Source organism: Jiulongibacter sediminis (genome assembly GCF_001306455.1).
Lineage (GTDB): Bacteria > Bacteroidota > Bacteroidia > Cytophagales > Spirosomataceae > Jiulongibacter > Jiulongibacter sediminis.
The window spans coordinates 57,672-173,014 of record NZ_LGTQ01000013.1; the positions used below are offsets into that span (position 1 = coordinate 57,672).

General features: G+C 40.9%; 106 protein-coding genes, 2 pseudogenes and 1 riboswitch (2 of these 109 cut by a window edge). Of the genes and pseudogenes, 47 read left to right on the plus strand and 61 right to left on the minus strand.

Annotated elements, in window-relative coordinates; genetic code table 11:
• Nucleotides 1-470, minus strand: partial view of a DsbA family oxidoreductase gene (locus AFM12_RS16635; protein WP_055150534.1) — the 5' portion only. It extends 412 nt beyond the left edge of the window; only the first 470 of its 882 coding nucleotides appear in the window; the start codon lies at nt 468-470; the stop codon falls past the left edge of the window.
• A 171-nt stretch (nt 471-641) separates the two neighbouring features.
• Between AFM12_RS16635 and AFM12_RS16640 the strand changes: the two genes are divergently transcribed.
• A complete protein-coding gene (locus AFM12_RS16640) occupies nt 642-1,181 on the plus strand; it encodes a TetR/AcrR family transcriptional regulator (RefSeq protein ID WP_055150537.1) in 540 nt (179 codons plus the stop codon).
• A 203-nt stretch (nt 1,182-1,384) separates the two neighbouring features.
• Here the strand turns inward: AFM12_RS16640 and AFM12_RS16645 are convergent, their stop codons facing one another.
• The 4 genes from AFM12_RS16645 to AFM12_RS16660 form a co-directional block, all read right to left on the minus strand.
• Nucleotides 1,385-2,389, minus strand: a complete 1,005-nt coding sequence (locus AFM12_RS16645) for a glycosyltransferase family 2 protein (protein WP_055150540.1) — start codon at nt 2,387-2,389, stop codon at nt 1,385-1,387.
• Entirely contained in the window at nt 2,386-2,892 is a 507-nt protein-coding gene (locus AFM12_RS16650; protein WP_229308527.1) for a dihydrofolate reductase, read from the minus strand. The genes AFM12_RS16645 and AFM12_RS16650 overlap by 4 nt, the downstream gene beginning before the upstream one ends.
• Nucleotides 2,889-5,198, minus strand: a complete 2,310-nt coding sequence (locus AFM12_RS16655) for an acyl-CoA dehydrogenase family protein (protein WP_055150543.1) — start codon at nt 5,196-5,198, stop codon at nt 2,889-2,891. Before AFM12_RS16655 ends, AFM12_RS16650 begins: the two co-directional genes overlap by 4 nt.
• Before the next feature lie 78 nt (nt 5,199-5,276).
• Nucleotides 5,277-6,368 carry a hypothetical protein gene (locus tag AFM12_RS16660; protein ID WP_131458429.1) on the minus strand — a complete coding sequence of 364 codons (1,092 nt, stop codon included), beginning with the start codon at nt 6,366-6,368 and terminating at the stop codon, nt 5,277-5,279.
• Nucleotides 6,369-6,562: 194 nt separating this feature from the next.
• On the opposite strand from AFM12_RS16660, the gene gldD reads away from it, so the two are divergent.
• The 4 genes from gldD to AFM12_RS16680 are packed head-to-tail and all read left to right on the plus strand — an operon-like array spanning nt 6,563 to nt 8,913.
• Complete coding sequence (gldD, locus tag AFM12_RS16665) at nt 6,563-7,156, plus strand: gliding motility lipoprotein GldD (RefSeq protein ID WP_055150548.1); 594 nt, start codon at nt 6,563-6,565, stop codon at nt 7,154-7,156.
• On the plus strand, nt 7,156-7,398 hold the full coding sequence (locus tag AFM12_RS16670; RefSeq protein WP_055150551.1) for a putative signal transducing protein: 243 nt from the start codon (nt 7,156-7,158) through the stop codon (nt 7,396-7,398). The genes gldD and AFM12_RS16670 overlap by 1 nt, the downstream gene beginning before the upstream one ends.
• Nucleotides 7,379-8,212 (plus strand): phosphatidate cytidylyltransferase, encoded by an 834-nt coding sequence (locus tag AFM12_RS16675; RefSeq protein WP_055150554.1) that lies wholly within the window; start codon nt 7,379-7,381, stop codon nt 8,210-8,212. The genes AFM12_RS16670 and AFM12_RS16675 overlap by 20 nt, the downstream gene beginning before the upstream one ends.
• Complete coding sequence (locus AFM12_RS16680; RefSeq protein ID WP_055150557.1) at nt 8,212-8,913, plus strand: carboxypeptidase-like regulatory domain-containing protein; 702 nt, start codon at nt 8,212-8,214, stop codon at nt 8,911-8,913. The genes AFM12_RS16675 and AFM12_RS16680 overlap by 1 nt, the downstream gene beginning before the upstream one ends.
• Nucleotides 8,914-8,997: 84 nt before the next feature.
• Here AFM12_RS16680 and AFM12_RS16685 read toward each other — a convergent pair whose 3' ends face one another.
• From AFM12_RS16685 to AFM12_RS16805, 25 genes and pseudogenes are all read right to left on the minus strand, one after another.
• Nucleotides 8,998-9,516 (minus strand): gamma carbonic anhydrase family protein, encoded by a 519-nt coding sequence (locus AFM12_RS16685; RefSeq protein ID WP_055150560.1) that lies wholly within the window; start codon nt 9,514-9,516, stop codon nt 8,998-9,000.
• Between the two features lie 2 nt (nt 9,517-9,518).
• A complete protein-coding gene (locus AFM12_RS16690) occupies nt 9,519-10,013 on the minus strand; it encodes a GNAT family N-acetyltransferase (RefSeq protein WP_055150563.1) in 495 nt (164 codons plus the stop codon).
• Nucleotides 10,013-10,558, minus strand: coding sequence for an NADH-quinone oxidoreductase subunit J family protein (locus AFM12_RS16695; RefSeq protein ID WP_055150566.1), 546 nt, complete (start codon nt 10,556-10,558; stop codon nt 10,013-10,015). The genes AFM12_RS16690 and AFM12_RS16695 overlap by 1 nt, the downstream gene beginning before the upstream one ends.
• Before the next feature lie 4 nt (nt 10,559-10,562).
• The gene (locus AFM12_RS16700; RefSeq protein WP_055150569.1) at nt 10,563-11,129 is read right to left on the minus strand and encodes a NuoI/complex I 23 kDa subunit family protein; all 567 of its coding nucleotides are present in this window, start codon (nt 11,127-11,129) and stop codon (nt 10,563-10,565) included.
• A gap of 1 nt (nt 11,130) precedes the next feature.
• On the minus strand, nt 11,131-12,273 hold the full coding sequence (gene nuoH, locus AFM12_RS16705; protein ID WP_055150572.1) for an NADH-quinone oxidoreductase subunit NuoH: 1,143 nt from the start codon (nt 12,271-12,273) through the stop codon (nt 11,131-11,133).
• A gap of 5 nt (nt 12,274-12,278) precedes the next feature.
• A complete protein-coding gene (locus tag AFM12_RS16710) occupies nt 12,279-13,364 on the minus strand; it encodes an NADH-quinone oxidoreductase subunit G (protein WP_055150575.1) in 1,086 nt (361 codons plus the stop codon).
• Nucleotides 13,364-14,539: an SGNH/GDSL hydrolase family protein gene (locus tag AFM12_RS16715; RefSeq protein ID WP_055150578.1), complete on the minus strand. Its 1,176-nt coding sequence runs from the start codon at nt 14,537-14,539 to the stop codon at nt 13,364-13,366. Before AFM12_RS16715 ends, AFM12_RS16710 begins: the two co-directional genes overlap by 1 nt.
• Nucleotides 14,540-14,546: 7 nt before the next feature.
• Nucleotides 14,547-15,893, minus strand: a complete 1,347-nt coding sequence (gene nuoF, locus AFM12_RS16720) for an NADH-quinone oxidoreductase subunit NuoF (RefSeq protein ID WP_055150581.1) — start codon at nt 15,891-15,893, stop codon at nt 14,547-14,549.
• A 3-nt stretch (nt 15,894-15,896) separates the two neighbouring features.
• Nucleotides 15,897-16,385: an NADH-quinone oxidoreductase subunit NuoE gene (gene nuoE, locus AFM12_RS16725; RefSeq protein ID WP_055150584.1), complete on the minus strand. Its 489-nt coding sequence runs from the start codon at nt 16,383-16,385 to the stop codon at nt 15,897-15,899.
• Between the two features lie 2 nt (nt 16,386-16,387).
• On the minus strand, nt 16,388-17,626 hold the full coding sequence (nuoD, locus tag AFM12_RS16730; RefSeq protein ID WP_055150587.1) for an NADH dehydrogenase (quinone) subunit D: 1,239 nt from the start codon (nt 17,624-17,626) through the stop codon (nt 16,388-16,390).
• A gap of 1 nt (nt 17,627) precedes the next feature.
• The gene (locus AFM12_RS16735) at nt 17,628-18,128 is read right to left on the minus strand and encodes an NADH-quinone oxidoreductase subunit C (RefSeq protein WP_055150590.1); all 501 of its coding nucleotides are present in this window, start codon (nt 18,126-18,128) and stop codon (nt 17,628-17,630) included.
• Nucleotides 18,125-18,673: an NADH-quinone oxidoreductase subunit B gene (locus AFM12_RS16740; protein WP_055150593.1), complete on the minus strand. Its 549-nt coding sequence runs from the start codon at nt 18,671-18,673 to the stop codon at nt 18,125-18,127. The genes AFM12_RS16735 and AFM12_RS16740 overlap by 4 nt, the downstream gene beginning before the upstream one ends.
• A gap of 7 nt (nt 18,674-18,680) precedes the next feature.
• A complete protein-coding gene (locus AFM12_RS16745) occupies nt 18,681-19,055 on the minus strand; it encodes an NADH-quinone oxidoreductase subunit A (RefSeq protein WP_055150596.1) in 375 nt (124 codons plus the stop codon).
• 126 nt (nt 19,056-19,181) lie between these two features.
• A complete protein-coding gene (locus AFM12_RS16750) occupies nt 19,182-21,428 on the minus strand; it encodes a T9SS type A sorting domain-containing protein (protein WP_082391395.1) in 2,247 nt (748 codons plus the stop codon).
• Between the two features lie 17 nt (nt 21,429-21,445).
• Nucleotides 21,446-24,163 (minus strand): sialate O-acetylesterase, encoded by a 2,718-nt coding sequence (locus AFM12_RS16755; protein WP_055150602.1) that lies wholly within the window; start codon nt 24,161-24,163, stop codon nt 21,446-21,448.
• Nucleotides 24,164-24,222: 59 nt separating this feature from the next.
• Nucleotides 24,223-25,209 carry a GTPase ObgE gene (gene obgE, locus AFM12_RS16760; protein ID WP_055150605.1) on the minus strand — a complete coding sequence of 329 codons (987 nt, stop codon included), beginning with the start codon at nt 25,207-25,209 and terminating at the stop codon, nt 24,223-24,225.
• 70 nt (nt 25,210-25,279) lie between these two features.
• A complete protein-coding gene (locus AFM12_RS16765) occupies nt 25,280-25,852 on the minus strand; it encodes an adenylate kinase (protein WP_055150608.1) in 573 nt (190 codons plus the stop codon).
• Between the two features lie 111 nt (nt 25,853-25,963).
• Entirely contained in the window at nt 25,964-27,661 is a 1,698-nt protein-coding gene (locus tag AFM12_RS16770; RefSeq protein WP_055150611.1) for a tetratricopeptide repeat protein, read from the minus strand.
• A gap of 173 nt (nt 27,662-27,834) precedes the next feature.
• Nucleotides 27,835-28,746: a PstS family phosphate ABC transporter substrate-binding protein gene (locus AFM12_RS16775; protein WP_157687451.1), complete on the minus strand. Its 912-nt coding sequence runs from the start codon at nt 28,744-28,746 to the stop codon at nt 27,835-27,837.
• A gap of 85 nt (nt 28,747-28,831) precedes the next feature.
• Nucleotides 28,832-29,050, minus strand: a complete 219-nt coding sequence (locus AFM12_RS16780) for a hypothetical protein (RefSeq protein ID WP_055150617.1) — start codon at nt 29,048-29,050, stop codon at nt 28,832-28,834.
• Nucleotides 29,050-29,892, minus strand: a complete 843-nt coding sequence (locus AFM12_RS16785) for an energy transducer TonB (protein ID WP_055150620.1) — start codon at nt 29,890-29,892, stop codon at nt 29,050-29,052. The genes AFM12_RS16780 and AFM12_RS16785 overlap by 1 nt, the downstream gene beginning before the upstream one ends.
• Before the next feature lie 31 nt (nt 29,893-29,923).
• Nucleotides 29,924-30,454, minus strand: a complete 531-nt coding sequence (locus AFM12_RS16790; RefSeq protein WP_055150623.1) for an ExbD/TolR family protein — start codon at nt 30,452-30,454, stop codon at nt 29,924-29,926.
• A complete protein-coding gene (locus AFM12_RS16795; protein WP_055150626.1) occupies nt 30,454-31,047 on the minus strand; it encodes an ExbD/TolR family protein in 594 nt (197 codons plus the stop codon). The genes AFM12_RS16790 and AFM12_RS16795 overlap by 1 nt, the downstream gene beginning before the upstream one ends.
• Before the next feature lie 60 nt (nt 31,048-31,107).
• Complete coding sequence (locus AFM12_RS16800) at nt 31,108-31,938, minus strand: MotA/TolQ/ExbB proton channel family protein (protein WP_055150629.1); 831 nt, start codon at nt 31,936-31,938, stop codon at nt 31,108-31,110.
• 351 nt (nt 31,939-32,289) lie between these two features.
• Nucleotides 32,290-33,000 (minus strand): annotated as a pseudogene (locus AFM12_RS16805) (M28 family peptidase); the annotation flags it as partial.
• Between the two features lie 473 nt (nt 33,001-33,473).
• Here AFM12_RS16805 and gcvP point away from each other — a divergent pair.
• The 6 genes from gcvP to AFM12_RS16835 all read left to right on the plus strand — a co-directional run bounded on the left by gcvP (nt 33,474) and on the right by AFM12_RS16835 (nt 41,103).
• Nucleotides 33,474-36,380 (plus strand): aminomethyl-transferring glycine dehydrogenase, encoded by a 2,907-nt coding sequence (gene gcvP / locus AFM12_RS16810; protein WP_055150634.1) that lies wholly within the window; start codon nt 33,474-33,476, stop codon nt 36,378-36,380.
• 4 nt (nt 36,381-36,384) lie between these two features.
• Nucleotides 36,385-37,401: an aminodeoxychorismate synthase component I gene (locus AFM12_RS16815; RefSeq protein ID WP_082391396.1), complete on the plus strand. Its 1,017-nt coding sequence runs from the start codon at nt 36,385-36,387 to the stop codon at nt 37,399-37,401.
• The gene (locus AFM12_RS16820) at nt 37,385-37,996 is read left to right on the plus strand and encodes an aminotransferase class IV (RefSeq protein ID WP_055150637.1); all 612 of its coding nucleotides are present in this window, start codon (nt 37,385-37,387) and stop codon (nt 37,994-37,996) included. The genes AFM12_RS16815 and AFM12_RS16820 overlap by 17 nt, the downstream gene beginning before the upstream one ends.
• Nucleotides 37,993-38,421, plus strand: a complete 429-nt coding sequence (locus AFM12_RS16825; RefSeq protein ID WP_055150640.1) for a hypothetical protein — start codon at nt 37,993-37,995, stop codon at nt 38,419-38,421. Before AFM12_RS16820 ends, AFM12_RS16825 begins: the two co-directional genes overlap by 4 nt.
• Before the next feature lie 92 nt (nt 38,422-38,513).
• A riboswitch (SAM riboswitch) is annotated at nt 38,514-38,633 on the plus strand.
• A 106-nt stretch (nt 38,634-38,739) separates the two neighbouring features.
• Nucleotides 38,740-40,029 carry an O-acetylhomoserine aminocarboxypropyltransferase/cysteine synthase family protein gene (locus AFM12_RS16830; RefSeq protein WP_055150643.1) on the plus strand — a complete coding sequence of 430 codons (1,290 nt, stop codon included), beginning with the start codon at nt 38,740-38,742 and terminating at the stop codon, nt 40,027-40,029.
• 51 nt (nt 40,030-40,080) lie between these two features.
• Nucleotides 40,081-41,103 (plus strand): homoserine O-acetyltransferase family protein, encoded by a 1,023-nt coding sequence (locus AFM12_RS16835; RefSeq protein WP_055150646.1) that lies wholly within the window; start codon nt 40,081-40,083, stop codon nt 41,101-41,103.
• Here the strand turns inward: AFM12_RS16835 and AFM12_RS16840 are convergent.
• Nucleotides 41,075-41,464: a group III truncated hemoglobin gene (locus AFM12_RS16840; RefSeq protein WP_055150649.1), complete on the minus strand. Its 390-nt coding sequence runs from the start codon at nt 41,462-41,464 to the stop codon at nt 41,075-41,077. The two genes, AFM12_RS16835 and AFM12_RS16840, sit on opposite strands and share 29 nt — an antisense overlap.
• A 61-nt stretch (nt 41,465-41,525) precedes the next feature.
• Between AFM12_RS16840 and AFM12_RS16845 the strand changes: the two genes are divergently transcribed.
• Together AFM12_RS16845 and rlmB are read left to right on the plus strand one after the other, a co-directional pair.
• Complete coding sequence (locus AFM12_RS16845) at nt 41,526-42,809, plus strand: GWxTD domain-containing protein (protein WP_055150652.1); 1,284 nt, start codon at nt 41,526-41,528, stop codon at nt 42,807-42,809.
• Nucleotides 42,782-43,591 (plus strand): 23S rRNA (guanosine(2251)-2'-O)-methyltransferase RlmB, encoded by an 810-nt coding sequence (rlmB, locus tag AFM12_RS16850; RefSeq protein WP_055150655.1) that lies wholly within the window; start codon nt 42,782-42,784, stop codon nt 43,589-43,591. Before AFM12_RS16845 ends, rlmB begins: the two co-directional genes overlap by 28 nt.
• Here the strand turns inward: rlmB and AFM12_RS16855 are convergent.
• Both AFM12_RS16855 and rfbC read right to left on the minus strand, forming a co-directional pair.
• Nucleotides 43,588-45,270, minus strand: a complete 1,683-nt coding sequence (locus AFM12_RS16855; RefSeq protein WP_055150658.1) for an RluA family pseudouridine synthase — start codon at nt 45,268-45,270, stop codon at nt 43,588-43,590. The two genes, rlmB and AFM12_RS16855, sit on opposite strands and share 4 nt — an antisense overlap.
• Nucleotides 45,271-45,291: 21 nt before the next feature.
• Nucleotides 45,292-45,825: a dTDP-4-dehydrorhamnose 3,5-epimerase gene (rfbC, locus tag AFM12_RS16860; protein ID WP_055150661.1), complete on the minus strand. Its 534-nt coding sequence runs from the start codon at nt 45,823-45,825 to the stop codon at nt 45,292-45,294.
• A 109-nt stretch (nt 45,826-45,934) separates the two neighbouring features.
• On the opposite strand from rfbC, the gene pyrF reads away from it, so the two are divergent.
• Together pyrF and AFM12_RS16870 are read left to right on the plus strand one after the other, a co-directional pair.
• Nucleotides 45,935-46,759 (plus strand): orotidine-5'-phosphate decarboxylase, encoded by an 825-nt coding sequence (gene pyrF / locus AFM12_RS16865; protein ID WP_055150664.1) that lies wholly within the window; start codon nt 45,935-45,937, stop codon nt 46,757-46,759.
• A gap of 84 nt (nt 46,760-46,843) precedes the next feature.
• Nucleotides 46,844-48,118 (plus strand): DUF2851 family protein, encoded by a 1,275-nt coding sequence (locus tag AFM12_RS16870; RefSeq protein ID WP_055150667.1) that lies wholly within the window; start codon nt 46,844-46,846, stop codon nt 48,116-48,118.
• 32 nt (nt 48,119-48,150) lie between these two features.
• Here AFM12_RS16870 and AFM12_RS16875 read toward each other — a convergent pair whose 3' ends face one another.
• Together AFM12_RS16875 and AFM12_RS16880 are read right to left on the minus strand one after the other, a co-directional pair.
• Nucleotides 48,151-49,617, minus strand: a complete 1,467-nt coding sequence (locus AFM12_RS16875) for a CCA tRNA nucleotidyltransferase (protein ID WP_055150670.1) — start codon at nt 49,615-49,617, stop codon at nt 48,151-48,153.
• Between the two features lie 40 nt (nt 49,618-49,657).
• Nucleotides 49,658-52,846 (minus strand): UvrD-helicase domain-containing protein, encoded by a 3,189-nt coding sequence (locus AFM12_RS16880; protein ID WP_055150673.1) that lies wholly within the window; start codon nt 52,844-52,846, stop codon nt 49,658-49,660.
• A 131-nt stretch (nt 52,847-52,977) separates the two neighbouring features.
• Between AFM12_RS16880 and AFM12_RS16885 the strand changes: the two genes are divergently transcribed.
• Nucleotides 52,978-55,269, plus strand: a complete 2,292-nt coding sequence (locus tag AFM12_RS16885) for a TonB-dependent receptor (RefSeq protein WP_165492358.1) — start codon at nt 52,978-52,980, stop codon at nt 55,267-55,269.
• A gap of 54 nt (nt 55,270-55,323) precedes the next feature.
• Here the strand turns inward: AFM12_RS16885 and AFM12_RS16890 are convergent, their stop codons facing one another.
• The 3 genes from AFM12_RS16890 to AFM12_RS16900 are packed head-to-tail and all read right to left on the minus strand — an operon-like array spanning nt 55,324 to nt 58,710.
• Nucleotides 55,324-57,108, minus strand: a complete 1,785-nt coding sequence (locus tag AFM12_RS16890) for a carboxypeptidase-like regulatory domain-containing protein (RefSeq protein WP_055150679.1) — start codon at nt 57,106-57,108, stop codon at nt 55,324-55,326.
• 55 nt (nt 57,109-57,163) lie between these two features.
• Nucleotides 57,164-58,117, minus strand: a complete 954-nt coding sequence (locus AFM12_RS16895; RefSeq protein ID WP_055150682.1) for a FecR family protein — start codon at nt 58,115-58,117, stop codon at nt 57,164-57,166.
• Nucleotides 58,114-58,710, minus strand: coding sequence for an RNA polymerase sigma-70 factor (locus tag AFM12_RS16900; protein WP_055150685.1), 597 nt, complete (start codon nt 58,708-58,710; stop codon nt 58,114-58,116). Before AFM12_RS16900 ends, AFM12_RS16895 begins: the two co-directional genes overlap by 4 nt.
• Nucleotides 58,711-58,856: 146 nt before the next feature.
• Between AFM12_RS16900 and AFM12_RS16905 the strand changes: the two genes are divergently transcribed.
• The gene (locus AFM12_RS16905; RefSeq protein WP_082391397.1) at nt 58,857-59,576 is read left to right on the plus strand and encodes a GIN domain-containing protein; all 720 of its coding nucleotides are present in this window, start codon (nt 58,857-58,859) and stop codon (nt 59,574-59,576) included.
• A 59-nt stretch (nt 59,577-59,635) separates the two neighbouring features.
• Here AFM12_RS16905 and AFM12_RS16910 read toward each other — a convergent pair whose 3' ends face one another.
• The 3 genes from AFM12_RS16910 to proS all read right to left on the minus strand — a co-directional run bounded on the left by AFM12_RS16910 (nt 59,636) and on the right by proS (nt 62,046).
• Nucleotides 59,636-59,935 carry a cupin domain-containing protein gene (locus AFM12_RS16910; RefSeq protein ID WP_055150691.1) on the minus strand — a complete coding sequence of 100 codons (300 nt, stop codon included), beginning with the start codon at nt 59,933-59,935 and terminating at the stop codon, nt 59,636-59,638.
• 122 nt (nt 59,936-60,057) lie between these two features.
• Complete coding sequence (locus tag AFM12_RS16915) at nt 60,058-60,516, minus strand: FKBP-type peptidyl-prolyl cis-trans isomerase (protein WP_055150694.1); 459 nt, start codon at nt 60,514-60,516, stop codon at nt 60,058-60,060.
• Nucleotides 60,517-60,573: 57 nt separating this feature from the next.
• Complete coding sequence (proS, locus tag AFM12_RS16920) at nt 60,574-62,046, minus strand: proline--tRNA ligase (RefSeq protein WP_055150698.1); 1,473 nt, start codon at nt 62,044-62,046, stop codon at nt 60,574-60,576.
• A gap of 235 nt (nt 62,047-62,281) precedes the next feature.
• Here proS and AFM12_RS16925 point away from each other — a divergent pair, with 235 nt between their 5' ends.
• Together AFM12_RS16925 and AFM12_RS16930 are read left to right on the plus strand one after the other, a co-directional pair.
• On the plus strand, nt 62,282-63,643 hold the full coding sequence (locus AFM12_RS16925; RefSeq protein WP_055150701.1) for a hypothetical protein: 1,362 nt from the start codon (nt 62,282-62,284) through the stop codon (nt 63,641-63,643).
• Between the two features lie 123 nt (nt 63,644-63,766).
• Nucleotides 63,767-65,275 carry a PorV/PorQ family protein gene (locus AFM12_RS16930; protein ID WP_055150704.1) on the plus strand — a complete coding sequence of 503 codons (1,509 nt, stop codon included), beginning with the start codon at nt 63,767-63,769 and terminating at the stop codon, nt 65,273-65,275.
• 76 nt (nt 65,276-65,351) lie between these two features.
• Here AFM12_RS16930 and AFM12_RS16935 read toward each other — a convergent pair whose 3' ends face one another.
• From AFM12_RS16935 to AFM12_RS16945, 3 genes are read right to left on the minus strand one after another with little or no spacing between them, the layout of a single operon-like run.
• Nucleotides 65,352-65,870: a shikimate kinase gene (locus AFM12_RS16935; protein WP_055150707.1), complete on the minus strand. Its 519-nt coding sequence runs from the start codon at nt 65,868-65,870 to the stop codon at nt 65,352-65,354.
• 38 nt (nt 65,871-65,908) lie between these two features.
• Nucleotides 65,909-67,021 carry a BT_3928 family protein gene (locus AFM12_RS16940; RefSeq protein WP_055150710.1) on the minus strand — a complete coding sequence of 371 codons (1,113 nt, stop codon included), beginning with the start codon at nt 67,019-67,021 and terminating at the stop codon, nt 65,909-65,911.
• The gene (locus AFM12_RS16945) at nt 67,021-67,554 is read right to left on the minus strand and encodes a DUF1599 domain-containing protein (protein ID WP_055150713.1); all 534 of its coding nucleotides are present in this window, start codon (nt 67,552-67,554) and stop codon (nt 67,021-67,023) included. Before AFM12_RS16945 ends, AFM12_RS16940 begins: the two co-directional genes overlap by 1 nt.
• 68 nt (nt 67,555-67,622) lie before the next feature.
• Here AFM12_RS16945 and folP point away from each other — a divergent pair, with 68 nt between their 5' ends.
• From folP to AFM12_RS16995, 10 genes are all read left to right on the plus strand, one after another.
• Nucleotides 67,623-68,453: a dihydropteroate synthase gene (gene folP / locus AFM12_RS16950; RefSeq protein WP_055150716.1), complete on the plus strand. Its 831-nt coding sequence runs from the start codon at nt 67,623-67,625 to the stop codon at nt 68,451-68,453.
• A gap of 111 nt (nt 68,454-68,564) precedes the next feature.
• Nucleotides 68,565-70,619 carry a T9SS type A sorting domain-containing protein gene (locus tag AFM12_RS16955; protein ID WP_055150719.1) on the plus strand — a complete coding sequence of 685 codons (2,055 nt, stop codon included), beginning with the start codon at nt 68,565-68,567 and terminating at the stop codon, nt 70,617-70,619.
• Between the two features lie 69 nt (nt 70,620-70,688).
• Nucleotides 70,689-71,813 carry a thiolase family protein gene (locus tag AFM12_RS16960; protein WP_055150722.1) on the plus strand — a complete coding sequence of 375 codons (1,125 nt, stop codon included), beginning with the start codon at nt 70,689-70,691 and terminating at the stop codon, nt 71,811-71,813.
• On the plus strand, nt 71,810-73,114 hold the full coding sequence (locus tag AFM12_RS16965; RefSeq protein WP_055150725.1) for an AMP-binding protein: 1,305 nt from the start codon (nt 71,810-71,812) through the stop codon (nt 73,112-73,114). The genes AFM12_RS16960 and AFM12_RS16965 overlap by 4 nt, the downstream gene beginning before the upstream one ends.
• A 36-nt stretch (nt 73,115-73,150) precedes the next feature.
• Entirely contained in the window at nt 73,151-75,043 is a 1,893-nt protein-coding gene (locus tag AFM12_RS16970; protein WP_055150728.1) for a TonB-dependent receptor, read from the plus strand.
• A gap of 49 nt (nt 75,044-75,092) precedes the next feature.
• Entirely contained in the window at nt 75,093-75,506 is a 414-nt protein-coding gene (locus AFM12_RS16975) for a 6-pyruvoyl trahydropterin synthase family protein (protein WP_055150731.1), read from the plus strand.
• A gap of 1 nt (nt 75,507) precedes the next feature.
• Nucleotides 75,508-76,614: a lipid-A-disaccharide synthase gene (gene lpxB / locus AFM12_RS16980; protein ID WP_055150734.1), complete on the plus strand. Its 1,107-nt coding sequence runs from the start codon at nt 75,508-75,510 to the stop codon at nt 76,612-76,614.
• Nucleotides 76,611-77,096 carry a hypothetical protein gene (locus AFM12_RS16985; protein ID WP_131458433.1) on the plus strand — a complete coding sequence of 162 codons (486 nt, stop codon included), beginning with the start codon at nt 76,611-76,613 and terminating at the stop codon, nt 77,094-77,096. Before lpxB ends, AFM12_RS16985 begins: the two co-directional genes overlap by 4 nt.
• Before the next feature lie 90 nt (nt 77,097-77,186).
• Nucleotides 77,187-78,632: a Fe-S cluster assembly protein SufB gene (sufB, locus tag AFM12_RS16990; RefSeq protein WP_055150740.1), complete on the plus strand. Its 1,446-nt coding sequence runs from the start codon at nt 77,187-77,189 to the stop codon at nt 78,630-78,632.
• A gap of 134 nt (nt 78,633-78,766) precedes the next feature.
• On the plus strand, nt 78,767-79,558 hold the full coding sequence (locus AFM12_RS16995; RefSeq protein ID WP_131458435.1) for a DUF5694 domain-containing protein: 792 nt from the start codon (nt 78,767-78,769) through the stop codon (nt 79,556-79,558).
• A 6-nt stretch (nt 79,559-79,564) separates the two neighbouring features.
• Here AFM12_RS16995 and AFM12_RS17000 read toward each other — a convergent pair whose 3' ends face one another.
• The gene (locus AFM12_RS17000; RefSeq protein WP_055150746.1) at nt 79,565-80,434 is read right to left on the minus strand and encodes a carbon-nitrogen hydrolase; all 870 of its coding nucleotides are present in this window, start codon (nt 80,432-80,434) and stop codon (nt 79,565-79,567) included.
• A gap of 157 nt (nt 80,435-80,591) precedes the next feature.
• On the opposite strand from AFM12_RS17000, the gene AFM12_RS17005 reads away from it, so the two are divergent.
• Both AFM12_RS17005 and AFM12_RS17010 read left to right on the plus strand, forming a co-directional pair.
• Nucleotides 80,592-81,035, plus strand: coding sequence for a GNAT family N-acetyltransferase (locus tag AFM12_RS17005; RefSeq protein WP_055150749.1), 444 nt, complete (start codon nt 80,592-80,594; stop codon nt 81,033-81,035).
• Nucleotides 81,032-81,646: a hypothetical protein gene (locus AFM12_RS17010; protein WP_055150752.1), complete on the plus strand. Its 615-nt coding sequence runs from the start codon at nt 81,032-81,034 to the stop codon at nt 81,644-81,646. Before AFM12_RS17005 ends, AFM12_RS17010 begins: the two co-directional genes overlap by 4 nt.
• Nucleotides 81,647-81,664: 18 nt before the next feature.
• On the opposite strand, the gene AFM12_RS17015 is transcribed toward AFM12_RS17010, so the two are convergent.
• Nucleotides 81,665-82,738: an Ldh family oxidoreductase gene (locus AFM12_RS17015; protein WP_055150755.1), complete on the minus strand. Its 1,074-nt coding sequence runs from the start codon at nt 82,736-82,738 to the stop codon at nt 81,665-81,667.
• Nucleotides 82,739-82,915: 177 nt separating this feature from the next.
• Between AFM12_RS17015 and AFM12_RS17020 the strand changes: the two genes are divergently transcribed.
• The 5 genes from AFM12_RS17020 to AFM12_RS17040 all read left to right on the plus strand — a co-directional run bounded on the left by AFM12_RS17020 (nt 82,916) and on the right by AFM12_RS17040 (nt 88,603).
• Nucleotides 82,916-84,487, plus strand: coding sequence for a DUF4139 domain-containing protein (locus AFM12_RS17020; RefSeq protein WP_082391398.1), 1,572 nt, complete (start codon nt 82,916-82,918; stop codon nt 84,485-84,487).
• Between the two features lie 66 nt (nt 84,488-84,553).
• Nucleotides 84,554-85,165 (plus strand): DUF502 domain-containing protein, encoded by a 612-nt coding sequence (locus tag AFM12_RS17025; RefSeq protein ID WP_055150761.1) that lies wholly within the window; start codon nt 84,554-84,556, stop codon nt 85,163-85,165.
• Entirely contained in the window at nt 85,158-85,739 is a 582-nt protein-coding gene (locus tag AFM12_RS17030) for a hypothetical protein (protein WP_131458437.1), read from the plus strand. The genes AFM12_RS17025 and AFM12_RS17030 overlap by 8 nt, the downstream gene beginning before the upstream one ends.
• Before the next feature lie 55 nt (nt 85,740-85,794).
• Nucleotides 85,795-87,033 (plus strand): 3-phosphoshikimate 1-carboxyvinyltransferase, encoded by a 1,239-nt coding sequence (locus tag AFM12_RS17035; protein WP_055150767.1) that lies wholly within the window; start codon nt 85,795-85,797, stop codon nt 87,031-87,033.
• An 82-nt stretch (nt 87,034-87,115) separates the two neighbouring features.
• Nucleotides 87,116-88,603, plus strand: a complete 1,488-nt coding sequence (locus tag AFM12_RS17040) for an FMN-binding glutamate synthase family protein (RefSeq protein WP_374754275.1) — start codon at nt 87,116-87,118, stop codon at nt 88,601-88,603.
• Between the two features lie 43 nt (nt 88,604-88,646).
• On the opposite strand, the gene AFM12_RS17045 is transcribed toward AFM12_RS17040, so the two are convergent.
• The 4 genes from AFM12_RS17045 to AFM12_RS17060 form a co-directional block, all read right to left on the minus strand.
• Nucleotides 88,647-89,486 carry a hypothetical protein gene (locus AFM12_RS17045; protein WP_131458439.1) on the minus strand — a complete coding sequence of 280 codons (840 nt, stop codon included), beginning with the start codon at nt 89,484-89,486 and terminating at the stop codon, nt 88,647-88,649.
• Nucleotides 89,479-90,360 (minus strand): bifunctional 5,10-methylenetetrahydrofolate dehydrogenase/5,10-methenyltetrahydrofolate cyclohydrolase, encoded by an 882-nt coding sequence (locus AFM12_RS17050; protein ID WP_055150776.1) that lies wholly within the window; start codon nt 90,358-90,360, stop codon nt 89,479-89,481. The genes AFM12_RS17045 and AFM12_RS17050 overlap by 8 nt, the downstream gene beginning before the upstream one ends.
• 185 nt (nt 90,361-90,545) lie before the next feature.
• Entirely contained in the window at nt 90,546-91,052 is a 507-nt protein-coding gene (locus AFM12_RS17055) for a uridine kinase family protein (RefSeq protein ID WP_055150779.1), read from the minus strand.
• An 81-nt stretch (nt 91,053-91,133) separates the two neighbouring features.
• A complete protein-coding gene (locus tag AFM12_RS17060) occupies nt 91,134-92,672 on the minus strand; it encodes a helicase HerA-like domain-containing protein (RefSeq protein ID WP_055150782.1) in 1,539 nt (512 codons plus the stop codon).
• A gap of 497 nt (nt 92,673-93,169) precedes the next feature.
• Between AFM12_RS17060 and rpsU the strand changes: the two genes are divergently transcribed.
• The 4 genes and pseudogenes from rpsU (at nt 93,170) to AFM12_RS17080 (ending at nt 96,394) form a co-directional block, all read left to right on the plus strand.
• Nucleotides 93,170-93,364, plus strand: a complete 195-nt coding sequence (rpsU, locus tag AFM12_RS17070) for a 30S ribosomal protein S21 (protein ID WP_055150787.1) — start codon at nt 93,170-93,172, stop codon at nt 93,362-93,364.
• A gap of 91 nt (nt 93,365-93,455) precedes the next feature.
• Nucleotides 93,456-93,695: pseudogene (locus tag AFM12_RS20020) on the plus strand (site-specific integrase); the annotation flags it as partial.
• A gap of 33 nt (nt 93,696-93,728) precedes the next feature.
• Nucleotides 93,729-94,334, plus strand: coding sequence for a tyrosine-type recombinase/integrase (locus AFM12_RS17075; protein WP_310586891.1), 606 nt, complete (start codon nt 93,729-93,731; stop codon nt 94,332-94,334).
• Between the two features lie 86 nt (nt 94,335-94,420).
• On the plus strand, nt 94,421-96,394 hold the full coding sequence (locus tag AFM12_RS17080) for a M1 family metallopeptidase (protein ID WP_055150793.1): 1,974 nt from the start codon (nt 94,421-94,423) through the stop codon (nt 96,392-96,394).
• A gap of 53 nt (nt 96,395-96,447) precedes the next feature.
• Here the strand turns inward: AFM12_RS17080 and AFM12_RS17085 are convergent, their stop codons facing one another.
• Nucleotides 96,448-97,365 carry a transglutaminase-like domain-containing protein gene (locus tag AFM12_RS17085; protein WP_310586888.1) on the minus strand — a complete coding sequence of 306 codons (918 nt, stop codon included), beginning with the start codon at nt 97,363-97,365 and terminating at the stop codon, nt 96,448-96,450.
• Between the two features lie 102 nt (nt 97,366-97,467).
• On the opposite strand from AFM12_RS17085, the gene galE reads away from it, so the two are divergent.
• The 3 genes from galE to rfbA are packed head-to-tail and all read left to right on the plus strand — an operon-like array spanning nt 97,468 to nt 100,436.
• Nucleotides 97,468-98,484 (plus strand): UDP-glucose 4-epimerase GalE, encoded by a 1,017-nt coding sequence (galE, locus tag AFM12_RS17090; protein WP_055150796.1) that lies wholly within the window; start codon nt 97,468-97,470, stop codon nt 98,482-98,484.
• Nucleotides 98,481-99,533: a dTDP-glucose 4,6-dehydratase gene (rfbB, locus tag AFM12_RS17095; protein ID WP_055150799.1), complete on the plus strand. Its 1,053-nt coding sequence runs from the start codon at nt 98,481-98,483 to the stop codon at nt 99,531-99,533. Before galE ends, rfbB begins: the two co-directional genes overlap by 4 nt.
• 42 nt (nt 99,534-99,575) lie before the next feature.
• Complete coding sequence (gene rfbA / locus AFM12_RS17100) at nt 99,576-100,436, plus strand: glucose-1-phosphate thymidylyltransferase RfbA (RefSeq protein ID WP_055150802.1); 861 nt, start codon at nt 99,576-99,578, stop codon at nt 100,434-100,436.
• Nucleotides 100,437-100,438: 2 nt separating this feature from the next.
• Here the strand turns inward: rfbA and AFM12_RS17105 are convergent, their stop codons facing one another.
• Nucleotides 100,439-100,936: a nuclear transport factor 2 family protein gene (locus AFM12_RS17105; protein WP_157687454.1), complete on the minus strand. Its 498-nt coding sequence runs from the start codon at nt 100,934-100,936 to the stop codon at nt 100,439-100,441.
• A 150-nt stretch (nt 100,937-101,086) separates the two neighbouring features.
• Here AFM12_RS17105 and lysM point away from each other — a divergent pair, with 150 nt between their 5' ends.
• Nucleotides 101,087-101,530, plus strand: a complete 444-nt coding sequence (gene lysM, locus AFM12_RS17110) for a peptidoglycan-binding protein LysM (RefSeq protein ID WP_055150808.1) — start codon at nt 101,087-101,089, stop codon at nt 101,528-101,530.
• A gap of 47 nt (nt 101,531-101,577) precedes the next feature.
• Here lysM and AFM12_RS17115 read toward each other — a convergent pair whose 3' ends face one another.
• Together AFM12_RS17115 and AFM12_RS17120 are read right to left on the minus strand one after the other, a co-directional pair.
• A complete protein-coding gene (locus tag AFM12_RS17115; protein WP_165492359.1) occupies nt 101,578-103,962 on the minus strand; it encodes a T9SS type A sorting domain-containing protein in 2,385 nt (794 codons plus the stop codon).
• Between the two features lie 191 nt (nt 103,963-104,153).
• Nucleotides 104,154-107,357, minus strand: coding sequence for a PAS domain S-box protein (locus AFM12_RS17120; protein WP_055150813.1), 3,204 nt, complete (start codon nt 107,355-107,357; stop codon nt 104,154-104,156).
• A 71-nt stretch (nt 107,358-107,428) separates the two neighbouring features.
• On the opposite strand from AFM12_RS17120, the gene rsmA reads away from it, so the two are divergent.
• The gene (rsmA, locus tag AFM12_RS17125) at nt 107,429-108,202 is read left to right on the plus strand and encodes a 16S rRNA (adenine(1518)-N(6)/adenine(1519)-N(6))-dimethyltransferase RsmA (RefSeq protein ID WP_055151241.1); all 774 of its coding nucleotides are present in this window, start codon (nt 107,429-107,431) and stop codon (nt 108,200-108,202) included.
• Here rsmA and AFM12_RS17130 read toward each other — a convergent pair.
• Nucleotides 108,191-109,243, minus strand: a complete 1,053-nt coding sequence (locus AFM12_RS17130; RefSeq protein WP_055150816.1) for a response regulator — start codon at nt 109,241-109,243, stop codon at nt 108,191-108,193. The two genes, rsmA and AFM12_RS17130, sit on opposite strands and share 12 nt — an antisense overlap.
• Nucleotides 109,215-110,438, minus strand: coding sequence for a PAS domain-containing sensor histidine kinase (locus tag AFM12_RS17135; RefSeq protein ID WP_055150819.1), 1,224 nt, complete (start codon nt 110,436-110,438; stop codon nt 109,215-109,217). The genes AFM12_RS17130 and AFM12_RS17135 overlap by 29 nt, the downstream gene beginning before the upstream one ends.
• Before the next feature lie 169 nt (nt 110,439-110,607).
• On the opposite strand from AFM12_RS17135, the gene AFM12_RS17140 reads away from it, so the two are divergent.
• Both AFM12_RS17140 and AFM12_RS17145 read left to right on the plus strand, forming a co-directional pair.
• On the plus strand, nt 110,608-110,982 hold the full coding sequence (locus tag AFM12_RS17140; protein WP_055150822.1) for a hypothetical protein: 375 nt from the start codon (nt 110,608-110,610) through the stop codon (nt 110,980-110,982).
• Nucleotides 110,983-111,017: 35 nt separating this feature from the next.
• A complete protein-coding gene (locus AFM12_RS17145; protein ID WP_055150825.1) occupies nt 111,018-111,242 on the plus strand; it encodes a DUF2905 domain-containing protein in 225 nt (74 codons plus the stop codon).
• Here the strand turns inward: AFM12_RS17145 and AFM12_RS17150 are convergent, their stop codons facing one another.
• The 5 genes from AFM12_RS17150 to AFM12_RS17170 all read right to left on the minus strand — a co-directional run.
• Nucleotides 111,243-112,742: a hypothetical protein gene (locus AFM12_RS17150; RefSeq protein ID WP_055150828.1), complete on the minus strand. Its 1,500-nt coding sequence runs from the start codon at nt 112,740-112,742 to the stop codon at nt 111,243-111,245.
• A 35-nt stretch (nt 112,743-112,777) separates the two neighbouring features.
• Entirely contained in the window at nt 112,778-113,269 is a 492-nt protein-coding gene (locus AFM12_RS17155) for a metallophosphoesterase family protein (RefSeq protein ID WP_055150831.1), read from the minus strand.
• Nucleotides 113,269-113,775 carry an NADH-quinone oxidoreductase subunit C gene (locus AFM12_RS17160; RefSeq protein ID WP_055150834.1) on the minus strand — a complete coding sequence of 169 codons (507 nt, stop codon included), beginning with the start codon at nt 113,773-113,775 and terminating at the stop codon, nt 113,269-113,271. The genes AFM12_RS17155 and AFM12_RS17160 overlap by 1 nt, the downstream gene beginning before the upstream one ends.
• Entirely contained in the window at nt 113,775-114,698 is a 924-nt protein-coding gene (locus tag AFM12_RS17165) for an aspartate carbamoyltransferase catalytic subunit (RefSeq protein ID WP_055150837.1), read from the minus strand. The genes AFM12_RS17160 and AFM12_RS17165 overlap by 1 nt, the downstream gene beginning before the upstream one ends.
• A 64-nt stretch (nt 114,699-114,762) precedes the next feature.
• Nucleotides 114,763-115,343: the 3' end of an ROK family transcriptional regulator gene (locus AFM12_RS17170; protein WP_055150840.1), read on the minus strand. 622 nt of this gene lie beyond the right edge of the window; only the last 581 of its 1,203 coding nucleotides appear in the window; its start codon lies off the right edge, out of view; it ends in the stop codon at nt 114,763-114,765.

Consider the following 115,343-nt stretch of genomic DNA (forward strand, 5'->3'; position numbering starts at 1 on the left):
GCATCCATGGTATTGACCATTATCACAAAGTCCATGTGTAGTTCCACATTGGCACTACTAGCCATATCCTCGATGTATTTTGACTTTTTTCTCGCTTCCTCTAAACTGAAACCGCTTTGCTTAGCGATTTCCTTTACGGTAAAAGCTCCTTGCAGTGTCGGGTTTGACTGAAAGCTCTTGTATACCACTGTGGCATTGATACCTAAATCAGCAATCGCATTATCAAGGTTTGCTTCCCCTATATAGCACCACGGACATAGGTAATCTGACCATACTTCTACAAGTACTGTGTTATCTTCATTTATTGCTATTTCTGTTATTTTGTTTTCTGTGATCATCATTTCTTGATTTTGATTATTGGACTGTCCTGTTACCTTAAATATTGCAATTGTTACAATTGCTACGATGCAAGTCGTCGATAGAAATGCTGCTCTTACCTTCCTTTCGACACCAGATTTTGTACGCTTCATTTTACCTGTTTAATTATTAATTACACACCAAAATTAGACAGGTGTTGATTTATGTACAAGTGTTAACTTACCTTTGCACAAAACTTTAAGAAATGATTGAGTCATTTTGTTGCTTAATCAACATTTTAAAGAAATCTGTTGAATAATACCGCTGAGAAAACACAATGAAAAATGGACAGAAGAGTTAAAAAATCGAGACAGGCTTTATTTGATGCTTTTACGAAATTGATGGTTGAATATCCTTTTCAAAAGTTATCTATTGCGATGGTCACAAAAGAAGCTGATGTAAATAGAGGTACATTTTACCTTCATTTTAAGGATAAATTTGAGTTACGAGAACAATGCATTGATATGCATCTTAACCAACTCATGACCAGTTGCACAGGTGGAAGTAAAGAAGAGTTTACGTCTAAAAAAGCCATGCTGACCACCTTTGATTATTTGAATGCTAATGCTGCTTTTTATAAAGTGATGCTTACCGGAGAGGATAATACTTTCTTTCGGAAAAGAATGGAAGAAATTCTAAAAATAGGTTTAAGTGATTTTATTGAAAGTAAGCCCATCAACAATCCTATTGATAAAGAAATTATGATGCAGGCTACAATTTCAGCTGGTGCGGGTTTAATTGAGTGGTGGCTCACAAAGCGAAATGATCTTGAACCAATATATTTAGTTGATCGCTTTTGGGATATTATTAATGTTGAGCGGTAGTTTTTAATGGTACACAACGTGCGAGTTAATATCATGCTTTTTTGGGCGGTCTTGTGTAATTATCTTCAGGATGCTGAGCACATTAACCGTATTTTAAAAGCAATATAACTTTTAAGAGCTCACCTCACCAAAATAAAAGCATTCTGCACGCTAGGCTAATTTTGGTACAACATGCTAGGCTAATTTTCATTATAAATTTCACCTCACCCCGCCAAAATAAAATCCGCACCTTCAGCTAATCCTTTGGAAAGAAAGAGTCCTTTAATCTCCTGATAAACATCTCTTTTGGCAATAAGACTAACAAAATAGAAATCCTTGTTTTCTAGAGCTTTTGATAGGGGAATGAAGTTCACATCTTCCGGTTTTCGGGTAAAGACATCGGTATGGGCTGCAATCCTAATGCCTTTTGCCTGAAGCCTATTTGCCTTAAGCTGTATATTTTTACTCGCTCCGCAAATGACGAGTTCACGATTTTGGGTAACATCATTTAGATACTTGGCTAAATATCGATACCGTACTTTTTGAAACGCTGCTTCGCGGTAGTGTTGATGTGTCCGGGTAAGTCGGTTGGGGTGGTCGTTCCAGGTGAGTAAAGGCTCTGCTATTTTAGCGATTTGTTCTCCCTGATCCATCCAGCGGAGGTAGAGTTCATAATCTTCGGGTGTGTCTGAGGTGTCCACCAGCCCATAGTTCTCAATCAATTCCCGACGAAAAAGGATGGTGGGGTTCGCTACGGGACTTTCATAAAACTGAGCAAGAAAATGCTCTTCAGGGCTAATGATGGCATTCTGCCATTCCACAAAATGCCCGAAACCTTCCGAGGCTTTGATGGTGGAAGAAAAGGTTGTTTGCGTCGCTACAGCCGCTAAAGATGGGTTTTCCAAAAGGTACTTCACCTGTTTCTCTAATTTCTCGGGTTCAGCGATATCATCACCATCCATCCGGGCGATGAATGGATTGTTTCCGGCCTGAATACCTGTATTGAAAGCAAAAGCTACACCCTGCCGTGGTTCATGAAGAAATTCTACACGTGAATCTTCTTTTGCAAATTTTTCAGCGATTTCCAGACTGGCCGCGTCTGCATTGTTGGCCACCAAAATCAAACGGAAATTCCGATACGTTTGATCAAGAATTGAGGCAATGGCCCGATCTAAAGTTTCACCGTTTTGATAAAAAGGCAGGATGATATCTACTGAAGGCCCTTTCAAGCTTTTGAATAAATAATGATTTCCATCGGGTAGGGGCTTTTCTTAGAAGCCTCAAAGCGTTTAATCTTTTCCACCTTAAAAGCAAGATGTTCGAATTCAGGAAAAAAGGTATCACCCTCAAAATCCTTCAAAACTTTAGTGAGGTAAAGCGTTGTACATTTTGGCAGTGCTGCCTCAAAAACACCTTCACCACCAATGACAAAGACCTCATCTTCATTTTTACAAAGCTCCAGAGCTTCTTCCAGCGATTTAACATGAGCGAAATTGTCTTCCAGTTCCAGATCGTCCTGACTGCTTAAAACGAAGTTGCCCGCCTCAGAGGAAACACGGTGTTTATCTTCATAACTTTTACGACCCATGATCATCTTTTTGCCCTTGGTCACTTTTTCGAGATGTTCCCAGTCGGCAGGAATGGGCTCCGGCCAGGGCAAAGAACCTTTAAAACCGATAGCCCGGTTTTGGCTCATGGCGGCGATGATGGAAATTTTAGGTTTTTCAATCATTCCGCAAAAGTCGCAATTTTAGCTTTCCGCAAAACTTCAGGTATCCCAAAAGCTTCAACATAAAGATGAGCCTGAGGCCTTACCTGACGCATCAGCTTATTCAGCACTTTACGAATGGCTTTTGATTTATCACCACTGATAAAATCATTTTCCAGAAACCAACCCTTGTCTTCATAAATGGCATGCAGACTGAAAATCTGAAGCATAATTCGAAGAGCTTCTTTCTCTTTGCTTTCAGGAAGAGAATTGAGTTTTTTGACAAATTCTTCAAATATAAAAGCTTCTACCCAGGCTTTGGCCAGACTGACCATGTGCGTTTGTGTACGTAGGAAAATCTCAGGCGGAGCTAGTTTTTTGCCGATAAAGCTTCTCATCCTATCAGAAAGACTAAACAAAAGTTTTTGCGATCTGAAAGTCATGGCTGACTGCATGAAATCAATACTGAGGAGGTGTTCCGCATTGGTGTTTCGGGTGTTTACCGGGTTCAGAGTAAGCACAGAGCTACTCATTCTTTGGAGCACATGACGGGCTACAGCCATAAAGCCACCGTCGTTAAATTCTTGTTTCAGGTCAGTGAGCAAAGCTTTCGCCACCAATTGCAAAAGCACGTGATTATCACCCTCAAAAGTGGTAAAGATATCTGTATCGGCCTTCAGATCTGCGAACTCGTTTTCGGCCAGGTAGCCTTTACCACCGCAGGCCTCGCGGCACTCCTGAATGGTATCCGTGGCGTGCCAACTGGCGTAACTTTTTAGTCCGGCAGCCAGCGTTTCTACTTCCCTCATTTCTTCAGATCCTCCGTAAGCTCCGGCAAATTTTTCGCGAAGCGTTTCCGTGGCGAATGTTAGTCCGTAGCTTTTAGCCATTAACGGGAAAAGTCGCCACTGATGCGTAGGGTAGTCGAGAATCAGGGTTTCCTGATCTTCATTTAAATTGCTGAACTGTCTTCTTTTTAACGAGTACCGGATGGCGATGTCCAACGATTTTTTCGCTGCCGTATTGGAGGCCAAAGCCAAAGAGACTCTTCCGCCCACCAGAGCACCCAGCATGGTAAAAAAGCGTTTCGACTCTTTTTTGATGGAGCTTTGATAGTTGCCGTTTTCGTCAATACCGCCGTATTTGTCCAAAAGGTTTTCCAGAGGAACCGTCACATTATCAAACCAGATACGGCCATTATCCACGCCATTTAGTCCCATTTTGTAGCCATTGTCTTTGACGGTAATGCCGGGTAAGGTTTCATGTTTTTCATCCCGAAGTGGAACCAGCACAGCATGAATGCCCTGATTTTTATTATTGACCATGAGCTGAGCAAAAACAACCGCCATTTTTGAATGGAGTGCATTGCCGATATATTCCTTACCTGCTGCTACCGTAGGCGAATGCACCGTAATGGTTTTATCATCAGGATTATAAACTGCGGTAGTTTCCAGATCACGCACATTGCTTCCGTGACCGGTTTCGGTCATGGCGAAACAACCTGCCAGCTCCAGCGTGCCTGTATCTTTGAGGTATTTGTCGTGGTGTTTTTTGGTACCCAATTGAAAAATAGCTCCACCAAAAAGGCCAAACTGTACTCCAAATTTGATGAGCAAACTGATATTGCCCATAGCCAGTGTTTCAAAAATGGCTGTATTTCCACCGGGTGAATTGGCTCCGCCATATTCTTCTGGATAGGCATAGGCTCCGTAACCTTGCCGGGCCAGTGCTTTGACCTGATCCAGAACAAGATTTCGCATTTCTTCCTTATCCCGAACTTCTTTTGAGATGTCAAAAAAGGAATCCATGATCAGCTTTTTGGCTTTCTCTTTCAATGGAGCGTATGGTCCATCCAAAAGGCTTTGCATTGCCCTCGGGTCAAAGGCCTTTTCTTCCTCGATTTCATGCTCTGCTTCAGGCGAAATACTTTGATAGAAAGAGAGTTTTGAGAGCTGATGACTTACACCCAGAGCAGCTTCCAGTTCTTCAATGGATTTCCGCACTTTCGGAGCATCCCAGATTTCGTTTTTTGCTCCTGAGGAAGTTTTGGCCATCTGAAGACCAAGGTCAACCAATGAAATTTTATCAGAAACTTTCATTTGTGCAGACTGCGATTTTATGGCGTCAAGCCAGCTTTTGAAGGTTTCCTCTGATGGTGGATTCTTCTGGTCTGTCCAGCTGATTAAGGTGTATTGATCATCATATGACAGAAAATCCATGCCTTTGATTTTATCCTGAATGGATTTCATTTCAGACGGGCTCAGTACAGAATCTGACCAGCCAATATAGAAAAGCGGAAGCACCGAAATGATTCCTGGAGAGTATTTCATAGGGTTGAAATCTTTGTTTGTGGTGGTATAACAAAAATTTCAACCCAAGGATTCGATGAAGCCCGAAGGCGAGTGTACCTAGTTAATTTTTCTCCAGTTGGTTCCGTCTGAAATAATGTGAAGGACTGAACTCGCTGGTATGGTCTGGGAGGTAGTCCCTAAGCCTGTTCTAAAAGGAACGCTTGTTGTAATTGCTCCGCCTCCCTGATTTATTATTTTGAATTCATAGGCTACAAAAGGAAGAGCAGAAGGTAGTGTGACGGTGTGACCGCCTGTACCGACGTAGAAAACTAAAAACTGCTGATCGTTGAGAGCAAAGTCACTGGAAAAGTCAGAAAGGGTTGAAATTCTTGAACCAGTAATGGCCATGTTTCCATATACCTTGACATTTCCACCGACTTGGAATTTGTCATTTGGAGTTCCGGACAAACTTGAGATAGGACGATTGATAGAAACCACATCATTGACAAAGTCTCCTCCAATCAAAGGTGTAGAGCTGTTTGAGTTTTCAATATAAAGTTTATCGGCCGAGGTTTCCCAGAAGCCGGCCTGGTAACCGATAAGAACGTTATTGTAAAAGCCACCGGTATAGCCTGCCTCATGGCCTAATAGCACTGAACGGTCAGCTCCTCCGTTTCCACTTCGAAAACCAACACTAACTGTGGAGTTGCTTGGGTTTTCAAGTGCCAGTGAACCTATTCCGACATTGCTGGAATTATAGCTCCAAAAGTTTTTCATGGCATGATAACCAATAGCCACATTGTCATCATTATTATTTCCCAAACCACTATTGGGTGAATTTGAATAAAGGGCATCTGCACCAATGGCCACATTTCGGTCAGAGAACACACTCCAGTATCCGGAGTTTTTTCCAAGAACTACGTTATCGTTTCCATTAAATCCGCGATTCATGGCATCGTGGCCGATGACCACATTGCCACTTGCACTGGTTACAGGGCCGGTAACGGAATAGCCAAGCAAGGCATCTTTTCCCAAAACAAGATTGTCTTTATTGAGGGCATTAACATTGTTTGAAATATGAGTGGAATTAATGCTTCCGGGCAAAATGGTTACCGAGGTGGTGTTGTTCTGTATTTCATTGACCTGAGCTTCGGCTACATTGAAAATACAAATGGATAGTATGAAAGTTGGAATAATAGAATGTTTCATTTTTATCATGGTTATTTATCTATTAATTGAATCCAGAATGGTTTTTGGTAGGTGAAAAGACTCTGTTCTTTTTACAAATGAAGGGGAACCTTGAGGATGATAAAATCCCTAATCTTAGGGAGGTGGGTATTTGGCAATAACCAAAGCAATAATTAGTAAGCGGATTCCCTATCTTTGCGGTCTAAACCAATGATATGAGTCAAAAACTGAGCGTGTTTGTGGTCTTAGGCCTGATTATTTCTATGACCTCAGGCTGTGGAAATGAACAAACTTACGTGCCGAAACCCAAGGGGTATAATCGCATTGACCTACCTCCTCATGAATACAGGCAGTTAGATGAAGAGCATCCCTATACGTTTGAGTTCTCAAAACATGCAGTGGTAAAGCCTGACACTTTTGCGAATTCTGAACCGCACTGGATCATCCTCTCTTATCCTGATTATGATGCTTTAATTCAGTTTACATATAAGTCCCTTGATGGCAGTCCTGAGAAACTCTCAAAGCACATTGATGATGCCTTTAAGTTGGCGGCTAAGCATCATGTTAAAGCGACATCTCAGCGTGAACAAATCATTGAGTTAAATAATGGAAAAAGAGCGGTAACCATCGAAATCGAAGGAGAGGTGCCCAGTCACTTTCAGTTTTATGTTACCGACACCACCAATCATTATTTAAGAGGTGCTGTCTATTTGATGGAACCAACACTGAACGACAGCCTGAGGCCGGTCATTGATTATATGAAAGAAGACTGCCTTCACCTTTTAGAAACTTTAACCTGGAAGCCCTGATGATTTTCTCTGTTGAATCGCCGGATTGGCAAATCCTGAGAAAGTCAGGAGATGCCATGCAAATGGAATTACTCAAAAATGAGCTTCTGAATAATGAAATCAATTGTTTTCTGGTCAACAAGAAAGACTCTGTGTATCCTATTTTCGGAGCATACCTTCTTTATGTAGAAAAGGAGAATGCAGATGTGGCCAAAGCAATTATTGAGAACTTTTTAAATAACGATGACTCAAAAGCTAGCTAAGTACTCAAACCTGACCCAGCGGATTATTGCCGCCATCATCGGGGCAACGATAATAATATCAGGAATGATGTTTTCCCCTTTGACCTATTGGTTGGTTTTTCTCCTGTTGTCAGTTATGACGCAAGCAGAATTTTACCGTCTTGTAGGATTGAATGGAAACATACCCCTCACCATTTACGGGACACTCTGCGGAGTCATCCTCAATATTCTCACTTATTTTATTGAAAGTGAAGTATGGCCTTTCAAGTTCTATTATGCTGTTATTCCACTGCTGGCCATCACCTTCTTCATTAAGTTGTACAAGCACTCTGATAAACGGCCTTTTGAAAACCTCGGATATACTTTTCTAGGCATTATTTATGTGGCCGTTCCCTTTTCACTGGTCATCGAAATCGGGATTGAACCCGAAACCTACCGTCCGCTTTTGATGTTAGGAATTATGTTGGTGCTATGGGTCAATGATACCGGTGCTTACTTTGCGGGTACACTTATGGGCAAGCGAAAGCTTTTTGAAAGAATATCGCCCAAGAAAACCTGGGAGGGCTTTTTTGGAGGAGCAATAAGCTCGCTGCTGGTGGCGTTTGTGTTTTCAAGGTTTTATCCTGATTTGGTCTTATGGAAATGGCTGGTGATTGCACTTATCATTTCCATTACCGGGACGCTCGGAGATCTGGTGGAGTCTTTGTTCAAAAGAAGCCTGAAGGTCAAAGATTCCGGTAGCCTGATTCCGGGGCATGGAGGGTTCCTTGACCGCTTTGACGGGCTGTTGCTTTCCATACCTTTTATTCTTACTTTTCTAAAAATATTTTCTTGATGCTGAAACGAATTTTAGGCCTTATTTTATTTGCTGTAGCCCTTTTTGGGGCCTTCGAGACGCATGCACAAGGCGAGAAAAAATTCATTACATTCAGCGGTTTTGTTATTGACGGAAAGAACGATGAACCCCTTCCCGGAGCCTATATTATCAATGAAAGGGCAGGTAGAGGAACGCTGACCAACGACCGGGGTTACTTCGTCATTAATGTTTTTCCCGGTGATAGTATTGTCTTCAGTTACCTCGGATTTAAGAAGCAGTATCACATCATTCCACGGGATGTTATGTTGTCTTATTCTGCCGTAGTGGAGCTGAATGAGGACGCTAAGATGTTAAAAGAAGTTAAAGTTTATCCGTTCTCCAATGAGGAGGAATTCAAACTGGCTCTGGTAGAAATGGAACTTCCTGATGCACGCGAACGAGCTTACATGGAAGAAAACCTCAGCAGGGATAATTTAGACAGAGCCATGGCGATGCAGGGGATGAGTGCAGAGCAAAATTACCGCTATGCCATGAGTCAGCAGCTGCAAAGTATTCAAAGGCGGGGATCTTTAACTACGAATCCATTACTAAACCCTATCGCCTGGCAAAGCTTTATACAAAGCATTAAAAACGGGTCTTTCTCAAATAAGGCTTACAAAAAGGGTGGCTACGCTCCTAAGAACCAAGGTTCGCGAGATGCGATCTTTAACAGCAACTAATTTTTAGTTTACAGTGAGCAGGGGCAGTTTTGATCGAAATAAAAATAACTGCATACTGAAACCGAAAACTGAAAACTGAAAAAACTACTCCTTCCCAAACCACCCCGCATACTTCACATAGTTATTTGAAGTACGCATAAAGACCTCGGCGGCCTCAGGTGACAGTTTCTTTAATTCTTTGGCAGGGTTGCCCGCCCAAATCGTTCCTGATGGAACACGTGTATTTTGTGTTACAATTGCTCCCGCTCCAATAATCGCATTCTTCTCAATGTAAGCACCGTCCATCACAATGGCCCCCATTCCGATAAGCACTTCATCTTCAATCTGGCAACCATGAACAATAGCATTATGTGCGATGCTGACATTATTGCCCAGTATCGTCTGCGTTTTCTGATAAGTACAGTGAATCACGGCTCCATCTTGGATGTTGACTCTGTTCCCCATTCTAATGGCATTTACGTCACCTCTGATGACCGCATTGAACCAAACAGTACAATCTTCTCCCATTTCTACATCGCCCACCACAGTGGCGTTAGGGGCCAGCCAGCAAGAGTCTGGTATTACAGGGGATTTTCCTTCGACAGGAAGTATGAGCGGTTTCATGGTTAAATATCTTTGGTGAAATGGAGAATAGTTCTGTCGCCTGAAAGTTCTTCTTTTTCAATGGAAAAACCATAGCTCTCAAGGATATGAGCAGATGCGATATTTCTTTGATCTACCGTGCCCAGCAGTTTTTTGACTTCAGGAAACCCAGAGTAAGTATGGTTCATCATGGCTACGGTCATTTCTTTGGCAAAGCCTTTTCCTCGGCACTCAGGAAGAACGGCATAACCAATTTCCATGATGTCCTTGGCTTCTTTGACAATCTTCAGATAGCCTATGACCTTTGTGGAGGTTTTATCAATGGCTTTGAAGAACCCGAGACTTGAATGTTGAGCATTGGTTTTGAGTTGATATTCAAAACGTTCTTGGGCCTCTCGTTGATTCAAAGCTTTGCCGGTGATGAATTTCATGATGCTTTCATCCATTGACATGGAAACCGACAAAGCACGGTCTGAAGCAGAAAGTTTCTCAAAAGAAAGCCGTAAAGAGGCCTTCATCAGAAGTTTCTTTCGCCTTTTTCTTTTCTTCCGAGCATTACGGCTCCACTCATGGCAATCAAAAACAGAACTGAAACCAACTCAAACGGCAAAAGGTATTTGCTATAAAGCAATTGACCAAGCGTTTCAATGAAACCGGTTTTGATTTGATATGTAGAAGGATCAATTTTCTGACTTTCTGTAAGTCGAATAGCGGCAACCAGTATTACACCTATGGTACCACCAACGATGCTGGCTCCAATAACGATCTTGTTATTATCAAGTTCAGGAGCCTCATCTTTGATGTTCAAAAACATGACTACGAAAAGGAAAAGAACCATAATTGCACCTGCATAAACCACAATATTTACAGCTGCCAAAAATTGAGCATTCAGCAAAACATAATGTGCAGATAAGGAAAAGAAGGTCATGATCAGATAGATCACGCTATGAATCGGGTTTTTAGACAAAATGGTACCCAAAGCACCGAACAAAGTCAAAACTGAAACAGCGTAAAATGACCACTGAGTCATTGTCAGGTTTTTAATAGTTTCCAGAGTTTCCATTGGTCTAGTAATTTACCGGTTTTTGTTGTTCCCAAAGTTTTTGCATTTCCTCTTTAGTCCATGCATCACGCTCATAGCGGTCATCCATATCTTCTACCAGCTGATCTTTGCCATAGATTACCTGATCTCTGCTGGTAAATACCGGCACAAATTTATCATGACGAAGGTAGACGGCCTCTTTAGGGCAAGCCTCTTCACAAAGGCCACAGAAAATACATCTGAGCATATTGACCTCATAAGCAGCCGCATACTTTTCTTCCCGGTAAAGGTGTTCTTCACCTTTTTCACGTTCAGCTGCGACCATAGAGATAGCTTCTGCCGGACAGGCCACGGCACAAAGACCACAGGCCGTACATCTTTCACGACCCTCTTCATCTCTTTTTAAGATGTGATGACCTCTGAAGATAGGTCCCAGATAGCGGGTTTGCTCCGGGTAACGAATCGTCGCTTTCTTAGAGAAAAAGTGTTTAAGCGTAATGCCCATGCCTTTGGCAATACCCGGCAGATAACTTTTCTCAGCCAGCGTCAAAGGCGTTTTATCGGTCTTTTTTGATCTGTTGGTCAGTTGCATATTAAACGCTTGTTTTCTTAGATTTCATAAGGGCTGATCCGGCATAGAGCAAGGCAATGAAAACACCAAGACCTATCCAATTTACCAATAAAGGCTGATTAGAGAGCTCTGCAGCAGCAGTAATGATCATATTGACTACCGCTAATGGAATTAAGCCTTTCCAACCTAAATCCATCAATTGATCATAACGGAAACGTGGTAAAGTCCATCTTACCCACATATATACAAAAATGAAGAAGGCGATTTTACCAAAGAAAACCAAAGTCCCCACTAAAGTAGCCAGATTATGACCTGTTACTTCTCCCATTTTTGAGGTTAATGCTGAGTAAACCCAGTCCATTCCTGGATAGTTGAAACCTCCGAAAAACAAAGTGGCTATTACAGCAGATGAAATAAACATATTCACATACTCGCTGAATAGGAAAAGACCCAGTTTCATAGAACCATATTCTGTATGGTAACCAGCAACCAGTTCGTTTTCTGATTCTGGAAGGTCAAACGGAGTACGGTTACATTCTGCAAAAGAACAGGTAAGAAAGATGATAAAGCCCAATGGCTGGTAAAATACGTTCCAGTTCATTCCGTGTTGCTCCTCCACTATAGTTCTCAATGATAGTGAACCAGACATCATCAAAACAGCGATAATAGATAGACCCATGGCCAGCTCATAAGAGATGTTTTGAGAAGCTGCTCTGATAGCACCGTAAAGGGAGTATTTATTATTTGAGGCCCAGCCTCCAATCAGGATTCCATACACTCCAAGAGAAACCACTCCGAAAACCCAAAGGATTCCGATATTGACCTCAATGCCTTGAACCAAAATTTCATGACCATCATAAAGAATGCTATCTCCAAAAGGAATAACAGCACTTGTCATTAAAGCCGTTAACATGGCCAGAGAGGGCCCAAGAATAAATAGCCATTTATCGGCCAGAGTTGGAATAAAGTCTTCCTTAAAAAACAGTTTTCCTGCATCAGCCAGAGGTTGCAGAAGACCGAAAGGTCCTGCTCTGTCGGGCCCCACACGATCCTGTATAAAAGCTGCGATAACTCTCTCAAAGTAGGTTTCATAGGCAGCTATACCTAAGGAGAGAGCAAAAATGCCTAAAATAATGAGCGATTTGATCAGAAAAACTGAATCCATTCAGCCTATTTATTTAAAAGTTTAAATTCTTTGTTTTTGTCCATCAAAGCCTTGTAATCTTCAGACTCTTTTACCTCTTCTAACGATTTGTTATAAGGTCTGGAATCATCGATTTGCTTATAATTTTGAGCAGCATGCTTAAGAGCGTACTCAGGCTTAATGGCATCCTTTCTGTATTTATTGGCAGAAAGTACCGAATGTCTCTGCATCTTGGCTGGCCCTTCGATAACCCAGTCAGCTGTTTCTTTCTTATCAAAACGGCATGTGTTGCAGATAAACTCATCCACTTCACCCCACTGATTCTTACGCCCCGTAACACGGATTACCTCGTCTCCTTTGTACCAAAGATGCACTTTGCCTGAGCATTTATCACAGTCTCTGTGTGCGTCTACAGGTTTTGAGAACCATACTCTGTTTTTAAAACGGAAAGTTTTGTCAGTTAAAGCTCCTACCGGGCAAACGTCAATCATATTGCCAGAGAAATCATTATCGACAGCTTTACTGATGTAGGTGCTGATTTCGGCGTGGTCACCGCGATACATCACGCCATGGCAACGGCCATCTGTAATTTGATCTGCTGTATGAACGCATCGGTAACACAAAATACAGCGGTTCATATGAAGCTGAATCTTATCACCGATATCCTCACGTTCATAAGTTCTACGTTCTTCTTCAAATCGCTGTGCCTCCGTACCGTGCTTAAAGGCAAAATCCTGAAGACTACACTCGCCGGCCTGGTCACAAACCGGGCAATCCAACGGATGATTGAGAAGCAAAAATTCTACAATACCTTTGCGAGTTTCCACTACCTCTTCATTCGTATAATTTTCTACCACCATGCCATCCTGCACCTGAGTAATGCATGAAGCCATAAGCTTAGGCATCGCACGGGTATCTTTGGCCGAGCCCTGAGCTACTTTTACAAGACAAGCACGGCATTTTCCACCCGATTTTTCCAGTGGTTTGTAATAACACATTGCCGGCGGAGCTACTTCCGGACCAATTTGTCTGGCCGCTTGCAGAATAGTAGTACCCGGAGCTACCTCAGTTTCTATTCCGTCAATGGTTACTTTAAATTTATTCTCTTCCATCAATTTAAATTGATCAGATTATTATCAATAAAAAATCTTGTCAACGCCTCACCAACAAACACAGAACCTTTTGGAGTGAAATGACAATCATCGTAAAAGTATTCACCTGTATTCGGTATTGCGTTTTCCAGTCTAAAACAAGGTACGTTTTCTTCCAAAGCAATTTGATGAACATCGGCGTTCATCTTGTCCATGCTATTCTGCATAAAATCTTTGGGAAACCTGCTTTCCTTATTTTTGTTCATCCAATGATATTTCTGAAGGGTTTGATCTTCAGATTTCCAGGTGGTAGGCTGGGTCATTACCACTACCGGTATGTCATTTATTTGGCATGTGGCAATAAATGATTTTACCATTTTTTGGTAATACGCAAAATTGATTTCCGGGCCTTCTGCCATTGGTAGTTTTTGCGTTGCAAGAGGTGCCGCCAAATGATCAGCAAATTGTACCGGTGTGCCGGGAGCTATACCCGTATCTTCTTCATCCGAATCCCGTTTCAAAGGATGCTCTTCATCAGATTTTAGTTTACGTTTAGCGTTCAGGAATAACTTGTAGAGGGTAAAGCGAGCCAAACCAAGTTTATACCAACTCACAGCTTCTACCTCTTCATAGACATCGTCGAATCTGAAAATATTATCATCACCAACTAGCAGGTTGAGATCATTGACCCCTGCAAAAAGGATAACCATATCTGGTTTGAGATGAATTACACGGTTCTGAAGTAAGGCAATATGATCAAACATTGCCGCACCTGCCGTTCCTCCGTTATAGACATTTATAGCTCGTCCGGTTTTCTCTTCAAGGTTTTTTTCTAGTACCTGACACCAGGTTTTTTCATAGGCATAATCATAACCCTGGGTGGTACTACCACCTATGGCGAAAATACTTATCTCATTACGGCTGGTATCCACATCGTCCTGATGTCTGAACCCCTGATTATTGATATGGATGTTAACGATGTTCTTTTCATCCTCAGGAAAAAGCTCATTGGGATTAAAAACAAAAGCTATATCAGTATTTCTGGTATTCTGAAGTCGGATAACTTCTCCTGTGGTGTATGATTTTACACGTAAATGCTGATATGGGTCCGGCAGGTCAATAAAGAGCCTGAGAACCAGTTCTGCACCCAGAAGGGTGAAGACGATCATCAGCAATGTGTAAAATATATTTTTCATTTCAATTTTAAGCCAGACTTAGTTCCGGCTGATAAACTGCACCTTTTTTTGTCGCGGCCTCGGGATTTTTAACATGCCATTCAAACTCATCTCTGAAATGTCTGATAGCACTTGCTACCGGCCAGGCAGCGGCATCGCCCAATGGACAAATGGTATTTCCTTCAATTTTCTTAGCGACATCAACCAAAAGATCAATATCTCTTTCATTACCCTTTCCGTGCTCAATTCGGTAAAGAACCTTTTCCATCCAGCCCGTGCCTTCACGGCATGGAGAGCATTGACCACAAGACTCATGACGATAGAATCTTGAGAAATTCCAGGTATTTCTTACGATACAAGTCGTCTCATCCATTGCAATAAAACCTCCCGAGCCCAGCATTGTTCCTGAGGCAAAACCTCCATCCGAAAGCGATTCGTATGACATCAAACGCGGCTCACCTGCAGCTGTTTTGAGTATTAAATCTTTTGGGAGAATAGGTACTGATGAGCCACCAGCCACGACGGCTTTTAGCCCATGACCATCTCTGATACCGCCGAGATATTGATCTGAATAGATAAACTCTTCAACCGGAAGACCCAGTTCAATCTCATAAACGCCCGGATTCTTCACATGACCAGAAGCCGAGATTAGCTTAGTACCTGTACTTCTGCCTATTCCAACTTTGGCATATTCTTCGCCACCATTCAATACAATCCATGGCGTTGTAGAAATGGATTCCACATTATTCACCACGGTAGGGCATTGATATAAACCTTTGACGGCAGGGAAAGGTGGTTTGTTTCTTGGATTACCACGCTTTCCTTCAAGTGATTCTAATAGAGCGGTTTCTTCCCCGCAGATATAAGCTCCTCCTCCGGGTTGAACCACTAACTCAAGATCGTATCCGGTTCCCAGAATGTTTTTGCCTAACAAGCCCGCTGCCTTAGCTTCGGCTATTGCTTTTTCCAGAATATTGATGACATACATCAATTCCCCTCTCACATAGATGAAAGAAGTGTTTGCACCCAGTGCAAAACTGGAGATGATCATTCCCTCAATGAGTAAGTGAGGACTCTTCATCATTAAATAGTGATCTTTGAAAGTACCGGGTTCAGACTCATCACCATTACAAACCAAATAGCGAGGCACACCTTCAGGCTTGGCCAGGAAACCCCATTTCATTCCCATCGGGAAACCTGCTCCACCACGACCTCTCACACCTGATTTTTTGACCTCTTCCACGATTTCGTCAGGAGACATCTGTTTCAGAGCCTTTTCTAATCCCGCATAGCCACCGTTTTTACGGTAGACATCCAATTGCTCAATGCCAGGTACGTCGAAATTACCGGTTAATATTTTGATGCTTTCTGCCATTTTTTATTTGCTAAGCTCTTCAATGATTTCATCCACCTTATCATTGGTCAGGTGCATATAGTATTTTTCTCTGATCTGGAAACATGGTCCCCAGCCACAAGCGGCGAGGCACTCTACTTCCTTAACGGTGAAAAGGCCGTCCTGAGTGGTTTCACCGGCTTCAATCCCCAATTTATCTTTAAGGTGAGCATAAACCTCTTCACCACCCATAGTACAGCAGGGACCCGTTCTGCAATATTCTATTACATGTTTACCAACTGGCTCCAGATGAAACATGGTGTAAAAGGTAGCCACTTCGTAAACTTCTACTGGCTGAATACTCAACAGATCAGCCACAAAGTCCATGGTTTCAGGACTTACCCAACCATGCTGTTCCTGAGCTAAATGAAGAATAGGAAGCAAAGCAGACTTCTGCTTGCCTTCAGGGTAACGGGCAATAATTTCTTTTGCTTTCTCAAGCCTCTCCGGCGTCAATGCAATGGTCTCTGTCATTATTATGCGTCTAATTCTCCGGCAATTACATTTAAACTACTCATGATGGCCACAGCATCTGAGATGGTCAGTCCTTTACACATTTCAGGATAAGCCTGATAGTAAATGAAACTTGGTCGTCTGAAGTGCAGGCGGTATGGTGCTCTGCCTCCGTCACTGATTAAATAATATCCTACTTCACCATTACCTCCTTCGACCGCGTGATACACCTCGCCAATAGGAGCTTCAATTTCACCCATGATAATCTTGAAATGATAAATCAGGGATTCCATGCTGCGATACACCTCTCTTTTCGGTGGAAGGTAATAATGCTCTTCATTTGCGTAATACGGTCCTTCCGGTAAATTCTCAAGTGCTTGTTTGATGATTTTCAAACTCTCCCAGACTTCAGCGTTTCTGACCATGTATCGGTCGTAAGTGTCGCCATTATGGCCTACCGGAATTTCAAAGTCAAAATCTTCATAAGAGGAATAAGGCTCCATCACTCTGACATCGTAATCAACACCTGCAGCTCTCAGGTTAGGCCCTGTAAATCCATATTCCATGGCTCTTTCACCTGTAATACCTCCTACATCAATGGTTCTGTCCATGAAGATTCGGTTACGGTTCATCATTTTTTCAAACTCAGCCATTGCTTTAGGCAGGGAGTTGTAAACGATGTCTTTGATTTTTGCTAAAGCAGTAGGAGAGAGGTCTCTTTCCATTCCGCCGACACGGCCCATATTGGTTGTTAAACGGGCTCCGCAAACCTCTTCATATACTTCGTAGATTTTCTCCCTTTCCTGAAAAACATAGAGGAAGCCGGAGTACGCACCCGTGTCAACTCCGAGAATCGAGTTACAGATAAGGTGGTCTGAAATTCTGGCCAGCTCCATCATAATCACTCTGATGTACTGAGCTCTTTTTGGCACTTCAATATTGAGTAATTTCTCGACGGTCATGTGCCAGCCAAAATTATTGATCGGTGAAGAACAGTAGTTCATTCGGTCCGTCAATGTAGTGATCTGGTAGAATGGACGTCTTTCAGCAATTTTTTCAAATGCTCTGTGGATATACCCCACGGTCTGCTCTCCGGAGATAATCTTATCCCCATCCATTTGGAGAACATTTTGGAAAATACCGTGAGTAGCCGGGTGAGTAGGCCCAAGATTGAGGGTAGTGTACTCATTCTCCTCCTGAATTGGCTGATTCAGAGCCAGGGCATCAGTAGTCTTTTTGCTGTTTTTTAGCTCTTCTGTCATATTATCTTCCAAAAAGGGCATCTATTTTATCTTCTCGGGTGGCGTCTTCAAGCGGGTACTGCTTTCGCATCGGATGGTAATCCATATCATCCATGTTCAAAATTCTTTTGAGATTTGGATGTCCGGTAAAGTTGATTCCGTAGAAATCAAATGTTTCTCTTTCCATCCAGTTTGCTGCTGCGAAAAGCGATGTTACCGTTGGGATATCCGGTTTTGCCTCTGGCAAATAAACCTTAATTCTTAAACGAATGGCATTCTCAAAACTGTGTAGATGATAAACAACACATAGTTCTTTGCCTTCAGCATCAGGGTAATGAACGCCGGTGATATCGGTCAAAAAGCGGAATCTCAAGCGGTCGCTTTCTTTGAGATATTGAATAACCTCAATAATACTCTCGGCTTTTGTGTTGAACGTCAATAAACCGTTCGGTTCTTCAAACTCAAGAACTTTGTCTCCAAAATGAGCGGCAAGCTCCTCTACTATTTCCTGATTACTGATCATCCTACTTCAATATTATAAGACTGTAAAAGGGCTTTATACTGGTCAGATTCTCTTCTTCTTAACGACTCGTTTTTAGCCAGTTCCTGAACCTGCATTAAACCATCCAGAATTTGTTCAGGTCTTGGAGGACAGCCGGGTACATAGACGTCAACCGGTATAACACGGTCAATTCCCTGAAGAACGGAGTAAGTATCAAATACGCCTCCAGAAGAAGCACAGGCTCCTACGGCAATAACCCATCTTGGCTCGGCCATTTGAAGATAAACCTGCTTTACTACCGGAGCCATTTTTTTAGCGATGGTCCCCATCACCATCAGTAAATCTGCCTGGCGGGGTGAGAAACTCGGTCTTTCAGAACCGAATCTTGAAATATCGTAATGGGCTCCCATGGTGGCCATAAACTCAATACCGCAGCATGAGGTGGCAAAGGGCAATGGCCAAAGAGAATTTCCTCTGGCAAGTCCAATAACCTTATCTAATGAGGTGGCAAAGAATCCTGAACCGCCGTAGCCATCAGGAGCTGCTACTGTTTTTATTTCGCTCATAATTTCTTTAATCTCTCTCCCAGTCTAAAACGCCTTTTTTCACGATGTAATAAAAGCCTGCCATGAGGAAGGCCACAAAAGTGAGCATCTCTATAAAACCAAACCATCCCAGGCTTTTAAAGTTCACTGCCCAAGGATACATGAAGATAATTTCTACGTCGAACAATACGAACAGAATGGCAATCAGGAAATAACGAACAGAAAGAGGCGTACGGGCATCACCTTCTGATTCAATACCACATTCAAACGGATCTTCCTTTTGCTTACTTTTTAATCTTGGCCCTAAAACATGTGTGATGATAATGGTGAAAATCACAAAGCCCAAAGCCAGCAGAAACTGAACTAAAATGGGTGAAAAATCCTGCGGTAAATTGCTGATCATTCTGATTTCTGGTTTTAGGCTGCAAAATTACAATCCGCAAATCGTGTTTCAAAACTTAAAATTGTAATTATTTAAGTTTTCTGTGCACCAAATGATGGTTTTGTTGGATTTTGGAAGGATGCTTTTTTAATGCACAATGAGCTTATGACTCACATAATTACTTCGGCTTCCCAACTTCACTGTATATAACCCCGGTGGCAAGTGACTTATAGATTGTGAAGCAAACTTTCCTTCTGAATATTTTATTACAGAAGTTAAAACATTTTTTCCTGATTTGTCGGCAATTGTGATATTCAAATCCTGTGGTTCATTCAACATTTCAATGAAAATCTGGTCACTTGAAGGATTCGGCCAGATTTGAATCGGTGGATTAAAATCTGCCTGTGAAAACTCCAGAATATCTGATTTCTCAGAATAACAAACTAATTCGGGGGAACCCTCCATAGTGTAGGCAATTTTTGCTTTGGCATAGTAAGCTCCCGGTTCTGCTGGTTTGAATTGAGTAGAAGAATAATCCAGATTATTGTCGTCTTTAAACCATTGTAGTGTTTCCTGAGAATTCAAGCTAAAAGGGGAGGTTTGCTCAATAATTGGTTTTTGGGGAGCTTTTAAAGCTTCAAGCTCAAAATGTAAAGTGTCGGAGCTGCAGCCAAGATGGTCGGTTACTCTGAGGTAATGTGAACCCTCACTTTGATAAGCCGATAATTCTGAGGTTTCACCATTTGACCAAACATAATTATTGAAGTTCTGAGTAGTTTGAAGTGTTACTGATTCGTTTTCACAGAAACGGTTTTGACCGGTGCTGTATTCAATTTTTGGTTCAGGCTTAGGATTTACTTTGACAGCAATTTCATCTGATTTGTACGTGCAGCCATATAAATTCTTCCAGAAATAGGAGTATGTTCCGGAAAGGGTTGGGTTTATTTTTTGACCTTCCTCACCGGTGTTCCACTTTGCAAATGATGTGGAGGCTGTAAGATAGTGTTCAGGTGATCCTTCACAAAACTCTGAATCACCAACAAGAGTGATTTGTTCTTTATTAAAGGCGTTTTGCTGAAATGTAATTTCGGGGCTGAAATAGACAATGCCATTTTTTTTTGCCTTCAGGCTGATACTTTCTGAATTTAAGCCTGCAGTCAGGTCTGAAGTTCCGTCAGACCATTGGTAAGATTCATAATTTTCAGGTGCCGTAAGGCTTACTCTTTCTTCTAAGTTTTGTGGGCAACTGACTGAGAATTCAATCAACCCTTTGGCTGCCACGGGCCTTATTTTCCCTAAATAGTTATTATCAATTATGGCATCAGACCATAGGTCAGCGGCTCTTTTCAGCCCTTCTTTATGAAAATGAATTCCATCTGCTCTGTTCTCTCCTCCCCAGAGGATATCTGTATTTGGTCCTTGATATACCTTGTCCACATTATCAATAAGTAATTGCTGGGCATATGCCACTTGAGTCGGATTTGGAGTACGGCTTCCAATGGCCACAATCCATGATAGATCACCCTCAATGTCCAGAGAGGTTTGAGCCACAATATCCTTTAAACGGGTGTAGTAGGTGTAGGCAGGTGTAAAAGCGTCACTTTCTCCCTGTTGCCAAAGTAGTGCCCTAATTCCTGTTCTGGAAACATAGTTTTGCAAGGTTCTTCTTAAAACATCGTAAGGGCTCCCAACAAATTTAATCTGTCGTCCCAGTACTTTTGAATAGTCAGTTCCTTTCATCGACCCAAACCACAAGTCAGACCCTGTACCTCCTACGGCGGCCCCATATAGCAAAACCGGGACGTTGTATTTTTTAACTAAATTTTCGGCCATTCTGGCCCAAAACCAAGGTACGGGGTTATAGGGGCCAATTTTGGTGTTATTTCTCAACGGAGAAAATTGAAAAGGTAGAAGGTCTTCGTCCATGTAGATGTCTTTGTAGTCAACGACAGAGACCCGGTCTTCGGTGGTGCCAATTTCAGAACCCTCAAAATCAGAATTCCCTTCAGCGTTTGACTGGCCGGCAATAACAAATACTTCACCCACTCCAACATGCTCTACGGTGGAGGTTTTAGTTATTTGTCCATTTTTAAATGAACGAATGCTTAGTTTATACCAGCCACCAGAAAGAGCTACCTTCTCAACGAATTGAGCCTTTTCAGGATGTTTTACAATTGTTTCCCAATCCTTCTTTGTCCCCTGACCCGGAAGAACCGGATCAAACTTTACCTGAAGGCTGTCAGTTTTGTGTGTGAGTGAGCCAGCTATTTGAATAACACCTTGATTACTGAGGTCACGCTGGATAACCATTCTGTCAGCAGGATAAGACAATGTAAACTGCGAAAACCCGGACAGAGAAGATAGTATGGATAAAAGAAAAGCAAGTCTTCTCATTGACTTGTTTGTTTGAATTAAGGTTGCTCTATCATAATCTTGCGATAAAACCTTGAACGATTGTTTCTGACCTTCAGAATATATTTGCCCATGGGCAGACGACTCAGGTCAAACGTCTTAGGTCCATCGAAAACATCAACGTATTCTGAGAAAAAAGGTTTACCATCCAAACTAAAAAATGTGACTGTTGCTCGGTCAACATCCTCGAGCGTTTCAACTGTAATGGTACTGTTTATGACCGGGTTTGGGTATGCACTGAAACCGTCAGACTCATTGCTGATATAAAAATCATATGGCTCGGAAAGTGCCGAGAAACAACTTTTTGAACCTCCATTACTGAGCTGATAATACTTCTCGCCGATTAATTGGTATTTACCACTTTTTCTCGCCTTAATAAACGGTTTTTCAACTGAGACGGTGTCGTTGTCTATCAGCCAGTGATAGAAGAGGCCGGTGGTGTCTGTGCTGAAAACTGACTTGAGTGTGAAAGTGCCGGTTTGAAGGATTGTAGGATTTTTAGGTTTTTCAAGGATTACAACTCCTTTAGGTTCTGAAGGTTCAGAAAAGCAGCCGAACTCGTTGCTGGTTCTTAGAAAGATCTCTCTGGAAATATTGACCTCAACTTCACGGTCAGAGAAACCGTTATTCCAGTGGTAGGCATAGGCAGGCGAGGCTTTTAATTTAACTTCTTCATCATCACAAACCTCCAAACTACCCAAAACTTCGACGGTTGGTTTTGATGGAATCGGGTTTACTGTAATATTGAAACGTTCTGAAGTGGCCTCACATCCATGTTCATTGGTGTTGATGGCGTAATACTCACCTGTTCTTTTTACCGCTTTTTCTATAGTTTGCTCTCCCGTATTCCATCTCATGTTTTGAGTGTTAGATACCCTGAGAATAGTTGAGTCTGTTTCACAAAGAACATCCGGGCCGATATTTTCAACGGAAGGTTTGCGTGCAGCAGGTTTTATAGTAACATTCACTGATTCAGACTGACCTTCACAACCAAACTCATTTCTCGCTTTAACTGAATAAGTGCCTGGATCTGAGATAACTAATTCTGAACTTGTTTGTCCATTACTCCACTGAATTCCATCGCTTAAGCTTGATTTGAGGGTCAATTCCTGATCAGAACAAATATCTAATGGACCGGACGCTATGATCTGCGGTTGAGGTGTGGGTAAATTCCGAATCGTAACCGGGTCGCTGCTGGCATTACAAGAGTAAAGATTGATATGTGTTACAAAGTATTCTCCACTTTGACTTAGGTTTTGGGTTTGACCTTCATAACCATTACTCCAGTAATTATTGAAGTTATTATTGGTTGATAAGTTTACCGCCTCTCCCGCACAAAACTCCAAAGGGCCATCAGGAGAAAGAGATGGTTTTTGAGGAAGCATAGAGTTGTCAAAACCCATAGGGAAAGAGTAGTAGACATTACCGAAAATATCTCTGGCTTTACCCTGAAACCAGCCTGTACCTACTGGTAAAGTTCTTTCTGAAGAACCCGTATTCCATTCATAATTTACATATCCTACAGGAGCAGAAAGTAGCATAGGCTGAGCCGGATTTTCAAGACCGCAAAACTGCTGTACTTGCATTGGAGGATTACCAAAGCTTGGAGTAGACCTGGCAAAGAAATCATTGTTCAAATAGAAGTTCCAGGCATTGGCCACTTTTGTAAAGCCACTGGTTGAAAAATGAACGCCATCTGAACGGTCACTTATTTCATCAGTATTTGGTCCTGCAAAAACATTTCCGTTCAGGTTAATAACGTGGTTTTGAGCATCAATAATTGGCTGGTAATATCTGTTTTGATCTTTGGACACTCTGGCTACAACCCAACTTGTTTCTTTTCCCGTTCTGTTTTTTGAGTCAGAAATTATTTTGTTCAGATTGCTTGCATACTCTTCAAAACCAGTTCCTAAATAATTGTCACTTTCTCCCTGATGCCACAATACCGCTCTTAAACCAGTAAGATTGGTGTAGAAGTGCATAGCATCGGTAATACTATTAAATGGGTAGCCGGCGGGAGCACGATTATAAGAGTAAGGGTTGACTCCCTGCTCACCATTTGATGATTTTACAAATTCACCCACAGGAAAACCTTCCCATGCGGCATTTAGAAATAGGACCGGAACATTTAGCCTTTGCGTAAGGAGATCACCTAGCTCACCCCAGTACCATGCCCCTTTACCTGTAGGAGCAATGGAAGACTCTGCGTCTAAATGACCAAAAGTGGGATATGGGGGTTTATTAAAGCCTTCGTCCCTGAAATTAGAAACAACATTAACGCGGTCATCAAAAGCTCCCCTCTGACCACGCCCAAAATAACCTTGAGCGTTTGACTGACCAGAAATCAGGAAAACTTCTCCTACACCGAATTTCTGAAGTACACTTTCCCCAACAATTTGTCCTTGAAAACTAGACCTGATTTCAGCCTTGTACCATCCGCCAGCTACAACAAGGGAGCCTCTGTAGGTGCCAAAATTTGGCCGGTTTACCAAGGTTGTCCAATCTTGAGACTGACCACCTTGCAAAGCGGTAAGTTTAATTTCTATTTTGTCAACACGGGTGCGATAATTTCCGGCAAAGTAGACAATGGATGCATTTCCATTGTTACGTTGGAAAACAGCTCTTTCTGAAGGAAAGGTTATATCAAGACTTTGGGCAAAAAGATTTTGCCCAAGCAGTATGCTTACATATAATAGTGCTTTCTTAATAAAACTCATTCTTTATCTATTGAATAGATCTGTTATGTCATTATGTAGAAAGCACATAAGTACAAAGATCATTCCAGCTGTTGCCAGAGTAGATCTTTTAGCTCGGGTATTCCTTCAAGGGTTAGGGAAGAAAAGCGAACAATGGGTAGGTTTGCCGGTAATTTCTTTAAGTTTTTTTCAAGGTCTTCATCCTGAATAATATCCATTTTTGATATACCTAGAACTCTTTTTTTGTCAAGCAGCTCAGGATTGTACTGCTTAAGCTCGTTAAGGAGCGTCTCATATTCTTCCAAGACGCTTTCACTTTCTGCAGAAACTACAAAAAGTAGTATTGAATTCCTTTCAATATGCCTCAGAAAGCGAAGACCTAAGCCTTTTCCTTCAGCTGCTCCTTCAATTATTCCCGGAATATCAGCAATAATGAAGGACTTATAATCATGATACTGAACCACACCTAAGTTTGGAGTCAAGGTTGTAAATGGGTAGGAGGCGATTTCAGGTTTTGCAGCAGACATTACGGAAAGCAAAGTTGATTTTCCCGCATTAGGGAAACCCACCAGACCAACATCAGCAAGAACTTTTAATTCAAGAATTAACCAGGATTCATTTCCGGGCTCACCGGGTTGTGAGTATCTGGGTGTTTGCTGAACAGAGTTTTTAAAATGGCTATTGCCTAGACCACCACGCCCGCCTTCAAGAATAATCTTCTCTTCATTATTCTTGGTGATTTCAGCCAGTATTTCTCCGGTTTCTTCGTCTCTGATCACCGTACCTAAAGGTACTTCTACGATTACATCTTTACCCTGAGCCCCTGTGCTTCGGCTACCACCCCCGGCCACACCATTTTCTGCTTTGATGTGCTTTTGATACCTTAAATGTAAAAGTGTCCAGAGCTGGCTGTTGCCTCGTAGAATAATATGGCCTCCACGACCACCGTCACCTCCATCTGGCCCCCCTTTGTCAACGAACTTCTCTCGTCTGAAATGCGTCGAACCCGCTCCACCTTTGCCGGATTTGCAATGAATTTTTACGTAATCAATGAAGTTAGACGCCATTTCGAGTATAGTAAAAATAAAAAGGATTTTGTCTGAGTTAAACAAAATCCTTTGATATTGATTTTACGGTTTAAATGTATTGATCTATTTCGGCTGTGATGTTACTGAAGATTGTTTCAATTTCCCCAATGCCTTCAATTTTCACCAGTTTACCCTGTTCTTGGTAATAGGGTAGTACATGAACTGTCTTTTGGAAATATTCGTCAATTCTTTTGATGAGTTTGCTTGCATCATCATCGGCACGCCCGCTCACTTTTTGTCTTTCAGCAATTCTCTTTTTGATTTCATCCTCATTGACATCCAGCTGAAGAACGAGATCAATTTTCTCATTCTTGGTCTTTAAGAACTCATCCAAAGCCTCTGCTTGAGCAACTGTTCGTGGGAACCCATCAAAGATAAAACCAGAAACATCAGGGTTAGCATTTACCTCTTCCTCCAGCATGTTAATGGTAATAGAGTCAGGTACCAGAATGCCTTCAGCTAACAGTTCTTTTACTTTCTTGCCAAGTTCAGTTTCCTGAGTAATGTGCATCCTGAACATATCTCCTGTTGAGATGTGGGCTAAATTATATTTCTCAATAATTTTTGCAGATTGAGTTCCTTTACCTGCACCTGGAGGTCCGAAGATTACTAGATTAAACATGAATGCTTTTTTGGTTTAGAGATGGCAAATTTATGATTATTCTTTTTAGAGTGACTATAAAAAAGGAAAAGCCCGACAATTTTGCCGGGCTTTTCCTTTCAAACATTTTATCTACTTGCCTGATTCGGTATTCAGAGAGTCACCTTCGACCCCTTCCATTTCTTCTTCAGGAACCACTCCATTGATTGAGTTCTTGAGTTGCATAGCTCTTTCGTTCTCAGGATCATACTTTAAAAGAAGATCCAGGTACTCGGTAGCCTTTTCAATATCTTTGTTTACCGCAAGCTCTTTACCAGCCAGATAATTATATGCTTCAGCTACGTTACTAGCGTTTTGTGTTTTTTCATCATCAGAAAGCAATGACAAATACTTCTCATACTTACCGGCTGCCTGAAAAGTTGTGTCTTCGGTATCCTTGTAAGCTTTCGCTCTGGCACTCATTAAGTATGGTGGAGCCCAGCTGTCGCCGTAAGCTACACACACTTTATCAAACGTGCTATCAGCACCAGCATAGTTTCTGGTTACATACTGAAGGTAACCAAGTCTCCAGTAGTCATCCCCGGTTGGCGTTTTCTTTGTTGCAATATCTTTCTTAATGAAAGTGATAGCATTCGGGTAATCTTTTTTCTCCTGGAAGTAAGTTCCCAGGTGAGTATAGTAGTCAAAAGTGGTATCGTTCATTGCTACCGCTTTTTCAATATTTGCAACACCCAACTTCTCGTTTTCTTCTACTACTGGCATTTCATTCTTTGCCATTTCAATGTAGCCTCTTCCTAACCAACCGTAGTCAAGACCAAAGATTTCTTCTTCTTCCGCCTTGGAAAGATAGGTTTTTAAATCATCTACAGCTTCAGCAGGTTTTCCTTGCTCGAATTTAGCAATACCAGTTAGTCTGTGTACGATAGGGTCGGTATTACAAGACTCAATCTCCTTAACTGTCTTTAATACGTTGTCATAGTCTTTTGCAATAAAGGCAATTTTCGTGTAGCGTAATTTGGCACTACAGTCACCATCACTGTACTTAAGATACTTCTCGGCAGCTTCAGCGGCCAAATCCCACCTCTGATATGTTTGATTCAGAGATGAAGAGTATCTGTAAGCGGGAGCGTGTTCCACGTCAGCCGCGATAGAGTTCTTGATGGCTTCCTGAGCTTCAGGGTAATTTTTACCTTGTAACCAAATTCTACTCATGAAAGAGTAAACGTTTGCTTTATCCTTAGGATTAAATCTCAAAGCATTTTGAAGAGCGTTCATAACATCACCACCTTCGTTTTGGATATCAAAGGCTTTGGCTCTTACGATATACAATTGAGGGTAATCATCTTTTTTTACCTCCATAGCTTTATCCAGGTACATAATAGCCTCGGCAGGATCGTTAGGGAGTTCTTTGAAGGTATAACCTTCGGCTGCTTTGATTAGCAATTCAGGATCTTTAGCGTTTTTATTTTTCTTAAAAATCTCGTCAAGAATAACCTTAGCACCAGCCATGTCTTTCTGAGCAATTTTTACCCAGGCAAGACCGATTTCATTCATCGTACTTCCTTTATCCAATGCATTTCCGGAAGTAAAGGCTTCTTTTGCCTTTGCTACATCAGCAGTAGGAATGCTTAGATAGTATCTTCCAAGTTCAAAATAAGTTTCTTCTGTTGGATTTGTTTGTACCAGGTTATTGAAAACCTCACCTGCTTTTATGTAACGCTCAGCGTTCAGGTGCCTTCTTCCTTCTTCCACACTTTGGGCTTTACCCGCAAACGACACGAAGAGCACCGCTGTTAGGGTAAAAAACAGAGATTTCATAGTTTTCTTCATCACTTCCGTATTAAGATTATCTGTTTGGTTTTAAAAATAAGTTGGCAAAATAAATAAAAAAGATGCTGAGAGAAAAGTGTTTTAAGCTTCAAACAGCTCTTTTTCCAGTTTATTTTAGACTTTTTATAGAATGTATGGTTTGTAAATGGAACGTTAACGGGAAATAATTTAATTCATTCAACAGTACTTATTTCCGGCGTGTCAAACATTTCATATTTTTTAGGGATAAGATAATAGGGTTGAAGCCCCATTTTTTCAACCACTAATTGACCTATTTGAGAACAGGCAAAACGAACAAAACCTTTTGCTACTCCCCAACGATGCTGAGTAGTATGGAGGTATACCGTTTTAATTAATGGGTAGCTTTGGCTACGAAGAGACTGGGCGTTTGGATAAATTACTGAGCCGTCTTCTACCTGAATACCTAGTATTTTTACCCTTGACTTCAATGCCATTGAGGGCTTATGGTCTTCATCACTAATCCAGTTATGGCCGATTACACCGATACTTTTCTTGCTATTTTCAATAAAGTTGAAAACATCTTCTGTGCCTTTGGCGGCAGAGATGTTTGTATTGCTTAGTTCTTTGATTTCAAACTTATCGAGCATAAGGTTAAGATTGCTGGAGCTACTATTGTCAAAAACAAGTTTATATTCGCTTTCTTCCCCTTTTAGTATGGAACTCAATTGAGCCATAGAGATGCTTTCTAAATTTACATCTTTGCTGGTGATTAAGGTTACAGCATCGAGGGCCATTCTTCCCGGCTGGTACTCGATGTTTCTGGCTAAATAATAGTTTTGCTCTTTTTCTGTTAACGGTCGGGAGACGATGGCCAATTCAGCTGAGTCACTTAACATTAATCCAATGGCTTTTTGCTCGGGAACATAGACAATATCAAATTCCGTTTTAGGATAGTGAGACATGTAAGCATTAACCTCTGCGTCAACAATATTTTTAAATGATTCATCTGCCACTACTGTAATGTGGCCTTCATTCACATGCATCTCCTCTGCATTTTGAACGGTCTTGTTACAGGAGATAAAAAATAGTCCGACTAAAAGAGAGAGAAATAGATTCTTGATCATAGTTGTTAGCTTTTTCTTTAATAACGAAGTGTGAAAGCTCAAAGTTTGGTAAAGAAAAAAGGCCATCAATGAGATGGCCTTTTTTCTATAAATCAGAGTTTTTATATACCCTATACATTCGAAAGAATCCGTAGGCGATTAAAACTCCTCCAAGAGCATAACTTACACCGGGTTCAAGTTTGGTTACAAACCATTGTTCCTTTATCACAAAGAAACCGATTAGCATGTATATCAAACCCATAACCACATTGAGGATTACTTTTGTGAATCTCCAAAGTTTGTTATGATCTATTTTTTCTGGCATTACTCTAATTGATAGAATACTGGCATGGTAAACCATACCCTTACGTTTTTACCGTTTTGACGACCCGGATTCCATTTTGGCATTGACTTGATTACTCGAATTGCTTCTTCATCACATCCAAAACCGATACCCTTTAGAACGTCAATTTTACCGATTGAGCCATCTTTCTCAACAACGAATTTTACGAAAACACGTCCTGATACGTTGGCTCTTTGAGCGGCTGCAGGGTACTTGATATTATTACCAATGTACTTATACATTTCTGAGGTTCCACCCGGGAACTCAGGTTGCTGCTCAACAGCGGTAAAGATTTCCTCTTCTTTTGGTTTGCCAAGACCTGCTGGCTTGGTAACTGCCGGAGGAGGAGGTGGTGGTGGTGTAAATACGTCAACGACTTCTTCACCTTCCACATCTTCATTAGAGATCACCGCTTTTTCTACCTCTTCCAATGTTGGAGGTGGCTCTTCTATTTCTACCTCTTCATCAGCTTTTGGCTCAGGAGGTAGGAATTGCACCTGCTTGATCTCCGGCGGAGGTGGTGGCGGCTCTTCTTCTGGTGGAGGAGGAGGTGGCGGTGGTTCTTCTTCATCTACCTCTTCTTCCAGAGCAGATAAGTCAATGTCAACTACCTCTATATCATCTTTTTCAAGGTTTGGAGCAATAAATGTGTTAAAGCCCCAGGCTCCTCCTAGAATCAATAAAGATGCACCAACACCGTAAATAGCTGCTCTTTTCAAATACTTGGAGTAATTCTTTCTCAAGAAGTAGGCACCATACTCTTTGTTTCTTTTCTCAAAGATGATGTCATCCAAGCTTGTTATGCTATTTTTGTTAGGATCCATTTTTTCTATGAATTAAAATCCTGTTTAATAATTACTCTTCCGGCATTGGTTTGCCGATCTTCGTATAGTAGGCTTCTTTCTCCACTTTCTGGAGGTCTACTACCGCTTTTTTATCACTTTCCGTAATTGCCATTTCATCCAGGATATCTACCGCATTTTTCCATGTGGCATCATCAGTAGGCTTAATAATCACGGTCCAGTTCTCTGGTGTAATCGCTCCTGCCTTTTTCGTCAGAATGGCTTTTCTGATTCCATCAGCAGAATAGTCTGTTTCGTTCAAATCCTCTGCAGTTACCTCTTTGAGAGGAACCTGATACCAGAACACTCTGTCGTCTTCACCAAGAAGGATTGTGATCGTATTGGATACTTTCACATCAACCTGCTCCTGCTCTTCAGGTGGTTTGTCATCCTTTTTTGGAGTCGCAAAGCCCATAATGTTAGGCTTACTAAATGTAGTGGTATAGATAAAGAAAGTAATTAGTAGGAAACCCAAATCCACCATTGGTGTCATGTCGGGTTTACCGGCTTTCTTAGGACCACCTTTTACTACTACCTCTGCCATTATTGCTTCTCGATTTTAGTGATTAACTGGAACTTGTTCAAATCGGCTCTTCCAAACTCATCAAATAAGTTTTTCAACGCAGGGTATGGAGTATTACCATCACCACGTACCGCAATTTTGGAACCTGCGAAAGTTTCACCGTACGTTTTAACCCAATCCACTAATTCAGAATCTGTAGAATCTAATGGAATACCTTCTAATTCTACTTTTACACGCTGAGCTTCGCTAAGGTTAACGTAATTTTTCAATTGCTTCATAGGAACACCCACTTCAGCAAGTGAAGTAAAGGCTACCATTTCTGCATTTGTTAGTCCAAGATTATACTTGTCACTAAGAGCTTTGGCGAAATCATCTCTTTGAGTAGCATCAGTGATACCGAAGTAATATTTACCATCAGTATCAATAGACACCATACAAACATCTGTTTCCGGGATAAGCTCCTCTGATATAGACGATGGGGTTTCAATGGTTACTGTTTCTTCACTCTTAAATGAACTAGCCATGATAAAGAATGTCAATAACAGGAAGGCCACATCACACATCGCCGTCATGTCCATTGAAGGACCATGTCTTTTTGGTTTTACAGCTGCCATAATTCTTTAATTGATGTTTAAAGTTAAACAATAATTTTTTAAAACTAAAAAATTAGTTGATTAATTATTTGCAGAGAATGTTTGCTGCAAGCTCATACCGATCTCGTCGATCTTGTATGTTAAACCATCAATTTTAGAAGTAAACAGGTTGTACATAATGATCGCAACAGCAGATGTACCGATACCAAGACCAGTGTTGATCAAGGCTTCTGCAATACCCGTTGCAAGTTCAGCAGCATCAGGAGCTCCACCACCTTCACCAATAGCAAAGAATGAACGGATCATACCAAGTACTGTACCTAGTAGGGCGATCAACGTTGATACTGAACCAAGGGTTGAAAGAATAGAAAGGTTTTTCTCAAGCATTGGAAGTTCAAGAGATGTAGCTTCATCCACTTCTTTCTGAAGAGCAGCAAGCTTCTGATCTTTCGAGAATTCTTTCTCGTTCACCAACTCGTTGTACTTTTGAAGAGCTGTTTTCGCTACGTTTCCAACAGTACCTTTCTGCTTGTCGCACTCTTTGATAGCTTCATCAAGGTTACCAGCAGATACCATAGAACGAATTTTATTAACGAAAACGTCAAGGTTTCCTTTACCGCCAGACTTGCCGATAGTAATGAAACGCTCGATTGAGAAAACGATTGTTGTCAAAAGACAAGTAATAAGGATCGGTACAATGATACCACCCTTATAGATGATTCCCATGAAGTTTGTTGGGTGACCTTGGTCGTCAAAGTTGCTTGGAGATCCCAGAATGAAACTGTAAATCAGAATACCTAGAATAAGGAGTAGAAAAATAATCAATCCTGATCCCAGACCTCCTGACTTTTTTTGAGTTGCTGCTTTTTTGTTTGCCGGCTTAGCCGCTGGAGCAGTAGTCTTCTTTTCCATTAGATTAGAAATTTTTAGGGTTTTTGATAAACTAAAAAATATGAAATAATTAATTGAGTTCGTTCTGAGAGTTGTCTTTGCCTGTTCCCGGCCACAAATTCTCCAACAAAATCTCGGCAATTCTAAGGAAAATACCTTAGAACCAAAAACATTTACAATGCCTTTTTTTTATACCAAATTATATTTTGTTGTACTTTTCAAATAAGTTCAGGTTGCAAACAATTATGGCCTTCTGTATCCGTTATTCGCATTTTTTTTGATTCTTGTCTCGTTATCAGGCCATTTGAAATTTCTCAATTGATAGATTGTCTGATGTTTATGCCGAATGGTATATTGAAAGCATAAAATGATCTAATCTTTTTGGTCGATTATGAGTCTGTGATCAAGGTTGGCTACTTCCCAAGCTGTCCTGAAGATATGTTGGGTGATTTTGGAGTATTTGGGGAAGAGTATTTTCTCGATATCATCTTCGGGTTTATGATAATCCTCGTGAACACCCGTGAAATAGAAGATTACGGGTATGCCGTTTTTGGCAAAATTGTAATGATCTGACCGATAATAAAAGCGGTTGGGGTCTTTCTCATCATTATAGGTATAATCCAATTCAAAGTTGAGGTATTTATGATTGACTGCTTCGTTAATTTCATGCAGCTCATATGATATTTTGTCCGCACCTATAATGTATATGTATTCGTCGTCTTTATGATGATCATCTTTTCTGCCGATCATATCAATGTTTAAATTACAAACCAGCTGGTCTAAGGGTATGGCAGGCGATATGTCGGTGAAGTATTTTGAGCCGAGTAGCCCTTTCTCTTCGCCTGCGACGAGCATAAATAGGATACTTCTTTCCGGGCCATGTCCTGCGGCTTTGGCCATTGAAAATGCATCAGCCAACTCTAAGACAGCTGAAGTGCCAGATCCATCATCATCTGCTCCGTTATGGATGTTGCCGTCTTTGTCAATTCCCAGATGATCATAGTGGGCAGTTATAACCACAACCTCATCTTTTTTGCTTTTTCCCTCCAGAAACCCCACAACATTCATGGTTTTTCTCTTTTCATATCCTGTTGGTAGTTCGGCATCTGCAGTCAATAGCCTTTGACGTTTGTCTTTAACGGCGACATCAAACCATTGAAAATAAGATAGGTTGTCTTCTACTTTGACAATTCTTTCCAGTCCTAACTTCTCAAAATGATCGGCAATATACCGGGCGGCTAAATATTGTCCCTTTGTAGCCGTTTCACGGCCTTCAAGCTCATCTGAGGCCAGATAGCTGAGGTGTTTCCTCAGGTCGTCCTGAGTGATGGTTTGGGCGTATTCGTCCGAAAGTGTTTGGCTGATAGAAATGTATGGAATAACAAAGAATAAAATGGAGTAAATAAGTCCCTTTAGCTTCACGTGATTAGGTAATTGCATTATTTGATTAACAAGTTTTATTTTCCCTAAACGTACAAACATTTTGCTTTAGGTTGCAAAGCTGATTCCTTACTTTTGTTCCACGATTTCAATATACTACTTACCCGTATTACAATATGATTCTAGACCTTACTGCCCGTGAGAAATTTGAAGAAAGACATCACGGAAAAAGGGAGTCAAATCTGAAGGCAATGCTTCAGACAGTTTCGGCCAATGATATTGATCAATTGATAAACGAAACTGTTCCTGCCGGAATCAGACTGAAAAATAAACTCAATTTGCCGGAGGCTCTAACTGAAAATGAGTTTTTAAATGAATTTAGAAAGCTGGCTGACCAGAATAAAGTATTCAAGTCTTTTATTGGTCTAGGTTATTATGAGACGCGGCTGCCAAGTGTGATTTTGAGAAATATTCTTGAAAATCCGGCCTGGTATACTGCTTATACGCCATATCAGGCGGAGATTGCTCAAGGCAGGCTGGAAATGCTCTTTAATTTCCAGACCATGATTTCTGAACTTACAGGAATGGAGTTGGCCAACGCATCTCTTTTAGATGAAGGTACAGCTGCCGCTGAAGCAATGAGCATGTTCTACGGCAGCAGAAAAGGGGCAAAGAAGAAAACGGCCGAGACATTTTTGGTTTCAGATCAGTGTTTTGCTCAAACCATTGATATTGTCATAGGAAGAGCTAATTCTTTTGGAATTCAGGTCAAAGTGGTGTCAGAAGAAGAAATTGAGTTTTCCGAAGATGTTTTCGGTATTCTTCTCCAAAATCCGGGTAAAGACGGTCATATAAAGGATTATTCTGAACTGATTTCAGAAGCCAAATCTTCGGATGTTCAGGTAGCGGTGGCCGCAGACCTAATGTCACTGGTGCTTTTCAAGCCGGCCGGTGAAATGGGAGCAGACGCCGTGTTGGGAACCACTCAACGTTTTGGCGTACCAATGGGTCTTGGCGGACCGCATGCAGCCTTCTTCGCTACCAGAGAGGAGTATAAGAGACAACTTCCAGGCAGAATCATTGGACTTTCAAAAGATGCGGAAGGCAATGATGCCTATCGCATGGCTCTGCAAACACGTGAGCAGCATATCAGAAGAGAGAAGGCAACTTCCAATATCTGTACTTCTCAGGTTTTACTGGCTGTTATTTCTGCTGCCTACGGACTTTATCACGGGCCGGCCGGATTAAAAAGAATAGCAGGCAGAATTCATGGGTTAACCAGATTCTTTGCTAATTCGGTTCAAGGACTTGATTTTCAGGTTAATCATCATGATTTCTTTGACACAGTTTCCGTAAATGTACCTGATGCTGAACAGCTTGCAAAAATTGCTCATGGAAAGGAAATCAACATTCGGGTAGTGGACCATGACACAGTTTGTGTAAGTTTTGACGAAAACAAAACTTTGGATGATGTTGCAGAGCTTCTTGAAATATTTGCCGAAGCCCGAGGGGAGCGGGTTTTGATGAATCTGAAAGGCGAGGTGGAAGCAGAGTTTCCAATGGGGCTTAAAAGAGAATCAGACTTTATGACTCATCCGGTTTTCTCGATACATCATACCGAGCATGAAATGTTGAGGTATTTGAAAAGCCTCGAAAATAAAGACCTATCACTCGTTCATTCCATGATTTCGCTGGGTAGCTGTACCATGAAGCTGAATGCAACCACTGAGATGATGCCGATTACATGGCCTGAGTTTGCCAATTTGCACCCTTTTGCTCCTGCAGATCAAACCGAAGGTTATCATTTACTATTCAAAAATCTTCAGAATTGGTTAGGTGAAATCACTGGATTTGACGCTGTTTCATTGCAGCCAAACTCAGGGGCTCAGGGTGAATACGCTGGTTTGATGGTCATCAGAGCTTATCATGAAAGCAGAGGAGATTCGCAAAGAAACGTGGCTTTGATTCCCTCATCTGCTCATGGGACAAATCCAGCTTCTGCTGTCATGGCGGGTATGAAGGTAGTTGTTACAGCTTGTGACGAGTTTGGAAATATTGATATTGATGACTTGAGAGCTAAGGCTAAACAATATGCTGATGAGCTCTCATGTCTGATGGTAACTTACCCTTCAACTCATGGTGTTTTTGAGGAGGGTATACGCGATATCTGTAATCTTATTCATGATTTTGGTGGGCGAGTTTATATGGATGGTGCCAATATGAACGCACAGGTTGGCTTAACCTCTCCGGCTGCAATTGGAGCCGACGTTTGCCACCTGAACCTTCACAAAACTTTCTGTATTCCTCATGGAGGTGGTGGCCCTGGTATGGGACCTATTGGTGTGGTGAAAGATTTAGCTCCATTCCTTCCCGGACATGTTGAAATGAAAAACAAGAAGCATGTAGAGCCTGGTTCTGATTCATATTCATTTGGGTCAATTCATGCCATTTCCGCAGCACCTTGGGGCAGTGCTGGAATCCTTCCGATTTCTTATGCATACATTGCGATGATGGGAGCGGATGGGCTAACCAATGCCACAAAAAATGCCATTTTGAACGCCAACTATATAAAGTCAAGGTTAGGAGGTGAATTCAAGATTTTGTATTCAGGAGCCAATGGTCGCTGTGCCCATGAGATGATCGTTGACTGTCGCGAATTCAAAACTTCGGCCGGAGTTGAAGTAGAAGATATTGCAAAAAGGCTAATTGACTATGGGTTTCATTCGCCGACGGTATCTTTCCCGGTGGCAGGTACATTGATGATAGAACCTACTGAATCTGAGTCAAAAGAGGAACTGGATCGTTTTTGTGATGCTTTGATAGCTATCAGAGGTGAAATCAGAGAAATAGAGGAAGGTAAGGCTGAAAAAGAGAATAATGTTTTGGTCAATGCCCCTCACAGCATGAGAGTGGTGTTAAGTTCAGAGTGGGATAGACCCTATTCCCGTGAAAAGGCAGCTTTCCCGCTTGAACATTTGAGATTTAATAAATTCTGGCCGGCGGTGAGTCGAATAGATTCTGCCTATGGTGATAGAAATCTGGTATGTGCCTGTCTGCCGACAGAGGCCTATGCAGAAGCTTAATTGAATGATAAGCTACAGCAAAGAAGAAGCAAAACAAAAAATGAACGAGCTGGGAAAGGCTGAAACTCCTTTCCTTTTTATTCTTGATTTTGAGCTTCAAAAACCTGTAGTTATTCCGCTTCATGCGGTTGATAATCAAGAAATCCGGTATTCCATGGATGATCATTTCCTGGAGAACCGGAATTTTTTTTCAAAGGCTTCTGAGGAGCCTCAAGCTTTGAAACTTGGGAAAACTCCCCTGAGTTTTGAGGCTTTTGAGAAAGCTTTTTCTGTTGTTCATGATAACCTGCAAAGGGGGAATAGCTTTTTGACTAACCTCACGGCTGAAACGCCAATCAGCATCAATTGGTGGCTGGAGTCTGTTTTTCAACATTGTGCTGCCAAGTACAAATTGTTTGTCAAAGACAATTTCATGTGTTTTTCACCGGAGACCTTTGTTCAGGTCAATGAAACGGGGAAAATTTCTTCTTTCCCCATGAAAGGCACTATTGACGCCCAGATTCCCAATGCGGCTTCAACCATTTTAGCCGATAAAAAAGAGAAATACGAGCACACCACCATCGTAGATCTGATCAGAAATGACCTTAATAAAATAGCTGACAAAGTGTGGGTGGAGCGTTTCCGGTATATTGATAAAATCAAAAAAGCCGATGGCAAAGAGTTACTTCAGGTGAGTTCTGAGGTTTGCGGGCAATTGCCGGAGAACTGGAAATGCTGTATTGGCCAATTGATTTTTAACCTTTTGCCGGCAGGCTCAATTTCCGGAGCTCCAAAGCCTAAAACTGTTGAGATTATTCAAGAGGCTGAAAAACTGACTTATGAATCAGGCGAGCGTGGTTATTACACTGGCGTTTTTGGTGTTTTTGACGGGTCAAAACTCAACTCTGCCGTAATGATTCGTTATATTGAACAGAGAGGCGAGAGCTTATTTTTCAAAAGTGGGGGTGGAATCACTTGGCGAAGCGATCCTCAAAAAGAGTATGAAGAATTAATCAGCAAAATTTATGTCCCTGTACTTTGAGACCATAAAATATCAGCGAGGCGAATTCTTTCTTTTGGATTACCATGAGGATCGTTTAAACCGAACCCGCTTTTCTCAATTGGGCGAGAAAAATGGTATTTCCCTATCTGCGGTGTTGAGTGATCCGCCAGAAGATAATCAACTTTACCGCTGCCGTGTGAGCTATGGCCAAAACATAATTAAAGTTGAATATTTTCCGTACTCGATTGCTGAACATCAAACAATTGGTTTTCAGGAAGTCGGAGGCTACACTTATTATTTTAAAGCTGAAAATCGTGTTTTTTTGAACGAAAGTGTGGCTCAGTCAGGTCAATCTGATGTCATTTTTTTGAAAGGGGGGCAATTGACGGATGCGAGCTACAGTAATCTTGTTTTCTTTGACGGTAAAAGCTGGCTGACGCCGGAAACCTATCTTTTAAATGGTGTGAAAAGGCAGTTTCTACTGCATCAGAAACTGATCAAAGAAGCGGAAATTAGATTGGATAACATCCATGATTTCTCAAAAATAGCTCTGATTAATGCGATGCGTGATTTTGAGCTGGTTTATGATTTTGAGTTAAGGAATGGGTTAATTCATCTAACTTTAGCTCAATGAAATCCCTGCTATTTTTACTCTTCTTTTCTTCTTTCAGCCTCTTGGCTCAAGAACGATATTATTTTTTTTCGGGTGATATCAACAATGACTCTCAGCTTCAAAATGCCCTGAATTCTACTCAGTATATTGAAGTGGATATGGATTCCGGTGAGCTGAATGGAGTGTTTAATTCTAACAAATTTAAAGCTTGGTATGATATCAAAAACACTTCAAGTGGTTTTGTAAAAGGTTTTAATTACACTCTGGTTTTGGGGTATTTGCAGCGAGATGTTGTCAATTCTTCGGGTTTTAACGAACTCACTAACGGATTGGCTCGAGCAAACCGTTTTTACTTCTATCCCGATGTTCTGGCTGCACCCAGGTGGCATTTTATTGAAATAATGATTCCGGATTCTCCGAAGCTTGTCTTTGTCAGAAAACACTAGCAGACCATTTCAAAGATTTGGTTTCAATTAATCTAGCTGTATATTTGCCTATCATTTCAAAAACAGATAATCATCTGTTACAATTTTGGATTGATTTATAAAGACGAGGGGAGAGAATAGGCTCTTTGAACCTCGGGCAACCTGTCAAAACTTTTGTATAAGGTGCCAATACCTACCCCCTGTGCCATAACGGCCTTTGGGACTTATAAACCGATCGATAGCAAACATTAAACATCGTTTTGGTTTATTCCGACTAACGGAAACGTACGTCTGATGTTCAGACTACGTATTTGACCATTTTAAAATTTTTGTACAACAATGTCTGATTTGAAATTTGAAACCTTGCAATTACATGCAGGTCAGGAAGTGGACCCAACCACCAACTCGAGAGCGGTGCCTATTTATCAAACGACGGCCTACCAGTTTAATAACTCTGAGCACGGAGCTAATCTGTTTGCTCTGAAGGAGTTCGGGAATATTTATACCCGAATCATGAACCCTACGAATGACGTTTTTGAGAAAAGAGTGGCTGCACTTGAAGGTGGTGTTGCAGCTTTGGCAACAGCCTCAGGCCATTCCGCTCAGTTTTTGGCAATCAATAATGTTACTACTGTTGGCGACAATTTTGTGACCAGTTCATACCTATACGGAGGTTCTTTTAACCAGTTCAAAAACTCCTTTAAAAACATCGGAGTAGAAGCTCGTTTTGCCAAAGGAAATGATCTGGCCAGTTTTGAATCACTGATTGATGATAAAACGAAGTTATTATATGTAGAGACTATTGGAAACCCAGGCCTGACTACTCCTGATTTTGAAGGTTTGGCGGCCTTGGCTAAAAAATATGATTTACCTCTTTTCGTGGATAATACTTTTGGAGCCGGTGGCTCTATTTGCCAGCCTATTAAATATGGAGCTAATGTGGTCGTAGAATCGGCTACAAAATGGATAGGTGGGCATGGTACCTCAATGGGAGGTGTTATTGTAGATGCCGGAACTTTCAATTGGGGTAATGGAAAATATCCTCAATTCACCGAGCCTTCTGCCAGTTATAACGGGTTGGTATTAAATGATGTATTCGGTGTTGGAGGACCTTTTGGTAATATCCAATTCATCATCAGATGCAGAGTAGAAGGTTTGAGAGATTGGGGGCCTGCTCAGTCGCCTTTTAATTCATTTATGCTTCTTCAGGGTTTAGAAACGCTCTCATTAAGAGTGGAAAGAACCTGTGAAAATGCCTTGGCTTTGGCCAAATGGCTCGAGTCACACCCTGAAGTGGAGTCTGTTAGTTACCCGGGTCTTGAGAGTCATCCTACGCATGATCTGGCGAAGAAATATTTAACCAGAGGTTTCGGTGGTGTTTTATCTTTCAATTTAAAAGGGGACAGGGCCAAAGCCGAGAAGTTTGTAAATTCTCTTGAGCTTATCTCTCATTTGGCAAACGTTGGTGATGCTAAAACCCTTATCATACATCCGGCAAGCACTACGCACTCTCAACTGAATGAAACTGAGCAAAAAGCGGCCGGTGTGGAACCGAGTCAACTTAGAATATCTGTGGGTATAGAGCATATTGAGGATATCAAGGCTGATATCAATAAAGCTTTAGGTTAATTATTTGAAGATTAGAAAGCAGGGCTTCTTCTGGAAGCTCTGCCCTTTTATATGTTACAGTATCACGATTTTACCCATCGCCAGCCTTTAAAATTGGAAAACGGGGAGTTTTTACCGGAGGTTACCCTTGCTTACAGCACCTACGGAAAACTGAATGACGATAAATCTAACGTTATTTGGGTGTGCCATGCCTTTACAGGTAATGCTAATCCATCTGACTGGTGGAATGGCTTAATTGGCGAAAACCGCCATTTTAATCCTGAGCAATATTTTGTGGTATGCATGAATGTGCCGGGTTCTCATTATGGGAGTACAAATCCATTAAGTGTCAATCCGGAGACGGGTCAACCTTACTTCCATACTTTCCCGATGCTGACCATCCGTGATGTGGTTAACTGTTTGGAGATTTTGCGGCAGCACCTTGAAATTGACAAAATCCATACGCTGATGGGTGGCTCATTGGGCGGCCAGCAAGCTGTGGAATGGGCCGTTTCAAATCCTGGCCTTCATGAAAGGTTGATTTTGTTTTCAACCAATGCGGTGCATTCTCCTTGGGGAATTGCTTTTAATGAAAGCCAACGTATGGCTATTGAGAATGACCCAAGCTGGCAAAATAATGACGCTAAAGCAGGTATGGAAGGGATGAAAGTTGCCCGATCAATCGCCTTACTTTCTTACCGTAATTATCAGACGTATAACCGCACCCAATCTCGTGACGAGGGGCAGATCGACTTTTTTAGAGCCAATACTTATCAGAATTATCAGGGAGAAAAAATTCAGCGGAGGTTCAATGCTTTTTCCTATTGGGTGCTCAGCAAAATGTTTGACTCGCATGATGTCGGCCGTGAACGGGGAGGAATTGAGAAAGCACTCGCCGGTGTGAAAGCAAAAACCTTGGTGATTGGGATTACCTCTGATATGCTTTTTCCTCCACAGGAGCAGGCTTTAATTGCCAGTTGCATACCTGATGCTCAATACGTTGAGATTGATTCAGACTATGGGCACGATGGTTTCCTGATTGAATTTGAGGAAATGACACAAGCCATTACGAGTTGGGAGAAGCAGAACGCATAGAGCTCAATTTCGCATTCATGATTTGACCCAGTTCAAGAGCCTTTGATTTTAGAATTTCTGTATTTTCTCCCTTAAAAAGCTCATCGGCAGATCTGAACCAATGGGCCAGCCATCGCTCAAACAGCTCGGTCGTGATGGGGTAGCTCATGTTTTTCTCAATATGAGCCCACATTAATCCACCTTGGTAAGAACCTGTTCTGAAAAGCCAGTTATCCCAGAAGTTATAAGTGCGTTCAAGATGCCTCTCAAACTGCTCTTTTGGCATCTTAAATACCGGTGCCATCTTTTCATCCTGGTGAACGTAACTATAAAAAGTATCGACAAGAAGTTTTACATCTTCTCTTGATTCTATATCTCTCATAAAATTAAGGGCACCCTCGGCACTCTTTTTTCGTTATTAAGCTATATTTGGCAATTGCACTATGAAATACAAAGGACTACTTTCTGTTTTCTTCGTTATCGCCGTTTTGAGCTCCTGTAAGGTACAGAACAAAACTGCGGTGAATTCTGATTCATTGACAAGCAGAAAAGAAATGAAAAAAGAAATGAATCCGTTCATTTCGGCTATGAAGGTAGAGTATATTCTCAAAGACTCTACAGAAATAGTGGTGTTTCTAAACGCTACTATTGAAAATCTGGAAGAAAACGAAATCGGTTCAATTGAGGACCTGGCGGACAGATTCAGAGTGAATTGGGCTTTGCAAGCTCCCACCGGAATTAAGGAAAAATACGAAACAGGGAGAGTGAATTTTGAAGAAGTTGAAGCCAGCCTTCTGGAACAAAAACTGAATATGGTTTTCGAAATTCCTCGTTTAAGAGAGTTTCAGGAGGCATCCCTTTCCATGGAATTTATTGATATTTCGGCGTCCCGGAAGTTTACAAACGAAAGCTATGTAGATTTCAACGCTCAAAGGCCAAACAGACGTTTTGGGATGTATCTCGAAAATCAGGATATGCCGTTTTTTGATGCTTATGTAAATGTTGGCAACAAGGTAACTTTTAAATCAATGGATGGTTTTGAGCATCCTCTGATTTTGAAAAGATACAGGACAGAGGCTCCCGCAGCACTTTCACCTATGAGCTCGAGTAAAAGAAATGAGCTGGTTGGTTTCAAAGAAGAAGAAACTATCAAATTCAAATCCGGAGAAGAATTGAGACTTGATAAAGAAGGTACTTATGTACTCTATGATCAGGAAAAGTATGACGCTGGTTATGGTTTTATGGTGGTAGATGAGCGATATCCAAGACTTTCAGAGGAAGAAGAGCTGACAGAGCCTCTGGTTTATATGAGCACGAATGATGAAATCAACAACCTCAAAGGTGCCGAGGATTTCAAAAAGGCTTTAGACCTTTATTTCCTTAACATGACCTCAGGTAATCAAGCTTTGGCCAAACAAATTATTCGCTCATATTACAGACGAGTTAAAAGAGCAAATGAGCTATTTACTACTTATAAAGAGGGATGGAAAACAGATAAAGGAATGATTTACACTGTTCTGGGACCGCCATCAAGAATTCAACGCAACGGTATGAGAGAAGTCTGGCTATACTCTCAAAGTGCCAACTTCTCGGAGATCATTTTTACATTTTACAGAAAACCAAATCAATTTAGCGAAGACCATTATGAGCTGGTTCGGTATCCCGAATACGGAGCCTATTGGTACCCGTTTGTAGAAGCATGGAGAACAGGAAGCATCATGGAGTAAAAGGCGGAGGGCCTAAAAGGAAATTTCACAAACCAGCACCAAAAGTTAATCCTGAGGACTTTGTCTTCGGGATTCAGTCTGTTTTAGAGCTGCTGAGGTCTGAGAAAGATATTGAAAAGATTTTGGTTCATAAAGATTCAAATCATGAGGATATTGAAACACTGGCCCGTCAAAGGAGGGTGTTTATACAGCGTGTTCCCTCTGAGCGATTGAACCGAATCACGGGTAAAAACCATCAGGGTGTTATTGCTTTTGTTTCTTCAGTAAACTATGCTTTGTTAAGCAACGTGGTGGCGGAAGCCTATGAAAAGGGAAAGACGCCTTTGATTCTGATTCTCGATCGTATCACTGATGTGCGTAATTTCGGAGCCATTTCTCGTACCGCCGAGGCTTGTGGAGTGGATGCCCTTGTCATCCCAACCCGCGGTGCTGCACAAATAAACTCGGATGCGATGAAAACCTCGTCAGGAGCTCTTTCTTTTATCCCGGTTTGTAAAGAAAATGATTTAACTCTTGCCATTGAAGGTCTTCAAAACAGTGGTTTTAGAGTAATTGGCTGTACTGAAAAAACGTCTGATGTTTACTCGGCTCATGAATTGAATGGCCCTTTGGCCATTGTTATGGGCTCAGAAGAAGACGGAATTTCGGAGAGTATTCTCCGGAAATGCGATATGCTCGGGAGTATCCCTATGCTCGGTAAAGTAGGCTCACTAAATGTTTCTGTTGCTGCTGGAGTTATGCTCTATGAGGTGATCAGGCAGAGGGGAGAAGCTGAAAGTTAAAATTCTTCCTTTTTTGTGAAATTTACCCGCTCGCCCGTGGTAGGATGAGTAAATTCCAGATGGGCTGCGTGCAAATGCAGTCTGTCCGCACTTTTGCCATATAGATCGTCGCCAACAATAGGTGTATTTAATCCGGATGGGTGTGCGGCGTGAACTCTCAATTGATGCGTTCGGCCTGTGATGGGGTAGAAATGAATTCTGGTTTTTCCGTTTTCTTCAGAAATGACTTCGTATTTAGTTTTGGCAGGTTTGCCGTGTTCATAACAAACGAGTTGGAAAGGTCGGTTTTCGAGATCAACTCGTAAGGGCAGGTCAATGAAGCCTTCTTTTTCTTTCAAAAGACCATCCAGAATGGCAACATATTTTTTTGAAACTGTTCTGCCCGTAAATTGTCTTTGAAGTTTGACATAAACTTCATGGTTTTTAGCAAGAAGTATTATTCCCGATGTGCCTTGGTCCAGGCGGTGAACTAAAAAGGCATCCGGGTATTTCTTTCTGATTCTGGTTTGAACAGAATCTTTGACAAAACGACCAGGTACGGAAAGGAAGTCGGCCGGTTTATTGATGACGATAATGCTTTCATCTTCAAAAATAATTTCCAGCTCCTTGCCCTCTGCCGGGTTATTTTTCATCGGATTTTCATCGACTTCAAGTCCATCCAGCATAAATCCCAGAATTGGCCCGCATTTACTGTTGCAGGCCGGGTAATATTCTTTGTGTTTTCTGATCTCAGATTTTGGCGAAGCTCCCCACCAAAATTCTAGCATGGTGACGGGTTTAAGGTCGTTTGAATAGGCAAATTGAAGCAATTTCGGAGCCGCACATTCACCTGCTCCGGCCGGAGGGGTTATGCCCAGATTTTCGATGAAAATTGTAAGCAGACTTTGCTCTTCCTGATGAGCATTTAGAAAGGTATAATTCTCAAAAAGCTGCTTTTGAAGTTTATTTGACCTACTTTTCCGTTCCTCTTTAAGTTGCTCAATTTTGAATAAGAATGGCTCCAATTCCTTTTCAAGCTCATCTATTTTATTCTGCCAGTTTTCTTGTAAAACTCTGAGTTCATATTTCTGTTTTAGACTTTCCTTTATGGTTTCGTCAATGATTCTTTTAGCTTCTTCGGTCGAAAGCGATTCTAGAGCCTCGGTTTTTCTCTCTTTTCGTTCTTTTCTGCTTTGTCGAATTGCTTCTTTTTGATCCTCAATTTCCCTTGCCGATTGATCTTTCGATTCTTGAAACACATTTTGAAGTGCCTGGAAACTAGTATTTTTTTCAATTGACTCAATTTCAGAGTTTAGTGCACTAATATTGACTTCCTCAACCCGATAAAAATTACCTTTTTCAAAAACATCAAATACAGGGGGGACGAAGTAGGGAAGCTGATCGCCCTGATCCAACTTTCCGGAGTAGGCCGCAAGAAAACCCAATTGACCAACTTGGTTTCTAATCACTAAAACACCGAACATCTTACCGATGATCAACCCTTCCTGGTCGGGGTCTAATCCAAAGTTATGATTATTCTCAAAAGAGCTTTCAAGATACCGCTGAACCTGTTTGGCAGCAGTAATAGCTAAAGGATGAGCCTGATAAGAAAATGGAAAAGTAAACTTCTCCGGCAGGTCAATCTGGCTGACATCCTCTTCGAAAAAATGAAATTTATCACTAAGAGAGGTCGAAGCCATTATTTTTTGCTTTGAGACTAATTAGAAAGAAATCTCGCTGAAACGTGGCAAAGCCATATCCTTTTCAGAAACGAGTGGATTCTCAATACCCCAGTCGATATTCAGATCGCTATCATTCCAGATGACACCTTGCTCTGATTCACGGTTGTAATAATTGGTGCATTTGTACGAGAAAATAGCGTCTTCAAGCGTCACAAAACCATGTAGAAAACCTGGAGGTACGTAAAACATATTGTTTTGCTCATCATCCAGCACTACGGAGTCCCATTGACCAAAAGTTGGTGAACCCGGACGGGCGTCTACAGCTACATCAAGCACTTTTCCTTTGATAACCCTTACAAGTTTTCCTTGAGCAAAAGGGTCTTTTTGTAAATGCAAACCTCGCAAAACACCTTTTGTGGAGTATGATTGGTTATCCTGAACAAAGACTTCGGCAATTCCATTTTGTTTGAAAAGTTCATATTGATACGACTCAAAAAAGTAACCTCGTGGGTCTTTGAAAATTCTGGGTTTGATTTCTATCAAACCTTCAATTGAGGTTTTACGGAATTCCATTCAGGAGTTTTGTTTGAAAATATTGGGCAAAAATAGCGAGGATTTCCAGACCAGAAAAATGGCTTTTGGAATGGATTCCTACTAATTTGCTGCAAATTTCAGACAAGCAATGACGGCAGCAGAACTTTTTGGGCAAATTCAGAAAAAGAAATCTTTTTTATGCGTTGGGTTGGATACTGATATTCAACGAATTCCGGAGTTTTTGAAGAAGGAGAAAGACCCTGTTTTTGAGTTTAACAAAAGAATTATTGAGGCCACTCATGAATTTGCCGTTGCTTACAAACCGAATATTGCCTTTTACGAAGCACAGGGGCCAAAAGGATGGGAGAGCCTTCAAAAAACGCTGGAAATTATCCCTAAAGACTGCTTCACCATAGCAGATGCTAAGCGAGGAGATATCGGAAATACCTCTAAACTTTATGCGAGGGCATTTTTTGATAAAGAGGCTTCAGGGATGTCATTTGATTCCGTAACCGTGGCTCCATACATGGGTGAGGATTCTGTGACGCCTTTTCTGGAATTTGAGGGGAAATGGGTGATTTTGTTAGCTCTGACGTCTAATAAAGGCTCTAGTGATTTCCAGCAAATTTTGGTGGATGATGACAAAGTCTTTCAAAAAGTACTCAAAACCTCAAAGAACTGGGGAAATACTGATAACATGATGTATGTGGTTGGAGCCACTAAGGCGGAGGCTTTACAGGAAATCCGTCAGATTGTCCCCGATCACTTTTTATTAGTGCCCGGCGTTGGTGCCCAAGGTGGAAGCCTGGAGGAGGTCGCTAAGAACGGAATGAACAGTCAATGTGGCTTGCTGGTGAATAGTTCCCGAGGCATCATTTATGCCTCTTCAGGAGAGGATTTTGCAGAAGTTGCAGCTCTCGAAGCCGAAAAGCTTCAAAAGGAGATGGCTTCTTTGCTGAATAATCTTCTTTGATCGCATAATTGTAGCAAAAAGCCCTTGTTGACTGGTCTTATGGCCTGATTTTCTATCTTTAGCTCATATTCGCATGATTTAAAGATGAAGGAGGAACTTCTGCACCATATCTGGCAATTTCAAAAGTTTAGGAAGCAATCGGTAAAAACTACAAACGGGGAAGACCTTTTGCTTCTCAATAAAGGGTTCATCAATTCAGATTCCGGACCTGATTTTTCAAATGCTCGAATTAGAATTAAGGACATAGAATGGGCCGGTCATGTTGAAATTCATGTGAAATCGTCTGACTGGAAAAGGCACAAACATGGGGCTGATAAAGCCTATGATAATGTCATACTTCATGTAGTATGGGAATATGATGAACCAATTTTTGCTAGGGATGGGAAGGAAATACCTTGTTTGGAGTTAAAAGATATTACACCGGAAGAGGTGTTCAAAAACTACCAGTCGCTTATCAATTCAGCTGATCGAATTCCTTGTGAAAGGCAATTCAATGACGTTTCAGAACTTGTAAAACTCACAATGTTTGACAAAGCTCTGATGCAACGATTGCAGCGAAAAGCCAGCATTATTCATCAGAGACTGGAAGAAAATAAAGGAGACTGGGAGGAAGCTGTTTACCAGACTTTACTGACAAATTTCGGCTTTAAGCTTAATAATGAAGCTTTTCTTTCATTGGCTCAGAACCTTCCGTTTCGATTATTGAGAAAATATCAATCGTCAATTTTCCAGCTCGAAGCTTTACTTTTTGGTGTCGCCGGTTTTCTGGAAGAGGCTCAGGGTAAATATGGCGAAAAATTAAAAGCCGAATATAATTTTCTTAAGGCTAAGCATGGATTAGAGCAAAATCAAATGCTGGTTGTTCAGTGGAAATTTATGCGAACCAGACCTGGCAATTTTCCAACGGTCAGACTTGTCCAAATCGCTGGGATTCTTGTAAAGCAAAAGTCGTTTTTTGATGTTTTTACTTCTTCTTCTTCAACATTTGAAGACTTACTTGAATTCTTCAAAACCGAGCCATCAGAGTATTGGCAAACGCACTATCATTTTGAGAAAACCTTGAATAGTAAAACTCAGGGAATTGGAAAAAACTCGGTTGAAAATTTGATTGTCAATTCAGTGGTGCCTGTTAAAATTGCTTTTGCTCATTATTCAGACCGTGCTGAGTTAACTGATCAGGCGATACAACTTTTAGAAGCAATACCTGCGGAGAATAATCGGATTACACGTTTCTGGAAAGGCCTTGGACTTACTGTCGATAAAATGTCTGATAGCCAGGGTTCTATTGAGCTTTATAATGAGTTTTGTCTCAAAAAGAAATGTCTCAACTGCGGGATAGGTGTTGAGTTATTGAAGTGATTTCCTTTGTTGCCGAATGAGTTTGGTTTAAACTATTCATTGGTATCCTTATTTTGAGTCATCTGCTCTATTTCTTCAAAACTTCTCACAAGTTGAAAACTCATTTTCACCCCTTCTTTTTTGATAAACTCAAAGCCTGCTTCAAGTTCATTGGGTACTTCTCCGTCAATAACTGCTTCGCGAATAGCCGATTTTAGGATACCAACTTCTTTTGAGGGTGGTAAATCAAAAGCTGCCATGATAATCTCACCGGTGATGACCGGCTGGAAATTGCGAAGCTTATCTTTTTGCTCCAGCTCAATCAACAACTGCTCAACCTTATCGAAATTTTTAAGGTATCGCCTTACCCGGTTGGGGTCCTTACTCGTGATATCGGCCCGACAAAGCATCAGAAGATTTTCGATGTCATCTCCTGCTTCTACCAAAACCCTCCTTAAAGCGGAATCGGTTACTCCTTCTTTGGCCAGAGCAATGGGTCTGAGGTGAAGTCGCACCAGGTTTTTAACTGACCGCATTTTATTGTCAAGTGGCAACTTCATTTTACGAAAAATACCTTTTACCCAGCGACTGCCCAGTTCCTCATGCCCGTGGAAAGTCCAGCCTGCTTTTTTATGAAAGCGTTTAGTAGCTGGTTTTGCGATATCATGCAAAATAGCCGCCCACCTTACCCACAGGTCATCTGTAAACTTGGTGATATTGTCTAAGACTTGAAGTGTGTGATAAAAATTGTCTTTATGTCCCTTATTGTCAATGTATTCAACGCCTTTAAGATTCGTCAATTCTGGAAAAATAATCTCCAGAATTCCGGTTTGATCGAGTAACTTGAAGCCATAGGACGGGGTAGGTGCCAGAATGATTTTATTGAGCTCGTCAGTAATCCGCTCTTGAGAGACAATTTTGATGCGGTCTTTCATTTGGGCAATCGCTTCAAAAGTAACCGGATCAATGTCAAAATTGAGCTGCGTGGCAAAACGTACCGCACGCATCATTCTTAATGGATCATCAGAAAAGGTAATTCCAGGTTCTAAGGGAGTTTTAATAATTCTTCTCCCAAGGTCGCTCTGTCCGTCAAAAGGGTCAAGTAGCTCTCCAAAACGCTTTTGGTTCAGGCAAAGACCCATAGCGTTAATGGTAAAATCACGGCGATTTTGATCGTCCTGAAGGGTCCCATCTTCTACACTAGGTTTTCTGGAGTCTGATCTGTAAGACTCTTTTCGGGCACCCACGAATTCCAAATCATACTCAGGATGGGGGATTTGAGCAGTTCCGAAATTCTTAAAAATATTCACCCGGGTGTTCTCACCTAGTTTTGAGGCCACTCTTTCGGCGAGGTCAATGCCGCTACCGATACAAACAACATCAATATCTTTGTTTGGTCTTTTGAGAAACAGATCACGCACATAACCACCGATTACATAAGCCTCTAGGTTGAGATCATCTGCAGCCTCTCCAATGACTTTAAAAATGGGATGTGCTAAAAGGTGTTTGTTGAAATCCACGGATTCTCTGCCAGTTTTTGAAGCTGCAAAATTAGGGATTTTAAGCCCGAACCGAAATCACTTCCGTAGGATTAAGATAAACCAGCAGCATTTCTACCTCAGTATATCCCATCATATGATAAAGTTCACCATAGTGTTTAATTTGATTCAGGTGACTTTTGCGTTTCTGGCCGGTTTTATAATCAATTATAGAGACTTTATCTCCCTGAAGAACCACTCTGTCAGGTCTGCTGAAATCCTGATTTTTGAGAAGAATATCCCGTTCGTTTTCTACTTTGATATCTCCTGAGAAAAGGTGTTTGAGCTGGGGATGCTCCATAATTTTTATGGCTTCATCTTTAAGTTCCGGTTTTTCATTCTCGCTGATAAGCCCGTCAAACTGTAATTGCCGCAAGGCCTGATTCAGGTCTTCGGCCAACTGAATATGCGAAAATAGTGTATGAATCAAATTGCCCCTGTCACGCTGATTTTCTTCATTGAAAAGTTTGTCAATGCTCGACTTAATCTTGAGATTTCCAAGGTTATCTCTACTTGGTATTTTGTCAATGATAAAGCTCTTTTCTTCAGCAGACTGCTGAACTTTCTCACTGTCAATTCCCTGATATAGAATATGATGTATGATCTCTTCCTCGTTCGCTAGAATGTCACCAATGAAATGTTTGAGATATGGGTAAATGGTGTTATTGCCCGTTTTTGTCGCCATAACGTAAAGTCGATCTACCGGCCGTGTGAAAGCTACATATAGGATGTTTAGAGCCTCCAGTTTTATAAATTCCAGCTCTTTGGCTATTTGTGGGCCTGCCGGAGTAATGTTCATGTCTTTTTTTAAACCGGTATTTCCGCTTAAAAGACGTTTGTCTCCGTGACTTAGCTCAGGCCAGTCAATTCCTTCCAAATCAACCCATGTTTTTGAACCCGTTCTGTTTACCGTAGACCAGTTGCAATACGGCATTATTACCACTGGATACTCTAAACCTTTTGATTTATGGATAGTGGTCACTGTGATAGCCTCCGGTTTAGAAATGCTGACTGAAGAGCCTGAGCCACTTTGCTGCCAGTAACTTAAGAAATCGCTTAGGCTGTTGCCATTATTTTTGACCTGGTTTTGGATCAAATCAAAAAGAGCAAAAAGGAAGGGTAGTGAAGCTTTGTCTTCAAATAAGCCAAGTTTACTCGCAAGAGATTCGGCCAGCTGATAAAGACCAAAAGCACTCATCAGATGTAGGTCTATCATAATACCTTGATCTCCTAAAAAATGCCAGACATTTTTATTTGGCATTTCCTTAGGGAATGGAAGCTGTTTGTATTTATGATACAGCAAGATAGCTTCCGGCGAATACATTTCATCCTGATAAGCTTTCATGAGGCTGATCAAAAGGCTGACTGCATGATTGTTTTTTAGTAAAAGAGAATCAGAAGAAATAATAGGATAGCCCTTAGAGAGTAAATAATTAGCGACCGGTGCAGCTTCCTTTTTCTTTTCGCGGCAGAGAATGGCGATGTCTCCATAGGAGAAACCGGCGTTTAGAGCTTCTTCAATTTTACCAATGACTTGGCGGAAAGTCCATTCGTTTTTATCTACATCTTTGCTTTCATTGAAAAGAAACTCTACATGACCACCCTTTTTTGTGCCCGGATGAGTTTCCTGTGCGGCGTTTTCAAAGGCTTCTTTGATCATTAGCTCCTCATTAGTCTCTAAAATTTGCTCAAAGAACTTTCGGTTGAACTCAATGATTTCCTGCTTACTACGGTAGTTTTTGTCCAGATTTTCTTTGGTGAGGTAGGAGTTAGTGTAATCAATGGCAAATCTTTGGTGATCAGACAGCATCGGATTTTCTTTCAAAGCCCCTGTATTGTTATGAAGTAAATGAAGCATCAGCTCCACCTTGCCACCTCTGAAGCGATAAATAGATTGTTTGGGGTCACCCACCAACATATTGAAATACCCTTTTGCCAAAGTGTTTTCAATCAATGGTAGGAGGTTAAAGTACTGTAAGTCAGAGGTGTCTTGAAACTCATCAATTAGAATATGGTTGAATTTTTCGCCAATTCTTTCAAAAATATAGGGTACGGGTTCTTCGGTAATGACGGCTTGAATTCGGCGGTTAAAATCTGTAATATAGGCTTGATTATTTTCGGAGAGAATTTTTCCGAACTCCTGATGGACTTCATCAAGCAAAGCCAGATTATTTAGTGAATTCCGGATCTCTTTGAGAAGAATGTATTTTGGACGTTCATGATCGGCAAAGGCTGTTGTTTTGAGATAAAAATCTCGGATTTCATCTGCGGCCAGATCAATTTTTGCTTTAGTGTCGGAAGTCGCCTTTTGAGAATACCAGTTATCATCTTCGATAGCAGCCAAAATTCGTTTGCCCGGCTGCCAGTCTGAATTGATGAAATCGCCGTCATCTTCCTGAATTTTGAGAAAGAACCCCCCAAACCCGCTTTTACCAAAAGCAAAGTCATCAATTTGAATGGACTTTTGTTCCAGCAAATCAAAGCCTTCTTTCGATAATGCTTTCAACTGAGATTTTGTTATCGCCAGATATTGATCGATATTCTTTTTGATCTGAAGATAGTCCTGATGCTTTAATCCTTCGTTTTTTTGAATCAGGTTAAAGTGTTGATCATCAAATAGATTACGGGCGAAACTGGCGAGATTTTGCAGGAGGTTTTGCCAGCTTTTGCCTTCATTGGCCTGTTCTTCTGCAAATCGCTGAACAAGGTCAGTGATATAGTCATATTCCGGTAAACCAATTTTATCAAAAACTCGCTCAGCAGCCTTTAGTAATACAGGTTCTTTATCAAGTAAAATTTCATAATTATAGGGCAAGCCCAAATCACGGGAAAAGGAACTAACTAATTGATTGACAAAACTATCAATGGTTTTGACATTAAAATCAGCATAGTTTTGAAGGATTTCGTCAAAGGCGGCAGCGGCTCTCTTTTGAATTTCAACAGGCTCCATTCCACCCGTATCTTCCCGAATGGCAGCCAGCATGGTGGCCGTTTTTGAAGAATAATTATCCTGGTCACCAGCAATTTCACGAAGGGTATCCAGAATTCTCTCTTTCATTTCAGCGGCTGCATCATTAGTGAAAGTGATGGCCAGAATGTTTTTGAAGTAATTTGGCTTTTCTGACTGAAGTAAAAGAGATAGATAGGTTCTGGCCAGTGTAAACGTTTTACCTGAACCTGCTGAAGAGCCGTAGATTTTGAGAACTGACATCGGTGGCGGGTGTTTGGCTTGAGCAGGTTTTTTAATTGAGAGACCTGCTGAAAATCATGGAATGCAAGGTCGATAAAATCTGTTCTAATCCCTTACAAAGACGTAGTTTTGCCAAAATTTTTAAAACTTTGATGAAATTGAAATTTACGAGCCTTCTTATTTTTCTTCTGATGGGATTGACGGCTTTTGCTCAGCAAACCGGAACAATACGTGGAACTGTAAGAGATGCTCTTACTCAACACGAACTGCAGAAAATCACGGTTAAAATTGTCGGCACGGCAATGAATACTCAAACCGAAGAAAGCGGAGACTATTCTTTTGGAAATGTGCCTGTCGGGCGTTTGGAGTTGGAGATAAGTGGATTGGGTTACACCAAACAACTGGTGAAAGAGCTTTTACTGGCCTCCAATAAGGAACTGGTGGTTGATATCTTTCTGGAACCTTCCATCACTGATTTAGAAGAAGTGCAGGTTACAGCAGCCAGTCCAAATTTGTCGGGAGCCAAAACCAGCGTTCAGGCGATAACAGTAGAACAGGTGATGCGTTTTCCAGCCACATTTTTTGATCCGGCCCGTTTGGCATTCTCATTTCCGGGAGTAGCCAATACCAATGATCAGGCGAATAACATGAGTATTCGGGGAAATAACCCTCGCGGTCTTCAGTGGCGACTTGAAGGTATGGAAATTGTTAATCCAAACCACCTCGCCAATGCCGGTACTTTTTCAGATCAGGCGACCGTAAATGGTGGAGGTACCAATATGCTTTCGGCTCAAATGCTGGGCAATATGAATTTCCTAACTGGTGCATTTCCGGCTGAGTACGGGAATGCTCTCAGTGGTGTGATGGATATGCGATTGCGTAAAGGAAATAATCAGGAATTTGAACATACCGCTCAGGTAGGACTTATTGGTGTCGATTTGGCTTCTGAAGGGCCATTAAACAAAGAAAAAGGAAGTAGCTATTTGATTAATTACCGCTATTCTTTTACCGGTTTACTGGGTTTGATGGGCGTAACGTTCGGTGGAGAAGATATTCGTTTTCAGGATCTCGCTGTAAATCTGAGTTTTCCGAGTGAAAAAATTGGTGATATCACCGTTTTCGGGATGGGTGGAAAAAACTCAAATGAATTTGCTTTTGATGATGAAGAGGGCACCGGACCTTTAGAAGAAAAGGATCTATATAACATCAATTATAACAGTAAAATGGGTGCTGCCGGGATTACCCATTCAAAGAACCTCAACCCTTCACTTTTGTGGAGAAATGCTTTGGTGTATTCAGGTTTGAGAAATGAACGAAGTCAATTTGTTGCTCCTGACCCCTTGAGTTCTTTCTATTTGCCTCCAGATTATGATGTTACCAATACCTCAAAACTTTCATTCTCTACCATTTTTATGAGGAGACTGGCCTCTGGTGGTAGGCTGAAATCAGGGGCTTATATCACCAGAACTGCTGATTCTTTGAGCATATATAATGGACTTTCAGAAGGGCAATTTGATTCATGGTTAATTCAGCCGTTTCTTCAGTTTTCAGGGAAGTTGGGTTCAAAAGTACTATTTGATCTGGGTGCACATCAAATGAATTATTTCCTGACCAATACTTCTACCATTGAACCAAGGGCTTCGCTGAGCTTTGTATTGGGAGTGAGTAGTCAGTTGGCGGCTGCATATGGTCGCCATTCTCAACTATTGGATAACTGGATTTATGCCTCAAATCAAAGTCTGAAACCAACACTTTCAGATCATTATGTATTGAGTTTTGATAAACGAATCGGAGAGAAGTCAAATTTCAGAGCGGAAGCTTATTATCAGTCTATTCATAGTGATTTGGCTTCAGTGGATTTTCAATACCTCACTGGTATGAATTTGAGAGGATATGCAGACCCAATGACCTTAAATAACGGTGCGAAGGGTAGAACGTATGGTTTGGAGCTGAACTATAATCGATATCTCGATAATGGGTTCTTTTTGCTTGCTAATGCAACGGTTTATAAATCAGAGTCTATAGGTCTGGGAGGAACATACTTCAATTCCCGTTATGACGGAAATTATATTACAAACTTTACAGTAGGGAAGGAGTGGAGATTCTCAAAAGATCGTGTTTTTGGTACCAACCTTAGACTGGTTTATTTGGGTGGCTTTAATGATTATGCCATCGATCAGGCTGCTTCAGAGACACAAATGTCAACGGTATTTGACTACAATCAGCCATTGACGGTCGAAAATGATGATTATTTCAGATCAGACTTGAGAATCTATCTCAAAAGGTCAAAAGCGAAGCTAAACAGAATGTGGTCAATTGATATTCAAAACCTAACGAATCAACAGAATGTCGCCTATCGTTATTATGATGCTTTTCAGGGGAAGGTGCTTACAAAGTATCAGTTAGGGATGATTCCAATGCTGAATTATCGCTGGGAGTTTTAAGTCTGGCTTTATATCAAAAGAGTCATCTGGCCGCCAGATGACTCTTTTTTTGAATTAACTTTTATTGCAAAGCCGCAATCCAAACTTGTAGCCAAGCCAGGTATAGGTTCTGGCGTTTTCGCCAAACCATCGGCTCGTTCTTTCAGAAAGCAAAAGCTTGTAAGAGGAGAAGTCAAGACTCTCATCATAGCCCACATAGAAGTTTAAAGTAGGGGCTACAAAAACGGCGAGTCTGTCAAATACTTTGTATTCAAAGCCTAGGGAGGCTCTGTAGTGCTGATCTAAATAGGAAAACTCGCCATCCTGAAAATAGACAGAAGAAAGGATGTCGAGATTCGAGCCCAATCGCTCTCCGTATTTCCAGGAGGTTCCAAGGCCATACCCCACACCTGCCAAAGGTTTATTTGGCCGGCCATAACTGAAGGAGGTATTAAAAATATTATAAAACTTCTGCACCCCGGTTTTGAAACTAATCTCTGTGTTATTTAGCTCTGATGCATTGAATTCCAGTCTTCGATATCCGTTTTTGTGAACGTAGCTGAAAAACCCAATTGGGACGCTATTGTTGATTCTGTCATAGGCCATATTAAAGACCCCAATCTGCAAACCATTCAGTCGGGTGGCATAGTTAAAAGGGGCTATTTGAGTGCCTCTCATTTCGGAAAAAGCGACATTAAGGGAACCTGCCGCTTGAAGACCTTTTGAGTCTTTTACTGAAATATTAGTGGCTCCGGCAGCCATAATGCCTGAGGAAGTTCCCAGATTGATGTTGGCTGCTCCAGCCGCCTGAACGCCAGCAAAGCTTCTGCCGGTCAAATTCAGTGTGCCGGCGGCCTGAACACCTGTCATGTCTTTTCTGATAAAATTGGCAACTCCACCCACTTCCAGCTTTCTGACACTTCCGGTATAACCTGCGACAAGATTAATGGAAACATCATTGGTCACCACTGGCCCCAGGCGAAGATTTGTGCCAAGAAACGGTAAAAAGGAAATCTGGAAGGGTTTGTAAAGACTGTCTTGAATATTCCTGAAGTGGAGGTTTTGTTTGGTGGTCATTAACCAATTTAGAAAATGATCTTTTCCTTTTTGGTAAGTAGTATCAATAAACGCCAGCTCTTCACTAAAGTCTAGATTAACCTTTTTTTCTTTTTCTTCCATTTCAGGTACTGGCACCGGTTGGGGTTTCGAATTTGAAGATAGCCTTTCTTCAATCTTGGGTGTTGTGTCCAGTTTGACTTGTGGAGTTTTAATAGCCGAAACTTCTGCGGTTAAAACTTTTGGTTTTATCGTTTTTTGAAGCTCAACGGAGAGCTTTTGGTCACTTCGGTTATTGATAGGTTGAATGAGTAAATCATAATCTTCCTTTGAGAATTTGAGGTCTATGTCTTTTTGCTGAACGGGTAGTTTGATTTTGTAATACCCATGGGTATTTGTGAGAGCTGAGGCCAGTGTTTGGGGCTCATAAATACTGACATTTTTAATCTCCTGACCTGACTCGCCGTCTCGTACATAACCGCTGATATAGAAATCACGTTTAGGGGCTTTTTGTAAAATGATGTGGGTGCCGTGTACTTTATAACTTATTGAAGGCCCAAGGATTTCATTCAAAATATGATCAAGGGTTCGTGACTCAGCTTTGTAATTGATGTTTTTATCAAATTCAAGAACTCTGGGGTTGTATGAAAAATGAACCTCAGATTCTTTTTCCAGCATCTTTAGAGCAAGCTCCAGCGGTTGGTTTGAAATGTTGATACTTACTCGTTTTTCAAGAGTGCTACTCTGAGCCCGGGCGGAGAAAACAATAAAGAATAGTAAAGGAATTATAATGAGCTTTTTCATAATAGAAGGTTTGTGTTACTGGTCAGCTTTATGACAAGCGAACCCTTAAATTCCCCTATTCTTTTTTGGCCAAAATATAGGTTTTATCTTTTATGGAAAGCTTCAAGTCCAAGGTTTCGGCAATAATGCCGAGGGCATCAGACAATTTTTCGTTCTCAAAACGTGTCGTCAGTTGATAGTTTTCCCATGCAGAGCCATCCAGCTTAATTTCAGCCACATATCCCTTGTTCAGTGTATGAATGACATCTTCAAGCTGAGTCTGGTTAAACTCAAAAACTTTTGTTTTGAATGCAAAAACATTTCTGTCAAGAATAATGGCCGTCTTTATAGTGTCTTTGAGACTTTGGTAAAGAGCTTCTTCTCCTTTGTTCAGAACTACTTTTTTGTCATTCGATTTTTTGAATTCAACACGTCCGGAGTTGACACTTACCTTTACATCAGCATCACGTGCTAAAACATTGAAAGAGGTCCCCAAAACCTTTATTTCGGTGCCGTTGGCTTCAATGATAAAAGGCTTATCCGGGTTTCTGGCAATATCAAAAAAAGCTTCGCCTATGAGTTTAACCCTTCGTTCGCCTGTCTCAAAATGCTCAGGATATTCCAGATGACTGAAACTATTTAGTGTTATGATGCTACCATCGGCCAGCGTATGCTCTGTTTGATTTTGCTCGGTTTTTATGGCGGCATATTGAATAGGCTCTTCCTTCCCGGGTGATAAGATAAAGTAAGTGCCCAGGAGAAGACAAGCGGCGATTGCAGCTGCCCAAGCAGTATAATTCGGCTTCTTTTTATTGACGGTCTGAGCAGCTACTTTTTTCCAGGCCTTATTGGTATCAGGTTTGAACACAACCTGCTTTTCTGAGGCCAGCCAAATTTTGTGGTAGCCTTCCAACTCTTTTTGCCGCTCACTACTTCCTTGTAACCAATGATCAACTCTTGACAAATCATCAGCATCGGCATGCCCTGCAAAATATCTTCCCAGTAATTCTTCGTCCAGATTATTGCTCATGATCCTAACAAAATTAAAATGATACTTACCAAATAGTCAGCTAATGAGGTCCTCATAATTTTAAGGGCTTTACCGATTTGGTTTTCAACGGTTTTGACTGAAATACTTAGTTTTTCAGCGATCTCTTTATGCCTTAACTGATCGATTCTACTCATTCTGAAAACCCGCTGGCACTCTGTAGGAAGGTTTTCAATGACTTCATCAATTTTACCTTTTAGCTCCTCAGCCTGAAAGTTTTCTTCAACCTCAAGGTGGTAATTAGTCTCAAAAAACAAGCTATGATCTGTATAAGCGGCTTTTACTTTGTCGTGTTTAATTGAATTCAGGCATCTGTTATGAACTGAGCGGAAGAGGTAACCTTTTAAAGAACCGGATATAATTGTCTTTTCTCTGTTTTCCCAATAAGTAACAAATACCTGCTGAACCAGGTCTTCAGCTTCTGCCTGTCTGTTAAGAAGGGAGAAGGCATATCGACACAGGCTGTCATAATGAAGCCTGAAAACTTCTTCAAAAACTGAGGCGTCTCCGGCCCTTAGAGCATGAATTTGCTTTTCAGACAATGGTTGAAGGGTTCCTTTTTGAACTGCAAACATACAGGCTTATTCGTTCATTTAGTTGTAAGACAACTTAAAATGAGGCTTCACCTATGCTGTTTGAAAAAATATTGTAAAAAAAGACTAACAATAATAGGGGGTAGGATGGGGTTAATTGTCCTGTAGGAAATAACAACAAATGAAATATGAAAAAGCTATTGTATCTATTCCTGGTTTTGCCATTGTTGCAATCATGTATTTATAAAAATAATTGGGACAAAACACCTCCCGGAGATTTAACAGAGGAGATTTATAACCTTGATACATTTGATGAGGTGGCTTTGGGCTCTGCCTTTCGGGTTGTGATTATTCCTTCCACAGAGTTCAGGTTAACTGCCAATGGGGTGGAAAGAGATTTGAATGATTTGAATGTTCGGGTCATCAACAGAACTCTCAAAGTATCTTATGTCAACAGAAATTGGCTTAGCGGCTTGAGTCGCGACCGCATGGATTTGCTCATTGAGCTACCCGACCTCAAAGTGGTGGATATTAGTGGAGCGGCTAACGTTGAAATCGAGGATTTTACTTCTTTTGATTTACTGGAAGCAGATGTTTCGGGTGCAGCAAAGCTCATTATAGATGTGCCCATGCAAGAGTTTAAATCTGATATTTCAGGTGCATCCAATATTGAGTTGAAGCAAAATGTACCACTCATTCGCTCTGATCTTTCGGGTGCTTCAAAACTTTTGGCTTTTGACACTAACGCCGAGGAGGTTTTTCTGGAACTCAGTGGAGCCAGCAAGGCCAATGTTTCGGTAAGCGACTATCTGAATGTTTCAGCGAGTGGAGCCAGTACGGTTAATTACCGCGGTACTCCAAGAATTGATCAGGAAGTGTCTGGAGGTAGTAAAGTAAAGAAAGACTAAATCAAAACTCTCGTCCGGCGAGAGGCTGCTTATGAAGTAAGTACGTCGGATGAGTGTTTTTACTGTTTTTCCTGAAACAGTATGAAAATATTCTCGCTGTCAAGTCCTATTACTTCATGCTCTTCATTGATGGGAATCTCGAAAACCTGAAGACTTTTCAGCTCTATTTTCTTCAATCCTATTTTAAAAAGAATTTTGCCTTTAAGTACTGTCAAAATTGTCTTAAAAGAGGTTTTATGTTTGGTTAATACCTGTTTATTCAGTAGTCCAATGGCCAGATAATTAGATTTATCTGTCTTCTCAATGATATTCACTGAGGGCTTTTCTGAATCGAACTGAATTTCGTTTAAATTCTTCATGCCCGAAACTAGTTGAAGAATTGATATGGATTTATGAGGTTGATCACAACAGGCTGTCTAAAAGAAAAGAGCATGCTTCCAATTTGTAGGAAACATGCTCTTTTGACAATCAGTGAAGAAGATTACTTCACCTCCTGATATTCTACCGTGGTATCTCCACCCGCTTGAATGTTGACTAATTCAAGGTCAAAGTTCAGATCCTGACCGGCTAAAGGGTGATTTGCATCCAACTTGATAGTGGTCTCTGCCACTTCAACAATTTTTACGGGAACAGTCTGTTGCCCGTTATGCATATTTAGTGTGCCACCAACTTCCAACGGAATGTCGTTCGGAATCTGAGCTTTCTCGAAATCAAAAATCATTTCAGGGTTCGGATCACCGTACGCCTCTTTTGCAGGAATATTGACTGATTTCTTATCGCCAACTTTCATTCCCATCACGCCGTCATCGAAACCTTTGATTACCATGCCGCTACCTACTTCAAACTCAAGTGGCTCGCGTCCCTCTGAGCTGTCGAAAAGTGTACCGTCATTCAATGTTCCTTTGTAGTGCACCTTGATGGTGTCTCCTGATTTTACCATTACTTGTTTGTTTTATAATAACAGATGCTGTTTTTCAACATCTTCACTTGTTCTGATTTAATATGCTTTCGCAAAAAGCACTCTTCTTTCTGAAGGCTTACCGGTCAAAATACATTTACCCTTACAAGCATCTCCATCGAAAGGGATACAACGAATCGTTGCTTTAGTGAGTTCCTTGATTTTGTCCTCTGTTTCAGGCGTTCCATCCCAGTGGGCTGAGATAAACCCACCTTTTTCTATCTGAGATGTAAAATCATCCCATGAGTTAACTTCGGTGGTGTTTTCCTCTCTGAAGTTGAGAGCTTTTTTATGCATTGATGATTGTATCTCATCCAGCAGGTCAATAATGTATTGGGCCGAGCCCTCTAGTGGCCTTTGTTCTTTGGAAAGTGTATCTCGTCTGGCAATTTCAATTAAACCTTGTTCCAGATCCCTCATTCCCACAGCCACCCGCACTGGCACTCCTTTCATTTCATATTCAGCGAATTTCCAACCTGGTCTCGCCTGATCGTCATCATCAAATTTTATGCTTATTCCGGCAGCCTTTAAGTCATTTAGTAACGGAGTAATGATTTGTCTGATTTGTTCGAGTTGCTCATCACCTTTATAAATAGGCACTATGACCACGTGAATGGGTGCCAGTTTTGGAGGTAATACAAGACCCTGATCATCAGAGTGGGCCATGATTAAGGCACCCATTAAACGGGTACTTACACCCCATGAGGTTCCCCATACGTATTCGAGGGATCCTTCTTTACTTTGGAATTTTACGTCAAATGCCTTTGCGAAATTTTGCCCAAGAAAATGGGAAGTGCCGGCTTGAAGAGCCTTACCATCTTGCATCAAAGCTTCTATGCAAAGGGTGTCCTCCGCCCCGGCAAAACGCTCATTGGCTGTTTTACGACCTTTTACCACCGGTACCGCCATCCATTCTTCGGCAAATTTGGCGTAGATATCAAGCATTCTGGCGGTTTCCTCTACGGCCTCATCGCGGGTGGCGTGAGCAGTGTGTCCTTCCTGCCATAAAAATTCGGCAGTTCTCAGGAATATTCTTGTTCTCATTTCCCAGCGAACAACGTTAGCCCATTGGTTTAAGAGAATAGGTAAGTCCCTGTAAGACTGAACCCATTTTTTGTAGGTACTCCAAATAGCTGTTTCCGAAGTAGGTCGGACGATAAGCTCTTCCTCTAATTTGGCTTCCGGGTCAACGACAACACCATTTCCATTTTCATCGTTTTTGAGACGATAATGGGTAATTACCGCACATTCTTTGGCAAAGCCCTCTACATGGCTGGCTTCTTTTGAGAGGTATGATTTGGGAATAAAAAGTGGGAAATAAGCATTGTTATGCCCCGTTTCTTTAAACATATCATCCAAAGCACGTTGCATTTTTTCCCAGATTGCGAAGCCATAAGGTTTTATGATCATACAGCCTCGTACATCGGAGTTGTCAGCCAGATCGGCACGTTTTACCAACTCATTATACCACTCAGAATAATTTTCACTTCTTGAAGGAAGCCCTTTTGCCATTTTACATGTATTAATATTTAGAAAACTGTCTAACTAAACCCTTTTGCCTAACAATTTGTTAAGGTTTCAAACGGGCTTGCAAAGATAAGTTTTTTAGGTAGTTTTGTATGTAACTGCAGGTTCACATTGTTAAGAAGTTGTTAACAGAGTTAATATTTTATAAAAGTGATGCAACCTAAAGCTGCCAATCTGCATCTAACAGATAGATTGTAATAATTGAATAATCAATAGAACTATGAAAAGTTTAAAATATATAGGTTTCTCGATAATGGCTGCGGCTGTTTTCTCAGCCTGCTCCACCAGCAAGACTGTAGTGAGTAACGGTGAGTATGATGATCTTTATGGTTCTTCAGAAAGTGCCCGTGTGGTTTATTCACCAACGGTTTCTAAGAAAGCAGATTCTTATGCTCCTGATTATCTGGAAAATTACAGCGATGCATATGACCGTATGCCGGTAGATACAACTATAGATGGTACAGATGCTTATTATGATGAAAATTATATAAGCTCCAGAGAGTTAAATAGAAATGTTTCACCTGATGCAGGTTATTCTTCAGGATATGCTGATGGGTACTCAGAAGGCTGGAACGATTACGCCTGGAATACACCATACTCATGGAACCGATTCGGTTATAACAACTGGAACACATGGAATACCTGGAACTCTTGGAATGCCTTGGGATACAGCCCTTGGGGTGGAGGAAATATGTTCTTTGGTGCTTATGGCTATGTGCCGTTAGCAACAAGAATGGCATTATCTTATGGTTACAGCCCTTTTGGATGGAGCTCACCATGGGGTTTTAACAGTTTCGGAATGTCTCCTTGGGGTTTCAGTAGCTATGCATATTCTCCATGGGGTTATAGATATGGCTCTTACGGAATGTATGGATATGGTTTTAACAATTTCGCAAACGGATGGTCCCCGTATTATGGAGCTCAGCCTGTTTTTGCTAGCAGAGCCTTTAATGATACCAGATTCGGAACGAAGAGAACTTACGGACCAAGAATTGGTGGCCGATCTACGAGTATCTATAATGATGGTTTTGTGAATACCAGAAGGCCTGCGGCAACAGCTTCGTCAAGAAGAATGAGTACCGGTACACAAACAGCAACAAGAGGCGAATTAACTTCCAGGGCCAACGGTGTTGTAGCAAGAAGTAACAGACCTACATCTTATGATAGCTACACCAGAAGAAGTTCAGGTAACTCAATGACAAGATCAGGAGTTAACAGAACGACTAGTAGTGGCAGAGCATACTCTCCTGCTAGCTCAGGTTCTTCTTCTTATGGCAGAAGCACAGGGACAAGCTCAAGAACAGGTACTTTTAACAGGACTGCGGTCAGAAGTTCAGGTTCTGCAACAGGAAGCACCTTTAGCAGAGGTAACGCCTCAAACAGAACTTCAGGATCATACAGTCCGAACTCGGGAAGCCGGGATAGCGGTTACAGTAGACCAAGTACTCCTTCAAGAAGTAGTGGTAGTTACTCAAGTCCTAGTAGAGGTTCAAGCAGCGGAAGCTACTCAAGAGGAAGTAGTGGTGGCTCAAGCTCAAGAAGTAGTGGAGGTTCTTCAGGTGGTTCAAGAGGGCCAAGATAGAACATAAGTCAGACATCACTTTAAGGTGGTGGAAGTATAAAAGATAATACCCCGCCAGAGTTTCAAACGAAGTTTGGCGGGGATTTTTTTGACCTTTGTTTGGACTAAAACACATAAATAGATATGAAAAAGTCATTAGTAATAGCAGTATTAGCCTTTATTATCAGTTTTACACTGAAAGCTCAGGTAGACGTTAGTGGCCACTTCTACGGAGAAGACGCTTTTAAGTTTTCTCAATATAAAAACTACGGAACGGCACGTACCTCAGGTATGGGAGGTGCCTTTACAGCCTTAGGCGGAGATGCCAGCAATACTTTCGTAAACCCGGCAGGTCTTGGTTTTTATAACAGATCAGAGTTTAGTATTTCCCCATCGTTCAATAGTTCTTCTACAACAACCAATTATTTGGGGCAATCTGCCATCAGAAATTCTTCGAACTCTTCTATTGGTAACGTTTCAGTTATTTTCAATGGAAAAAGTAGAGGTCAGTCAAAAATGAAGTCAAGTTTTGGGATTAGTTATAATAATCTGGTCAATTTTCACAATGAGTTTGATTATCAGGGAGATAATAATGCGAGCTCCATTCAAGATTACTTTGCAGAGCAGGCTACTTTTAGAGGAGCTAATTCTTCAACATTAGATTCTGAGTTTGATCCTGTAACTGGAATTGCAGACACACCTGAAGCTATGTATTATCAGGCCTACATGATTGACCCATACGAAAATGGATATGTTGTGGTAGAACCAAGTTTTCCGGTTAGTCAATCGGGCAGGGTTTCAGAGCAAGGTAACCTTGGTCAGCTAAATCTGAGTTACGGAGCTAATATTCAGGATAAAACGTATCTGGGTGTTTCTGTTGGGTTACAGAGCTTGAATTACAACTCCATAAACAGGCATGATGAGTCTTTTCCTAATGGAGAAGTTTTCAACGCTTTCGCAAATCAGGATGAGCTGGTTGTGAGGGGTACAGGAGTGAACCTTTCAATTGGGATGATTTACAGAATTACAGATGATGTACGTTTTGGGTTAAACGTTACCACACCAACAGCCTTGAGAACACGCGAGACTTTCTATTCGGCAATTAATATTGACCAGAAGCCAAATACATTTCAAACAGATTTTCAGACAATTGAAGTGGTTCCCGGTGAATTTGATTACAGAATTACTACGCCGTTGAGAGCCAACGCGGGCTTAGGGTATGTATTGCCAGGTAAAATTGGTGTAATTAGTGCTGAGGCTGAATACGTAGGGTATGGCGGTATGAATGTCAATGACAAGCAAAGTCAGGCCTGGAGTAGTGAGCAAAACAGAGGTATAGAGGATTATTATAAAGATGTTATCAATCTTAAAGGAGGTGCAGAGTTCAGATTCGGAAAGGCCAGAGTAAGAGGTGGAGTCAATTATTTGGCCGACCCTTATGTTTCTGATAATGGCTTAAATCGTTCAAGTCTGATTTTGTCAGGAGGAGCAGGGTTCCGTTCTGCAAGATTCTTTGCAGATGCTTCTTATTCTGCGAACAGTTTTGATACAGCATATTCGCCGTACGTGTTGAGCGTGCCAGAGAACTTTGATACGGCAGTAACGACTAACCGTTCAGGTATCTTAACATTTACAGTTGGTACATTCTTTTAGAGAAATGAGGATATCGAGAATTAAAAAAGAGCGGCTTATGGGCCGCTCTTTTACTTATATTATACCTTTTCTTCCGTTATCCTCTTGCAAATTGAGCGTCCAAAATCCACATAATGGTGCTTGCATCGGTATCTCCTTCAATAACGATATCTGCTTTTTTGTATATCTCAATACGCTCATTATAAGTTTCCTGAAGCGTAGTTAGCAAATCGTCATTTTCAAGTTTAAACATCGGTCTGTTGTTCTTTCTTGAAGATCGCATTCTTTCTTCCAGGTTTTCCGGTGAAACATCAAGGAAAACACTGATGCCAGTTTCTTTGATATAATCGATGTTGTCATTAAAACACGGGGTTCCTCCTCCGGTAGCTATAACAAGTTTGCTATCCACCGGAATTTTTCTCAACTGATCGGTTTCTACTTTTCTGAAGTAGTCTTCACCTTCAAGTCTGAAAATTTCTTTGATTTTTTTTCCCTCAGTTACTTCAATCTTTCGATCAAGATCTACGAAATCGTAGTTTAATTCTTTGGCTAATTGTCTTCCTAGTGTGCTTTTGCCTGATGAAGGCATCCCTAACATATAAATATTAGTGGTCATTCGTTATATACAGTTCTTTAATCTATTAACAATTAATTTTAATCCAGTATTTCTAAAACCTCATTTTTAGATGGAATATTGTGGCCACTCCATTTTCCTTTAACCACACCATCGTTTAACACATAAATCACAGGATTTGTTCTGGCCATGGCCTTTAAAACCTTCTCATCGGTATTGTAGAAATTGCCCGGTAATTTGTGTTGTTCAAAATAGCCTTTGAAATCGTCAAGGATCAAAGAGGTGAGAACCATAGATTCAATATTTTCGCCGGCCAGTTCTTGACCTAATTGACTGAGTTCGCTGAGCTCCTCTTCGCTGACTCCGTCCGTTTTTTTGAAGATAATGAGCATTTTTTTGCCGTTAAACGACTCCTGAGTGTAATCGTTACCTTCAATATCAGAAACGGCGTAATCTGTGATTTTTGGTTTTAGATCATCTTCATTAAGGACGATTGATGAAACATACTTATACCTGGCCGTGTCCATCAGATATTCTATTGATTCAATCTCCTTATTCTCATCTTTATCGAGGAAGGTATACTCAATAATAGGTTTGACACCTGTCGGCTCCATTTGTTTTGGCAGACTTTTGCCTTCAGCATAAGGTAAGAAGTCGAGGATTGGCAGATATCGTTTGGCATATAATCCAATGCCAAATGCAATTATGGTAGCTAGAAAAGTGGCCGGTTTCGCCAGAAACGACTCATTGTATTTTTTACGGTAGGCAAAAATTATAAGAATTACTGCAACGCTGAAAATGTCTTTATAAAAGGAATGCCATGGTTTTAAATGAAGGAAATCACCAAAACAACCGCAGTCTGTTACTTTGTTAAAATATGCCGAATAGAAAGTAAGGAAGGTGAAAAAGGCCATCAGGCCAAGAACAATCCACGCTGTTTTCTTCATTTTGAAGGAAAAAAGAAGGGCTACTCCAAGAATTAATTCAGCAGCACAAAAAACCAGTGATAGGAACTGAGCCTGACCTGCGAGTAGTTCAAAAAAGCCACTTAATGCAGGAAGGTCTTCAGCGAACACTTCAAAATATTCCTGAAGCTTCAAGCCTGTGCCATAAGGATCCACCACTTTTACAAAACCAGAAAAGATAAACTCAATACCTACCAGTATTCTGGCAATGTTTGCAATCAGTTTCATTATTTTTCTTCGTCAAGTTTAATCATACAGAAAACAGCATAGTTGATGATATCCTGGTAGCCAGCTTTAACACCTTCAGAGATAATTGTTTTTCCCTGATTATCCTCAATTTGCTTAATTCTCAAAAGCTTCATCAGAATAATATCGGTCATGCTACTTACTCGCATTTCTCTCCAGGCCTCGCCGTAGTCATGGTTTTTGTTAAACAACAGAGCCATCACTTCGTCAATTCTTTTGGCATACTCAGAGGTTAAGTTGTCGTCTATTGCTTTTTTCTCTTTTTCTTCAATCAAAATTAGAGCCATAACGCAATAATTGATGATGCCTATGAACTCAGAAGTCTGCCCTTCGTCTACTTTTGAGAAGCCATTTTCCTGAATAGTCCTGATTCTCTGAGCTTTGATGAATATCTGATCAGTAATTGAAGGGAGTCTTAAAATCCTCCATGAAGTGCCGTAGTCTGAATTTTTCTTTGAGAATATATCGCGGCATTTGTCAATCACCGCCTTATACTGAGATTCTGTTTTCTGCATTAGATGTAGGGAAAGGGCAAAATTTTGTTGATTTGCAAAGCTATAAAATTAAGGCAATTCAATTTACCATGAAACAACTTATCAATGTTAAAGGAAAGCTAATGGATTTGGGCCAACCAAAGATCATGGGGATTCTTAATACTACACCCGATTCTTTCTATGCCGGGAGTCGTGCGGAAGGATTTTCAGAGATCAAAAATAGGGTCGCTCAGATGGTAAAAGAAGGTGTTGATATTATTGATGTAGGAGGGTACTCCACACGGCCAAATGCTGAAGCAGTCAGTTTAAAGGAGGAGTTAGGGCGTATTTTGCCTGCAATTGAGTTCATCGGTAAGATGTATCCACAAATTCCTGTCTCGGTCGATACTTTCAGAGCAGAAGTTGCCAAAGAAGCTGTGGCTGCCGGAGCGGCAATTGTCAATGACGTCTCAGGTGGTAACCTTGATGATCAAATGTTTGAGACTGTAGCACATTTGCAGGTGCCATATATCCTTATGCACATGAGGGGAACTCCTGCAACAATGAGCTCTTTAAATCAGTATCAGGATTTAATACTAGAGGTAATCAGAGAACTGGAAATGAAAATTAATCGACTTAGTGAATTAGGTGTCAAGGACATTATTGTTGATCCCGGTTTTGGCTTTGCAAAAAACGTTGAACAGAATTATTGCATGCTGAAGCACCTTGAACAATTTCAGGTGCTTGATCGACCTCTTTTGGCAGGGCTTTCACGGAAAAGTATGATTTGGAAAAAACTGGCTATAAAACCAGAAGAAGCCCTGAATGGAACCTCGGTTCTGAATACTGTTGCTTTAACGAAAAAAGCGGCCATTTTGAGGGTTCATGATGTTAAAGAGGCGGTAGAAGTCCGAAACCTCTTGATTCAGAATATTTTATAAGCGGATGGCGGAGACCGTAAAATAATTTTCTATAATTTTAAGTATCAATGCTTTCGACGAGGGTTTTGAATGATCTATATTTACGATTAATACAATAAACTTTAATTCTACATGAAAAAGGAAATTTACGTGTTTACCAGAGCTTTACTGACTGTGGTGTTAATGGCTTTGGTGGCTGCCAAAGGGTATGCAGCTCCTCCTACCATCATAGTAGGCCCAACAGATGCTCATTTTCAGGCACAAGGGGATGGTGGAAAGGTGCTTTTTACTTGGCAAACATCAACTCCAGGTTCTTTCAATTTTATCGTGCAACAATCAAGCGATGGGGGTGCTACTTTCACAACAATTGCGACTATACCATTTACAGGTGCTGAGGATTATTTCCATCCAGTATCTGGTTTAACAGACGGAGTTACTTATGTGTGGCAAGTAAAAGTTGAATCAGATCCAGTCGGCTTATTTGAGTCTACTTATAATCAAACTACAGCATACACTTACGTTCAGTTTACGGGAAGCGTTACAGTAGGAGAACTGAATAAGAATCAAAATTCGGTAACCCTCAATGTTGTTGACAATGTAAATGGCGAAGACAATTTCATGGTAGAATATATGGCACCAAATGGCCCGTGGGTTTCAGGTCCTGTTTTTACTATTCCAGGTAGTGAGATTCCTCGTCAGGTTACAGGATTGATGGCAAATACTTCTTACAGGTTCAGAGTAGTGGCGATTAAAGGTGGTAACAAGATCTACAGTAACGAGATTGTTATCAAAACCAATCGTGATTTTCCTCCAAAGCCTGATAGCTTTACTGTGATACAGACGTGTGCAGAGAAGGTTACTGTTCAGGCCGTATATAGTAATCCTTCATTGGCTGATCAATTTACAGTTTCTGTTAATGGTCAAATTGTAGATTCCGGATTTATGTCAGCTGTTATAACAAGTACGGTATCCGTTTCTCCCGGCCAAACGGCGAATATCGTAATTGCGACTTTTAATGAAACTGGTTTAATAAACTCTGATCCGTTGACGGTTAATGTCCCTCCATATACTATGAATCCTCCTTCGGGTTTAACGGGTTCAGAAGAAACTAAGACTGAAAATACCATTAATATTTCTTGGTTACCGGGTACTTCTCCTTGTTCTGATGGTTTCATAGACGCTGTGGAGATTCAGCTTGATTTTCTTTTCCAAGACGGAACAACAGGAAGTAGACTTGATGTAACATATGGCAATGCAACTAACTACCTGATTGAGAATCTAAAACCGAAAACATGGGTAGGTATCAGAGTGATCCAAAGAAATTATACCTATGGTACAAGTGCTCAATCACAACAAATTTGGATTAGAACCTTAGGCCCACCTGATGCTCCAACTGGTCTTGCTGTTGCAACAAGTGCTGATCCTTTGGGAGAAATTCAGAACTTGATAAGCTTTACCGACATCGCAGATGATGAAACCGGGTTTATTGTTGATTATAGAATGAATGAAGGCGACTGGAGTTATTTAACTTCTATGGTAGCTAACTCAAGTATGTTTTATCATAAGCCTCTTCAGGAGGGTAATACTTACAGTTACAGAATTAAAGGTGTGAACCAATATGGTGACGGGCCTTATTCTGAAGTAGTTATTGTGACCGTTGAGTACACCAAAGAGCCAAAATCACCATACAACCTTCAGGGGACTATTGCATCTGGTAGTGTTAACCTGAGTTGGTTAGATGATTCGCAGAGAGAATCTGGGTTTATCGTTGAGAGATCAACAGATGGTTCAACCTGGACTGAAATTGGAACGACCGGAAGAAACGTTACGAAGTTCACTGATTCTGATGTAACCTCGGGAAATACTTATTGGTATAGAGTGAAGGCTACCAATGATGTTGGAACTTCTGATCCATCTGAGACAGCTGAAGTTGAGTATGTCGAGGTTTCTGGTTTGGTTAATGTTTTCCCTAACCCAACTGTAGATGCTATCAATCTCAGAATGGCTGGTGAAAGAAGTACGATTACTTTAATTGATCAGGATAACAGAACGGTACTTTCCAGAAGCGTTAAGCTTGTGGATGGTGAGGCTTCCTTAGATCTTTCAAATCTCAAGCCTGGTGCTTACCAAATGGTGATTTTGACCGATGGTAAAACCAAAGTTTCCCGTAAGATCTATAAGTATTAATTCTAGATAAATATAGAATGAAAAGGCGACTCAAACGAGTCGCCTTTTTTCGTTTATTTTGTGCTCAATATGATCAATAGTTTCATCTATGATATCGTTAGGGTTCCAACTGGAAAGAGGGGAGGCTATTACAAAAAGTCGACCATTGAGGAGGCCGCTGCATTTTTAATCGATTCGCTTATTGAGAGGAATAACTTATATGACGTGTCTATTGAGCTTCTTTTGGCGAATTCTATTGGCACCATGGGCAATATGGCCAGATACTCGGCTTTACTTTCCCGACTGAAATTATCATCTCTTTCATCTACTATTGATCTTCAATGTGGCGGTGGCTATCAGGCTCTTCGTTTGGGTTCCTCTTTGGTTCAATCAGGCATGGCTGAATCCGCTCTAGTCGGTGGGCTTGAAAGTAACTCTCTTCGTCCCGAGAGAAGGTATCATAGAAATGATCCAAGAAGGCCTGATGATGAAGAGCTGGAGGTGGCAGATTTTAGCCCCTTGGCAAATACAAATTTGAATTTATCTGCCCAAAAGCTGGGGGAGAAGTATAATATTGCCAGCTCAGAGTTGAACAAATGGACTTTGAGTAGTCACCAAAAAGCTCAGAAGTTTACTAAGACTGAGGCCTACGGAAACCATGTTTTAGATGTTGAGAATCAGGGTAGAATAGATCAGACCATTCGGTTTGATTTAACAAAAGAAACGCTTGAAAGAGCTTCAAATGGTCTTTACATCAATCGTACAAATACAGCTCATTATCATGATGGTGCGTGTATTGCACTTCTATCCGGAGAAGGCTTTGGTGATAGACACAGATTAAGGCCCATGGCCCGATTAAGACATGTTGAGCTTATCGGAATTGACCCGGATACAGCTCCTGAGGGTGCGATTATTGGTGTGGAAAACTTATTTCATAAGTTGAATCTTGACATTTCAGAGATTGATCTCTTTGAAATCAATGAATCTTTTGGTGTTAAACCTTTGGCTTTCTCAAAGCATTTCGGTGTCTCTGAGCATAAGATAAACGTTTTGGGAGGTAACCTTGCCTTCGGTCACCCATATGCCGCGTCGGGAATGATGAATCTTATGCATCTGGTTTTGGCTTTGAAGCAAGAAAATAGGAAATTTGGCCTTTTATCTGCCGGAGTGGCGGGCGGGTTCGGAGCCTCTGTAGTGGTGGAGAATCTTTCATGATAGCACAAAGAATATATCAAAATGCTCAAAATACACCTGAAAAGGTAGCACTGTCTTACAGAGGTGCTAAAATGAGCTATTCTGATCTTGTAAGCCTTATTGAAAAAACTAAAGAACTGTTTTTATCATCGGGCTTCTCTACTTTCCTTATTCAAACAGAAGCTCCCGAAGCATTGGCAGCCGTTTTGGCAGCCAACCTTTTTAAGAAGAGGGTCATTGTTTTACCTAAGGATATACCTTCTGATCAAATTGAAAAACTAACGCAGGAGTATAATGCACTTTATGTAAGTGTATTGGATGATATCCCGAAGGAAATGCCCTCTAAGCATTTTCTTGAATCGACCTTTTTAGGAATTTTATCTTCAGGCTCTGAGGGGAAAAGTAAGGTTATCTGGAAAACAAATGACAACTGGGAGAAGGCATTTGTTCATCAGTCAACAGTTTTTGGGATTAGTGAGAAAGATAAAATCTTTGCCGTCGATGCTTTAGGCTATTCTGCTAACCTTAACGCTGTTTTGCATGGTTTGTGGCAAGGTTCTACGGTTGTACTTGGAAGTTTAATGGAGGCTTCAATTTGGACGGAAACCTTTATGTCCGAATCTGTTTCTTCTGTTTTTATGGTGCCTTCTCATGCAAGGCTGCTGATCAATAAAGGAGTTTCTCTATCTCAAATAAGGTCTTTTGTTACTGCTGGTGAAAAACTGGATTCTGTTACAGTTAAAGGGCTGATGTCCACTTTTCCCGAGGCTCAAATTACCGAATATTATGGTGCGGCTGAGTTAGGCCATGTTTCATATCATCAGAATCAGGATATCCTCGTGAATCCTGCATCTGTTGGTTCGGCTTTTCCTGAAGTAGAAATTGTGATCAGTGGAAACCGGATTACGGTGGATAGTCCATACGTTTCTCCCGATTACGAATCTTTAGCCACGGTAAATGATCTTGGTTATTTTGAAGATGACAAGTTGATTTTACTGGGTAGGGAAGGGCGAATGTTTAATCGTCGTGGCCTTAATATTTACGCTCAGGAAATTGAAAACCTGGCGATGAGTTCCGGTCTGGTGCTGGAAGTTGCTCTTGTCAAAAGTATTAGCAGAGAGAAACTAACTCTTTTCTTTACTTCAAAAAGAGAGATAGGGACTATCATTAAGGAAGATTTGAGAGTTTATCTTGATCAAAAACTTCCAAAGTCTAAACAGCCCAACTTCTTTACAGAACTTCAGGAAATGCCTCATTCGGAGGCCGGGAAGATAGATTTTAAAGCATTGAGTAAAATGAATGAAGAAGAACTGGTTGCTTGACAATCAGTTTAATTCTTACATTTTATATAACTTTCAATGCTAAAAAAAATATTAACACTCGCGTTTTTAACGCAGTCTTTGTTTGCTCAGGATTCATTATTTATTGACCTCTCAGAGGTCAAGGTTACAGGTAATATCAATTCCACTTCCGTTTTGAAAACGGCCAGAAATATTACACTGATTGATTCCAAAACTATAGAGTCTTTACCCGTAAAGACAATTGCCGGGGCTTTGTCCCAGGCCCTTAATGTGGATGTTCGCTCCAGATCCCCACTTGGTGTTCAGGCCGATGTAAGTATAAGGGGAGGGCATTTTGATCAGACTCTGGTGATGATTGATGGGATAAAAATCAATGATCCTCAGACCGGACACCACAGTATGAATATCCCTGTTCCGCTGGAGATGATTGAGCGAATAGAGGTTTTGCAAGGTGGAGCTTCAAGGGTTTATGGTCCGGCGGCTTTTAGTGGTATTATTAATATCATTACTAAACGAAAACCGGAATCAGGCTTACAAAGCAATGCTTCTGTTGGGCAATTTGGACTGACCAATTTTGGCCAAAACGTTACTCTAAACAAAGGGGTATATTCTGGTAGCATGGGCTGGTCTAAGATGAAGTCTGACGGCTATGTCTACAACACGGCCTTTGATCGCAGAAACTTATATTCCATTAATCGATGGGGTGATAAACTCGGTGAATGGACGTTACAGGGGGGATTAACGTCACAGGAATTTGGAGCCTCAAATTTTTATCATCCTTTGTTTTTTGAACAATATGAGGAGACCAATGCTAATTTTCTGGCTTTGACGAGAGTCCATAATTTTTCAAACAGGCTGGTGGCCACGGCAAATTTGTCTTATCGAAGACATAATGATTTGTATGATTTCAATAAGTACCGTGATACTCTCATTCAAAACGTCAATTTTCATCAATCTGATGTTTATGATGTAGATTTAAAACTACGTTATCGCTCAGATTTTGGAATTACATCTGGCGGGTTTGAGTTTCGTCGGGAAGGGATCAAAAGTAATCGGCTTGGAGAGGCTGTTGAATCTCCTGAAGCTGTAAAAGGCTATTCAAGAGTTTTTTATAATAAGGCTTTAACACGAGATAATTATTCCCTTTTTGCAGAGCATCAGAAACAATGGGATAGGTGGGGAGTGAGCCTTGGGTCGCTTGTTAACTTTAATTCTCAATTTGGCACTGAACTTTACCCTGGTGTTGACATTTCTTTTTATCCGGCCAGTGGGCATACAGTGTATGGAACGGTAAACCGATCACTTCGCTTCCCAACTTTTACAGAGCTTTATCTGAATACCTCTACGGTAAGAGGGAATGTTGAATTGCTTCCTGAAAAAGCAATCAATTCAGAAATTGGTTACAAATATGCGAGCAGTCAATGGTTACTGAATACAAGTTTGTTTTATAAGAAGACTTCTGATGCCATTGATAAAGTGAAAAGACCGGAAAAGTCAGTACCTGAAATGGAGAATATTGATGATATCAATATGGCAGGCTTTGAAGCCTCAGCGACATATCAGTTTACTGAAGGGGTTTTGAAAAACATTCGATTTAACTATGCATATCTTATTGCTGATAGAAGGGAGGATGGTTTTCAATCATTTTATACGCTCAATTTTCTAAGACATAATGCGGGAGCAAGTGTCAATTTAGCTTTTGCAAAGTATTTGAATTGTTCTTTTACCTATAACTATCAACAACGTGAAGGAGCCTATCAGGCAAGTGCCGATGTGGCACCTGAATCTTATAGGCCGGTTCATTTAGTGAGCTCAAGAATTGCCTACAGCCGAAAAAGGTTTGAGATTTTTGCTGATGCTCAAAACCTATTTGATTATCAATATTTTGACTTCGGTTTTGTAGAGCAGCCTGGCAGATGGCTGAGCACTGGACTTAAATTAACTTTGTAGTTTAAGTAGAAACGAAATATATACTACTTTTGCAGAAATTTTCGAGTGAATGATACGAATTACGAGGCGGGAATACTTTAATGCAGCTCACAGATTGTACAATCCAAAATGGTCTGCAGAGAAAAACTGGGAGGTTTTTGGGCCTTGCAGTAGGATGCACGGGCACAATTGGGAGCTTTTTGTAACCGTTGAGGGTGAAGTGGAAGAGGATACAGGTTTTGTAATGGACCTTAAAAAACTCAAAGATCTGGTTCGGGAGGTTATTATTGACAAGGTAGATCATACATACCTTAATGATGATGTTGACTTCTTGAAGGGTATTCTTCCAAGCTGTGAAAATTTCGCCATTGCCGTCTGGAATATACTTGAACCCGTAATTAAAGAGAGATACGGGGTTCAGCTTTATGAAATTAAACTACAGGAAACCGAGAACCACTTCGCTCAATATTTCGGGAAAAAATAAGATGAAGTATTTTCTGATAGCTGGTGAAAAATCCGGAGATCTCCATGCCGGAAATCTTTCGGTGGCTATCAAAAAAAAGAAGCCTCAAGTTCAACTCATGGGCTGGGGCGGAGCTGAAATGGAGCAAGCCGGTGTGGAAATTCGTCAGAATTACAAAGATCTGGCTTTTATGGGGCTTGATTTTCTGAGTTCCATTGGTAAACTCAGAAAGCTTTTTAAAGCCTGCAAAGAGCAAATTCTTGAATTTCAGCCTGTTGCACTTATCCTTGTAGATTACAGTGGATTTAATCTGAGAATTGCCAGATGGGCAAAGAAGAAGGGTATTCCGGTCTTCTATTACATTGCTCCCAAAACCTGGGCGTGGAATTCGCTCAGAAACAAATCCATCAGGAAAAATGTAAACTGGTTACTAGCCATATTGCCTTTTGAGGAAGACTATTTTAGTTCTAAAGGTATAAAAACGAGTTATGTTGGTAATCCGTTAGTAGAGCGGATAAATGACTTTAAACCTGATCAAAGCTTCAAAGATTCTCTGCCTCAAGAGTTTAGTCATGTGGTGGCTTTATTGCCCGGCAGCAGAGCAAAAGAAGTACAACGAATGGCTGATCAAATGAAGGTTTTGGCCAAGAAGTTTGATGATGTTCTTTTTGTTATAGCTGGTGTAAGTGATCTGGAAAAATCGCAGTATGGTTATTTCGGCTGTTTGAGAAACTGCGAGGTCGTATATGACAAAACGTATGATTTGTTGGCCATTGCGGATGCTGCCGTGGTGACTTCAGGAACTGCTACGCTGGAGACAGCCCTTTTTGATGTGCCCCAGGTAGTGGTTTATAAAACTTCAGGATTGACGTATTTCTTGGCCAAAAACCTGATCAGGGTGAAGTTTATTTCATTGGTGAATCTGATAATGGACAAAGAAGTGGTCAATGAGCTTATTCAGGAAGAATTTACCACGACAAACCTTTACACTGCACTTCATGGTTTAATTGAGGATACTAAAATCAAGGAAAAGCAGTTAGTTTCATATCAGAAACTTAAAGTTATTCTAGGTGATAAAAAAGCTTCAAATGAAGCCGCAAAAATAATCTTAAACGAACAATTCATATGATGAAAAAATTGATGCTTCTTAGTACTTTCCTATTGGTGCTTGTAGCTTGTAAAAAAGACCCTGTTGACTCCGGAGAGCAAAAGCCGGTTATTGAGCTCTTGACCAATAATTCCTCAAAAACATGGCAGGTGCAGGATGGTGTTGCTAAGCAAGGAGACCTTGAAGTAAACCTGATCGCATCACAAAACCCTTGCGTGACAGATAATCAGATTACTTTATACTCAAACTTCTCTTATGAGTTTAAAGAGGGAGCTACTAAATGCAATCCAAACGACCCGGACACCATTCTTACGGCAAATTGGGAGCTGTCTGCTGATGAGAGTAGTATAACTATTGATCGTTTCGTTTTTTTGGGTAGATCTGTGGACAATCCTACGTTCACATTGTCTGATGTTACAGAAAATACTTTTTCTGGTACCACTACAGTAACTCTGAATAATGAGACTTTTGAAATTACCGTCATCTTTGAGTCGGTAAATTAGAGAGAAACCAAGGGTATTATTTAGAATAATTCTACCTTTGCAGAACGTATTTAACGTAGCCCTTGTTTTGGAGGTTGAGGTAAAAGAAACATGAGAAAAGACTTAGAATTACTTGAAGAAATAACAGGATCGGACTATAAGTACGGTTTCTATACTGATATTGAAGCTGATGAAGCTCCTCCGGGACTGAATGAAGATATCGTCAGATTTATTTCTGCCAAGAAAAAAGAGCCAGAATGGATGCTGGAATGGCGTCTGAAGGCCTATCGTGTCTGGAAAGATATGGTGGAGCCTGAGTGGCCAAATGTGACCTACCAAAAGCCTGATTTTCAGGCTATCAAATATTACTCTGCACCAAAACAGCAGAAAAAACTCAATAGCCTTGATGAAGTTGACCCTGAATTGAGAGCCACTTTTGAGAAATTGGGTATTTCACTCAACGAGCAAAAAAGGCTAACTGGTGTAGCCGTTGATGCCGTTATCGATTCGGTTTCGGTGGCCACAACATTCAAAGAAGAATTGAGCAAAAAGGGGATTATCTTCTGCTCTATGTCGGAGGCTATTGAAAATCACCCTGAATTGGTTAAAAAATATATTGGCTCCGTTGTGCCTGTCAGAGATAACTTTTATGCTGCATTAAACTCGGCAGTTTTCTCTGATGGTTCATTCTGTTATATTCCGAAGGGAGTAAGATGCCCAATGGAGCTTTCTACTTACTTCAGAATTAATGCTGCAGGAACCGGTCAGTTTGAACGTACCTTGATCGTTGCAGATGATGACTCATACGTTAGTTATCTTGAGGGTTGTACTGCTCCTCAAAGAGATGAAAATCAGCTTCATGCGGCTGTGGTAGAAATTTACACCGGTGAAAATGCTGAGGTTAAATATTCAACGGTACAAAACTGGTACCCGGGTGATAAAAACGGGAAAGGTGGAGTTTTCAACTTCGTAACCAAAAGAGGTCTTTGCTCTGGCAATAACTCAAAAATATCCTGGACTCAGGTAGAAACGGGTTCTGCTGTAACCTGGAAATATCCTTCGGTGATTTTGAAAGGAGATAACTCTATCGGTGAGTTTTATTCCGTAGCCGTAACTAATAATTACCAGCAAGCTGATACGGGGACTAAGATGATTCACTTGGGTAAAAACACCAAAAGTAGAATTGTTTCAAAAGGTATATCCGCAGGTAGGAGTCAGAATTCTTATCGTGGATTGGTGGAAATAGCTAAACGAGCCGAAAACTCACGAAACTATTCTCAATGTGATTCCATGCTTTTGGGAGATAAGTGTGGTGCACATACTTTCCCTTACATTGAAGTGAAGAACTCAACAGCTTCTGTTGAACATGAGGCTACCACTTCTAAAATCGGAGAAGATCAGCTGTTTTATTGCAATCAAAGAGGAATTGACACAGAAGCTGCAGTCGCTTTGATCGTTAATGGTTATGCTAAGGAAGTGCTGAACCAGTTGCCAATGGAGTTTGCTGTAGAGGCTCAAAAGCTTCTTGAGATTTCATTGGAAGGCTCCGTTGGATAAACGAAAAATATAGAATTAGTGGAAAGGTTGCCAATTGGCAGCCTTTTTGCGTTTATTAGGTGGATATGAAAAGCTTTTTTGCAGTTTTCCTGATAATAATTGGTGTCTCCTCGGCTCGAGGACAATCACCTGAAATGAATCATATCGAGGTCGCAATTCTGGGCACTTTTCATATTGGAGAGACTTCTGATTTTCAGGATGCCGGTGTTGATGATATTCTTACCCGGAAACGTCAGCGAGAGGTGCGGGCTCTTGTTAGAAAGCTCGCCGCTTTCAAGCTAGATAAAATCTTTGTAGAAAATACCCCTTCAGCTCAGGGTCTGTGGGATAAGGTGTATGCCGAATATCAAGAGGGAAAATTACCTACAAATGGCCAAATTCTGGAAAACGAAATTTTTCAGTTTGGTATTCGAATAGCAAAGATTTTAAATCTGCAAAGAGGTGTTTTCTGCATCAATTATGACCATTCAGAGGGTGAGCAACTGTATCATAATGAGGCTCAAAAAAAATGGGCCGATTTTTCAAAAAGTATTTCTGCCAGTAAACCGGGGGTTTCGCAACATTTCAGAACAGACGGATTGGCGAAATTTACTTTTCAATCAATGCTACAAAAGCATGAGCAATGGAAGTCGCTTCCACTCAAAGAGCATTTGATTCAAATGAATAAGGAGTCGTATTTACGTGAGCTACAGTACGTAAACACTCTTTCATGGATGGATAATAACGCGGCAGGAATTGGAGCGGAAATTACGTCCAGAGAGTATTATAGAAACCTTAAGATTATTCAAAATCTCATTTCGCATTTACGAAGCACCGATAAGAGAATCCTGATCGTTTACGGAGCTGCTCACGCCAAAATATTCAAAAACATTCTGGAAAGTCACCCTGTTTTTGAAGTCGTGGATATAGAGAAGATTTTGCGATAGTAAAAACTACCCTTCGTCAATATATCTTTTTGTAATCGGCTGATAGCTATCAATTCTTCTGTCCCTGAAATAAGGCCAGGTCGTGCGGTAGTATTCAGTCACCTCCGAGTCTATTTCTTGTACATGTACTTCTTCCTGATCATGAGAGGCAAGATAGAGTAATCGGCCGTGAGGATTGGCCACAAAAGAACCACCCCAGAATTGCTGGTCCGCTTCACGCCCGACCCTATTGACAGAAACCACATGAACACCATTGGCTACGGCATGACTTCGCTGTATGGTTTGCCAGGCTTCATATTGTTCTTTATTAATTATCTCGCTTTTTTCGGTAGTGTCCCAGCCGATGGCTGTTGGGTAAAAAAGGATTTCGGCACCCATCAAAGAGGTAATTCTGGCAGCTTCAGGGTACCATTGGTCCCAACAGATGAGCACACCTAGTTTTCCGAACTTGGTGTCCCAAACTTTATAACCTAAATCTCCCGGAGTGAAATAGTATTTCTCATAATAACCCGGGTCGTCGGGAATATGCATTTTACGATATTTGCCGAGATAAGAACCGTCAGCGTCGATAACGGCAGTGGTGTTATGATAGAGTCCCTTCGCTCTTTTCTCAAAGAGAGACGCGATGATTACAACACCAAGTTCTTTCGCCAAATCTTGAAAACGTTGAGTAGTAGGTCCGGGAATGGCTTCTGCCAGATTGAAGTTTTCAGGGTCTTCAACATCGCAGAAATAGAGCGAAGTGAAAAGTTCTTGTAAACAAACGATATTGGCACCCTTCTCCGCGGCTTCCCGTGTTTTTTGCATAGCTTTTTGGATGTTGGTTTCCACATCTGCCACACAGCTCATCTGAACAAGACCTACATTTACTTTCATGAAACAAGATTTAAGACAAAAGATATAAGACAAAAGACATGAGATACTCTTTCGTCTTTTAACTATTTTTCGGAACGGCACAAATCACGAAAGAGTTCTTGAGATTTTGAAATGATCCGTTGGTTTTTCCTTAATTCGCCAAGTCTAAAACTCGGAAATGGAAATCATAAGGATTGATACTCACAGTAAATGGTACCCAAAAGAATTAAAGCTTCGAGATGATGTTTTGAGAAAACCGATTGGCCTAAGCATTGAAAATGATGATCTCGGTGATGAGCCTAATCAAATTCATTTTGTGGCTATTGATGGCGAAGGACTTATTGGGGTGGTGATTCTCAAAATCGAGGGAGAGATTGGTAAATTAAGGCAAATGGCCGTCGCTGAAGCTGCTCAGGGCAAGGGAATCGGAGCTCTTCTAGTGGAAGCTCTTGAACAATATGCAAGGCAACAAGGCCTCAAAAAGATAAAAATGCACGCCCGTCACTACGCCGTAGGCTTTTATGAGAAGTTAGGATATATCAAAACCTCAAAGCCGCCTTTTGAAGAAGTGGGAATGGAGCATTTTGAGATGGTAAAAACTTTTAACAGAGAATTACTATGATTCAAATATTTCTTATTTTCAATATACTTTATAACGTTCAGGTAGTGCCTAAAAGGCCTATATCCGATGAAACATATAAAGAAAGAATTAAAAAACTTGAAATTATTGGAAAGTCAAATACAAGTTTTGCAGTTCTTGGTAAGTCTAGTAGGTTTAGCCGGGCTCATTCCAAATATTGGCTTGAGTGGATGCAGGATTATGGTTTGGTTGAAAAAAGGTTTGGTAATGAAATGACAATGGAGCTTCGGGATGAGCTGGTTGAAATTATTAAAACCCCTGATACCACAGCATGGTTACCAATAGATTTTCCAGAACAGTATGTATTTCAGAGTTTTGAAAATAAATATTCAACAGAGTATATCCAAAACTGGGAGAGTTTGCCTGAAGTAAGACAAAGCGAACTAAAAGAAAAATTAGAAAATTGGGAGATAAGTCATTTTCAAAAGTATTCTTTCCTTTCTCACCCCGTTCTTACTAAAGATGGGCGATTCGGCTTACTAGAATTTGGATATGTTTGTGGTTCACGCTGTGGCCATGGATGGATCAGATTATACAGATTCGAGAACGAGAAGTGGATATATATTGCGGATCTTGGTCGGTGGGTTTCCTAAATTGTGTGCTCATTCAGGTCAAAACCCAATCCCAAACCTCTTACTCAGCTCCTCCAAACTCTCCACCACCTTATCATTGAGTGGTAAACCAGATTTTAGTCGTTCGGCTTTAAAGTTTCTTTCCTGATCTCCGGGAATTTGAACCTTTTCGCCATCTACCGCCGGGGCTGATCTGAAACGGTTGATCCAGATGTCCATATTTTCTTTGAATTCATCGGCTGGTCTGAAGCCGTCGATACGCATTGCTCCCAGAAAATGGCCTGTTCCTTTGCCCACTTGCTCCGCTGCTACTCCATGAAAACCCGCCGTGGCAAACGGAGGTACCCAAGGGCCAAAGTTTGCTCCTGAAAGTACTCCGGAGAAAATATCCACGATAGCTCCCAGACCGTAACCTTTGTGACTTCCACTTTCTCGGTCTCCGCCAAGTGGTAAAAGTCCACCGCCTTCTTTTACCGCGTTATTATTGGTTGTTGGATTGCCCTCGGCATCCTGCACCCAGCCTAATGGAGCTGGTTTTCCTTGTCTTTGCAAGATTTCCATTTTTCCATAGGCCACAGCCGTAGAGGCGAAATCGGCAAGGAAAGCAGGCTGTTCTTTAGCGGGTATCGCTACTGAAATGGGGTTTGTTCCCAATAATTTTTCTTTTGAGAAAGTTGGTACTACCAATGGAGCTGCATTGGTCATAGCCCAGCCGATCATATCTTTTTGAAGAGCGAGTGAAGAGTGATAACCTGCAATACCAAAGTGATTGGAGTTTTGAACAGAAACCCAGCCACTGCCTACTTTTTCTGCTTTTTCGATACAGATTTCCATGGCTTTTGGGGCTACCACCAAGCCGAGACCTTTGTCACCATCAATAGTTGCCGTGGAAGGGGTCTCATGGACTATTTTGACCTCTGGTTTCGGGTTTAAACGCCCATGATCATACAGTCTGACATAACCCGCCAGTCGGGCAACGCCGTGGGAGTCCACACCACTTAAATCAGCTGATATCAGAACGTCAGCAGCCTGTTTGGCGTCAGTTTCTGAGCAGCCAATGGCGAGGAATACTTGCTCTGTAAATGATCTGATTTTTTGGGGTTCAAAGGACATGGTTTCTGTTTTTTGTTTGCGAAATTATCAAAAAGCTCCGCCTCTTTCAGGCCTAGATAAAAAAATAGCCACTTTAAGACCTAAAAAAGCTTAAAAACGTTTTACGCTTATAAGCAAACTGCATCTTTCTAGTTAAATTGAGACAAAACAGACCGAAAGAGGTTAAAAAACACAAAAATGAAAAATACATTATTCACCACTCTTCTCTTTCTAAGTACCATTGCTTTTGCACAACAAAATATCAGTTCAAAGGCCAAAATGACTGATATTACTGTTTATGTGAATCAGGCTATGGTTAACTCAAAAGTAAATGTGGAATTTCTGGGGGGTAGGTCAATTATTGAAGTGACAGATTTACCCTCTACCATTGATCAGAATTCTATCAAAGTAGGAGGTCGTGGTAATTTCGTACTTCTTTCGGTAAATTTTGAGAAAGACTTTCTTAGCAAGAAACAAAAGGCTTTTCAGGTGTCGCTTGAAGAGGTGCAAGACAAAATAGATATCACTGAAATGAAGCTGGAGGTCAATAGAGATGAACAGAAAATGGTGATGGATAATACCGAAATCAAAAGTGATAATGACGATCTCTACTCTGCAGATCTAGAAGAAATGAGTGTCTACTTCAAAAAGAAGTTGACCCAGCTGGGTGACGAGCGATTGGCTCTCAAAAAAGAGCTCAAAAAATTAAATGAGGAAAAGGAAGGCATTCAAAAGCAGATGCAAACTGATCCATCCCGAAATCTGCCTCTGGGTAAAGTGCTACTTACTATTCAAGCCGAAAGAGCAGGTAAGGCAGAGCTCGATCTCACTTATTTGGTGTATAACACTGGTTGGAGCCCTTCTTATGATTTGAGAGTGGAAAATACGGATAGCCCGATTGAATTGTCCTATAAAGCAGAGGTTAGGCAAAACACAGGCGTTGATTGGGAGGATGTGAAATTAACTTTATCAACCGCTAGGGTCAACAGAAGAACAGTAAAGCCTGAATTAAATCCTACTTATTTGTATTTCTATGAGAACAGGCCTCCAGTACCTATGCGGGCTCGTTCTGCCAAAATGGAAGACGCCGCCATGGCTCCTGCTATGGAAATGGTTGAAGCTGAAGTTGGTTCAGCTGCAGATTTCTCTGAATTAGTAGAAACCACTCTTAATAAGCAATTCGTGATTTCAGTGCCTTACTCCATAAAATCAGGGACACCTGAAACGGTTGAGGTTCAGCAGGAAAGCATTAAGGCAGATTACATCACTTATGCCACGCCGAGATTTGATACCAATGGCTTTTTAGTCGCTGAAATTGAAGATTGGGATCAATATGGCTTTATCCCGGCTCAGGGAAATGTTTATTTTGAGGGAGCTTTTGTTGGGAAAACCTATTTATCAGATCCGGGAACTGGGAAAAAAATGAAGATTAGTCTCGGGCGTGATGAGCGATTGACAGTAGGGCGAAAAGAAATTAAGGATTTTAAGCAACGCCGAACTTTCGGCTCCAATATCCGGGAGTCATTTGGTTATGAGATTATTCTCTCAAATTCACGTGCAAAGCCTCTTAAAGTAAAGGTAGAAGATCAGGTTCCTGTTTCTCAGGATTCGGACATTACTGTTGATATTGAGGAAAAAGGAAATGGTGTTTTAAAACCTGAAACGGGGGTTATTACATGGGATATTGAGGTATCTGGAAATGGGGAAGTTAAAATCCCATTGAAGTATGAGGTGAAATATCCGAAAGATAAACAAGTGGCGAATTTGTAAATTTTAGGACTTCAAAAGATTATTTGAGCAGCTTTTGAAATACATTTGAGTCAAAGAACGAGAACAATGAATAAGCTTTTTAAAGCACTGCTAAACTATTTCATTCGTGGGCTGCTTTTTGTGGCCCCGGTTGGTTTTACTATCCTTATCCTATATAGTGCCTTTGATTTTGTGGATAGTTTGTTTCGGTTCAGTTTTCCGTCGGATACGCCAAATCAACAAATTGTTATACCGGGTCTCGGCTTTTTATTGGTTGTTGGTTTTACAGGATTGATTGGTTTTATTTTCAGTCGGCTTTTACCTCAAACTTTGCAAAACTGGATTGAGAATGGAATAAAAAACCTTCCATTAATTCGAATTTTCTATTCCGCTTTTAAAGACCTTATTTCAGCTTTTGTAGGAGATAAAAAGAAGTTTAAAACGCCCGTTTTAATCACCTTAAATAAACAGTCAAATGTTAGAAAACTTGGTTTTCTAACTCAGGAAAGTTTTGATGAAATAGGAGAAGATGATTCAGTGGCGGTGTATTGCCCTCATAGTTATGCGTTCTCCGGAGATATGTTTATCGTTCCGAAAGAAAATGTGAAGCCGGTCTCAATTTCCTCTGCCGAAGCCATGAAGCTGATCATTTCCGGTGGGGTATCCATGTCTGAAAGTTCAAACGCAAAAGATGAATAAAACTCTACTGTTCTTATTTCTATCATTATTGGTTTTGGAGGTTTCGGCTCAGGAACCCCATATGCGTCGGCCTAAAACGGTTGAGGAGCTCCTGCAGGAAAACCGGCCGAACGAATACCGTGCCTTGGTGAATCATGAAAAGTATCTTGTTATCGACAAGGTAGGGGGGAAGAACAGGCGGAAACGCTTTATTGGAGAAGAGTTTAACTTTAGAAATGATTTTGGAGCCCGCTTTTATGGTCAATTAACGGCTGTTACCGATTCCACTTTTTCATTGACTTATTTTGACCAAACCATGCAAAAGAATGTCAATCGAATGTTTTATCTCAATGAAGTTGATCTCATTTTTAAGAGGAATCTCAAACCTGGTATTGAATATAAATTCAATCCTCTAATGTTTCTTCCGTTCGCTTTTGACTGGATTTACTTCAAACGCCCACCCTGGCAAAGTACAGGTAGTCTTGCTCTTCTTGCTGGAATTGAAGTCGGTCGGGTAATGATTGGCAACCGCCAGAAATTCTACAACCGGATCAGGATCAATGAAAAGAATCGTCTATTGGTTTTCCAGTATTGACGGTCTTTTTGCCGAATGCTTTTATCTTTGCCCCTCATTTTAACAGGGAATAGGAATGGATAGCATTTTGCTAAAGAAAAACAGGGAATCATTTCAAAAGAAAATACCTTTAGCGTCTTCAAAATCTGAAAGTAACAGGGCTTTGATTATCAATGCCTTGTGTGGTTTTAAAGGAGAGTTAGAGAATCTGGCATCTGCTCGTGATACGCAGACAATGATCAGGCTTTTGAAGGAAACTGGTGAGGTCGCTGATGTGCTTGACGCCGGAACTACCATGCGTTTTCTTACTTCCTACTTTGCCGCCAAAGGCCAGCAAAAGCTGATGACCGGTACCCCACGAATGCAGGAGCGACCAATCGGAATACTTGTAGATGCTCTCAGAACTATCGGTGTTGAGATTGATTACCAAAAAAATGATGGCTATCCTCCGCATTTGATCAAAGGTTTTACGGAGCAAAAATCTTCTGAGGTGAGTATCAGGGGGGATGTAAGTAGTCAGTACATTTCTTCTTTGTTGATGATTGCCCCGACATTGCCTAAGGGTCTCAAAATTAACCTTGTGGGTGAAGTAGGCTCTATTCCTTATATCACGATGACTATCAATCTAATGGAGTCCTTCGGAGTAAAAGTGGAAGCTGACTGGTCAAAGAACATTCTTTCCGTTGCTCCTCAATCCTATTCGCCAATTAAGTACAAAATAGAGTCCGACTGGTCTGGTGCCAGTTATTGGTATAGCGTAGTGGCTTTGGCTGAACATGCAGATGCTGAAATTGAGCTTTTAGGACTTAAAGAAAACTCACTACAAGGCGATAGTGCCATCGTAGAGATTATGTCTCAACTGGGTGTAAAAAGTACTTTTACCGAGAACGGAGTACTTTTGACTAAAATTGAACCGAAATCTTCATTCGAGTGGGATTTTACCAACTGTCCTGATTTGACCCAAACCGTAGCGGTGGTTAATGTCATGAAAAGAATTTCGGCAACTTACACCGGTATTGAAAGTCTCAAAATCAAGGAAACCGATCGTGTTTTTGCTCTGCAAACAGAGCTTCAAAAACTTGGAGGAGAGCTAGTGGAGGTTGAGAAAGATCACAAATATGAAATCCGCCTAACTGAAATTCCTTCAGAAACACCAGTCATTGAAACCTACGAAGATCACCGTATGGCGATGGCTTTCGCACCGGCGGCAATGATGCGAGAGGTTATTATTGAAGAGCCTGGCGTAGTAGTTAAATCTTACCCTGAATTCTGGGAACATCTTGCAGAAGTTCTTGAGCAGGAAACAAACGCTTGATTCTATTTGTTGATCAAATATTGGAAATGCTTCCGTAGGTGGAGGCATTCTGTATATTTGTTTCAATCAAATCATCAACCTGTTGAGCTACTTATCTTCTGTCCCATGGTGGGGCTATTTGATCCTGATTCTTGTCCTGGTTTTTCTTCGAGATATTCTTCAAAAGAAGCATACTATCGTACACAATTTTCCGGTGGTGGGGCATATCCGCTATTTGCTGGAAAGTATTGGGCCAGAACTCCGGCAGTATATTGTTGCCAATAACCGGGAGGAGCTGCCATTTAATCGTCGCCAGCGAACCTGGATGTACGCCTCCAGCAAAAAGGAGAATCATTATCAGGGTTTTGGTACAGACCAGGATATTCATGAAAGTGGATATATCTTCATAAAGCCGGCAATGATGCCCCTGCCATTTGATCATCATGCTGATTTAGGGAAGCCTTGTCCGTCGGCGAAAATCATTGGGCCTCATCGGGGAAAGCCGTACCGGCCGACCTCATTAATCAATATTTCTGCCATGAGTTACGGCTCACTTTCTGCCAATGCCATTACTGCATTGAATGAAGGGGCGAAAATGTTTGGCTGTTATCACAATACCGGAGAAGGTGGAATATCCCCTTATCATAAGAAAGGTGCCGATGTTTGTTTTCACTTCGGTACTGGTTATTTCGGTGTTCGGGATAGGGAGGGTAATTTCAGTTTAGAAAAGATGGTGGAAACGGTTAACCAAAATCCTTGGATCAGAATGATAGAGGTGAAGCTTTCACAAGGTGCAAAGCCAGGTAAAGGTGGTGTTTTGCCGGGTTCAAAGATTACAAAGGAACTGGCAGAAATCAGAGGTGTCCATGTTGGAGAAGATGTGATTTCGCCTTCATTTCATTCAGCCTTTAGTACTGTTCCTGAAATGGTGGATTTCATTGAGACTATTGCGAAAGCCACGGGTTTGCCTGTAGGGATTAAGGCGGCCATTGGTAAAATGGAAATGTGGGAAGAGCTCGCAGAACTCATGAAGAAAACGGGTTACGGACCAGATTTTATTACGGTGGATGGGGGAGAAGGTGGCACTGGTGCGGCACCACCATCTTTTGCAGATCACGTAGCCTTACCGTGGGTTTACGGTTTTTCTCAGGTATATAAAACCTTTCAAAAATACGGTTTAACCAATAAAGTGACCTTTATTGGCTCCGGAAAGCTTGGTCTGCCAGATAGTGCAATTATGGCTTTCGCCATGGGCGTTGATCTCATTCATGTAGCCCGGGAAGCCATGATTTCAATTGGATGTATTCAGGCACAGGTTTGTCATACCAACCGTTGTCCTACTGGAATAGCCACAAACAATAAATGGCTTGAAGCTGGTCTTGATCCGGCTCTGAAAAGTGTTCGTTTTGCCAATTACATGAAAAACCTCACGAAGGAAATTATGGAAATCACCCATGCTTGTGGTTACGAGCACCCTTGCCAGTTTAATATGGATGATATTGACATTTCCATGGGTGATAACAATCACACGGCCCCACTGAGGCTAGCCTATGGTTATCAGAAAGATGAGGTGGAGAGAGTGAAGAGTTAGGCCGGAACCTACAACTAGAGAAGGTTGATTGACTATTAAGCCATTAATAAGACAGTTTAATAGATTGATATTGTCTTGCCGGTGAGGAAGCAAAAGTGTTAATCTGAGTTGGGTGCCCCTTTGTTAAAGAGTGATATTCAAACCTTAAAATTGAATTTTGTGAAGGAGTGAAGCTGTTTCTTTCTAACAAGAAAAATAGCGGGTCTCTGCGAGCATCCAATGAGAATGGCTGCCTCGTAATCCAATAAAAAAGTCCTAACTCTTTTACGTTTTCAAATGGATTATTTATTTCTGAAGGAGTGAAGAGATCAAGACAAGACTGGGAAATGGCTGTTTGGTTCAAAATGACATTGTTTCCTTTTAGGCAAAAATTGTCATTCTGATTTTCTAGAATAAAAACCTCATCATCAATTTTCCAACCTTTTCTGGTCATTCTTTGAACTTCCCCAAGGTTATTCAGTTCTAACTCAATAGAGATGGAATCAATGTCATTGACAACAAAAATCCTGTTATCATCATAAGACAGCATGTAGGTAATTTTTGGTGCGGAGGTGAAAAAGATTAAATCACTCCTCTCACCCATTGATTCATGGAATATTTCCTTCAATTGATTAGTAGGACCATATTTGAAATTCGTAATGAATTGATGGTCATGGGACATTCTTTGCACCTCTTCAACTTTTCCTTCATTATTATACTTGAAAGAAATACTTGAATTGTAAATGTCCTGATATTCATCTGCAATTGAAGGGTACGAAATATCAATTTGACTAACTCTGTTATTAACTCTTTTCTTAAAAGGTTTTTCACATCCCCAATAGGAAAAAGTCAAAGCTATAAGTACAATGATTCTTAGCGTAAATTGGGAAAGCTTCCTACCCATAAATCTCCCCCTTAGAAGCTAACAGGGTATTATGCATCAAAGAGGCCACAGTCATTAGCCCCACACCACCAGGTACAGGAGTAATAAAACTTGCTTTTGGAGAAACCTCGTCGAATTTCACATCACCTTTAAGAGCAAAGCCGCTTTTCTTAGAATCGTCTTTTACCCGGGTTAAACCTATGTCAATCACCACGGCACCTTCTTTTACCATGTCTTCAGTGATGAATTCAGGTTTTCCGAGGGCAGCCACAAGAATATCTGCCTGAAGGGTGATTTCTTTAAGGTTTTTGGTGCGGCTGTGAGTTAGTGTCACGGTACAGTTACCCGGGTAGGCATTACGCTGCATTAAAATACTCATAGGTAAACCTACGATCTGACTACGGCCCACCACCACACAGTGTTTGCCTGAAGTCTCGATATCGTAACGTTTCATTAATTCCAGAACACCATAAGGCGTGGCAGAAACATAAGCAGGTAGACCTTTGGCCATCCGACCAATATTTATGGGGTGGAAACCATCAACGTCTTTCTTTGGATCAATGGCCTCAATGACTTTGTCAACATTGATATGATCCGGCAAGGGAAGCTGCACAATAAACCCGTCGATATCTTCATCCTTATTGAGCTCATCAATGATCTCCAACACCTCTTCTTCCGTAGCGTTGGCGTCTCTTCTTACCAAAGTGGATTTGAAGCCAATTTGTTCACAAGACCTGATTTTACTAGCCACGTAGGTTTCACTTGCTCCATTATCACCCACCAAAACGGCCGCTAAATGAGGTATTTTGCCGCCTTCGGCAATGATTTTATCAACCTCTATTTTAAGTTCTTCTTTTACCTGTTTTGAGATGAGTTTACCGTCGATTAAAGTCATTCGTGCTCTTTGATTTTTTAAAGATGTAAAGTTAATGTTTGCCCTGTAGTCTATGAAGAAGACCGGTTTTTAAATTGAGCTTTTCTTTGTAGAGGAGAAAGGAACAAGGAAAACGGAACAAGATGAACGGAAGACCAATCACCCAATTCATCAGTAAACCAATCACAAATTTTTCGTTCACCAAATTACCCCTCCAGATATTTCAAAGCTTTCTTCATGTCAAACTCATCTTCTCCGCTAATGGTTAAGTAGTCGCCATGAATGGTTTTTGAGTTTCCGTATTTGAGAAAAGACTTCCAGATGTGATCTACAAACCAGGTAGGTACATAGCCCCAGCGTCTGTCTGCCACTTTTCTGATGTAAAAACTTCGGCGTGAAATTTTGACGAATAATCTTTTGTCATAAAGACTGTTAAGGTTTTCATCGTAAAAGGCAAAAAGTCCATCTACAATAACAACATCAAAACGATCTTTAAACTCTTTAACCAACTCATACAGAAGTTGATGATCAATAGAGGCTGGTGATTCCCAGTCGGTTTTATCCCGAACCTTTGGAATTTGTGTTTCCGGAAAGACAAAGTCGTCCTGGTGGAAAATGATAGCTTTTTTGCCGGTTTTCCTGAAATGCGTTACCAAAAGATTGGCCAAGGTACTTTTGCCGGAGCGGCTCACGCCGCCAATTCCTATGAGCATGTTGTTTATTTGCTTGGTGTCATGTGCCGGATGTTGGAAGTCAAATTTTAGTCATATGACAACAAACATCAGGCATCAAACTTAAAACCATTTTTTCTTTCTAGTACTTACGCCCAAAGCTCCCAGAAGAGTTCTGGTTAGGATATTGGCTGCTGTTCTACCTACCTGACGAGCTGCCGAGCTTCCAAGTATAGTCTCCATGGTCGACTTCTCTTTTCGTGGTCTTCCTCTTCTTGCAGGGGCCTTCTCTTCCTCCTCCTCTGCAGCTTTTTCCATTTTAACACCTAGTATCTCATAAGCACTCTCCCGGTCAACATCCTGATTGTATTTTTTCACAAGTTTAGAGCTTTCCACGAGGTCATCTATCTCAGAATCTGATAGAATATCCATTCGGCTACGTGGAGGACACATATAGGTGACTGCCAATGGTGTCGGTATACCTTTTTCGTTAAGGGCGGTAACTAAAGCTTCGCCAATTCCCATGGAGGTTAGCGTGGTCTCGGTATCAAAGAAATCGGTAAGCGGATAGTTATCTGCTGCTTCTTTAATTTTTCTTCTGTCAGACGCAGTAAAAGCTCTCAAAGCATGTTGAATCTTAAGTCCCAATTGACTCAATACTGGTGCAGGTACATCCTGAGGGTTTTGGGTACAGAAGTAAATACCAACACCTTTAGATCTGATGAGTTTGATTACTGTCTCAATCTGCTGAAGCAAAGCTTTTGAAGCTTCCTGAAATACCAAGTGAGCTTCATCAATGAAGATGACTAGTTTTGGGCGGTCTTCATCTCCCGCTTCCGGCAAACCCGCATAAAGCTCGGCCAAAAGTGAAAGCATAAAGGTTGAGAACAGTTTTGGTCTGTCCAGCAAATCGGTAACCCTAAGAACATTGATGACGCCTCTTCCGTTTTTGTCAATTCGCATCAAATCATCTACATCAAAGCTGGTTTCACCAAAAAATTGGTCAGCTCCTTGTTGCTGAAGTTCGATAACTTTACGCATGATGGTTCCCACAGAGGTTGTTGAGATTTTTCCGTAGTTCTCTTCAAACTCATCTTTGCCTTCTTCACCTAAGTATTGAAGTACTTTGATGAAATCTTTCAGGTCAAGAAGTGGAAGACCTTCATCATCACAATATTTGAAAATGGCAGAAACAATACCTTCCTGGGTATCATTTAGCCCTAGAATTTTTCCTAGTAAAATAGGCCCGAATTCAGAGACAGTTGCTCTTAGTCTAACCCCTTTTTCATCGCTTAAAGAAAGAAGTTCTACAGGAAAACCTGTTGGTTTGTACTCAATTCCAGCTGCGTCCGTTCGGGCCAGAATAAAGTCTTTGGTTTCCCCTTCTGCGGCCAGTCCGCTGAGGTCGCCCTTAATATCCATTAACAAAACAGGAATAGAGTTTTCACTCAGACCTTCGGCCAAAACCTGTAAACTTTTCGTTTTACCCGTACCAGTGGCTCCGGCAATGAGGCCATGCCGGTTCAGTGTTTTCAGAGGAATTTTGACACCGGTCCCAGGTACCACCTGATCATCTAATTTGGCAGCACCCAGTAAAATACTGTCTCCTTTGAACGTGTAACCTTTGTTAATGGCTTCCTTGAATTGTTCTGTTTTGCTCATGAATTTTAAAAGGGTTTATTTTTAATAACGGCAGACAAATTTAATTAAATCGACTTAGCTTTGACCTTTAGACTGTATTATTTGCAATGGATCAGCTAATTAGAAAAGCGGCTCGCTTTACATTATTTTTTACATCTATCCTTCTTCTATTGTTTCTTAGTTTGGATTTAGGTCTTTTTGGCGAAGGCGTCAAGATTACCGGATTCTACTACATATTTATGGGTGTCTTCTTTTTAGTGAGTCTATGGGCCTATAGAAATAATGACCGGTTTAAGGGTTTTTAAGACAAAGGTTTTTTTATTGGTGAAAGGAGAACGGAACATGGAGAAAGATCACAATCTTCCTACACCCGACATCCAACACCCTTCACCCTTCACCCTTCACCCTTCACCCTTCACCCGTCACCCGTCTTCCAACTTCAAACTTCCCTCTTGTTTAATAAAAACCAATGCTCTATCTTTGCAGCCCGAAAGAAAATAACGAAGGAGGTGTAAAGCATGATCCAGGTAAAAGTAAAAGAAAACGAATCTGTAGAAAGAGCTCTTAAGCGTTTCAAAAAGAAATTTGAGCGTACTGGTGTCTTGCGTGAACTTCGTTCTCGTCAACAATTCACAAAAAAATCTGTGAAGCGTAGATTTGAGGTATTGAACGCAGAATACAAGCAAAAAACTTACGGCCATATTGACGATTGATCAATAGCCTAAGTCTAATATTTTCGACCATTTTTAAGTTAGTCGTCGCAGAAAACTTACATTTGTAAGAACCAGTGATGCTTTCCTGAAAATGGTCGATTTGTTTTTATCCTATCTTAAAAATGAAAAAAGGCTGAGTGCTCATACTTGCCGGGCCTATGAGATTGACCTCTCTCAATTTTCAAATTTCATAGCGGAAAACTTTGAGTCAAAAGCCCAAGACTCTACTTATCGGGAAATTCGAGCCTGGGTTGTCTCACTGAGCGATCAAAAACTTTCCCACACCAGTATCAATCGAAAAATTGCCAGTTTAAGAGCTTTTTATTCCTTTCTGCTACGCAAACGAAAAATAGGGCAAAATCCAATGCTGAGGGTCAAAGCACTTAAAACTCCTCAAAAGCCACCTGTTTTCATTGAAGAGAATGCTACCCAAAATTTATTAGATCAGGTTCAGTTTGCTGAAGATTACAACGGCGTTAGAGATAAGCTGATTCTTGAGCTTTTTTATGGGACAGGCATTCGTTTATCAGAATTGATTCAATTGAAAGTTGCCGATGTTGACCTTTTTGGATCAAAAATTACGGTGCTTGGCAAGAGGAACAAACAGCGTGTTATTCCTATTTTATCTCCTTTGCGGTTGCAATTGACCTCTTATTTGAGCTTAAGAACGCAGACTTTCGATCAGGTAGGCGACGCCCTTTTTTTGACCGATAAAGGAAAACCTGTTTATCCGGTTTTCGTTCAAAGGTTAGTCAAGAAATACCTATCAATGGTTTCGACTAAAACCAGAAAAAGTCCGCATGTTCTCAGGCATACATTTGCTACGCATCTTCTCAATAAAGGAGCAGATTTAAACGCCATCAAAGAACTTTTAGGTCATGCAAGTCTCTCCGCTACCCAGATTTATACCCACAATTCTATTGAGCAATTAAAAGCAGTTCATGCCCAGGCTCACCCTAAAGCCGGATAATTCATTTAATTTGCAACTTTTGAGAGCATTTTTAATACTTTTTCGTTGTAACTCTGAATAAACCAAAAATCAATAAACTCTAATCAATGAAGAAACTACTTTTGCTTCTGGCTGTTATGACAGTCTTCTCAGGAGCTTTTGCACAGAAAGAATCTAATTACGACCACAAGGCAGCCTTTGATCCGCTTTTTTCCTATCGTCAGGGAACAGTTTACAGGAGTGCTACAGGTGCTCCCGGGCCGCAATACTGGCAAAATTCAGCTGATTATGTAATTAATGTTACTCTTGATCCTGATGCTAATTCCCTTTCGGGAAATGTGAGAATTACTTACACCAATAATAGCCCGGATCAACTACCTTTTGTTTGGTTACAATTGGAGCAAAATCAGTTTAATGATGCCTCAAAAGGTGGCAAAACTACTCCGCTAGAAGGCGGCAGACATGGAAATACCGGTTTTGATGGAGGTTATACCATATCTGATGTGGCCGCTGTGAAATCGGTGCCTGTGAGCAAAAGAAAAACTACTGAGTCTTCAGTTTACCTTACTCATTTGATTAACGACACCCGGATGCAGGTGCGTTTCAGCGAGCCATTGTCAACTGGAGAGTCAGTAACCATATCTATGAATTATAGTTTTCCTGTCCCTCGTTACGGGTCTGACAGAATGGGTAAATACGACACTAAAAATGGTGTAATCTATGAGTTCGCCCAGTGGTATCCAAGAATGGCTGTCTATGATGATGTGGAGGGCTGGAATGTACTTCCATATGTAGGGAATGGCGAGTTTTACCTTGACTACGGTGACATAGAGTACAACCTAACCGTACCTGCAAATCATATTGTTGTTGGTTCAGGAGAGTTGATTAATCCGGGTGAAGTTTTGAGCTCCACTCAAAGAAATCGCCTTCAGGAAGCTGCCGGATCTGATGAAACGGTGATGATCAGAACGGCAGAAGATGTTGAAAATGACAACCAATCAGGTACCAAAACCTGGAAATTCAAGTGTGTCCAAACCCGAGACGCGGCCTGGGCTACATCGGCCTCTTTTATCTGGGATGCTGCCCGCATAAACCTGCCGAGTGGGAAAAAAGCATTAGCTCAGTCGGTTTATCCTATTGAATCAGCAGGTAATGATGCCTGGGGAAGATCAACAGAGTATGTGAAGGCAAGTATTGAGTTTTACTCGGATTACTTAATGGAATATACTTACCCGGTAGCAACGAACGTGGCTGGTGTAGTTTCAGGTATGGAGTATCCGGGTATCGTGTTTTGTGGTGCAGAGGACAAAGGAGCCGCACTTTGGGGAGTAACTGACCACGAGTTTGGTCATAACTGGTTCCCGATGATTGTCGGAAATAACGAGCGTAAATACGCTTGGATGGATGAGGGTTTCAATACGTTTATTAATGATTTGTCAAGTGAGGCCTTCAATGAAGGCGAGTTTTACAGGCCGGTAAGTGCCCGTCAATATGCCCCCTATTTATTTGGAAGGGATGCTATATTAAATACTCCAGAAGTAATTCAATCGAAAAATTTTGGACTTGCAGCCTATTTTAAGCCTGGTTTGGGTTTGAGAATGTTGCGTGAGCAGGTGCTGGGTGAAGAGCGTTTTGATTATGCTTTTAAAGAGTACGTGCGTCGCTGGGCATTTAAACACCCTACGCCATTTGACTTTTTTGAAACTATTGAAGATGCCGCAGGTGAAGACCTTGGTTGGTTCTGGAAAGGCTGGATTTATAACGATTGGAAGATTGACATGGCTGTAGATGATGTGATTTATAATAATCAAACTCCTTCTCAGGGAAGTATCATCACCATTTCTACCAAAGAACAATTACCAATGCCGGTTACGGTGGAAGTGAAAGAAGTCAATGGAGAGACAGGTAGAGTACAGTTTCCAGTTGAAATTTGGCAGCGTGGTGGAGAATGGAAGTTTAGATACAATTCTACAACACCTATTGAATCAGTAACAATAGACCCGGATAACAAACTACCGGATACCAATACCCAAAATAATACATGGAGACCAACTTCTTATAAGGTTCCGGAGGAAAACTAAGGCAGTTCAATGACCCTATTTTCGAGCCCTTTCCGCACAAGAAAGGGCTTTTTTTACAAGCCTAAACGCTCATAAACGTATTTTATCTCCTCCACTTTTTCTGTTTCAGAGTTCTTTTTGAAAGAATACATCAGATTTAATAGAGATCTTCTGACAATTTCAAGATTTGAACAGGGCTCGTAGAAAATTTCTTTAGGCTCCAGCTGCATTTGTTTCAGATAAGTATCAATGTCTTTTTTGTTGAAAATTAGTCCCTTATTGAAGATATTAATATAGAACTGGATTTGTTTTGATTTATAAGTCAGTATAAAAAGGCTTGGAAGGTTTACTCCAAAAATGGGGAGGCCTAATCGCTGAGCTACCAATAAATAGATGACGCAAAGCGAAATCGGATTTCCTCTTTTGGTCTCAATTACCTGATTTATCAAAGAGTTTGCCGGAGAGTGAAAATTCTTTGTGTTGGCAGTAAAGCCATGTTTCTCAAAGAATACATGGTTTAAGGCCTTGATGGTATCAAAAGGGTGAAGATCATCTCGCAGCTGTAACCATGAATCAAAATATATCTGATTGATCTCTTTTTGAATAGTTTGGAAGTCCAGATCGGGATATTGATACCTTGCTATTCTCCACATCCCCTCTAAAAGGTCGTGAAGCCGGTTTTCTTTCCATTCTATCAGGCCGGCAGTAAAGTTATCGTATTGAAGTTCATGAATAAGGTTTTCAAGTCGCCTTTGCAGCGGAGGATTTAGGGGATTCTCTTCCCAATGATGTTCCAGAAAGGGAATGGCCTCATCTCCCAGATTTTTGATTTCTTTCTCAACGTGATTGCTTACTTCATGATCGCTGTCGTCAAGTAAAGATACCAGTGCTTTGATTTCATTTGCTTCCATTGCTACGGCCTTCGATGTTTGAAAATTAGTAAGTCTTCTCTTATTCCCAAATTTTTTCGGGTATAGTTTGAGCTTAGGCATGTTTAACCGTTAAAAAGAAATGAGCTCTTAAGGGCATCTTTGCCTTGCAATAAGTGGGTAAATCATGGGCTGTTTCCTATTTTTGTCAAAATTCTGTTTTGAATGAATATTCTTGTCACTGGTGGAGCCGGATTTATTGGTTCACATACTGTAGTAGAGCTCAAAAACGCTGGTCACACTCCTATAATCCTAGATGATTTTAGCAATTCAGACCCCTCTGTTCTTGAGGGAATAGAGAGGATTTTGGGACATAAAGTCGCATTTTTTCAGGGTGATTGCACTGAGGAATCAGTACTGCGAACTGTTTTTGAAAAGTATTCTATAGATGGTGTTATTCACTTTGCTGCTGCAAAAGCCGTTGGTGAATCAGTTCAAAACCCTTTGAAATATTATGACCTCAATATCGGTTCTTTGATCAGGTTAATTCAGGTGATGGGTGAGTTTAAGGTTTCAAAGCTCGTCTTTTCATCTTCTTGTACTGTTTATGGGGAGCCGGAGGTTATTCCGGTTACTGAAGAAACACCAAGGAAACCTGCAAATTCGCCTTATGGTAACACCAAAAGTATTGCGGAAGATATTTTAAGAGATGTCATTATCTCAAAACAGGATTTTCAGTTTATCGCTTTACGATATTTCAACCCAATAGGTGCACATGAATCGGCCGAAATAGGAGAGTTGCCAAACGGTGTGCCGAGTAATCTGGTGCCCTATATTACTCAGACGGCAATCGGTCTAAGGGAGCAATTGACTATTTTTGGCGATGATTATGATACACCAGACGGTACAAATATCAGAGATTTTATACATGTCGTTGACTTGGCGAAAGCCCATATTGCGGCATTTGAGTACATAAACGATAAAGAAGACCCCTTCTTTGATGTGTTTAATGTAGGCTCAGGTTTGGGTAATTCGGTATTAGAACTTGTAACTACTTTTGAAGAGGTAAACGATCTTAAACTAAATTACACCATTGGCCCAAGAAGATCAGGAGACACTGTTAAAATTTATGGTGATGTATCAAAGGCCAATAATTTATTGAACTGGAAAACAGAAAAGACGCTTCAAGAGGCACTCAAAGATGCCTGGAGGTGGGAGCAAAAATTAGCACTTAAAAAATGAGTAAAACAATTTTAATAACCGGTGGTGCCGGATTCATTGGAAGTCATGTAGTCAGATTATTTGTAAATAAATACTCCGATTACACCATTGTGAATTTGGATAAGCTGACATATGCAGGCAATCTTCAAAATCTGAAAGACATCGAGAATGCACCAAACTATCATTTTGAAAAAGGTGATATTGTAGATGCCGGTTTTCTTGAAGGCCTCTTCAATAAATACAATTTTGATGGAGTCATCCACCTTGCTGCTGAATCTCATGTAGACCGCTCTATCACCGACCCTCTGGCTTTTGTAATGACCAATGTTATAGGAACAGTAAACCTTCTGATGGCTGCAAAGAAATCATGGAATGGAAATTATGAGGGCAGGCGTTTTTACCATGTTTCTACTGACGAGGTTTATGGTGAGCTTCATGACCCGAAAGAGTTTTTTGTAGAAGATACTTCTTATGATCCTCGTTCGCCATATTCTGCCTCTAAGGCGAGTTCAGATCATTTTGTGAGGGCTTATAATAGTACTTACGGAATGCCGGTGGTTCTATCAAACTGCTCAAATAATTACGGCCCAAATCACTTTCCTGAAAAGTTGATTCCATTGATGATCAACAATATCAAAAACAAAAAGCCTCTTCCGGTTTATGGCAAAGGGGAAAACATCAGAGATTGGCTTTATGTGCTTGACCACGCACGTGCTATTGATATGATATATCATAATGCCGAAGATGGTGAGACTTATAATATTGGTGGAAACAACGAGTGGACCAATATTGATCTTGTACATCTTCTTTGTGATGTAATGGATAAGAAGCTTGGGCAGGAAGTAGGTGAGTCAAGAGAACTTATTACCTATGTAAAAGATAGAGCTGGTCATGATCTCAGATATGCCATTGACGCAACAAAGCTTATGAATAATCTTGGGTGGGAGCCGTCCGTAACTTTTGAAGAAGGACTTGAGAAAACAGTGGATTGGTACCTTAATAACTGGGAGTGGATCGAAAATATCACCTCCGGCGATTATCAGAAGTACTATCAGGAAATGTATTCATAAAAGCTCACAAACAGTCAAGTAATACGAAAGCAACAAAACACCATGAAAGGAATCATTTTAGCAGGAGGATCAGGAACAAGATTACATCCTTTAACATTAGCGGTTAGTAAGCAGCTTATGCCGGTTTATGACAAACCAATGATCTATTATCCGCTTTCGATCCTGATGTTATCAGGGATCAATGAGATTTTGATCATCTCTACTCCTCATGACCTTCCAAACTTTGAAAAACTGCTGGGTGATGGTTCCAGAATTGGGTGTAAATTATCTTATGCCGAGCAGCCAAGCCCGGATGGATTAGCTCAGGCCTTTATTATTGGTGAGGAGTTTATTGGTGATGACAGTGTGGCTCTTATTCTGGGAGATAATATTTTTTATGGTTCCGGTTTGAGTAAACTGCTTCAATCTTGTGCCGACCCTGACGGAGGTACTGTTTTCGCTTATCCTGTTCATGACCCTGAGAGATATGGTGTGGTAGAGTTTGATGAAAACTTCAATGCTCTTTCAATTGAAGAAAAGCCTGAAAAACCCAAGAGTAATTATGCTGTTCCAGGATTGTACTTTTATGACAACCGCGTGGTAGAAATTGCCAAAAATATAAAGCCTTCTCCAAGAGGTGAGCTTGAAATTACGGATGTCAATAAAGTTTATCTTCAGGAGGGTAAACTTAGTGTAGGCGTTATGAACAGAGGTACTGCGTGGTTAGACACCGGCACTTTTGCTTCATTGATGCAGGCTGGGCAGTTTGTTCAGGTGATTGAAGAAAGGCAAGGTCTTAAAATCGGTTGTATAGAGGAAATTGCATATAGAATGGGTTATATAAACAAAGAGCAGCTAAAAGAAATAGCTGCCCCTTTGGTGAAATCCGGTTACGGAGAATACCTGTTAAAAATCGTTGGTTAATCTTACCAGCCGTCGTCGATCACCACTTCAGGCTTCTTCTTCTTTGGTGCAGGAGTAGATACAGGTTTACTAACCGCTGTCGAGCTTGTGCCAGCCGAGCTGGTTATTGATTCGTCAGACTCAATTCTGGAATAAACCCGTGTAACGATTTTCCAATCATTACCAATCTTCAAAAGATTCAGGTAGTCAACAATTTTTGAAGTTGGGTAAATGGTCTCTGTCGTTGCGATGGCAGAAATGCCTGCGTAACTCCAGGAAACAATTCTTGTTTGACGATCCATTGTTTGGCCTGGTTTTAGTTTCGAGGCCAGGCTTTCCACAGTCATTCCTATAACTGTCCCGTTTTTTCCAATGGAACGTTGCACGGCATCCGGGACAAAAGCTCCCTGAAACTGTGAAACGTTACCATTAGTCCCCCCATCAAGAAAGTCATTGACTGTTTTCAAAATTCCGGATTCTTCAGACTGGGCTAAGATTTGATTGCTCAATAAGAAGAGCATCAGTATGATTATTGGTTTCATCCTTGTTTAACTATATACGTTTCAAATTATTATGAATTAATACTTAATTAATTATAATTCAAGACTCTAATGTGCATAGAAAGTTTATTTTTGTAAAGACAAATTTTTACACAATCAAACAAAAAAACTATGGGATTAATGTCATTTTTGAAGGGAGTAGGTGAAAAAATATTTCCTTCAACAGAAAAAGAACCGGAAGTAAAAGCCCAAGCTCTGCTTTCGCACGTTCAAGGTCTGGGCTTGCCTTTTAAAAAGCTAACTATCAAGGTTGCTGAAGATAAAGTAATTCTACAAGGTGAAGTTGCTCAGCAGGAAGATGCCGAGAAAATTGCTATAGCCGTCGGTAACGTAGAAGGTGTAGCTTCTGTTGACAACCAATTAGAAGTAGCCGATCCTAAGCCTGAAGCTCAATATCATACCGTTGAGTCCGGTGACTGGTTATCCAAAATTGCAAAGAAATACTACGGCGATGCCAACAAGTATATGGTGATTTTTGAGGCTAATAAACCAATGCTTACTGACCCGGATAAAATTTACCCTGGTCAGGTGTTGAGAATTCCACCTTTGGATTGAGAAATACCAATATGATTTATGGAAAGAGGGCTGAAAGGCTCTCTTTTTTATTGTCTGATATAAATTTTCCTTTTGGTACCTTCTGTTTCAAAGAAATAAATGCCTTCTGTAAGTTTTGGCAGTTTGAATGTGGCTTCCTGTTTATTGAGTGCTATTGACTTTGAAAAGGCGAGTTTGCCGTTCAGGTCAAAGATTTTTACGACAGTATTTTCAGAATAAGGTTCAGCGAGTTTTATCTTGAGGAAATGACTGGCAGGGTTTGGGAAAATTTGAAACTTTTCACTTTCTTCAATAGATGCCGACAAAGGTATAATGACCTGAATATTAGCCTCGCCTGAAGCAAAACCTTTGCCGCAATTATTGGTAAACTCCACTATCGAATACGTTGTGGAATTGCTTGGCTTTACGTAGTAGGCAAATTGAGAATTCTCAGCTTCTATTATTGAGCCGTCATTAAGTAAAATCTCCCAGGGAGCCTGGCCGGTAAGATTAATTCTTAGTTGAGCTGAATCTCCACTTACTATTGTTGTTTGACCTGATATACTTGCTGTAACAGGTGGCAGGACCTTAACCTCTATTTTGCTTCGTTCGCTTTCACAGCCAAAATCGTTTGTTTGTGAAACGTAATAATGTTTAATCCCGGACTCAGTTGTGACAGGATTTAACTGCGAGGATGATTGTGAATCATATTCTCCAAAATACCATTTGAGGTTTGTCCCTTCAGCATGTAATTGATCTGATTTTTCATTAAAACAGTACTGCACAGGAGATATTATCGCAGGTTGCCCGGGTTTATTCACAATACTTACATTCACCGGCAAGGAGTAGTCTTCAATGGCCTCTCCAATTACTTTTAAGTCAAAGCCTTGTCCACCATTAATCTCATTGGGGAGTTTGAAATTTAATGATGTGCTTGAAAGGCTTGGTTGTATCAAGTAATCCTTAGAGCCATTGCTCAGCTTTATTTTATATTCGCTTATTCTGGACGGTAGTAAGCCCTTCACAGGAACATTTACTATGCTTTTCTCACATATTGTTTTTTTGATGTAATCCTGAATGGTGATGGCGGGCTCTATTACATTAACCGTTACCGGATTATTAGAGAAGACGGTTTGGCATAATTGTGAAACTTCAGTAATCGAGTAGTTTTGTGTTTTCTCAGGAGTTACGCCGATTAAAAGCTCATTGGTTCTTATATCCACAAAGTTCTCTCCGCTGGATAATTTGAAATTCCATGGGCCGCTTCCAGTGAGGTTTACCTTCAGTCTGGCCGTCTGACCGATTTGAACTGCCTCATCGAGGGTTTCTATTGTGACTTTTCCTCCGGCTTTTACCTCAAAATTTTCAGAAGGGAAACCAACTACGGCAGGTGACGTAGATGACACTCTGACACGATAGGCTTTGCCTGTTGGTAAGTTTTCGGGTAGTTTTATTTGTATACTGTCTTCGTAAAGAGTGGCTGAAATGCTTTTGAAATTGCCACCATATTGATCGGATATTTCCGCCATGAAAAAGTTGTCTGCTTTAAAAAGTCCACTTTTTGACAGGTAAACTGTGACCAGGTTTCCTTGGCAAAAACTTTTTGATTCTAAGGGTTTTACGGCCACAAAATTCGGATCTGCTTCTGTGAGCTGATACTCTGCCTTAGGCGACAAACGAATAGCCAAAGAGGCTTCCATTCGCTGGTATTGTTGCTCCGTGAAAACATTCCCGCATTTCAAATGGTAAGACATCAGATTGTCGTAAGCCGGCTGAAAGGTCATCCCATATTTATCCTGTAAAGTCTCCGGGTAGCTATCGGAGCAATTAAAGACTGAAACATTGGTGAACCGTTCAAAAGGGTCAGCTGGGGTATCACAAATTTCGTCTCCCGTGTACGCACAGTTGGCCCCAATTCCACGGGTTACCACCTCTCGTTGTTCAATATCAGATGAACCACTATTTTGGAAGGTGTGTAAAAGACCAAAATAATGTCCAAGTTCATGAAGGAAGGTTTTGTCCCGTAGTATTTCAAAATCTTCATCGGAGTTTTCGAGGTAGCTAAACATCAATCGGTTGCTTCCTGAAGAGTAGGTGGGTAGGCTTGTGTATCCATTCAAGGCGGAGCCATCTTCTCTGCTTATTAATTTAACAAAGTAAATATTGATAGCATCTGACTTATCATAAGTTTTTCTTAATGCCTGCTCTTCACTCAAATGAAAATCCTGATAGACAGAATTATGGATGTGATTGACAAAGCCATCTTTAATATAAAAGCTTAAACCAATGGTGGAAAAGTAAAGATTTGCCCGGTTTATTAGCTGTACAACTTCTTGGTTGTCAAAAGATGAGAGAGAGTTGTCAGGGTGAAAAATTACAGCATTTACGGCAAGGCTATAATTACTTTTACGGGCTTTTTTGTTTGAAAAAGAACGAACAATTTCTGTCAACATCTGTTCTTCAGATGATGATATTGAGGAGACGTCGCAGTTTAATTGACTGTACGCCGGGGCACAGAAAAGTAGGATTAGACCCAAGCCATAGGCTCGCCCAAAAAGACCTAACATGTTATCGATTCACTTTTTTCCTGACAATCTAACAATGAGATTGTAGAACAAATCTAATAAAATCAGGCTTTTAAAGGCTAAATCGACGTGTATTCTTTCTGAAAGTCGAGGAATTCTTTCTCCAGAATTGCAAATTTTTCATCAAAACCTTCCAGGTTTCCGGATTTAGCAGGTACTTCAATCGCCTTCACGATCTCATGAATACGCATAAGGCCGATGGTTCCGGAGTTGCCTTTCAGGGTGTGCAGTTCTTTTTGAATTGTTACCACATCATTTTTTTTATAGGCGTCAATGGTATTTTGAATTTGATCTTTTGCTTCCTTTTCAAAATCCTGAAAAACACTCGTGAGCATTTCCTGACCGACCATTTCTTTGAGGCTACCAATGATCTCTATATCAAAGGCAGGTATATCATCAGCCAGTACTTTATTATCATTTTTCGGCTTCTTTGAATTGCTGCGAATACTTTGCTTCCCGGTATGAATCATTTCCTCTACCGTCAGGATCAACGTTTTAGCTCGGATAGGTTTGGAAACATAACCATCAAAACCGCTATTGAGAAACTTCTCTCGGTCATCTTGCATAGAGTAGGCCGTCATAGCGATAACTGGTGACAACTTATCTCCAAATAACTCTCTCAACTTTGCCGTGGTTTGAATCCCATCCATCTCCGGCATTTGAATATCCATTAAGACGAGGTTAAAGTCAGGAGTTTCAGAGTAAATTTCAATGGCTTTCTTACCAGAGTCAGCCTGTGCAACCTCACATCCGGCACGCTGTAATATCTCAGAAGCTACTTTGCGGTTCACTGAGTTATCATCTACCAGAAGGAGTTTTGGGGTGAGCTCTTTGAAATAATTGGTTAACTGTATTTCACCAGCTTTTTGCTCGTCTTTTTCAGGAGCTTTATCTGAAACCTCCAACTCAACAGTAAACCAGAAGTTACTTCCGTCACCAATTTTAGATTTCACTCCCATCTTACCATTCATTTTTCGGCAGAGTTCTCTGGAAATTGCCAGACCAAGACCTGTGCCTCCAAAAGACTTGCTTGTTGAATTATCAAGCTGCTGAAAAGCATTGAAAAGCTTTTGCTGATCCTCTTCTGAAATTCCAATTCCCTGATCTATAACCTCAAAAAGGAGGTTTCCTGGTGCTGTTGGGCCTTCTTTTAAAGAAACTTTAATTATTACTTCGCCGTTGTCAGTGAATTTCAGACCATTAGAGGTAAGGTTTGAGAGTATTTGTAATAGACGTGTCTGATCCCCGACAAAATAATCTGAAACTTCATGGGCTATTTCAAATCGTATGGTATTCCCTTTTTCAAAAGCCTTTTGATGGAAGAGCGAAACCAACGTTTTAAGCACCTCCTTGAGGTCAAAAATGACAGGATGGAGTTCCATTTTACCAGCCTCTATTTTTGACAGATCAAGGATATCATTGAGAATAGTAAGTAATGTTTGAGAAGACTTCCGAATGGTATTTACATAGTCTTTTTGTTCAGCCTGAAGCTCGGTTTCATTGAGAACATCCAGCATACCAATGACCCCGTTCATCGGGGTTCTGATCTCATGACTCATATTGGCTAAAAAACGCTCTTTAACGGCTAGTGAGTGTTCTGCCTCTTCTTTGGCTTTTTGAAGCTCTGCTGCACTTCTTTTTAGTTCAGAAATATCACGGGCTATACCTTCTACTTCGGTAGGTATGCCTTTCTTGTCTTTGATCATTCTGATGTTCAGCATGAAAGCCCGCAATTGGCCATCCTTCCGTTTTACTGTAACCTCAAAATTGGTGATGCTACCCGTTTTAAGGAGAGTTTTGATGTTTTTCGAGCTGTCGTTGGCGTTTTCAAAAAACTTATCCACCTTATTGCCCATTACTTCCTCAAGTTTGTAACCGGTATGAAGTTCTACCGAAGGAGAGATCATGGTTACATTTCCTGCAAGGTCAGTTCGGTAGTAGATATCAATGAATGACTCAATAATGTTTCTGAATTTCTGCTCACTTTGCTGAATAGAAATGGTGGCGTTTTTTCTGACAGTAATGTCTCTTGCAATACCGGAAACCTCGGTGATCTGCCCATTTTCTTTCGAAAGAATGGGGTTAAGGTAGAATTCGTACCAGTCGTCAGGAGTACCCCAGTGCATTTCAAAATGTTGGGGTTTTCCTTCAAATGCCAGATTGTATTTTTCACGAAGCAAAGGTCTGTCGTCTGGCGAAATGAGTTTCCATCCGTATTTTTCAATGGTGACATTCATCTCAGGCGGCGTGCCTAGCTTACTTTCAATGAGGTTTGAGTAGTTTTTATTAAATGAACTGAGTTGACGTTTGCTGTTAACAGTCCAAATAAGGTGAGAGCTACTGTCAAAAACGGCATTTAATCTGGCTGTTTGAAGGCGAAGTTCTTCCTGTGATTTCTTCCGAACCAATGCCAAAGCCACCTGCCCTGAGATAAAGTTTAATAACTCAAGATTTCGGCTGCTAAACTTGGTGGCGTCAGAGTATGATTTTATACCGATAACACCATTGAATTGGTTTTCAACTTTTAAAGGGACAATAACCTGAACCTCAGGTAGAAGTTTGCCGTAAAGGAAGAGCTTTTCTTTTTTAACTAACTCCTCAAACTCTTTTTTGTAAAATAAGAGTGGCTTGTTCTGAAGCATAGCATACTCCACAATACCATTCCCGATTTTACGGCGGTCATCCTCCGGAGTAGGGAAGTGCTCATCTACCCGGTAAGGAAACTCAATCATTCCATTATCATCGTCATAAATGGCTACGAAAAAGTTATTGGCATAAATTTTCTTTTGCAGCTCTTCATGAACCCGTTTTAAAAATTCTTTGAGGTCTTTAGCGTTCAGGTTTGCCTGAGCAATGGAATAGTATAAATCTTGAGCCCGCTCAGCACGCCTCCGCATTGTGATATCCCTGAAGAGACATCGGAAATTTACCGGTTTCCCATTTTCAAATCGGCAGGATATTTCACCTTGCAGGTAGAGCCTTTTTTTATCCTTGTTCCGAACCACCATCATAAACTCAGGCACCTTATGGCCATTGGTGACCTCCTTGAGCTTAATCATTACCTCCTGCTTAAACTGCGGATGCAGGATGTCCTCAAAATTCATTTTGGGCAAATCATCATCGGTAAAACCGAGAGTTTCTCTAAAAGCCTGATTGACGAATAGAAAACCTAGTTTTTCATCAAGCATCATCACAATTTCCGAAGTATTGTCGATGAGGTCTTGTAGATGATCAAACTGAGATATGGCTTTACTGGTGGGCATGCATTCGGTTTTAAAAGCTCTAAAACTAACAATTAATGGCTATTTTTGAGCCCATTTTAGTGGATAAATCAATGAATAAGGTAAAAGCTAAAAAGCACCTCGGACAGCATTTTTTAAAGGAAGAAGGTATCGCAAAGAAAATTGTGAATTTGCTTCAGCCTGATGGGAAGTATTTAAAGGCTCTTGAGGTAGGTCCGGGAATGGGTGTGTTAACTCAGTTTCTACTCAAAAGGGAGGATGTCAATACCTACGTTGTGGAGCTTGATAGTGAGTCTGTTGAGTATCTCAATGAGCATTACCCGGAGTTAAAAGGAAAGGTCTTCAGCGAGGATTTTCTTCAAATGTGGACGTCAAAAAAGCTGGAACTTGAGAATAATGAGAAAATGGCGATCATCGGGAACTTCCCCTATAATATTTCATCTCAGATTTTCTTTAAAGTTCTGCAAGATAAGGACCAGGTAGAAGAAGTGGTTTGTATGCTTCAGAAAGAAGTAGCTAAGCGAATAGCCTCCGGGCCGGGGAATAAAGATTATGGGATTTTAAGCGTTCTTCTTCAGGCTTATTATGATATTTCATACGCTTTTTCTGTACCGCCCGGTTCTTTTAATCCACCTCCTAAGGTTGATTCAGGAGTAATTCGCTTAGTCAGGAATGAGAATAAAGAGCTTGCCTGTGATGAGAAAAAGTTTTTTACGGTGGTGAAAACCGGGTTTAATCAGAGAAGAAAAAAGCTCAACAACGCTCTTAAGCCTTTGGGCATTGACTTTGAACACCCTTTGCTTGATAAACGTGCTGAGCAATTAACCTATCAGGATTTTGTGACCCTGACGAACTTAATTTCTTAAGTTTTTTAACTTTTCATGTTCCAGAATTTTAATTCTACCTGAGGTAATCTCAATCAGCTTTTCGTCTTTGAAATCTGAAAGTGTTCTGATGGCTGTTTCCAGAGAGGTACCGGCCACATTTGAAATATCTTCCCGGCTAATTTTAACTCCTCTGGCAGCCTCGCTTTCATCAATGTGCTCAAAAAACTTAATGAGGGCTTCAGATACTCTTTTTCTTACAGAGTTATAGGCGAGTTTTATTAACTGCTCCTCATTATCCTTGATTTCTTTAGAAAGTATTCCGATAAACTTCTGAGATACCTGTTTGTTTTTGTAAAGCAGGTCATTAAAGTCAGATTTTGGAATAAGTGATACCTCGCAATCTTCAATAGCCGAAGCAGACTCCGTATAAGGTGTTTCGGTCATGAGATTGGCATGGCCAAAATAGTCACCCGCAGAGTAAAGTCCCACAATCAGCTCTTTGCCGTCTTCATTGGTTTTATAGGTTTTAACACGTCCTTTTTCCAGGTAAAACAGGTAAAAAGGGTGGTCTTCTTCTCTATAGATTTCGGCTTTTTTCTTGTAAGTTCTTTTCTCTCTGCTCTCTTTGAGTTTATTGAGGTCTTCATCCCCACCAACGTCTTTAACCAGCTGTTCAAGCCCTTTCATGTTCTCATATTTTTTATCCATGAGACCTTGCTTTTTGAAACGACTTTCAATGGCATTCAGGAGTTCTACGTCTTCAAAAGGTTTGGTAATATAGTCATCAGCACCCATTTCCATGCCTTTGCGATAGTCACCCCTGTCGGCTTTAGCTGTTAAAAAGATGAAAGGAATGGCCTCTGTTTGTGGGTTTTTTGAGAGTAAATGAAGCACCCCGTATCCATCTAAAACCGGCATCATTATATCGCAAATGATCAAATCAGGATTAGACTTCAAAGCTTTTTCCACTCCGGTTTTGCCATTCTCGGCAACCTCTACTTCATAACCATCCAGCTCCAGAATTTCTGCCGTATTTTCTCGGATTTCGATATTATCCTCTATTAATAGTATTTTTTTCATTCGTTAAGTTTTTGGGAATGCTGACTACAAATTTAGTTCCTTGATTTATAATACTCTGGCAGGTGACGTCACCACCAAGAAGCTCGCTGTACTGTTTGACTATAGAAAGGCCTAGACCGGTTCCCTGAATTTGCCCTGCATTATCTGCCCTAAAAAATCGGGTGAAGAGGTTTTCCATGTTTTCTTCCGGAATTCCAATCCCCCGGTCTTGTATCTCGATAAAAAGTGTATTCTCCTCTTCCGAAGCTTTTAGCTCAATTTGGGTTCCTTCATTTGAAAATTTAATCGCATTTGAGAGTAAGTTTAAAACGATATGTCTCAAAAGCTTTGGGTCCTGATAAATCATTAGTTTATCAAAGTCCGGCGTTTCAAGTTTGATAGATTGGCCTTTCTTGGAAATGATATTGACTTCGGCCACCATGTCCTTAAGATAGGTGATAAGCTCAAAATCATGCGGTGCAAGAATGACTTTACCTTCTTCAATTTTATTGACAGAAAGTAGGTCATCAAGTATTTCGGTAAGGTTTCTGACCGATTTTTTAATGCGATCAATATGTCGGTTTACCTTTTCGGGCTTTCCTATTGATGTATATTTTTCAACCAATGAAAGCGAGGAAAGGACCGTGGCCAACGGGGTTCTGAATTCATGAGAGGCTGTGCTAATAAATCTGGATTTGAGCTGATTAAGCTCCCTTTCTTTTTTTAAGGATTGATCCAGTTTCTTTTTGGTCTCTTCCAGATTTGAGATGGCTTCTTTGAGGATCAAAGTTCTGTCTTCTACTTCTTTTTCAAGTAAAAGCTGATAATTTTTTGCCTGTTCCTCATTCTTCTTTCGCTCAGAAATGTCAATAACAAAGGCAACCACCATGTTCTCGTCTTCAAAATAACAAGGGCTAAGACTTACTTCAACAGGAAACTCAGTGCCATCTTTTCGTGTGGCGAAAAGATCAATACCAGCACCCATTGAACGGGGTTTTTGATGCTGGTGATAATGTGAAACATGCTCAGAATGATCTTTGCGATATCTGGACGGGACCAAGGTTTCTATCCGCTGGCCATTTAATTCATGTAATTCGTATCCAAAAAGTGTTCTGGCAGCAGGATTGGCACGCCTGATAAAACCTCTTTTATCGGTAATAAGAATTGCCTCGTTGGCGTATTCAAAAATTGTTTCGAATTGATGACTCTCAGGCATAATGGGTTTTCAGAAGGTGCAAATTGGTTTTGCCCCAAGCATTAAAATATGACTTTAATCAGAATTTTGCCTGAAGTTATAACGAGTTTTCTGATTTAAAGCATTTCTGACCAACCTCATATTTATGATCCTTTATTTAAATCACCTTTGTTTTTGAACTAACGTGGAGATGGGAGTAATCAGTAACCAACTTATCATTAACGACAGCCTGAGCCTTAAAGAGCTGAAGCAGAGCTTTAAGACGCTTTTTCCGTTTCTTGAGCTTGAGCTCTACAGAAAAGGAAAGCTTCTCAATGGCCGTGATGAAAACAAACTTTTGGGGAGCTTTAGTAAAGAATCTTTAGGGAAAGGTTTTGCTATTGAACCTGCCATGTCCATTAATGATCTGGAACAAGCCTTTGATAAAAAACTAGGTCTTAAAGCCACTGTTTATCGTAAAATGGGGAGTTCGCTCATTGAAACCAGCTTTACTTCTGCCTGGTCTTTATACTATCAGAACATAAAAGGCGGCGAGCTTTTGAAAGATTTTGGCACTAACTCATAGTCTTATTTACTTTGTTCTTTGCATAGTAAATTATCATGAATCAAAATCTCGGAAAGTATCTGATCATTGGCGGGCTCATCCTGATTGTGGTTGGTAGTCTTGTCTATTTTTTATGTGATAAGCTGAACTGGCTTGGGAAATTACCGGGGGATATTCGTTATGAAAATGGAAATACCAAGATTTACTTCCCTGTAGCGACGATGATTCTATTGAGCCTCCTGCTCAATCTGGTACTCTACCTTATCAAACGCTTTTTCTGATTATTCGTAACTCAATTTGGTCAGATAGAAGATGTCTTTTGAGTACGTCGCATCTTGCCTAATACTCTGAATGCCATAGGCCACAAAAGTATGGTCATACCAAGAGGCCAGTTCACTTTGATACGTTTCTAGAATTCTTTCATTCTTATTTTCAAGATCCACCGGCAGATCGGCCAGCGTCTTTGAACTCCCATTTACGATAGCGGTTTTGATGATTTCCTCATCTGGGTAGGCAACGATATATTTATCTTCCCCCACGTTTGAGAGCTGTACTTTATAGTCAAGCGTACGACTCTGCATATCGTTCAAGGCAATGCTGTTGTCCCACTCCAGTTTTCCATTGGCATCAAAATGAAGAATAAGGGCGTGGGTATACCTGAAATTATTAAACGCATAATAGCTGCTAGAGCCCCAGCGATAATTTCTTCCGATAGGAAGAAGACCGGTATTATAATTTTTGTACTCGGGGTAAAACACTTCGGCCAGCATTGTCATTCCGTTTTCTCCTTTAATTGGTTCATGAATTAGGAGTCGCTGACGAAGTTTGAAGTCCTTCCCTTTTTGATTTTTCCTGCTGATTCTGCTTTTCACTCTGTTCTGCCGTTTTTCGGGCATATAGCTTAGAAAGTTTTTCAGATCCACAAAATCATAGAATTGCGTCTCAGAATTTCTTGAGAGTGAGTACGTGTAAAAACCGACGGAGTAGTCTGAGCAGTTATCCGCATAATTACCGGCTAAAACGAAGTCACCGTTTGGTATTTTGATCAATTTGCCGTTTAACGGAAGTTTGTTTTTCTCTCCTAATGTTTCTTTGCCAATCAGCTTGCCGTCGTAATCATAAACTTTGAGAAGCATTTTACAGTTTCTAGTGTTTTTGAGCATCACATAAACCAGCTCCTCGTTGGCATTGACCTCAATATTATTGAGTTTAATATTATTGGAGTGTATTTCTGGCAGTACTTTGCCGGTCTGGGCAAAAAGATTGATCATCTCCACTACCGGACGGTCATTATACCGGCCACCGATAAGAATTTTACTTTTGATAACCTTAAAAAGGTCAATGTCCATATTGGTCAAAAGCTTTGTTTCAGTAACCACATAATCACCGGTATTGATGTCAAGTCTAAGGACATTGATGTTTCGGCTATCATCTTCTCTGAAAAGGCAGAAGAGGTAGTTTTCGGTTTCAAAATACCTGAGCAATCGGAACAAAAAACCTGGCTTGTACTGGTTTCTCCATTGGTTTTCCAGCTCAGTATTGAATTTTAGAAAATTAATGTCAAGGTCACGCCCAAAATTGTTGGTTTTGGTATTAAGAACTACTAATCCGCGTTCCTCAAATGAAATGACATTGAATTCATCATTTTCACTGGTATTCATCTCAAAATTTACCCTCTTTTGAGTGGTAAGCTGAGCCAGCAAAGGAGAAGCTTGTAAAACCAAAAGTAGTACTGTAGCCAGTTTGCCTATTGAGATGAAATAACGGGTTATTCGGTACATTCAGTAGTTTATTTTAAGAATCAGCGATTTGAAAATCAGACTGATTTCTTACCAAGCTTAATTAGCTCCAAATTAGTGATTTTTTTATTTTCCACTTCAATTTTCATGATATGCCTGTATTTATGAAAACCTTGCTTGCCGGCTGCTCCAGGGTTCAGGAAAACGATCCTGTTTTCACGGTCTTTTTTAACCGTTTCCTGATGGGAATGTCCGCAAATAATAACGTCAGGTTTAAATTCTTCAATAAGCGTTCTGACTCTTTTATTATACCGCGGAGGTTTACCGGCAATATGTGTAAGTAAAAAACGAAGACCTTCCAGCTCTATTATCTCATTTTCAGGCAATTTCCACTGAATTTCTTTAGAATCAATATTGCCATATACTGCTCTGTCTATTTTGAGCTTATCCAGAATACTTTCATGACCAACATCTCCCAGATGCCAAATTTGATCGCAGTCTTTGAAATGCTCGGCAATGGAGGGGTCTAAAAAACCGTGGGTATCTGCGATGAGCCCAATGACGGTCATCAGTATTTAACCTTTATTCCGTGATATTTCTCCTGCTCTACATGATCTTTTCTGAGCGGGTGGCCATTCCAGTCAGCTGGTAAAAGAATCCGGCGGAGGTCCGGGTGTTGATTGAATTTTACACCTACCAGGTCAAAAGCTTCCCTTTCATGCCAGTCGGCTGTTTTCCAGATAGGAGTAAGGGAATCTATTTCGGGTAAATTGTGATCATCTCCCCTTGGAACGGTAACCTTGATAATGAAGGATTTTTCATTAGGGATAGAGCTCATGTGATACCATAGCTCCAGAGTACCGGTTTCGGGTCCATTATCCACTGCTGAGATGCAGTTCAGGAAATCAAAATAGAATTCAGGTTCTTTATAAAGGAAAGAGCAAACCTGAAGAAGATATTCTTTTTTCAACTTCACATAGGGCTGAACAGCTTCTGAGTTAATTTGATCAAAAATCTCTTCTCCAAATTTGTTTTGAAGAGCTGCAGCGATATGTTCAAAAGCTGAAAAGTCCATTAGTTTTTTTGAGCTAGTAAATACAGAACGGCCATGCGTACGGCCACACCATTTTCTACCTGATTGAGAATAATACTTTGATCTGAGTCTGCCGCATCACTACTCAGTTCTACTCCCCGATTAATTGGGCCGGGGTGCATAAGGACTATATCTTTATCCAGCTCATCGAGCATGGCTTTGTTAATTCCGAAATACAAAGAATATTCACGCAATGAGGGGAAATATTTGATTTGCTGTCGCTCCAGCTGAATTCTCAAAACGTTTGCTATATCACACCAGGCCAAAGCCTCTTTTACATTATGTCCTACTTTCACTCCAAGTTTAGGAAGGTGTTTAGGAATGAGTGTGCTTGGTCCGCAAACCATCACTTCAGCACCTAACTTTTGAAGACAATATATATTTGACAAAGCCACCCTGCTATGAAGAATGTCACCAATAATGGCCACTTTTTTACCCGTTAGATCACCCACTTTCTCTTGCATTGAGTAGGCATCCAGAAGAGCCTGAGTGGGGTGCTCATGTGTTCCGTCCCCGGCATTTACGATATTCGCTTTGATTTTGTTAGACAAAAAAACAGGTGCTCCAGGGCTACTGTGCCTCATGACCACCATGTCTACTTTCATAGAGAGAATATTGTTTACCGTATCCAGTAGCGTTTCTCCTTTTTTTACGGAGCTTGAAGCCGATGAGAAATTGATGACATCTGCGGAAAGTCTCTTTTCTGCAAGTTCAAAGGAGAGTCTTGTTCTTGTTGAATTCTCAAAAAAGACATTGGCTATGGTAATGTCTCTGAGGGAAGGAACCTTTTTGATAGGCCTGTTGATGACCTCCTTAAATTCCTTTGCTGTTTCCAGAATGAGTTGAATGTCAGAGGTCTGGAGGTGTTTAATGCCCAATAAGTGCCGGGTGCTGAGTGCTTGCATCGGGTACGAAAAGTTTCACAAAGGTAATTGAATTAGGCTTTGCAGCCGAACTTTTACTGAAGATTTAGTTCGCGTAATACTCCATCATCTTCTTAAAAACGAAGGACTTGGTTCCATAAACTTTTGCATCATCGCCCAGAGGGGAAATTATGACATCCAGATTCTGTTTAAAAGGCACTAAACAGTATTTATTGATTGACTGCTTAACCGTAGAAACGATGAGGTCACCGGCATTTTTCAAAATGCCATCAATAATAATAGTTTCCGGGTTAAAAAGATGAACGGCCATAGCCAGGCCTTTTCCCAGTTCACGCCCCACTTCGTAAATAATGTCAATTGAAAATTCATCGCCATTAATCGCTGCGGCAATGACATCTGAAAGAAACAGGTCTTTGTTTTCCTGATTCAGAGAAGTTGCTTTTCCCTCTTTCAGACCTGCTTTAGCTTTTCTAACGATGGTAGATGCCGAGGCCACAGTTTCTAAACAGCCTATTTTACCGCAAGCACATAACTCTCCATCAGGATAAACCTGTACGTGCCCAAGTTCACCTGCAAAACCGGCTGCTCCCTCTACAATTTGGCCGTTATGCAAAATGCCTAAACCAACACCCCAGTCGAGATTCACAAGCAGTACATTCTTCTTAT

What these genes read in the sequence shown, in the direction of transcription:
- AFM12_RS16640 (WP_055150537.1), top strand. Translation starts at nt 642, where the DNA reads ATGGACAGAAGAGTTAAAAAATCGAGACAGGCTTTATTTGATGCTTTT.
- AFM12_RS16650 (WP_229308527.1), bottom strand. Translation starts at nt 2,892, where the DNA reads ATGATTGAAAAACCTAAAATTTCCATCATCGCCGCCATGAGCCAAAAC.
- AFM12_RS16655 (WP_055150543.1), bottom strand. Translation starts at nt 5,198, where the DNA reads ATGAAATACTCTCCAGGAATCATTTCGGTGCTTCCGCTTTTCTATATT.
- AFM12_RS16660 (WP_131458429.1), bottom strand. Translation starts at nt 6,368, where the DNA reads ATGAAACATTCTATTATTCCAACTTTCATACTATCCATTTGTATTTTC.
- gldD (WP_055150548.1), top strand. Translation starts at nt 6,563, where the DNA reads ATGAGTCAAAAACTGAGCGTGTTTGTGGTCTTAGGCCTGATTATTTCT.
- AFM12_RS16670 (WP_055150551.1), top strand. Translation starts at nt 7,156, where the DNA reads ATGATTTTCTCTGTTGAATCGCCGGATTGGCAAATCCTGAGAAAGTCA.
- AFM12_RS16675 (WP_055150554.1), top strand. Translation starts at nt 7,379, where the DNA reads ATGACTCAAAAGCTAGCTAAGTACTCAAACCTGACCCAGCGGATTATT.
- AFM12_RS16680 (WP_055150557.1), top strand. Translation starts at nt 8,212, where the DNA reads ATGCTGAAACGAATTTTAGGCCTTATTTTATTTGCTGTAGCCCTTTTT.
- AFM12_RS16685 (WP_055150560.1), bottom strand. Translation starts at nt 9,516, where the DNA reads ATGAAACCGCTCATACTTCCTGTCGAAGGAAAATCCCCTGTAATACCA.
- AFM12_RS16690 (WP_055150563.1), bottom strand. Translation starts at nt 10,013, where the DNA reads ATGAAGGCCTCTTTACGGCTTTCTTTTGAGAAACTTTCTGCTTCAGAC.
- AFM12_RS16695 (WP_055150566.1), bottom strand. Translation starts at nt 10,558, where the DNA reads ATGGAAACTCTGGAAACTATTAAAAACCTGACAATGACTCAGTGGTCA.
- AFM12_RS16700 (WP_055150569.1), bottom strand. Translation starts at nt 11,129, where the DNA reads ATGCAACTGACCAACAGATCAAAAAAGACCGATAAAACGCCTTTGACG.
- nuoH (WP_055150572.1), bottom strand. Translation starts at nt 12,273, where the DNA reads ATGGATTCAGTTTTTCTGATCAAATCGCTCATTATTTTAGGCATTTTT.
- AFM12_RS16710 (WP_055150575.1), bottom strand. Translation starts at nt 13,364, where the DNA reads ATGGAAGAGAATAAATTTAAAGTAACCATTGACGGAATAGAAACTGAG.
- AFM12_RS16715 (WP_055150578.1), bottom strand. Translation starts at nt 14,539, where the DNA reads ATGAAAAATATATTTTACACATTGCTGATGATCGTCTTCACCCTTCTG.
- nuoF (WP_055150581.1), bottom strand. Translation starts at nt 15,893, where the DNA reads ATGGCAGAAAGCATCAAAATATTAACCGGTAATTTCGACGTACCTGGC.
- nuoE (WP_055150584.1), bottom strand. Translation starts at nt 16,385, where the DNA reads ATGACAGAGACCATTGCATTGACGCCGGAGAGGCTTGAGAAAGCAAAA.
- nuoD (WP_055150587.1), bottom strand. Translation starts at nt 17,626, where the DNA reads ATGACAGAAGAGCTAAAAAACAGCAAAAAGACTACTGATGCCCTGGCT.
- AFM12_RS16735 (WP_055150590.1), bottom strand. Translation starts at nt 18,128, where the DNA reads ATGATCAGTAATCAGGAAATAGTAGAGGAGCTTGCCGCTCATTTTGGA.
- AFM12_RS16740 (WP_055150593.1), bottom strand. Translation starts at nt 18,673, where the DNA reads ATGAGCGAAATAAAAACAGTAGCAGCTCCTGATGGCTACGGCGGTTCA.
- AFM12_RS16745 (WP_055150596.1), bottom strand. Translation starts at nt 19,055, where the DNA reads ATGATCAGCAATTTACCGCAGGATTTTTCACCCATTTTAGTTCAGTTT.
- AFM12_RS16750 (WP_082391395.1), bottom strand. Translation starts at nt 21,428, where the DNA reads ATGAGAAGACTTGCTTTTCTTTTATCCATACTATCTTCTCTGTCCGGG.
- AFM12_RS16755 (WP_055150602.1), bottom strand. Translation starts at nt 24,163, where the DNA reads ATGAGTTTTATTAAGAAAGCACTATTATATGTAAGCATACTGCTTGGG.
- obgE (WP_055150605.1), bottom strand. Translation starts at nt 25,209, where the DNA reads ATGGCGTCTAACTTCATTGATTACGTAAAAATTCATTGCAAATCCGGC.
- AFM12_RS16765 (WP_055150608.1), bottom strand. Translation starts at nt 25,852, where the DNA reads ATGTTTAATCTAGTAATCTTCGGACCTCCAGGTGCAGGTAAAGGAACT.
- AFM12_RS16770 (WP_055150611.1), bottom strand. Translation starts at nt 27,661, where the DNA reads ATGAAGAAAACTATGAAATCTCTGTTTTTTACCCTAACAGCGGTGCTC.
- AFM12_RS16775 (WP_157687451.1), bottom strand. Translation starts at nt 28,746, where the DNA reads ATGATCAAGAATCTATTTCTCTCTCTTTTAGTCGGACTATTTTTTATC.
- AFM12_RS16780 (WP_055150617.1), bottom strand. Translation starts at nt 29,050, where the DNA reads ATGCCAGAAAAAATAGATCATAACAAACTTTGGAGATTCACAAAAGTA.
- AFM12_RS16785 (WP_055150620.1), bottom strand. Translation starts at nt 29,892, where the DNA reads ATGGATCCTAACAAAAATAGCATAACAAGCTTGGATGACATCATCTTT.
- AFM12_RS16790 (WP_055150623.1), bottom strand. Translation starts at nt 30,454, where the DNA reads ATGGCAGAGGTAGTAGTAAAAGGTGGTCCTAAGAAAGCCGGTAAACCC.
- AFM12_RS16795 (WP_055150626.1), bottom strand. Translation starts at nt 31,047, where the DNA reads ATGGCAGCTGTAAAACCAAAAAGACATGGTCCTTCAATGGACATGACG.
- AFM12_RS16800 (WP_055150629.1), bottom strand. Translation starts at nt 31,938, where the DNA reads ATGGAAAAGAAGACTACTGCTCCAGCGGCTAAGCCGGCAAACAAAAAA.
- gcvP (WP_055150634.1), top strand. Translation starts at nt 33,474, where the DNA reads ATGATTCTAGACCTTACTGCCCGTGAGAAATTTGAAGAAAGACATCAC.
- AFM12_RS16815 (WP_082391396.1), top strand. Translation starts at nt 36,385, where the DNA reads ATGATAAGCTACAGCAAAGAAGAAGCAAAACAAAAAATGAACGAGCTG.
- AFM12_RS16820 (WP_055150637.1), top strand. Translation starts at nt 37,385, where the DNA reads ATGTCCCTGTACTTTGAGACCATAAAATATCAGCGAGGCGAATTCTTT.
- AFM12_RS16825 (WP_055150640.1), top strand. Translation starts at nt 37,993, where the DNA reads ATGAAATCCCTGCTATTTTTACTCTTCTTTTCTTCTTTCAGCCTCTTG.
- AFM12_RS16830 (WP_055150643.1), top strand. Translation starts at nt 38,740, where the DNA reads ATGTCTGATTTGAAATTTGAAACCTTGCAATTACATGCAGGTCAGGAA.
- AFM12_RS16835 (WP_055150646.1), top strand. Translation starts at nt 40,081, where the DNA reads ATGTTACAGTATCACGATTTTACCCATCGCCAGCCTTTAAAATTGGAA.
- AFM12_RS16840 (WP_055150649.1), bottom strand. Translation starts at nt 41,464, where the DNA reads ATGAGAGATATAGAATCAAGAGAAGATGTAAAACTTCTTGTCGATACT.
- AFM12_RS16845 (WP_055150652.1), top strand. Translation starts at nt 41,526, where the DNA reads ATGAAATACAAAGGACTACTTTCTGTTTTCTTCGTTATCGCCGTTTTG.
- rlmB (WP_055150655.1), top strand. Translation starts at nt 42,782, where the DNA reads ATGGAGAACAGGAAGCATCATGGAGTAAAAGGCGGAGGGCCTAAAAGG.
- AFM12_RS16855 (WP_055150658.1), bottom strand. Translation starts at nt 45,270, where the DNA reads ATGGCTTCGACCTCTCTTAGTGATAAATTTCATTTTTTCGAAGAGGAT.
- rfbC (WP_055150661.1), bottom strand. Translation starts at nt 45,825, where the DNA reads ATGGAATTCCGTAAAACCTCAATTGAAGGTTTGATAGAAATCAAACCC.
- pyrF (WP_055150664.1), top strand. Translation starts at nt 45,935, where the DNA reads ATGACGGCAGCAGAACTTTTTGGGCAAATTCAGAAAAAGAAATCTTTT.
- AFM12_RS16870 (WP_055150667.1), top strand. Translation starts at nt 46,844, where the DNA reads ATGAAGGAGGAACTTCTGCACCATATCTGGCAATTTCAAAAGTTTAGG.
- AFM12_RS16880 (WP_055150673.1), bottom strand. Translation starts at nt 52,846, where the DNA reads ATGTCAGTTCTCAAAATCTACGGCTCTTCAGCAGGTTCAGGTAAAACG.
- AFM12_RS16885 (WP_165492358.1), top strand. Translation starts at nt 52,978, where the DNA reads ATGAAATTGAAATTTACGAGCCTTCTTATTTTTCTTCTGATGGGATTG.
- AFM12_RS16890 (WP_055150679.1), bottom strand. Translation starts at nt 57,108, where the DNA reads ATGAAAAAGCTCATTATAATTCCTTTACTATTCTTTATTGTTTTCTCC.
- AFM12_RS16895 (WP_055150682.1), bottom strand. Translation starts at nt 58,117, where the DNA reads ATGAGCAATAATCTGGACGAAGAATTACTGGGAAGATATTTTGCAGGG.
- AFM12_RS16900 (WP_055150685.1), bottom strand. Translation starts at nt 58,710, where the DNA reads ATGTTTGCAGTTCAAAAAGGAACCCTTCAACCATTGTCTGAAAAGCAA.
- AFM12_RS16905 (WP_082391397.1), top strand. Translation starts at nt 58,857, where the DNA reads ATGAAAAAGCTATTGTATCTATTCCTGGTTTTGCCATTGTTGCAATCA.
- AFM12_RS16910 (WP_055150691.1), bottom strand. Translation starts at nt 59,935, where the DNA reads ATGAAGAATTTAAACGAAATTCAGTTCGATTCAGAAAAGCCCTCAGTG.
- AFM12_RS16915 (WP_055150694.1), bottom strand. Translation starts at nt 60,516, where the DNA reads ATGGTAAAATCAGGAGACACCATCAAGGTGCACTACAAAGGAACATTG.
- proS (WP_055150698.1), bottom strand. Translation starts at nt 62,046, where the DNA reads ATGGCAAAAGGGCTTCCTTCAAGAAGTGAAAATTATTCTGAGTGGTAT.
- AFM12_RS16925 (WP_055150701.1), top strand. Translation starts at nt 62,282, where the DNA reads ATGAAAAGTTTAAAATATATAGGTTTCTCGATAATGGCTGCGGCTGTT.
- AFM12_RS16930 (WP_055150704.1), top strand. Translation starts at nt 63,767, where the DNA reads ATGAAAAAGTCATTAGTAATAGCAGTATTAGCCTTTATTATCAGTTTT.
- AFM12_RS16935 (WP_055150707.1), bottom strand. Translation starts at nt 65,870, where the DNA reads ATGACCACTAATATTTATATGTTAGGGATGCCTTCATCAGGCAAAAGC.
- AFM12_RS16940 (WP_055150710.1), bottom strand. Translation starts at nt 67,021, where the DNA reads ATGAAACTGATTGCAAACATTGCCAGAATACTGGTAGGTATTGAGTTT.
- AFM12_RS16945 (WP_055150713.1), bottom strand. Translation starts at nt 67,554, where the DNA reads ATGCAGAAAACAGAATCTCAGTATAAGGCGGTGATTGACAAATGCCGC.
- folP (WP_055150716.1), top strand. Translation starts at nt 67,623, where the DNA reads ATGAAACAACTTATCAATGTTAAAGGAAAGCTAATGGATTTGGGCCAA.
- AFM12_RS16955 (WP_055150719.1), top strand. Translation starts at nt 68,565, where the DNA reads ATGAAAAAGGAAATTTACGTGTTTACCAGAGCTTTACTGACTGTGGTG.
- AFM12_RS16960 (WP_055150722.1), top strand. Translation starts at nt 70,689, where the DNA reads ATGATCAATAGTTTCATCTATGATATCGTTAGGGTTCCAACTGGAAAG.
- AFM12_RS16965 (WP_055150725.1), top strand. Translation starts at nt 71,810, where the DNA reads ATGATAGCACAAAGAATATATCAAAATGCTCAAAATACACCTGAAAAG.
- AFM12_RS16970 (WP_055150728.1), top strand. Translation starts at nt 73,151, where the DNA reads ATGCTAAAAAAAATATTAACACTCGCGTTTTTAACGCAGTCTTTGTTT.
- AFM12_RS16975 (WP_055150731.1), top strand. Translation starts at nt 75,093, where the DNA reads ATGATACGAATTACGAGGCGGGAATACTTTAATGCAGCTCACAGATTG.
- lpxB (WP_055150734.1), top strand. Translation starts at nt 75,508, where the DNA reads ATGAAGTATTTTCTGATAGCTGGTGAAAAATCCGGAGATCTCCATGCC.
- AFM12_RS16985 (WP_131458433.1), top strand. Translation starts at nt 76,611, where the DNA reads ATGATGAAAAAATTGATGCTTCTTAGTACTTTCCTATTGGTGCTTGTA.
- sufB (WP_055150740.1), top strand. Translation starts at nt 77,187, where the DNA reads ATGAGAAAAGACTTAGAATTACTTGAAGAAATAACAGGATCGGACTAT.
- AFM12_RS16995 (WP_131458435.1), top strand. Translation starts at nt 78,767, where the DNA reads ATGAATCATATCGAGGTCGCAATTCTGGGCACTTTTCATATTGGAGAG.
- AFM12_RS17000 (WP_055150746.1), bottom strand. Translation starts at nt 80,434, where the DNA reads ATGAAAGTAAATGTAGGTCTTGTTCAGATGAGCTGTGTGGCAGATGTG.
- AFM12_RS17005 (WP_055150749.1), top strand. Translation starts at nt 80,592, where the DNA reads ATGGAAATCATAAGGATTGATACTCACAGTAAATGGTACCCAAAAGAA.
- AFM12_RS17010 (WP_055150752.1), top strand. Translation starts at nt 81,032, where the DNA reads ATGATTCAAATATTTCTTATTTTCAATATACTTTATAACGTTCAGGTA.
- AFM12_RS17015 (WP_055150755.1), bottom strand. Translation starts at nt 82,738, where the DNA reads ATGTCCTTTGAACCCCAAAAAATCAGATCATTTACAGAGCAAGTATTC.
- AFM12_RS17020 (WP_082391398.1), top strand. Translation starts at nt 82,916, where the DNA reads ATGAAAAATACATTATTCACCACTCTTCTCTTTCTAAGTACCATTGCT.
- AFM12_RS17025 (WP_055150761.1), top strand. Translation starts at nt 84,554, where the DNA reads ATGAATAAGCTTTTTAAAGCACTGCTAAACTATTTCATTCGTGGGCTG.
- AFM12_RS17030 (WP_131458437.1), top strand. Translation starts at nt 85,158, where the DNA reads ATGAATAAAACTCTACTGTTCTTATTTCTATCATTATTGGTTTTGGAG.
- AFM12_RS17035 (WP_055150767.1), top strand. Translation starts at nt 85,795, where the DNA reads ATGGATAGCATTTTGCTAAAGAAAAACAGGGAATCATTTCAAAAGAAA.
- AFM12_RS17045 (WP_131458439.1), bottom strand. Translation starts at nt 89,486, where the DNA reads ATGGGTAGGAAGCTTTCCCAATTTACGCTAAGAATCATTGTACTTATA.
- AFM12_RS17050 (WP_055150776.1), bottom strand. Translation starts at nt 90,360, where the DNA reads ATGACTTTAATCGACGGTAAACTCATCTCAAAACAGGTAAAAGAAGAA.
- AFM12_RS17055 (WP_055150779.1), bottom strand. Translation starts at nt 91,052, where the DNA reads ATGCTCATAGGAATTGGCGGCGTGAGCCGCTCCGGCAAAAGTACCTTG.
- AFM12_RS17060 (WP_055150782.1), bottom strand. Translation starts at nt 92,672, where the DNA reads ATGAGCAAAACAGAACAATTCAAGGAAGCCATTAACAAAGGTTACACG.
- rpsU (WP_055150787.1), top strand. Translation starts at nt 93,170, where the DNA reads ATGATCCAGGTAAAAGTAAAAGAAAACGAATCTGTAGAAAGAGCTCTT.
- AFM12_RS17075 (WP_310586891.1), top strand. Translation starts at nt 93,729, where the DNA reads ATGCTGAGGGTCAAAGCACTTAAAACTCCTCAAAAGCCACCTGTTTTC.
- AFM12_RS17080 (WP_055150793.1), top strand. Translation starts at nt 94,421, where the DNA reads ATGAAGAAACTACTTTTGCTTCTGGCTGTTATGACAGTCTTCTCAGGA.
- AFM12_RS17085 (WP_310586888.1), bottom strand. Translation starts at nt 97,365, where the DNA reads ATGCCTAAGCTCAAACTATACCCGAAAAAATTTGGGAATAAGAGAAGA.
- galE (WP_055150796.1), top strand. Translation starts at nt 97,468, where the DNA reads ATGAATATTCTTGTCACTGGTGGAGCCGGATTTATTGGTTCACATACT.
- rfbB (WP_055150799.1), top strand. Translation starts at nt 98,481, where the DNA reads ATGAGTAAAACAATTTTAATAACCGGTGGTGCCGGATTCATTGGAAGT.
- rfbA (WP_055150802.1), top strand. Translation starts at nt 99,576, where the DNA reads ATGAAAGGAATCATTTTAGCAGGAGGATCAGGAACAAGATTACATCCT.
- AFM12_RS17105 (WP_157687454.1), bottom strand. Translation starts at nt 100,936, where the DNA reads ATGCTCTTCTTATTGAGCAATCAAATCTTAGCCCAGTCTGAAGAATCC.
- lysM (WP_055150808.1), top strand. Translation starts at nt 101,087, where the DNA reads ATGGGATTAATGTCATTTTTGAAGGGAGTAGGTGAAAAAATATTTCCT.
- AFM12_RS17115 (WP_165492359.1), bottom strand. Translation starts at nt 103,962, where the DNA reads ATGTTGACAGAAATTGTTCGTTCTTTTTCAAACAAAAAAGCCCGTAAA.
- AFM12_RS17120 (WP_055150813.1), bottom strand. Translation starts at nt 107,357, where the DNA reads ATGCCCACCAGTAAAGCCATATCTCAGTTTGATCATCTACAAGACCTC.
- rsmA (WP_055151241.1), top strand. Translation starts at nt 107,429, where the DNA reads ATGAATAAGGTAAAAGCTAAAAAGCACCTCGGACAGCATTTTTTAAAG.
- AFM12_RS17130 (WP_055150816.1), bottom strand. Translation starts at nt 109,243, where the DNA reads ATGAAAAAAATACTATTAATAGAGGATAATATCGAAATCCGAGAAAAT.
- AFM12_RS17135 (WP_055150819.1), bottom strand. Translation starts at nt 110,438, where the DNA reads ATGCCTGAGAGTCATCAATTCGAAACAATTTTTGAATACGCCAACGAG.
- AFM12_RS17140 (WP_055150822.1), top strand. Translation starts at nt 110,608, where the DNA reads ATGGGAGTAATCAGTAACCAACTTATCATTAACGACAGCCTGAGCCTT.
- AFM12_RS17145 (WP_055150825.1), top strand. Translation starts at nt 111,018, where the DNA reads ATGAATCAAAATCTCGGAAAGTATCTGATCATTGGCGGGCTCATCCTG.
- AFM12_RS17150 (WP_055150828.1), bottom strand. Translation starts at nt 112,742, where the DNA reads ATGTACCGAATAACCCGTTATTTCATCTCAATAGGCAAACTGGCTACA.
- AFM12_RS17155 (WP_055150831.1), bottom strand. Translation starts at nt 113,269, where the DNA reads ATGACCGTCATTGGGCTCATCGCAGATACCCACGGTTTTTTAGACCCC.
- AFM12_RS17160 (WP_055150834.1), bottom strand. Translation starts at nt 113,775, where the DNA reads ATGGACTTTTCAGCTTTTGAACATATCGCTGCAGCTCTTCAAAACAAA.
- AFM12_RS17165 (WP_055150837.1), bottom strand. Translation starts at nt 114,698, where the DNA reads ATGCAAGCACTCAGCACCCGGCACTTATTGGGCATTAAACACCTCCAG.